Here is a 115,343-nt window from a genome sequence, read left to right on the forward strand (position 1 = left end):
CCACGCCGGCATGGAGGTCTTCGGCATCAGCCTGGTCACCAACCTCGCCGCCGGCATCAGCCCGCAGCCGCTCAGCCATCAGGAAGTGCTGGAAGCCGGAGCCGAAGCAGGCCCGCGGATCTCCGGACTGCTGGCCGGAATCATCGGCGCCCTCTAGCCGCAAACCCCCATAGGACACCCCATGAGCCTGACCTCCACTGAACGTGACGAACTGGTAGCTGCGGCCCGTCGCTGGGCGGACACGGATCCAGACCATGCGACTGCCGCCGAGCTGCGGAAGCTGCTGGCCGAAGCGGCCGCGGACGGCGAAGCGGCAGAAACTGCCCTGGCGGAACTCGCTGACCGTTTCTCCGGCACCCTGGAGTTCGGTACCGCCGGCCTCCGCGCCGCCCTTGGCGCCGGCCCCATGCGGATGAACCGTGCAGTTGTCCGCCGCACAGCCGCCGGCATCGCAGCGTTCCTGCAGGACAAGTCGGAGGGCTGGACCCCGAGCGCCGTCATCGGCTACGACGCACGCCACAATTCGAAGGCGTTCGCCCTGGAGACTGCCGCGGTCTTCAGCGCTGCGGGAATCGAGGCGTTCCTGCTCCCCTGCACGCTTCCGACTCCGGTGCTCGCCTACGCGGTGCGGGCTCTGGACGCGGATGCCGGCGTGATGGTCACTGCCAGCCACAATCCGGCACAGGACAACGGCTACAAGGTGTACCTGGGCGGCCGGACGGTAAAGGGTCCTGGCCGCGGAGCCCAGATAGTCCCGCCGTACGACGCCGAGATAGCAGCCCGCATCGACTACTCCGTGCCGCTGGACTCGATAGAGACGGCACCCGAAGGCTGGACCGACGTGTCCGAGTCGATCGCGGCGGACTATATCAATGCCGTCGATGGCCTGGTCACCCGGGACGGCTATCCGTCCCGGGACCTGAAAATTGTCCTCACCCCGATGCACGGTGTCGGCGGGGAAACTATGATGTCCGTGCTGCGCGACGCCGGTTTTACTTCCGTGAAGCTGGTGGCAGCCCAGGCCCGGCCGGATCCGGACTTCCCCACGGTGGCATTCCCCAATCCGGAGGAACCCGGGGCGCTGGATCTGGCCGTGGCGATGGCCGCGGAGACGGGCGCTGACATTGTGCTGGCCAATGATCCCGACGCCGACCGGGCGGCCGTTGCGGCCAAGGACCCGGCCACCGGCGAGTGGCGCATGCTGCGCGGCGATGAGACCGGCGCCCTCCTGGGCGCGCACCTGGCTGCCCGCATCCGTTCCGGCAATTGGAAGCTGCGCGGCAGCGCCGGCCGCTCCCCGGTATTCGCGAACTCAATTGTCTCCTCCCGGCTGCTGGCACGGATCGCTCACTCCGCTGGATTCACCCATCAGGAGACCCTGACCGGCTTCAAATGGATTTCCCGGGTGCCGGGACTCGTGTACGGGTATGAGGAAGCGCTGGGCTACTGCGTGGCTCCGGGCCTGGTACGGGACAAGGACGGCATATCCGCCGGTCTCCTCATCGCCGAGCTTGCCGCCTCGCTCAAGGCAGCGGGACGCACGCTCTTTGACATGCTCGACGACCTGGCGCTTGAACACGGGCTGCACGCCTCTGACCAGCTGTCCGTCCGCGTGGCAGACCTGACGCTGATTCCGCAAATGATGACCCGCCTGCGCGAGCAGCCTCCTGCTTCCCTGGCTGGATCCCCCGTGATGTCCGCCGTCGACCTCTCGACCGGCTCGGCGAGCCTCCCGCCGACAGACGGGCTGCTGTACCTGACCCGGGATGACACCCGCATTATCGTTCGACCCTCCGGCACCGAGCCGAAGCTTAAGTGCTACCTGGAAGTCATCGAGCCGGTCTCCGGGCGCGGCGAGCTTGCGGCGGCCCGCTCTGCTGCTGCGGAACGGCTGGAGGCAGCGACGTCGGATATTGCTTCCGCGCTGGGACTCGGCAGCTAGGAACGCTGAGGCGCGGAGCCGCGCTAGTTTGCGGCGGCCGGCGCCTGAACGAGGGGAAGCGCCGTTCCTGCTGCAAGAATGGCCTGGATCTGCCCCGCGGCGAGGGGCCTGCTGAAGTAATATCCCTGGCCGTTGCGGCAGCCCAGCACCAGCAGGTCTGCGGCCTGGTCCAGGGTTTCAATGCCCTCGAAGACAGCTTCCATGCCGGCGGCACGGATGAGGCCGTGGACGGCATCCACGAACTGGCGCTGTCCCGGGTCCGCACTGATATCCCTAATCAGGCTGCGGTCCACCTTGACGGTCTGGACAGGCAGCCGGCGCAGGTAGCTGATCGAGGAGTAGCCGGTGCCGAAGTCGTCAATCTCGATGCCCACGCCAAGGGCGTTCAGTGACATCAAAGAGTACATCTCAACGTCCCCGCCGCTGACGAACGCGCTCTCGGTGATCTCGATGACCAGGCGGGAAGCCCGTGTTCCGGTCTCCAGCAGGTCCTGCCGGACGTGGTCCACCAGGTCCAGCCTCTGCAGTTCCATCGCCGAGAGGTTCACCCGGACCTGGAAGTCCTTATCGAGGTCCAGCTCATCTTCCCAGCGCGCCAGCTGCTCCAGGGCAGCCCGCAGTACCCAGCGGCCAAGATCCAGGATGATGCCGGTTTCCTCTGCGATGGGAATGAAGTCATCCGGCATCACCAGGCCGCGCTGCGGGTGCTGCCAGCGCACCAGGGCTTCCACCCCGCTCATCCTGCCCGTGGCAAGCTCGACGACGGGCTGGTAGTCGAGGAACAGTTCGTTCCGTCCCAGTCCCTCGCGCAGTTCGGCCGCCATATCCCGGCGAAGCTGCCTGGCGTAGAGCATCACCGGTTCAAAGGCCTTGCTTTGACCGCGGCCCGCGTCCTTGGCTGCGTACATAGCCGTGTCCGCGCGCACCATGATGGCTTCTGCGCTTTCCCCCGCCTGGGCGGCGTGGACGCCAACGCTGGCACGCGGCCAGACATCGATTTCTTCCACCCGGATGGATTCGGCGAGGGCCTCGTGTATTCGGGCGGCTACCCCCATGGCGGTGCTGAGCCCCGTGTCCGGAAGCAGGACGGCGAATTCATCCCCGCCCAGCCTTGCTACCGTGTCCCCCCGGCGGACTGCCCAGCGGATCCTCCTGGCGACTTCCACCAGCACCTGGTCTCCGGTTTGGTGGCCAAAGCTGTCGTTGATGTCCTTGAAGGCGTCCAGGTCGATCATGAGGACCGAAGGGCGCGCGCCCTCAACCTCTGAGGCGAGCAGTTCCGCCTCAATCTCGTGCATAAGGGCGGTGCGGTTGGCGGTCCCGGTCAGCGCATCGCTCATCGCCATCCGCTGCATCTGGCGGTGCGCCGCCTGGAGTTCCCTGGTGCGGGATTCAACGCGCTCTTCGAAGTCCTGGTAGACGGAATTCAATTCCTCGGCCAGCAGGTTGATTCCCGTGATGACGGCGTCCACCTCGTCACGCTTCGGTGAGGTGCGGATTTTGGTGTTCAGGTCACCGGCCGCGATCCGGACGATCCCGTCCACCACCTGCTGGAGCCTGGTGTCCCCGGCCTCCGGAGCGGTCATCGTGTTTTGGCTCTCAACCATTCAAGTGCCTTGTCCCGGGAAGAGAAGTACTTGGTGGGGCAAGACGGCAGGTCACCTCCGAGCAGGAAGTTGGCTATGACCCGGTCCACCTGCGAGGACCCCAGGACAGCAACCGCGGAAGCGTTTTGGGCGCTGCCGAAGACTGACCGGGCACTGCGCGTGATGGATTCGATTCCCGTAAGTTCCAGCAGGAGCGGCATCATTCCCGTTCGGGTTAACTGTTCGAACTCCGACGCAGCACGAGCTGCGACCCCTCCCGTGATGACGGCACCGGGAGGAAGGACCAACCTCACGAAGCCATCCTCCAGGAACACCGCGGCATACCCTTCGGCGAGTCTAGCAGCACTGGCTCCTTCTACGGGCGTGGCCTCTTCCGGCAGCGGCGCTGCACTCTCGACCACCGTCATCTGATGCCCCCGGCGCGGCCTGGCGCGGCGTTCCGAAACGCATCAGTTCCGTGTGGCCCTGCGAAATCAAAAAGTCGATACTTTCCCATGTTTCCCCCCAAAGCCAAAGGTACCCCAGCAGGCCGGGAAACGGAGGATTTCGAGACACCATTCCAGGCCTAAATATTAATTTCAGGTGTGGTCGCGGGCACCGGGATCGGGCCACCGGCGCAGGACCATTAGCCGTCGAATGGTTCCGGCGAATGGGACATGAATCTTCTGGACTGCTCCGCGCGGGCGCCGGCACCCGCTTCTTCGAACAGGTGGGCACTCTGGGCGAAGCGGTCATCCGCGTCCGCCAGCTGGCCCTCAGCACGGAGAATCCTGGCCAGCAGGAAAACGGCTTCCCCTTCGATATGCGGTGCCATGATTTCCGACTTCTCCATTACGGCGTTCATCTTGGAACGCGCTGCGGTGAGGTCTCCAGTCAGGAACGACCAGTAGGCACGGGTTATCGCCAGCTCAATTTCGTCCTGCGGTGTGCCACCGGTAATGGAGATTGCCATCTCGGCCCGCTCAATACACTGCAGGGTCTCCGGCTCGACGAGATTCGCCGTGAGGCGCATGAAGGCGGAAGCCTTGTTGAAGAGCGCCCACAGGCTCACGTCGTTGGTGGGAGAAAGAGCGGCTGAAGCAAGTCCGTGATAGTGGACAGCTTCCCGGTGCCGGCCAATCAGGAACGCCGCATTTCCTATGGCCCAAAAGGCTTTGCCAGCCACCTCGGCTTTTGTGTCATGACCGATCATGGCAGCGAAATCCTGCGCTTCACGCCAAGCAGCATCGAAGTCGCCGCTTTCGGCCAGTACTGCGACCAGAACCTGCTGGGTCTCTAGCGTGCTCTCGTATCCATTCCGTTCATCACCAGGCGAATCCGCTGCGGACCGCGCGATCGCCAATGCCTTCGGCAGCTGCCCTAGAGCCTGAAGAGCAACCGAGTGAAGTGCCCTCGCCTTGAACTCCAGATCGCGGTCATCGCAGGTTACGGCGTGCTGCACAAGAACGGTTGCAGTTTCAGCGCACTCCGCCATCTGGCCCATTTCACGCTGGCACCTGCCTACCAGAAAGACCATTCGACCCCACCCGTCCTGGTCCTCCGTATTCTGCGCGATGGAAGCGGCACGCTGCGCATACGCCAAGGCATCTGAGTATTCCCGGTTTTCCCAGTGTCGTCGAGCCTTGTACTCGTTCAGTATGAAGTCATCGATCATCCCAAAGCCACGACTTTCTCGGTATCCAGCACGGCGATTGCAACACCATGTTCATTGTTGCGTATGGGCGCCGTTCCGGACGCAACGTTACGCTGCAAAGCAAAGAATGGTCCGGATCCCCAAGTCCGGCGCAGCATATACGAAAGATACCCCGAAATTTGGATACAGGAACGGTTTCGAGGTCTCGTCGTTAGGTACACTTTATCTGTCAGCTAGCTGTGAAGACCTCACCATAGGAGCACTAATGAAGAAACTGGGCGCATCGCTTCTTCTCGCGGCAGCCATTACGGCTGTTGGAGTAGCCGCACCGGCGAACGCAGCACCGTCGTTCGGCAACAATAACGGCGGGACGGTTTCTCCGCTCGTCAATTGGTGGCCGCACTAGGAAGCTGAATGCCGGGACAATCGCAGATTGTCCCGGCATTTTCAGTTAACCGCCCAATTCGCACCGGCACTGTATCGGGAACCGGCGGGCGTTACCGGCCCGCATATGGGAGACTGGAGGACCAGTTTGGAAAGGACCGCCATGCCCACGAACGCCGCGCCTGAAGAGACTCCGCAGACCGCGGATCTCGCCTCATACATCGACCACACCCTGCTCAAGCCGGAAGCTTCCCGCGAGGACATCCTGCGCGTCTGCGAAGAGGCAGCCCAGTACGGTTTCAAGTCGGTCTGCGTAAACCCGCTCTGGGTCTCGACAGTGCATACCGCATTGAAGGACTCCGGAGTGGACACCTGCTCCGTCATTGGTTTCCCCCTCGGAGCCACCACCACCGAGGTTAAAGTCTTCGAGGCCCAGGGTGCCCTGCAGGACGGCGCCGATGAGATCGACATGGTCATAGACATTGCCGCAGCCCGCCGGGGTGACCGCGAAACCCTGGTCCGGGACATCGCTTCCGTTGCGGAGGCCGTCCATGAGGCCGGCGGGATCCTCAAGGTCATCATCGAAACCGCGCTGCTCACCGACGAGCAGAAGGTCCTGGCATGCGAAGCTTCCGTGGACGCCGGCGCGGACTTCGTGAAGACCTCCACCGGATTCAACGGCGGCGGCGCCACGGTTGCGGACGTTGCCCTGATGCGCCGCACGGTTGGCCCCGACCTGGGTGTAAAGGCTTCCGGCGGTGTCCGCAGCCGCGAGGATGCGCTGGCAATGATCGACGCCGGCGCCACGCGAATTGGAGCTAGCTCCGGAATCGCTATTGTTAAGGGTGGTAACGGCGGGTCCGGTTACTGATCCGTCCGCCGCTGAAAACTTTTTGAAACGGAGAAAATCCCATGGCACGATCCACGGCCAAGCAGCCCACGCACTCGGGCGAAGGACACCTGGCCTCGAACCTCGTCACCTTCATCGTCTTCTTCGGGCTCTTCCTCGCCTCGATCTACGCGCTGAACTGGCTGACCCTGGACGTGGTCTGGCCGATGGTGGTCTGCCTCGTCGTAGGTACGCTCGTCTACCTCATCCCCTTCATGATGGGCCGCTCGGACACCACCGTTGAGCTGGCCGAAGGAAAGTCGCACAACGAGTAAGTAAGCGGCGGCCTGAAAGCCCATAGACAAATAAGGACTGCACGCCCGGCATTGCCCGGCGTGCAGTCCTTTTTTCGGGTAAAACCGAGCAGGAAACAAGTAGCAAGTACTCTTAGCACTTAGCCGGGGCCATTCTTAAAGTCGTCTCCATGAGCACAATACTGACACGCAGGCAATGGCGCGCTGAGCGTATCCGCCAGCAGCGCTTCACCCGGTATTCCTACGCGGCGATAGCAGCCATGGTGCTGCTGGCTGCCATCGTCTTTGTCATTGCCATCCAGCAGACGTAGAGCGTCCCAGGCCGGCCGGGACCGGCCCGCTAGGGCGACGGCTCAGCAGGGACCTGCGAGCTCCAGGAGTGTTCCGGATCCTTGGCGTACCAGTCCCAGGCAACCAGTTCCGGCACCAGCGTCTCCACCAGGGCAGCTACCAGCCACAGCTCCTGCCCCGGATAGGACACGGTAAGGGCTGCTTCGGGAAAGCCCTCTCCGACGGCGACAACCCGCGCACCGCGCGGCATCATCCAGTCCAGGGCCTGCTGGTCCCACCGCGATCCGGTAAAAACTAGCGCCGGATAGTCGAGTGTCTTCGACAGATAGACATCCGCATGGGACCAGTCCCCCGTTTCACTGCCGTATGCCGGGCGGCGGGGAACCTCGCGGATCATCAGCGAACCCTGCGCCGCACTGGAGAACCGTTCGGCCGGTGCCAGCAGGAACGTACCGTCCCGGCCCAGGAGCAGTGCGGAGGCCTGCGGCAGCCACCGTTCCGAGGAGTCCAATACCGAGCGCACACCAAGCGCTGCACGCTGTGCCGCTTCCGCCAGCATCCCGTAGGAGGCACCGAAGCGTTCCAGCAGCGCAGCGATAACCAGCAGGGAATGCCTGAAGTTCCGGCAGGAAATGCCGGAGACTTCCTCCCCTGCGTTCATTGCAACCGTGAAGTCAGCCATAGCCGCAAGCGCAGACTCGGGCCTGTTGGTCACTGCCACCAGTCTTCCGGTGCCGCGGTAGCTTTCGGCCGCGGCCAGGACCTCGACGCTGGTGCCGGTCGCGGAGACAGCCACCACCAGCAGGTCCGGTGCCGGTGCCGGAAGCAGCGCCGTGCTTGCCAGTTCAACCTGGACGTTTACGCCGTCGGCACGTGCCTTCCGCGCAGCCGTGGCTGCCGCATAGGCGCTGGAGCCCATCCCCAGGATCAGGATGCGTCCGGCCGGGGGCAGCTCCGCCAGCCCGGGGTAACCGCCGTCAAGCAGTTCAGCCATACCGTCCAGGTACTCCGGGACCTGCTGCAGGTCCTCTAGGAAGCGGGAGGTGTCCACACGGGCTCCTTCGTCTGTGGGGTGCGGGAAAGGTCCCGCCGGAAACGGTAGGTGACGGCGCCGTCGGCCGCATATTGCCAGCGCGGCAAATAGCGGTGGGCGTAGATGAGTTCGCGCAGCAGCTGCTCCGCGATGAGGCCGGGCAGCACGGCTTCGTCCAGCAGGTCCGGGAAGCCAGACTCGGCGGCAGCGCAGTGGTAGGCCTGGACAAGCTCTGCTTGCGCCTCCGAGGCCCAGCCGTAGAGCCGGTCCAGTGACCGCGGATCGTCAGCCTGCAGGCGCCTGGCAGCCACCGAGGCCACCATGTCCAGGCTGGCGGCCAAATGTGCGACGTCGCGGGCGGCGGTATCGGGCCGGTCCCGCTCGGCGGCGGGCTGCTGGGGATCGCCGTCGAAATCAAGCAGCCAGTACTTGCCCTCCGAGCGCAGCACCTGTCCCACGTGCAGGTCTCCGTGCAGGTCGAAGGCCGGCGCAGCGGTCTCGGGGATGCTTGCCAGCAGGTCTCGCAGGTGCCCGGCCCTGTTCTCCAGCCGCGTCCCGGCGTCGCCGTCCGTGAGAGCCAGGGCAGCGTCCAGCACGCCGTTGGCCCGGGCCCGGGCCTCGGCCGCCCCCGGCGCCGGCAGCGGATCGGCAGCGAAGAGTGCGGCATGCACTTCGGCAGTGAGCCGGCCAAGGGCGGCCGGGAAGTCCGGCTGCGCCCCGCCGCGGAACCAGTCAACGACGTCGCCGGCGGCCCAGGTCCAGCCATCATCCGCGTCCGGTATCAGCGCACTAAGCAGCGCCAGGGTGCCGCGGCCCCGCTCCGGGTGCTCCCATTCCAGTGAACCGTAGTAGCCGGGCACGGAGTCCACGCCGGCATCTGCCAGCCGCGCCAGCAGGCGGGCAGAACGGTCGGCACCTGACCACTGGCGCACCAGCTTGATGATCTTGTCCCCGCCGATTACCACCGACAGATTGGTCATATCCACGCTGACGGCTGCTTCCTCCAGTCCGTCGCCGGCGGGCAGCCGGGTACGCACCGCGTGGAGCTCTCCTGCAGAGGCCGTGAGCGAACTCGTCGCTCCTGCCAGCACGGCAGCGGCGAAGTCTCCAGCCAGGCCCGTGCCTGCCGTTGCCGGAAGTCCGCGTGAGTCGAGCATGGAAAGGACACCGTCCGGCTGCAGTCGCATAGTGCCGTGCACGGCCTTCACTGAATCCATGAAACAACCTTTGCATTCCTTGCATGCAGGTTCAAGGACAGATTGTTAAATGCTTGTTACGGCCAAAAATAAGCGTTGTATTCCTTGAAGCTCAATGTAAAGATCAATGCAGCACCCATCCGGAGTGTGATCGACCACACAGCGCACGAGTAGGAGCCATCGTGAGTTTCCAGCGCGTTTCACGGACCGCCGCCGTAGCAGCAACAGCGGTCCTTGCTCTGTCGGCCTGCGGCGGAGGAAGCGGGTCCGCGGACCTGGATCCCGACGCCGACCTCAGTGAGCAGAAGCTGGTAGTCGGCATCTGGGCCGACTACTATCCCGAGGATCTTGCCGAGACCTTCGAAGCGGAGACGGGCGTTCCCGTCCAGATTGTGCACCATGCAACGAACGAAGAGATCATGGCCAAATTGACGGCCGGCGGAGACTCCGGAATCGACGTCGCGTTCGTCTCCGGCCAGTACGCCCAGGCCCTCAACGAAGGCGGAATGCTCCAGGAACTGGACCACTCCCTCATCCCCAACATCGAGAACCTTTATCCAGAGGCCATGGAAATGGCCTACGACGACGGCAACACCTTCTCCCTTCCCTATGCCTGGGGAACCACCGGTCTCTGCTACCGCTCGGACCTGCTGCCGGCGGAGCCCACCTCCTGGACCGAGCTGCTGGAGCCGGCGGCAGACATCGCCGGCAAAACCACCATGCTCTCCACCGAACGCTGGATGGCGCTGCCTGCCCTCAAGGCACTGGGTTATTCGGTGAACTCGGAAGATCCGGGCGAGCTGGAGGCCGTGAAGGAACAGCTCACTGCCACCAAGCCCACCCTGCTGTCCTTCGATGACACCACCTTCTACTCCAAGCTGGTCACCGGCGAGGCAGTGCTGACCGAGGCCTGGGACGGCTGGTGCAACTACGGCATTGCCGAGGACCCAAACATCAAGTTCACCGTTCCGGAAGAAGGCAGCGATCTTTGGGTGGACACGATGACGGTGCTGAAGTCCTCTCAGAACAAGGAGGCGGCAATGGCGTTCCTGAACTACGTGCTTGAGCCGGAGGTCCACTCCTGGGCCGCGGAGAACATCCTCTACAAGGTGCCGAATAAAGCCGCCATGGAGGCACTGGACCCGGAACTGCTGGCCACGTACCCGAACCTTGCCATGACCCCTGCCGAACTGGCGAAGCAGGAAGTGATTGTCGACCTGGGTGACTACAGCACTGAGTACACCCGGCTCGCCACGGAAATCTCCGCGAAGTAGCTTCCCGTGCCCGCCCTTCGCTACGCATCCTCCGGCGCCGCCTGGCGCCGGAGGATGGCCGGTTTTCCGATCCTCGGACCCGGCGTCCTGTTCCTGTTTGTGCTGGCGGTCCTGCCCGTGGCACTCGTTACCGTCTATGCGTTCTTCGAGCGCGGCCGGTTTGGCGGCGTCGAGTACAACTTTACGCTGGACAACTTCATCCGGCTGGCCGACCCGCTCTATCTGGGCGTGGTGCTGAAATCCATCGTCATCGCCGGGGCCGCCACCGGGATTGCCCTGCTGATCGGTTACCCGGCGGCCCTGTTCATCGCCCGGCTGCCCAAACGGTGGCGCACCCTGGCGCTGATAGCGGTGCTGCTTCCCTTTTGGACGAACTTCCTGATCCGCACCTACGCGTGGATCCTGCTGCTGAACAACGCCGGCTGGATCAACCAGGGCCTGCAGGCCCTCGGCATCACCGCCGAACCGGTGGCAATGCTGTACACCGAACCGGCCGTCGTCGTCGGGCTGGTCTACATGTACCTGCCGCTGATGATCCTGCCGCTGTACGCGTCGCTGTCCTCGCAGGACGCGCAGCTCACCGAAGCGGCCACCAACTTAGGCTCCTCCCCGTTCCGGGTGTTCCGCACCATTACGCTGCCGCTCTCCGCGCCGGGGGCGCTGACCGGCTGCATCTTCGTGTTCGTTCCCGCGATGGGCAATTTCATTATTCCGGAGCTGATCGGCGGCGGTAAGACCGTGCTGATCGGCAACCTCATCCGCGACCAGTTCCTCAAGGCGCGCGACTGGCCCTTCGGGGCGGCGCTGGCACTGGTCATGACGGCGTTCCTGGTGCTCCTGCTGATCCTCCAGCAGCGCGCGTCCCGCGCGGTCAGCGAAGGCAAGACCCCGCGGAAGGCGGACGCATGAGCACGCTCGCACCCGGCCGGAGGGCCGCAGGGAAAGACGTACGACGCCGGAGCGCGCGGCGCTGGCGCGGCTGGCACCTGAAGGTACCGTTTTGGGCCGCGATCGGCTTCCTCTACCTCCCGATCCTCGTAGTCACGGCCATGTCCTTCAACGCGTCCTCCAACCTCTTCTCCTGGTCAGGTTTCTCGCTGAAGTGGTACGCGGAGGTCTTCCGGTCCCCGGAGATCCTTGCATCCCTGGGCAACACCCTGGTGGTGGCCGCGGCTGCAGCCGTGCTGGCCACCGTGCTGGGCACGCTCACCGCCGTCGGCATCCACCGCTACACCAAGGGCGGGCTGATCCGGGCGATCGCCATCGCTCCGGCGATGCTCCCGGACCTGCTGCTGGCCATCGGCCTGCTGAGTCTCTTCACACTGCTGAATTTCACCCTGGGCCTGCTCTCGGTGATCCTGGCGCACACCGTGTTCGCCATGGCCTTCGTGACCGCGATTGTCCTGGCCCGGCTGGCGCAGGTTGACCCGTCCCTCGAAGAAGCCTCCCGGGACCTGGGCGCAACCCCGTCGCGGACGCTGCTGAAGGTGACTGTTCCGCAGCTCGGGCCGGCGATCGTCTCCGGCGGGCTGCTGGCTTTCACGCTTTCGCTGGACGAATTCGTGATCGCGTTCTTCACCACCAGCCCCACCGTCTCCACCCTGCCCATCAACATTTACTCGATGGTGCGCTTCGGCGTCTCCCCCGAAATCAATGCCCTCGCCACCATGCTGCTGGGCCTGACCGTCCTGGCGGTCCTGGGCACGCAGCGCCTGACCAAGATTGCGGATTCACTATGACCACCGGACACGCTCCCTCCCCCGCGGACCAGCCGCTGCTGCAGCTGCGTTCCCTCAGCCACAGCTACGGCGCCGTCCAGGCGCTGCACGGGATTGATCTGGACATTGCCGGCAATGAGTTCTTCGCCCTGCTGGGCCCTTCCGGCTGCGGCAAGAGCACCCTGCTGCGCTCCATCGCCGGGTTTGAGACGCCCGCTGAAGGCGAGATCCTGCTCGACGGCGAACCGCTGACCGCGCTGCCGGCACACCGGCGGCCGGTGAACATGATGTTCCAGTCCTATGCCCTGTTCCCCCACCTCTCCGTGGAGAAGAACGTGGCCTACGGCCTGGAGGTGGAAGGCCTGGCCAAGGCCGAAGTCCACCGCCGGGTGGGCGAGGCGCTTGAAACCATCGGGCTGACCAAATTCGCCAAGCGGCGCCCCGGACAGCTCTCCGGCGGTCAGCGCCAGCGTGTGGCCCTGGCCCGGGCCATCGTGAAGCGTCCGCGCCTGCTGCTGCTGGATGAACCGCTCTCCGCCCTGGACCGGAAGGTCCGGGCGGAAATGCAGCTTGAACTCAAGCGCCTCCAGCATGAAGCCGGCATGACGTTCGTAGTGGTCACCCATGACCAGGAAGAAGCCATGTCCATGGCGGACCGGGTGGCGGTACTCAACGGCGGCCGGCTGGAACAGGTTGACACCCCGGTGGCGCTCTACGCCGCACCCCGGACCCGGTTCGTGGCCGACTTCATCGGCACCGCGAACCTGATCGACGGCACCGCCGCCGCCGGCGGCATCCTGCTGGACAACGGGCTGGTGGTCGCCGCGGAGCATACGATCCCCGCCGGAACCGCAGCCACCGCCGTCGTACGCCCGGAAGACGTGGCACTGGCGGCACCCGGCACCGGCACGCTGTCCGGAACCGTGGTGGATACGTTCTTCCTCGGCGGCACTTCCACCGTGTCGGTACAGGTGCCCGGGCTGACGGTACCCTTCACCTGCAATGTGAGGGCCGTCGAGGTTCCGCGGCGCGGATCACAGGTGGGTTTGGTCATCGACGCGGCCAGAACCGTAGCCGTGAAGGATGACCGCGCGGACTCCCGCCACGGCGCCGCTCAGGAAACGGTCAGCTCATGAGAGGTTGCGATCCGCGCGTAGTCCGCGATCAGAAGAGCTGCCGTCTCGGCGTCGATGCTCGGATGACGGGCAATGATCCGGTAACCGTAGGCGTCCTCGAGCGCCACCAGGTTGCGGGCAACAGTGAGCGGGTCCTGCGTCAGGGCGAACATGCCGCGCGCGGCCCCCTGCTCCAGCACCACCAGGTACATGCCCACCTGCCGCTCGTAGAGCGAGGTCAGCAGGGTCGCGGTCACCGGGTTGTTGCCTGCCGAACCGCCCAGGGCACAGAGCATGGCGACCTGCGCATCATCGGATCCGGAAGGCAGACCCGAGCGGATCAGTGCCAGCAGCCGGACGGCGGGATCGTCCGGCAGCGAGGCGAGCATCTGTACCCGCTGTTCGTAGAAGCGTTCCATCGCCTCGCGGTTCGCCTCAAGCATCAGGTCATCAATGTTCGGGTAGTAGTACAGCACCGCCCCGCTGGTCAGCCCGGCCTCTTCTGCAACCCGGTTCAGCCGGGCACCGTCCGGACCATGCTTGGCCACCGCCCGCTGGGCGGCCGCCACGATCTCGCTGCGGCGTGCGGCCTGGTTCTTCGGACGTGCCATGTAAAACCTTCCTCCAATGGACTGATTTACCACCTTAGGGCACGTCCGCCGCAATAGCCGCATTTCCTAAAAGTAATTTGCATCACTCACTGATTCCAGGAGGCACCATTGACAAATTCACGCACTTTTCTTTTCATGCCGGAAAGCGCCTACGGCCCCACGAACAACTGCATCGGGATTGGCAGCGAACTCCTGAAGCGCGGGCACCGGGTGGTCTTCGCGGCAGAGTCGTCCTGGAAGGGAAAACTGGCGGCGCTGGGCTTCGAGGAAGCACTCGTGAACTTTGCGCCTCCGGCGGAGGACGACGCCGAGGCTGAAGCCGGCGATTTCTGGAAGGAATACATCAAGGCCATCTCGCCGGAATTCAGGAAAACAACGCTGGAACAGGCGGAAACGGTTATCCGGCCTATTTGGGAAGGAGCAATTGAAGGCGCCAAATACTGCGAGCCTGAATTGCGGCAGATAATCACGAACGTAAATCCGGACGTCATCATCGAGGACAACGTGGTGGCTTTCCCCGCCCTGGTAACCGCGGGCAAACCCTTCGTGCGGATCGTCTCCTGCAACCCGCTGGAGATACCCGGCCCCGGAATCGCTCCGGCCTACTCCGGCCTGGGCCAGGATGACTCCGCCGCATGGGAGGAATACCGCGCCGAATATGAGCGAACGCACAAGGACCTCTGGGAGGACTTCAACGCCTGGGTGCAGGACCAGGGCGCACCGGCGCTGCCGCGGCTCGAGTTCATCCACTCCGGGGTACACAACATCTACGTCTACCCCGAAGAACTGGACTACACCTCCCGCCGGCCGCTGGAGCCGAACTGGACCCGCGTTGACTCCGCGGTACGGGAAACCGAATCCGCCGTCGAGCTTCCCGAGAACTTCCTGGACGGATCCAAGCCGCTGGTTTACTTCAGCCTGGGCTCGCTGGGCGGCGCCGACGTCGAACTCATGCAGCGCACGGTAGGCATCCTCGGCGCGGCGGACGGCTGCAACTTCATTGTCTCCAAGGGTCCCCGGCATGACGAAATCACCCTGGCGCAGAACATGTGGGGCGCGGAGTTCCTGCCCCAGACCCGCATCATTCCGCTGGTGGACCTGGTCATCACGCACGGCGGCAACAACACCACCACCGAAGCCCTGCACTTCGGTAAGCCGATGATCCTGCTGCCGCTGTTCTGGGACCAGTACGACAACGCCCAGCGCGTCCATGAATCCGGCTACGGCCGCCGCCTGGACACCTACACCTGCACCCCGGAAGAACTGCTTGGCTCGATCGCCGATCTGCTAGGCGACGCGGACCTGCAGGCCCGCTGCCGCGCCGCCGGGGAACGCATCCGGGCTGCCGGCGGCCTGTCCGCCGCAGCCACCGCCCTCGAGCAGGTTGCCGCCGCTAACTAACTCCCGCTCCACCTGCACAGCATCTCCACGTCACCACCACTGCAAGGAAACACCCATGGCATCCGGAACTTTCATCTCCAACGGCTACTGCGCTTCACACGGCGAAGTACAGGAGCTCATCAATCCCGCCACCGGCGAGGTCTCGGGCACGCTCACCGCCTCCGCGGTGGGCGACGTCGACTCCGCCGTCGCTGCCGCCCGCGGGGCCGCAGCGGGCTGGGCCGCGCAAACCCCGGGCCAGCGTGCCCGCGTGCTGCTCAAACTGGCCGACGCGCTGGAAGCGGACGGTGAAGCGCTCACGGAACTGGAAGTCACCGAGGGCGGCAAGCCCTGGACCACAGTGCTGGACGGTGAAATCCCGTTCGGCGCTGACAACCTGCGCTTTTTCGCCGGCGCCGCCCGGTCCGTGGACGGCACCGGAGCCGGCGTGTTCTCCGACGGGTACACCTCCATGATGGTCCGCCGCCCGGTGGGTGTGGTCGCGGGAATCACGCCATGGAACTTCCCGCTGATCATGGCACTGTGGAAGGCCGGCCCCGCGCTGGCCGCCGGCAACACCGTGATCCTCAAGCCCGCCCCGCTCACTCCCGGCTCCACACTGCGCCTGGCCGAGCTGGCTGCCTCCGCTGGCCTGCCCGCAGGCGTGCTTAACGTCGTCACCGGCGGAGGGGACATCGGCTCCGCGCTGGCCGGGCACCGCGGCGTGGACATGGTCTCGGTGACCGGATCCACCGCCACGGGCCGCGCCGTCATGCAGGGCGCGGTCAAGGACGTCAAGCGCGTGCACCTGGAGCTGGGCGGCAAGGCCCCGGCGCTGGTTTTCGCCGACGCCGACGTGGCGCAGATGGCCCGCGCCGTCGCCCTTGGAGCCACCTACAACACCGGCCAGGACTGCACTGCAGCCACCCGCGTGTACATCCACCGGAGCATCTTCGACGACGCCATCGCCGCCCTGCGCGCTGAGCTGAAGGGCATCAACATCGGCGATCCGCACGATCCAGCCACACACATCGGACCGCTGATCTCCGCCGCCCACCGGGAGAAGGTGGCAGGGTTTGTGCAGCGGGCGGTCGACGCCGGCGCCCAGGCACTGGAGGGCGGCTCGCCGCTGGACGGACCCGGCTTCTATTTCCCGCCCACCCTGGTGGTCGGTGCCGGGCAGTCCTCGGAACTGGTGCAGGGCGAAATCTTCGGCCCCGTGCTGGTGGCCCTGCCCTTCGACACCGAGGAGGACGCCGTCGTTCTCGCCAACGACAGCGCCTACGGCCTGGCGTCCTCGGTCTGGACCGCCGACGTCGGGCGTGCGATCCGTGTCAGCCACCAGCTTGAGGTGGGCGTCACCTGGATCAACGACCACCTGCCGCTGGCCTCGGAGGCACCGCACGGCGGCGTGAAGGGCTCCGGCTTCGGCAAGGACATGAGCATCGAGCCGCTGTTGGACTACTCCGTGACCCGCCACCTGATGATCCGCCACGCGGTCCCGCCGGAAACCACGGGCTACCGCCCGGCCTAGTTGTACTGAGACAGCACGTTAGTTACACCTGGTGATGGGTGCTTTGCCTCCGAGGCTGCCGTGTGGGCGTTGGTGGTTGTAGAAGTCTAGCCACGGTTGCAGGGCATCGGTGCGGGCTTGGTTGGAGTCGAAGACCTGCCGGTAGGCCCAGCCTTCCTGCAGGGTCCGGTTGAAGCGTTCGGCTTTGCCGTTCTGCCAAGGATGGCGGGGCTTGATCAGGATGTGCTTGGCACCCAACGTGGACAGCACCGCCTGGAAGTCATTGGAGAGCCGGTAAGCGAACGCGTTATCCGTCATGACTCGTTTCACCGGCGCTCCGTGCGCGGCCATGAACGCGGCAGCCCGCTGCAGGAACCCGGCGCAGGTCGGACCCTTCTCATCGGGGTGGACTTCCACGAACGCGAGCCTTGAGTGATCGTCCACGGCGACGTGGACGTAGTCGAAACCGACTCTCGTGTGGCCGGTGCTGTGGTTGCGAGCGGACTGATTCGGGTCTGCCCGCCAGCCGCCCCCGTCCGGGATCCGGCCGAGTTTCTTCACATCGATATGGACCATGTCCCCGGGAGCGTCGCGTTCATACCGGCGCTCCGTTGCCCGGGCGGCACGGATGCGGATACCGGTCAGCGGATCCAGCTCCCAGAGCTTGGGGACACCGGAACGAAGAAGGATCCGGGACACCGTGCGGACGCCTACCCCGGTGCGGGATGCGATATCGGCCGGCCCGGTGCGGTGCTCGGTACGGGTTGTTAGGACCTCGGCGGTTTTCTCCGGGCTGGTCGCGTGCGGGCACGTTTTGGGCTTCGAAGAACGGTCTTCCAAACCGGGCGGGCCTTCTTCCCGGTACCGGTTGACCCACCGGTAAGCGGTGGGCCGGGAGATACCCATTTCCTTCGCGACATGGGCTACCGGCCGCCCGGAAGCGACGCGCTGGACCAGGATCATTCTTCCGGCCGGAGCCAGACGGGCATTACCGTGGGACATGAAGACCTCTTGGGTTCGGCTGTGTGTGGTAACCACCAAACCTAAGAGGTCTTCACCCTATTCACGTGTAACTAACGTGGTGTCTCAGTACACCTAGTCCGCCCCCCAGCATCCCCCTGCGAACCACACCCGATCGAAAGCAGATACCGTGCCAAGCACCACCCCCACCGTCTACGACCTGGCCGAGCAGCGCATCCCGGCCGCCACCGTCACCGCCGCCCTTTCCACCGCTGTGCCCGCCCCGTACTGGCTGGACCGCACTGAACGCCCGGCTCCCCTGCCGCCGCTTGATGCCACTCTCACGGCCGACCTCGCCGTAGTGGGCGGCGGATACACCGGGCTGTGGACGGCGCTGCTGGCCAAGGAGCGTAGCCCTTCCGCCGGGGTGGTGCTGCTGGAGGGGCAGGAAGTGGGCTGGGCGGCGTCGGGCCGCAACGGCGGTTTCGTCTCCGCCAGCCTGACCCACGGCTACAGCAACGGAGTCAAGCACCTGCCCAAGGAGGTGGACCTGCTCCAGGAAATGGGCGACGAAAACCTGGCCGAATTCGCCCGAACCATCGAACGCTACGGGATCGACTGCGGCTTCGAGTGGACCGGCACCCTGGCGCTGGCCACCGAACCGCACCAGGTGGAATGGCTGCGCGAGGAAGCCGGCCATGACGGCATCGAGTTCTTCGACCGGGACAAGGTCCAGGCCGAGGTGAAGTCCCCGCTGTACCTGGCCGGCGCGTGGAACAAGAAGGGCAGCGCCCTGGTGGATCCGGCGCGGCTGGCGTGGGGCCTGAGGCGTGCCTGCCTGGAGCTGGGCGTGCAGATCTTCGAACACTCCCCCGTGCGGTCGCTGGCCAAGGCGGGCCGAGGCGTCGAGCTGAAGACCGACGGCGGGACCGTCTCCGCGGCGAAGGTGGCGCTTGCCACGAACGCCTTCCCCTCGCTGCTGCGCCGGGCGCGGCTGCACACCATGCCGGTGTACGACTACGCGCTGATGACCGAGCCGCTCACCGGGGCGCAGCTCGAATCGATCGGCTGGTCGCGGCGCCAGGGTCTCGACGACGTCGCAAACCGGTTCCACTACTACCGGCTCACCGAGGACAACCGGATACTCTTTGGCGGCTATGACGCGCCGTACCACTACGGACGCAGCATGAAGCCGGAGTACGACCAGAGCGAGGAGTCCTTCCGACGCCTGGCCGCGCACTTCCTGGCCACGTTCCCCCAGCTTGAGGGCATTTCCTTCACGCATAAATGGGGCGGCGCGATCGATACCTGCAGCCGGTTCTTCTCCTTCTTCATGAAGGCTTACGGCGGACGGGTGGCCTACGCCGCAGGGTTCACCGGGCTCGGCGTGGGCGCGAGCCGGTTTGCCGCCAATGTGCTGCTGGATCTGCTCTCCGGTTCACCCACGCGGCGGACTTCGCTGGAGTTGGTCCGCAAGCTGCCGCTGCCCTTCCCGCCGGAGCCTGTTGCCTGGCTGGGCGTGAAGATCACCACCGCCGCCATGGTCCGTTCCGACCGCCGGCAGGGCAAGCGCGGTCCGTGGCTGAAACTCATGGACGCCGTGGGCATGGGGTTCGACTCCTAGCTCCTGCCGGCGTCCCCATGGGGTCTCCCTAGCCGGTGGCCCGCTGGGCTGCCGGTACTCCAAGCCGCGTGCCTCCTTCGGCCCGATTCCCCCTCCCGAAGGAGGCACGCTTTTTTGGCTCCGTTCCGGCTGGCCGGGGCTGGCTGCGGGGCCAGAGCCGGATCGGCGCTGAGGCGTACGGCCCGGTCCCGAGACAGCCATGGCCCATCCTGTGTCGCAATAACGTCCCTTCGGGGCCTCACTCGGAATCCTCTGATGCAATAACGCCGTATTCCAGCCTGCAGAGGGCCCGTATTGCATCACAAGACGAACGGGAACCGCGCCAAACGGCCGTATTGCAACACAGGATGAGCAGGCGTTTGGGCGAAGGGACGGTGTTGCGACACACGACGAACCAACTGGGCCAAACGGAATGCACTGCACGGGACGCCTGCTCGGCCTATTCCGCCACGTCCCCGCCCGCGCTCCGTATTCCGCCACGGCATCCAGCCAGCAGCCCTTCTCAATTCACCCGGCCAGTCAGCCCCGCGCCAACACCAACCACCCACGCGCTGGGGCGTAAGGCAGCTCCCGGACTTCCACCCCGGTGAACCCGGCCTCCGCGAGGGTGGACCCCAGCTGCGGCTGGGTGCGGAACCGCAGGGTGCTGGTGGACTCCACCCGTTCACATCGAGCACCGCCTTTACCCCGCCGTCGGATGCCAGGCGCAGGTACGTGTCCAGGTCGCTGCGACTGCCCTCAATGGCGTCGTAAACGCGGGCCGGCCTGGGGGGGAGAAGATCGCGTCCGGCAAGCCCCGACTCTACAAGCGCGAAGCCCCGGACGCCGCACCTACTCCTTGAAAATCGCGTCCAGCACCTGGTGCGCCCACTGCAGCATCTCGGCGTCCTGCAGGTCCCGGCCGCCGATCTTCGCGGTCTTGGGCTTCGGAATCAGGATTGCGTTCAGCGCCGGCTTCACCTGCGAACCGGGGTACATCCGCTGCAGGCGCATGGTCCGGGATTCGGGCAGGTCGCCGGGTGAGAACTTGATGAAGTTGCCCTGCAGCGCCACATCGGTCAGGCCGGCGGCGCGGGCATCGACCCGGAACCGGGCGACGTCGATCAGGTTCTTCACTTCCTGTGGCGGTTCGCCGTAGCGGTCCACCAGTTCGGCGAGGACTTCGTCGATCGCCTCGTTCGTCAGCGCGGATGCCAGTTTGCGGTAGGCCTCCAGCCGCAGCCGCTCTCCCGGCACGTAGTCGTGTGGGAGGTGCGCGTTGACGGGCAGCTCGATCTTCATCTCGGCTGCCTTCTCCTCGGCCTCGCCGCGGAAGTCCGCCACTGCCTCGCCGACCAGCCGGATGTACAGGTCGAAGCCGACGCCTGCGATGTGCCCGGACTGTTCACCGCCCAGCAGGTTGCCGGCGCCGCGGATCTCAAGGTCCTTCATGGCCAGCTGCATGCCGGCACCGAGTTCGTTGTGCGCGGCGACGGCCTTCAGCCGCTCCAGCGCCGTCTCGCCCAGCGGTTTCTCCGACGGGTAGAGGAAGTACGCGTAGGCACGTTCCCGGCCGCGGCCCACGCGTCCTCGCAGCTGGTGCAGCTGGGACAGACCAAAGTGGTCCGCCCGGTCCACAATTAGGGTGTTGGCGTTGGAGATGTCCAGGCCGGTTTCAATGATGGTGGTGCACACCAGCACGTCGAACCGCTTCTCCCAGAAGTCCACGATGATCTGCTCAAGCTTCGCCTCGCTCATCTGGCCGTGCGCGACGGCGATGCGCGCCTCCGGGACCAGCTCCTGCAGGTGCGCGGCCGTCTTGTCGATCGAGGAAACCCGGTTGTGCACAAAGAAGACCTGGCCCTCGCGCATCAGCTCGCGGCGGATCGCCGCCGATGCCTGCTTGTCCGTGTACGGGCCTACGTAGGTCAGCACCGGGTGGCGCTCTTCCGGCGGGGTGGCCAGCGTGGAGGTCTCCCGGATTCCGGTCAGCGACATTTCAAGGGTTCGCGGAATCGGCGTGGCACTCATGGCCAGCACGTCCACGTTGGTGCGCAGTTTCTTCAGCGCTTCCTTGTGTTCGACGCCGAAGCGCTGCTCCTCATCGACGATGACCAGGCCGAGGTCCTTGAACTGGACCTCCTGCGAGAGCAGCCGGTGCGTGCCGATGATGACGTCAACCGATCCGTTCCGCACCCCCTCGATGACTTCCTTGGCCTGCTTGGCGGTCTGGAAGCGGGAGAGCGTAGCCACGCGGACCGGGAAACCGGAGAACCGTTCGGAGAAGGTTTCAAGGTGCTGCTGGGCGAGCAGTGTCGTCGGCACCAGGACAGCCACCTGCTTGCCGTCCTGTACGGCTTTGAATGCAGCGCGCACGGCAATCTCGGTCTTGCCGTAGCCGACGTCCCCGGAGACCAGCCGGTCCATGGGAATCTCCCGCTCCATGTCCGCCTTGACCTCGTTGATGGTGGTCAGCTGGTCCGGCGTCTCCACATACGGGAACGCTTCCTCCAGCTCACGCTGCCACGGGGTGTCCTGCCCGAAGGCGTGGCCCTTGGACGCCATGCGCGCGGAGTACAGCCGGATCAGTTCCCCGGCGATTTCCTTGACGGCCTTGCGGGCCCGGGATTTGGTCTTGGCCCAGTCGGAGCCGCCCATCTTGGACAGCACCGGCGTTTCCCCGCCCACGTAGCGGGTGATCTGGTCCAGCTGGTCGGTGGGCACGAACAGCCGGTCCCCCGGCGCTCCGCGCTTGGACGGCGCGTACTCCAGCACGAGGTATTCGCGGACCGTCTTGTTCACCCCGGCGCCGGTGGCACGCTGCAGCAGTTCAACGAACCGTCCCACGCCGTGCTGTTCGTGCACCACGTAGTCGCCTTCCTGCAGCTGCAGGGGGTCGACGGCGTTGCGCCGGCGGGAGGGCATCTTGCGCATGTCCCGGGTGGAGTAGGCGCTGGCCCGGCCCAGCAGGTCCGCCTCGGTCAGCAGGCCCATCTTCAGGTTGTCGAAAACGAACCCGCGCCCGGCGCTGGCCGTGGTGATCTCGATGATGCCCGGCTGCGGTTCAGAGTCCAGGGACTCCATCCGCGTGGCGGGAATGTCATTGTCGTGGAACAGCTCGGCCAGCCGGGACGCCGGCCCGGGACCCTCGGTGACGACGACGAGGCGCCACTGGTCCTTGATCCGGGAGCCGATGAAGTCCATCATCTCCGCGACGTCGCCCTTGTAGCCGCGGGGTTCCCGGGCGTTGATGGTCAGGGTGTCGATATCCAGGACGGTCTCGTCGTCCGGGTTGAAGGACGTGATGGCCCACCACGCGACGTCATTGGCCACGGCTGCGGAGCGGGTGTCCGTCAGGGAGCGGAAGCTGGCGGCTTCCAGGTCCGCACTGAGTCCTGCGGAGAGGTCAACGGGCGCCGCACCGCCGTCGGACGCGGTGGCCCAGGCTGCGGCGAGGAATTCCTCGTTGGTGGACTCGAGGTCGTGGGCGCGGGCGCGGACCTTCTCCGGTTCGATGACCACGGAGATGGACCCGGCCGGGAGCTGGCTCATCAGCGGCACCATTTCATCCACCAGCACCGGGGCCAGGGATTCCATGCCTTCAACGGCGATGCCGCCGGCGATCTTTTCCAGCATGTCTGCGGCGGCCGGCATCTGCGGCTGCAGTTTCGCGGCCCGGCTCATGACGTCCGGGGTGATCAGCAGTTCGCGGCACGGCGGAGCGTAGAGTTCCTTCGGGTGGATGACGTGCTCGCCGGTGAGGGTGCGCTGGTCGGCGACGGCGAACCAGCGCATTGAGTCCACTTCGTCGCCGAAGAAGTCGATGCGGATGGGGTGGTCATCGGTGGGCGGGAAAACGTCAAGGATGCCGCCGCGCACGGCGAATTCACCGCGGTGGGACACCATGTCCACGCGGGCATAGGCGGCGTCGGCGAGCGCCTTGACAACGGCGTCGAACGGGCGCTCATCCCCCACTGCCAGCGAGACAGGCTGCAGGTCGCCCAAGCCTTTGACCAGGGGCTGCACCACGGCGCGGACCGGTGCCACGACGATCTGCACCGGGTCATTCCCCGGATGCGCCAGCCGCCGCAGGACCGAAAGCCGGCGGCCCACGGTATCCGAGCGCGGTGAAAGCCGTTCGTGCGGCAGGGTTTCCCAGGAGGGAAACTCCTCGATCCCGGCCAGCGGCAGATAGGAGCGCAGGGCTGCGGCGAGGTCTTCGGCTTCCCGGCCGGTGGCCGTGACGGCGAGGACCACGGGAGGTGCGCCGGAAGTGTCGCCTGCGCCGGCGTCGTGCGTCTCTGCGAGACCGTCCACCATCTCCGCCAGCAGCGCGGCCCTCATCCCCTGCGGCGCGCCGATCTCCAGGTCCTGGCTGCGCTTGGCCGGAACCCGCGCGGCGTGTGCCCTCAGGCGGGAGTAGGACTTGTCCTCGGTGAGGGCGGCGCGCAGTCCGTTCAGGCTCATTGCGGGGGTATCTCCTTCAGGGCAGGCAACGCAAGAACCCGAAGCTGGAAATCAACCCCGGGTAGGTAATTCCAGCCTACCCGCTGACCAGTGTCCCGTACCGGCGATACCGCTGAGGGCGAACCCATCGAGATGGCAGAAACTGCACGTTACAGCGCTCATACGTGCACTTTCTGTTATCTCGTTGGATCCGGGCAAAAGGAAGGCCGCCCGCAGTTCCCTGCGGACGGCCCTGCCTCGTGGGTGCGGGTGCTGCTTCCTAGCGCAGCGCCTCGTGTCCCTTGTACGCCGGTCCCTGGGTTGCCGGAGCCGAAGGCAGCGCCCGTGCCGAGACGCCTGCACCGCCGCGGATATCCGCGTCCGACTGGGCGAAGGTCAGCGTGGTGTGGGCCACGGCGTCGGACATTTCGCCGAGCGCCTGCTTGCTGATGTTGCCCAGGTCATCGCACGCTGCGTGGTAGCAGGGGTCGTAGGGCTCTCCGGCGGTGCCGCCGAAGAGCGCTGCTTCCGCTGCGGTCTTCACGCCTTCCGCCCCGGTGAACAGGCCTCCGGCGGGGATGCCGTTGTTAATGAAGGCCTGGTAGTCGGAGCGCCCGTCAAACTCGGTGGGGGCCGTGGGCAGTCCCTGGGACGCGAAGTAGTCCTCGAAGACTCCTTCAATGACGTCTGACCCGGTGGGGCCCGTCGACCCGAATGCCCCGCCGTCGCCGTCATAGACGAAGCGGACGAAGTTCGGTGAACCAAGCATGTCGAAGTTCAGGTTGAGCAGGGTATTGGCCAGCCCGGTCTCGTCCAGCTGCTCGACGTAGTGTGCCGAGCCCAGGAGCCCGTCTTCTTCGGCGGCCCAAAACGCGAAGCGCACCTGGTTCTGCAGCTTGAACTTCCCGGTCTTGCCCAGCTGGATCGCCGTCTCCAGGATCGCTGCGGTGCCACTGCCGTTGTCGTTGATGCCCGGGCCTTCGGACACGGAGTCAAGGTGCGCGCCGACCACAACCTGGCGGGTCGGGTCGCCCTTGGGCGTATCGGCAATAACGTTGAACGTCTCCGTCTCCTGGACCGTGGAGTCAACCACCAGGCGGACGGTACCGCCGTTGGTGCCGGCCAGTTCCTCACCGACCTCGAAGGTGACGCCAACGGCCGGAATCGTGGAGAGGCTGTCACCGAGCGTGCCGTTGACCAGCCCAAAGCGGTCATCACCGGGAACGTCGTTGCCCTGGTTGAAGATGATGGCAGCGGAGGCTCCGGCCAAGGCGGCATTGGCAACTTTGTCTCCGAAGGCGCAGGTGCCGCGCTGCAGAAGGGCGATGTTCCCGGCCGGAAAGCCTGAGAAGTCCCCGGGCTCACAGCCGGAGCTGTTGGCTCGGTCACCGGCCAGGTTCACGTCTACGGCGGTAACTTCGCCGGTGACATCCCCGGGGCCGGAATAGCTCATGGTGAGATAGTCCTCCCCGGCCGCGTACTCGCTGGGGTTCGGGGAGACCTGCTGCAGGGAGTCCCCGTTCAGGACGAACTGTTCATAGGTGAAGGGCTGGCGGAACGGCTCGTAGCCGGCCTTTCGCAGCTGTCCCTCCACATACTGCGCTGTGGCTTCGTATCCCGGTGTTCCGGCCGCACGGTTTCCGCCGTTGCGCTCCGCTGCTTTCTGGAGTGCCCGCAGATGCGAGTAGACCCCGTCAACGGTCACCTTGTCCCGGAGCTTCTCGGAGTCGCTCTTGCCAGGTTTGCCGGGTCCGTTGCCCGGCTTGCCGGGCTTGTCCGGCTTCCCCGCGCCGTGGCCCGGCTGGTTCTTGCCCGGCCCCTGGTGGGCGCCCGGGCCTCCCTTGCCCCCGGAGTTGATCTCTGCGGCCAAGGCAGCGGGCGCCCCGGCTGAAAGCGTGAGGACGACGGCCGCTGCAAGGGCAGCACCGCGCATGGATTTACTGAGTTTCATCGTTCCCCTAAGAGTGCGAGTGAATGAACCGGCCGGATGCGCACCGCCCCCGAGGCACAAGCCGTGCCGCGATGCTATGGCAGTGCTTCGGGCTCCTAACAGGGTGCGGCCCAACTGCTGCCGAAAATCCGCCGGCACTCTTCTCAAGACCGGCCGATTCGGCTAGGTTTCCGCCCGCTGGAGAGCGCCGGCTGTGGCTTTTCACCGGCCGGGCTGGCACGCTGAAAGGCACCGGCATCACTGCATCCGCCTGACCCAGCGCATCGGAGGCCTGCCCCATGGGACGCAAACCGGGACTCAGATCCAGCCGCAGGACCCTGTTACTGCTCGTTGCCCTGTCCGCCCTTTCGCTGCTCTTCACGGCCTGCGCAAACGCCGGGAACCAGGAGGACACCGCCAACAACGCGACTTCTTCGGCAGCTTCTTCAAGCCTGAGCAGCGACTGTGAATCCGGGCCGGAGGCTACGTCGTCGTCCTGCCAGGCAGCGGGACCGGGCCGCACCGTTTCCGCTGACCGGTGCCCGGACACGTCGCCAACTCCGCTCTCCGGAGGCGTGATCGAGGGCGCGTTCGGGCCATGGTGTGAAAACGCCATCGCCACGTCCTACCCCGCCGTCAACACGGAGACCCTCATTCCGGAGGGGGCGGAGGCAGAAATGGTCATCGGGGAGACGGATATGGACACCACCGTTGATCTGCAGGTGCAGGGTTTCGCGTCCAACCAGGCGTACACGGTCATGCTCCATGACGGGGTTTGCCCGGAGAACCCCGGCGATCTTGGCCCGGAGTACGTCCACGAGGGCAGCGGGGACAATCCGAGTGCCGGCGTGGTGCTGGACTTCACCACCGAATCGGACGGCTCGGCCTCGGCCACCGCAACTGTGCCGTTCCTCGTGCCCGACCAGGCTGCCGGCAAGTCCTTCGCCGTCCACAATGCGGATATGGACGTAGTGGGGTGCCTCCGCGTTCCGTGACGTCCTCAGCCGAGCACGGCTCGTTGGGGACAGCGCCGGGGTAGCGACTAGGATGTTGGGCGGGTCCGGTGCCGAAAGCCGGGCCTGCCGCACTTTCCTACCCGGAGGACTCCCTTGGCCCTGTCTGCTTCCACCACCCTGCCCTACGACGCCGCCACGCTGACGAAAACCTTCACCGACGAAGGATTCGTCCGAAGCATCAGCGAGCACGTGGGCGGTTCCCTGGTTTCACTGACGGTCGACGGCGATACTTCCGGCCCCTTCACGCTCACCGCCGTGCGCCAGCTGCCGACCGACCGGCTCCCGGACATGGCAAAGAAGCTCGTGGGCTCCTCCCTGACAGTGACGCAGAAGGAAGAGTGGGATGCCCCGGAAGCAGACGGATCCCGGACCGCCTCCGTGGATCTTTCCGTGGGCGGAGTGCCGCTGAAGGTCAGTGCCGTGCAGCGGCTGGTTGCACTGGCCGAAGGCACCCGCGTAGACGTTGAAGGCTCCGTGAGCTCCTCCATTCCCTTCCTTGGGGACAAGATCGCCAAGGCCGCCGAACCCATGATCGGCAAGGCCCTGACCATCCAGGCGGCCCAAGCCGGCAAGTGGATCGAAAACAACTAACCCGCCTCGCCCAGCCAGGAGTATTTCATTGGAGCTTCCCACTCCCCTCGCCCTCGTCCTGCTCATCGCCGGCCTCTGGTCGATCATGGTCTGGCCCATCTTCCTCAAGCGTGTCCTGAAAGACCCGCAGGCGCGCGATGCCAACGGCGCCCCCACCCGGTTCATGACCACCAACCTCATGATGATCAGCACCGCGATGATTTTTGCGCTGGCCACCGCCGTGGTCGGCGTGCGGGGCCTCGTCGGCTAACCGCTTCGCAGCTGCGTCCCCCGCCCCCGGGGACGCAGCCTCGGTAGAGTGGGGGAAGGTGAGCCGGGAAGTCTGGTCGGCAGCAGCTCTCCCATATCCGCTTTCCTCTTAGGAGCCTTCTTTCATGGCCGCAAACGAGCCAAATCCCCAGCCCTCCGGATCCACGAAAGTCTTTTTCGGCAGATCCAGCTACAGCGAGCACCTGCGCATCGGTGAGATCCTCCGCAAGGAAACCGTTGGCGGCATCCTGCTGCTTATTGCCACGGTGGCGGCGCTCATCTGGGCCAACTCACCGGCATCGGAAAGCTACTTCTCCGTCCGCGACTTCACGTTCGGCTACGAACCCTGGCACCTTGAGCTGAGCGTCGGGGCGTGGGCAGCCGACGGGCTGCTGGCAATTTTCTTCTTCCTCGTTGGGCTGGAGCTCAAGAAGGAGTTTGTCGCCGGTGACCTGCGCCAGATCAGCAAGGCCATCGTGCCGGTGGCTGCCGCCTTTGGCGGTGTCCTCATTCCCGCGCTGATCTACGCGGGCATCCAGGTTGCCACGGGGGCTGACGGCATGCGCGGCTGGGCCATTCCGACGGCGACGGACATCGCTTTTGCGCTGGCTGTCCTGGCGGTCATCAGTTCCCACCTGCCCACGGCACTGCGTATCTTCCTGCTGACCCTGGCCGTGGTCGATGACCTCATTGCGATCACCATCATCGCGCTGTTCTACTCCGAAGACGTGAGCCCGCTCATGCTGGGACTCATGCTTATTCCGCTGGCGGCGTTCACGCTGCTGGTCCAGCGCGCCCCGCGTTTCTTCGGGACCCGGCCGTGGGCGTTCTGGGTGTTCCTGGCGCCGCTGGCCGTAGCCGTTTGGATCCTGATGCATGCATCCGGAGTACATGCAACGGTGGCCGGAGTGCTGCTCGGCTTTGCCGTGCCGGTGCTGCGCCGCGATCCGTCCGGCGGAACTCTTCCGCACAACGAGGACAAGCCGGGCCTGGCCGAGATCTTCGAGCACCGCTTCCGTCCCATCTCCACCGGCTTCGCCGTGCCTGCCTTCGCCTTCTTCTCCGCCGGTGTCGCCATTGGCGGTATTGAAGGACTGGGCCGGGCGCTGACCGATCCCGTGGCCGTCGGCATCGTGGCCGCTCTGGTGCTCGGCAAGCCGATCGGTGTCCTGCTGACCACCTGGGTTCTGACGTTCTTCACCAAGGCGACGCTGGACCAGGCGGTGAAGTGGGTGGATCTCACCGGCATCGGCATCCTGGCAGGCATCGGCTTTACGGTGTCCCTGCTGGTCAATGACCTCAGCTTTGGTCAGGGGTCAACACATCACGAGGACGCCAAGATCGCGATCCTCACGGCGTCCGTGCTGGCCGCTGTCCTGGCGTCGGTCCTGCTCACCATCCGCAACCGCCGCTACGCAGTGCTGGAGGAAGCCGAGCGGGTGGACGCGGACAACGACGGCATTCCTGACGTCTTCCAGCAGGAGGACGGGCAGCAGGGACGCTAGGCCGCGCCTGCCGCTTCTCAGTGTGTCCCGTTGGGACAGTTGAACCAGTCCCCGTTTTCCTTGTATTGGAAGCCGCCGGCGGTGAGTGCCGCTGACGGGGTTCCGGCGACGGCAAGTGTCCCCCCGAGCTGGGTGGGCCCGGCGACGGGCGAGGTGAGCCAGGCGTTGCGGACAGAGACGTCGAACTTGGTGTTCCTGCCCGCGGCATCAGCCAGGAATGATTCGATTCCGGGCAGGGCTGCCAGCCGGACTGAGCCGGAACTTCCGGGCACCGCGTAAGTGGCCGACCCGTTCACCTGTTTGCCGTTCTTGCTCAGGAGAAGGATTTCCGCCACCGTAGCGGTGCCGCTCGGTGCACCTGCAGCGGCCCAGTAGATGGTGGTCTCCCGTCCTCCGTTGCTGCCCGCTCCCGGGTCCCGTGAACAGGTCAGTGCAGTGGGGGCAACCGGCGCTGCCGGGGTTGGCGTACCCGGCCGGGTAGGCGCTGGCGTGGGGGCAGGCGCTGGCGTCGGGGTAGGCGTAGGCGTCGGGGTAGGCGTAGGAACAGGCTTGCCGGCGGTCACCGTAATCGCCGCCGATCCCTGCTGGCTCCACAGTGCCCAGGCAGCCGGCGCGCCGAGGCCCAGCACAACCGTCACGGCGAAGGCAGCGGCGGCAATGCGGGCACCCGGAAGCTCCCGGAACCGCTGCAGAACCCTCTTCTTCCGTGGCTGGCCCACCTGCTCGTTCTTCTTCATGGCGTCCTTCGGGTTATGCGTATCCGGGCAGCGGCGGCAGCGAAGAAGGCGGCGGCCAGCAACACCATCAACGTACCCTGCCAGGTGCGGATGATTGGCTCCACGGTGCTTTCGAGAAACGACGCCGGTGTGATCCGCGGCGGAAGTCCAGGGGGGCCGGAGGCCTTGGGGAGACCCGCGGGTGCGGCGATAGCTTCTCCGAACACCGGGACAGCATTCAGCGGCGCAGCCGCTTCCCCGGTTCCGGGGATGGTGACGACGGCGGCAGCGCCGGGCGCCGTCTGCACGGCGTTACCGGACCGACCCGTGCTGCTCCCGCCGTCCTGCCCGCCGGGGGCCGGAACCTGGTTGTCCGGAGCGTTAGCGGGCTGGCAGGCCGAACGCCCGCCGGCCGCGTCCAGCAGCAGGAGGATGTCGAAGGACCCCCGCTGGTTCATGGTGGAGTTGGGGGCTTCCAGGACCAGGCCTGCGCTGAGGTCTACCCGTCGTGCTGCTCCGGCTTCGAGGAGCACGGGCGTTCCGAGGTCGCTGCAGGCGACGCTGCCGGGCAGGGCAGCGGATTCAGCACCTGCACCAGACCGGGAACGGACTTCAAGGTAGCCGGCAAGCTCTGGACCAATTCCGCGCCCGGCGACTGCCAGGGAGAGGTAAGCCGGTTCAGCTGAATTGTTGCGGACCCAGAGGGCTCCGGACTGTGAGCTGCCGGGAACCAAACGCAGTCCCTCAGGGAAGACCGGCCGGCTGGCAGACCCTGTGAAGGAGGACCCGTCAAAGCTGACCTGCAGGGATTCAGCGTCCGCGTGGGCAGCGGGGGCGGCAGCCAGCGACATGGCGGCGTACACCCCGGCTCCCAGGAGCGCCAGGCCGGCCCTGGCACCGCGGGGCGCTGAGGTCCGGCGGGAAGGAATCATCAGACTGCAACGCTCTTGGGACTGTGGGCCGAGTGGAAGCCTGAAACGGCGTGGTCGCAGTGGTCGCACTCGTGCAGGACCGGGTCATCGCTGAAGGCATCAGGGCGGGCGTGGAGGCCGGCGTCATCGCGGACGGGAAGTTCCAGGACCACCGCGTCCACTTCGGGTTCCGGCGACTTGCGCTTGGTTTCAAGGGCGCCACGGACCAGCAGGACGATTCCGTAACCGAGCAGTCCAACTGCTGCCCATTGGGCAATCTCACCCCGGTCGCTGCTGCCGAGCCCGTTAGCTACGAATCCTACGTACGGCACGGCGTAGGAAAGCTTGCCGCGGATCTGGGCTTCCTGGACGACGCCCTCATCGGCCAGGTCATTGTTGTCACCCTTCGTGGTGAAAATCCGCTCACCGTTCTGGCCCAGGCCAATGCCAATGATGCGATGAGTGATGACAGTCGGGTCCCCGGACTCGATTTGGTACGTGATCACGTCTCCGGTCTTGAGCTCATCCGCCGGAGTTGGTTCAACGACCAGGAAGGTGCCGGGCGCGTAGTTCGGTGCCATGGAGCTCGTCAGCACGGTGTAGGTCTGCGATCCGGTCACCAGGGGAATGACGATCAGGACCAGGGCGGCCAGCGCAGCAGCGCACATGGCTACCAGGCTCAGGGCCGAGCCGGTGAACTTCAGTGCCCGGAGCGCCGGTGAGGAATTGCTGCGGCCTTTTGACATGGAAGTTCCTATCCTTTTTGTTCGACGGTGAGCGGAATCGAAATTGTGGAAGCCTGGCCCTCTGCATTTGCGGCTGCCGAGAGCGTTACGCGAAAGCAGAGGACACCCGAGGTTCCCTTAGGCAGCTCGAGGGCCGGGGCTGCGGGTCCAGTGAACAGAGCCGGGTTGGAACAGGCAGCAAGGTCAGCCCCGCCGACGGCGCGCTGGTCAACTGCCAGCAGTGGCGCGAGGCTGCCCCCAACCACCGGTTGACCGGCGGTCGCTGCCAGTGTGAACGTTCCCCCGGCGTCGGTGAGGTTGGTCAGCTTCACGCCGGCGTACACCGACTCGCCGGCGTTCACCGGCCCGAGCGGAGCGGTGGCCAGGCCAACGGTGCCCTGGCTGCCGTCAGGCTGGCGCATCATGACGACGCCGGTGCCGCCATCCATCTCGACGTTGAAGGAAGCGGCCTGGAGGTTTCCGGCGGCTGCCGGTGCAGCAGCACTCCACAGGGCGTAGGTGCCCTGAACCGTCATGAGCCCAAGCAGCACGGCGCAGAGCACAAGCCCTGTTCCTTTCAGTGCTGCTTTCATTGCTGGACCGCTTTCCGGTGGTTTTGGTTCGTTTGTTTTTTTGGGGGGGGTACCGTGCGCGGCGGCGCCGCCGCGCACGGCCAGAATGAACAGCCTGTTGCTGCGGGCTGCTAGCGGATCTGCTGCAGGACGTACTTGATGCTGGAGAGATCCTGGGTGTAGTTCATGCTCTCGTTGCCGGCGGTGGACTTGAATGTCACGGTGGCCGTCACGGTTGCGGTGCCGTTGTTGTCCTCGGTGAGGACGGTGCCGGGGTTCAGTACCTTGCCGTCCTGGACGATGCTGTAGGAATAGGTGAGCTGGTTCCTGAAACCGTCCGACAGCTTGCTGTAGTCCGGGCTCAGGGTCGCCTTGAGCTCGTCGCCGGTCAGGGAGATGCTGACCGGCTGTTCGAAGCGGAGGGTCTCACCGGGGACGATGCGGTAGCTGGCGAAGTTTTCGATGACGCTTCCGTCGGCCTTCATCCAGACCGCGGTGCCGGCGTTGATGTCCATGTTGCCGGCCACAATGTTGCCGGTGTTGGCATTGGCGGTGTCGTTCCAGATTGCGAGCGTTCCGCCGCCGCCGAGAAGCAGTGCCACGCCTACGCCGGTTGCCAGTGCGCCTTTAGCCATCTTGTTCATTCTGCATCCCCTAAAGAGTTGTGTGCTGGGCGGAAACTGTTCCCGCCGACATGGCTAATCTGCTATCCGATTCTCAAGAAACCGGACGGTCCCGGCACAGGGTTTGGAAAACCTTGCAACAATGCTCAAGAGCCCCGCAACGGGGCCGCAAAATCTGCGCAACCCAGTTCAGGCACCCGCACTTTCAACCGATTTCGCCCGCAGGGGACGCTCCACACAACGAGGACCCAATGAAGATGCAGGAAGGTCCAACGGGCCACAAACCCCGGCACCGGACGCTTTTGGCGCTTGGCCTGGCGGCCTATGCGGCTCTGCTGGCCTGCATCGTCTTCTGGCCCCGGCCCGTGGACCGGGGCCTGAGCGGCTACCTGGACCAGGTCCTTAGGCTGCTGCACTCGTTCGGAGCGCCGGCGTGGGTCGACTACACGCTGGTTGAGGCTGCCGCCAACGTCCTCCTGTTCTTTCCGGCCGGCCTGCTGCTCGCCGCCTGGCTGAACCCGCGCTGGTGCTGGCTTGCCGCCGTCGTCGGCCTCTGTGTATCAGCGGGCATCGAAGCGACCCAGGCGCTGCTGCTTCCTGAGCGGTACGCCACGCCACACGACGTCGTGGCCAACGGGCTGGGAGCGGCCTTGGGCACCCTCGCCGTCTACGCGTGGCACTCCCGGAGCCCGACAGGCCGCCCGCAAACGCGCACACACCCGGATTAGGCGCCCCTGACTCTCGTCACCATCAGGCATTTTGTTTACCCGGGAGGGAGTTTCGCGGCATGATGACATAACCCACATAAATGCGTAAGGAGTACGGACGTGAGCACCACTTCCAAGACAACGGCCAGGTCCTACCGGGTAGTGAACCCCGCCACCGGTGAACCGGGGGAAGAATTCCCCCTGGCAACCGACGCTGAAATCCAGGATGCCCTTGCAGCGTCGCAGGCGGCCTACGAGTCCTGGCGGGAGGTTCCCATCGAGGAACGAGGAAGGATTGTTGCCCGCATCGGTGAGCTGTTCACCGAACGCAAGGATGAGCTCGCGGCGATCATCACCGAAGAAATGGGCAAGCCGCTTCCGGAGTCAGCCGGGGAGGCCGAGTACTGCACTGACATCTTCAACTACTTCGCCACGGAGGGACCCACCCTCGCGGCGGACCAGGAGATCAAGGCGATCGGCGGCGGCCGCGCCATGATCCAGAAACTGCCGGTTGGCCCGCTGCTCGGCATCATGCCGTGGAACTACCCGTACTACCAGGTGGCCCGTTTCGCGGCGCCCAACCTCATGCTGGGCAACACCATTGTCCTCAAGCACGCGGAGTCCTGCCCCAAGTCCGCACTGGCCATCCAGAAAATCATGGACGACGCCGGTGTTCCCTCCGGCGTTTACCAGAATGTCTTCGCCAGCCACGGCCAGATCGCGGACATCATCGCGGATCCCCGGGTCCAGGGTGTTTCGCTCACCGGTTCCGAGCGTGCCGGTGCCATCATCGGCGAGCTGGCCGGTAAGAACCTCAAGAAGGTAGTGCTGGAACTCGGCGGCTCTGACCCGTACGTAGTGCTGGACACCGCTGACGTCAAGGAATCCGCCGCCAACGCCTGGGCTACCCGGATCGAGAACACCGGGCAGGCCTGCAACTCCAACAAGCGCATGATCGTGGCGGAGGACATCTTCGACGACTTCGTCGCCGAACTGACGAACCTGGCCAAGGACCTCAAGCCCGGCAACCCCGCCGAGGCCGCTGACGGAACCTACGCTCCGCTGTCCTCCCGTGCGGCCGCCGAGGGGCTCGCGGAGCAGATCCAGGATGCCGTGGGCAAGGGCGCAACCCTGCACGCCGGCGGGACCCTGCAGGACGGTCCCGCCGCCTACCTGGCTCCGGCGGTCCTGACCGGCATCACCCCGGAAATGCGCGCCTACCGCGAAGAGCTCTTCGGTCCGGTGGCTGTGGTCTACAAGGTGGGCAGTGACGAAGAAGCCGTCCGCCTCGCCAACGACTCCGACTACGGACTGGGCGGCGCCGTCTTCTCCACCGATGAGGAGCGCGCCCGCAAGGTTGCCCAGCAGCTGCAGGTTGGCATGGCCAATGTTAACGGCGTCGGAGAGGGAACGGACATTCCCTTCGGCGGCGTCAAGCGTTCAGGCTACGGCCGTGAACTCGGCCCGCTGGGCATGGATGAGTTCGTGAACAAGAGGCTCTTCTACATCGCCGACTAAGCGTTTACAGCTCCAGAGGACGGCGTCTGCTCCCCCGCGGGGACAGGCCCCGTCCTCTGGCAGCGTCGGAAATCCTCAGCAAACTTTCTTGGATCTTGAGCCTTGCCGGGGACAGTTCCTGAGCTTGGCATGGGACCGTGGGCGGTATTGATCCATCTGCCCTCCCCGGAAGGGGACGGCGGCCCTCCAGGAGGACCCCCATGTCTCCCCGCGACAGCACCGTGCCTCCGGGACGCGCAATCCGCGCCCGCGCCGTTGCTTCTGCCCGTTGTCCGGCGTGACGGCCGTGATTGAGAGCCCGGTTTCCCACGTCCTGGTCTCGAGAGCGTCGCTGCGTGACCTCAGCCGGCAGATGGGCCCGGAGGTCTGCCGCCAGTTTGTGGGCAACTACATAGACATGTGGGAAGGGCGGTACCAGCGGCTGGTGAAGTCGCTCGATGGCGGAGACTATCCCGGCGCCATGGACGTGGTGCTCAGCATCAAGATCTCCAGCCACATGGCCGGTGCGGAGCGCCTGGCCGGCTATGCGGTACTGGCCCAGGACATGGTTGGCCGAACCGACATCCACGGGATGCAGTCCCTGCTCAAACCAATGCAGGAGTGCGGTGAAGCAACCCTGGCGTCGCTTCGGCACCTGCTGGACCGCATGTAGCCGTGCCGCGGCCGGGGTTCGGGCGATCCTGGGCTGCGCCTGGCGAAACGTGAGGTCAGGTGAACCCTTAGTTGGCCGGCGCCAGCCGGTAGCCAACCCCGCGCACCGTCTCAAGCCAGCGGGGAGAGCGGGAATCGTCGCCCAGCTTGCGCCGCAGGTTGCCCACGTGGACTTCGATAGTCCGTTCATCCGACTCGCTGATGTAGGACCCGGTGTCATAGTCCTCTCCGCGCAGCCGTCGAACGAGGTCCGTCTTGCTCCGCACCCGGCGTCCGCTCTCCAGGAGGGCGTGCAGGAGGTCGAATTCGGTGCGGGTCAGTTCTACGTCCTTACCGGACAGCACGGTGGTGCGTGTGCCGGCGTCGAGCACCAGTCCGTTATGGCTGAAAACGTCTTCGCCGTGCACGGCGGCAGTCTCTGCGGCTGCCGGACGCGGGGCGGGTGCAGCTTCTGCTTCCCGCACAGCGGGGGCCCCGTCCGTGCGGGGGCGGCGCATCATCGCGGAGATCCGGGCGCGCAGCTCGCGGGGGCGGAACGGCTTGGTGATGTAGTCGTCCGCACCGGCCTCGAGCCCCATCAGGGTGTCCAGTTCTTCGGCGCGGGCGGTCAGCATCACGATGTAGGCGTCGCTAAAGAGGCGCAGCTGCCGAATGACCTCGAATCCGTCAATATCCGGCAGGCCGAGGTCGAGTGTGACAACGGCCGGATTATGCCGGCGTACTGCCTCGACTCCCTCCAGCCCGGTGGGGCTGGCATGGACTTCAAAACCAGACTGCTGGAGTACTGCATGCAGAAGATCGCGAATGTCCTTGTCGTCTTCGATGATGACGGCGACGCGCTGAGTTTCCATAGGTTCTTGGTTTTTCCTGTCCTGCGAGACCTGCTGTACCCGCTCCCCTTATTCGGCATCCTACAGCCTCAGCGCATAAACTAAGGATTCCATTCACGGCGAAAAATGCGAGGTACCGGGCAAATGTCCAGCTTTCGGGGCAAAGCCCTGTCCGTGCTTGGAATTCGCAGGGATTTTCACGAACTGAGCCTGCGCACGCGCGTTGCCCTCAGCCAGCTGCCGCTTTTCCTGGCCACGCTCATTTCGGTGCCCATCGTTCTCCTGAACAAACCCTCCGCTTTCCAGGACCCGGTCTTCCTGTGGGGGCTGGGGCTCATGGTCCTGCTGACCCTGCTTTCGGCCTGGCTTCCGTGGGAGAAGTTCTTCGACGCGGCATATTGGGTAATTCCCATCCTGGATTTCGTAGCCATTGCGCTGCTTTTCCGGGGAGTCCAGCCCGACGTCACCGGCATGCTCCTGCTGACCGTGTTCCCCGTGTTCTGGCTCGCCTGGTCCGGCTTCGCACCGCGGGCCGCGTCAGTCCTGACCCTCGCCGGAACCATACTGGTGGTCTGGAGTCCGCTGATCGGCGCAAGCCCGGATCTCGGGGATTTCGCCCGGTCCCTGCTCGTCCCCATCATCATGCTGCTGGTTCACAAGTCGGCCACCGTCATGACCCAGGATGCCTCCGGCCAGCAGCGTGCGCTGGAAGCCAAGGACCGGGAACTCAAGCGCAGCCTGCAGGACAGCCGCCGGCGCGCCCGGCTCCTGGACGCCGTGCTGGACACGATTGACGTTGGGGTGGTGGTGCTCGCCAAGGACGGCCACATGATGCTGATGAACAACCGGCAGCTGACCACTCATGAGCTGGCACTCCCCTCACCCACCGGGGAATGGTCCGAGGCTGACATGCACCTGTACCTTCCGGACGGCGTCACTCCGATGCCGGCGGAAGAGCGCCCGGTTGCACGGGCGATGCGCCGGGAGGCGTATTCGGATGTCCTCGTCTCGATTGGCCGCGGGGCAGGTCAGCGGGCGATGGCTGTATCAGCTCGGCCGCTGACCGATGAGCACGGTGATTTCAACGGGTCGGTCATCGCGTACGGCGACGTCACCGACATGCTACAGGCGCTGCGGGCCAAGGAGGATTTCGTGGCCAGCGTCTCCCACGAGCTGCGTACGCCGCTGACCTCCATTATCGGTTACCTGGACCTGGCGATAGGGGACGCGGAGGAACGCAGCGACTCCGCTTCGCTGAGGGCGTCCTTATCTGTAGCGATGCGCAACGCTGAACGGCTGCTGGTCCTGGTCGCTGACCTGCTGACCACGGCCTCGGGTTCAGTTCACCTGCAGCCGGTGGACCTGTCCCTCCGCGAGCTGGCGGCCTCCGCCGCTTGGTCTGCCCGGCCGCGCGCCGATGCGGCGGGCGTCGAGCTGGCCCTGGACATCCCCGGGGATGTCCGTGGTTCCTTCGATCCGGTGCGGGTCCAGCAGGTGCTGGACAACCTGCTTTCCAACGCCATCAAATACTCGCCCGACGGCGGCATGGTCACTATCCGGGTCCGAGCTGAATCCGGCGTCGCTGTCCTGGAGGTGCAGGACCAGGGCATGGGGATGTCAGAGGCGGAGCAGGGTGAAGCGTTTAACCGGTTCTTCCGCTCGGCTGCGGTGAAGAAAGCGGCAATTCCCGGCGTCGGGCTTGGCCTTGGCATTACCCGGGACATCGTCGAAGCACACGGCGGACGGATCTCCGTCGCGTCCGAGGTGGGTCGAGGAACCGTGTTCCGGGTGGAGCTGCCGCTGAGGCCGGGGGCCTGAGGGTGTGACAAGGTGGGACCCCCGCATCAACTGCTACTACTGCGCTGCGAGCACGGCCTCTTCCAGCGCGACCCACGCGAGCATGGCGCACTTGACGCGGGCGGGGTAACGCGAGACTCCGGAGAAGGCAGCGGCGTCACCCAGCACTTCCTCGTCTGCTTGTACGGTTCCCCGCGAACGCATGACCTCGCGGAAGTTCTCCACCAGGCTCAGCGCCTCATCCCGCGGCATCCCTGCCATCAGGTCCGTGAGGACGGAGGCTGAAGCCATGGAGATGGAGCAGCCCTGCCCTTCCCAGCTGATTCCTTCCAGCGTTTCCCCGCCAAGGACCGCGCGCAGGGTGATCTCGTCTCCGCAGGTGGGGTTCAGCTGGTGGGACTCCCCCGCCGGCGCGCCGGCCGGCGCGTCCTGCAGCCCTTCGCCGTGCCGGGTCTTGGCGTGGTCCAGGATGATCTGCTGGTACAGCTGTTCCAAATCCGAGCTCATGGCTACTTCACTCCAAAGAACGGACGCACGCCGGCTACCGCGTCCAGGAACGCGTCGACGTCGTCAGTGGTGTTGTACAGATAGGTGCTGGCCCGGGTGGTGGACACCAGGCCCAGCCGGCGGTGCAGCGGCTGCGCGCAGTGGTGGCCCACCCGCACCGCGACTCCCTTGTCGTCCAGGAACTGACCTACGTCGTGGGAGTGGACGCCGGCGACGTCGAACGCTGCCAGTCCAATGCGCTCGATGCCCGACGGTGGACCCACCACACGGATGCCCTCTATAGCTTCCAGTCCTGAGACCAGGCGCTGGCCCAGTTCCATCTCCCAGGCGTGGATCCGATCCATCCCGGTTTCCTGCAGGTAATTCGCTGCCGCGCCCAGGGCCATGGCCTGGGAGATCCTCTGTGTACCGGCCTCGAAGCGCTGCGGGGCGGGCAGGAACTCGGCCTTGTCCATGGTCACCGTGGTGATCATGGACCCGCCGGTCAGGAACGGGGGCATGGCGTTGAGTAATTCGGATTTGCCGTAGAGCACGCCGATGCCGGTGGGGCCCAGCATCTTGTGCCCGGAGAACGCTGCGAAGTCCACGTCCAGCGCCTTGACGTCCACGGGCAGGTGCGGCACGGACTGGCAGGCGTCCAGCACCACCAAGGCCCCGTTTCGGCGGGCCATCCCCACCAGTTCGGACACCGGGTTGATGGTGCCCAGCACGTTGGAAGCATGGGTGAAGGACAGCACCTTGGTGCGCGGGCCGATGATCTGCTCGGCCTGGTCAAGGCGCAGCGCACCGGCGTCGTCCACCGGAATCCAGCGCAGGGTTGCTCCGGTGCGGGCCGCGAGTTCCTGCCACGGAATCAGGTTGGCGTGGTGCTCCATTTCGGTGACCACAATTTCGTCCCCCTCCCCCAGCGCGAAGCGGCGGGCCGCTTCCCCGCCCCGACCTGCTGAGGCGTTGGAGAAGGAATAGGTGAGCAGGTTCAGCGCCTCGGTGGCGTTGGAGGTCCAGACGATCTCATCCGAGGCGGCGTTCACGAAGCCGGCGATCGTGGTGCGGGCGTCCTCGAAGACGTCGGTGGCAGCCACGGCCAGGGTGTGCGCGCCGCGGTGCACCGCGGAGTTGCGCTGTTCGTAGAACTCCTGCTCGGCTTCGATGACACTCAGCGGGTTCTGCGAGGTGGCACCTGAATCCAGGTACACCAGCGGCCGGGCGTTGACCTGCTGGTTGAGGATGGGGAAGTCGTTGCGGATCCGCAGTACCTCGGCGTTGTCGATCGGCCCGGCTGCGGGCTTGAGGGTCTCTGGGGTTGAAACCACAGGCACGGGAAAACTCCTTGGCTGGCCGTTGGGGATGCGCACAGGTGACCGGCACCATTACGCAACACAAGTCTGTGCTAATCATCCCACTGCAGAACCGTGAGCGCACCTGAGCCGTGCCTTAGTTCCGGCATCAGTCGCCCAAGAGGCCCTGCCTGGCGTTGAACGGTTGGGAATTTACGACTATCCCGGCAGCGCACCAACAGCGCAGCTGGCAACCGTTGTCCGGCTCTCAACGTTCCTCTAAACGGGTCTGGACCGGCAAAACCATCCCGGATGTTCTACCGATCCAGGCCTGCTGGACTGGATGCTTTAGGGCGCCCCGGCGAAGGCATCCCCGGCGTTGCGTGCCTAGCCGGATATGGCGCCCTGCAGCACCGGCGCTAGGAAGCGGGAGTATGCCGGAGTGATGTGGGACGTATCCACCCGTACCGGGGTGCTTCCCACGAATCCAGGACACGCACCTGACACATCGCAGAACCACCCGTCGGTAGCGACGTAGCGTGCACCCGTGGATGCCGCGGCGCCTTTCTGTGCCTCCTGCATCCGGCGCCACTGATCGGAAACATTGCTCACGCAGTCATCCGGGGATCCTACGCGCGTTACACAGTCTTGGAGATTCCGGCCGGAGGGCGGCGGGGCCAGCAGCAGCACCTCGCCAACGCTGCCCTGCACGGCTGCAATGGTTTCCGACAAACCTGCCTCTACCTCGTCGACCGCGGAGGGAGCGCCGTCCCCACCCGAACCGGACGCCAGCCGAGACAGCGTGTTGTCTGCGTCCGCAATGACAAGGAGGTCCGGCTTGATTTCCCTTATCTGTGTCAGGGCCCATTCCCGGTGCTCGCCGCACTCCGGATAATCCGTGCCGCCGTCCCGGGTCACTTGGACCGCTGCCGCGGGACATTGGCCTTTAGTCAGCGGTACTACCCGGTAGTTGGCGGCCTCAGCGGCTTCCCGGATACCGGGCATCCAGGCGATGGCATATGAATCCCCCAGCACCGCTACCGTCTTGACAACTGTCGGGGGTGCCTGGGCGCACCCGTCGAAGTTGCTGGCAGTGATCTCGGCGCAGCCGTCGCTGTTTACCTCGTTGATCCATGCCGAGGTACCCAGCGACTCGACCGATGGTGAAAACTCCGGAAACGTCTCCGCTGCCAGAGCAGCTGAAACGGCTGCTGCAACGTCGTCCGCAGATTCCGTGCTGGCAGCCTCGCCGCCGTTGGTGGCTGCACCTGTCCCCGTGGTCGCCTGTGGAAGGCCCATGGCAGTCGCCGGGGCTGCGAGGGAAGAGGTGCTGGCTCCGAACCCTGCCGGGTTTAGGAGCAGGATAACGGCAAGCGCTGCTGTGAACACACCCTGCCCGGCGAGGGCAACGGACTTCCAGCGGGAGGGACCCCCGCCGGACGTGCCCCGGCGCCCATAGTGAACCTGGGGTGTCCCTTCCCGGCCAAACAGGCCGGAGCGCCGGATGGGGTCCTCTACCAGGTGGAAGGAAAGGACGGAGAGAACACTGGTCACGGACAGTACGGCGAACGCGTAGCCCGTCCCGGAGTCAGGGAAGAATACGCGCAGCAGAACAATGGCGGGAAAGTGCCAGAGATAAAGCGAGTAGGATATACGGCCCAAGTATTGTGATACCGGATTAGTCAGGAGCAGCATGCTTCGTAAGGTGTGTCCGGTTCCACCCGCGATCACCAGGACGGCTCCCAGTACAGGAAGCGCAGCTCCGGGAGCCGGAATTCCGCTGTCCGGATGGACAACAAACAGGCTGGCCAGGATCATCACCAGTCCCACGACCGCCATTGCGCTGCGCAGCCGTGCATCCAGCTTTCCGCAAAACGGGAGGGCCAGAGCTGCAAGCGCCCCGGCAGCGAGTTCCCAGGTACGGGTAAACGTCGAGAAGTAGGCCCAGGTCGGTGCCGCCGTCACCTGCCAGAGTGCATAACCAAACGATGCTGCTGCCACGAGCGTCATCAGTGCTGCGGTGACTCCGGTGGAGGAACGGCGTCCCGCCCTCATTCCTATGAAAGCGGCGGCTATGATCAGCCACGGCCAAAAGAGGTAAAACTGCTCCTCGACTGCCAGCGACCAGTAATGCTGCAGCGGAGACACTACTCCGTCGGTCTGCCAGTAGTCCGTACCGACGGCTGCAAAGTGCCAGTTAGCGGCGAACAGCGCCGCGAAAATGCCGTCCGCCCGGACGGACGCACCCCTTGCCGAGTTATAGAGCAGATACGTGGCAGCTACAGTGACTAGCACAACCAGGAGGGCCATGGGCAGGATTCTGCGGGCCCGCCTAACATAAAAGGCAGCAAAGTCGATTCGGCCGTTCGCCGCTACCTCGCGGACCAGCAGTCCTGAAATGAGGAAGCCTGAGATGACAAAGAAGACGTCCACCCCAACAAAGCCGCCCGCAGGCCACTCGAAAAGGTGATTGAGGATCACGGCTACAACAGCCAGGGCGCGCAGTCCCTGGATGTCCCGCCGTTGCCGAGACGCGCGGAGGGAGCCCGCCGGACCAACCGTCGCTCCGGACAGTGCATGGCTTTTCATGCTTTCCCTTTCGCATAGGACCTGCGGGACGGCAGCACATGTGCGGCGATTCTGCTCCGGTACAACTCCGGGCTGTGGCGGCTGGCTGCGGTCAGCGCATCCGCAGCAGCAAGGTCGCAATACCAGCTCCACTGGGCCAGCATTTTTTCCACGGCCTCAGCGATGGCACCGGGGTCAGACGGCGGCACCAGCCGCACGCAGCTGTAGTTGCCGGCGGCTTCCCGCAACCCTGAAGTGTCGCTGACCACGGCCGGCCGGCCGGCGAGGATTGCCTCGACGGCAGTATTGCCAAACGGTTCATCGGCACGGGAAGGCACCAGCACGATGTCCGCTTCCGCCAAGTACGGCCAGACGTCAGGTTGGAAACCGTGCAGGCGGACTCGGTCCTGGAGGCCCAACTCCCGAATGGTCTGGCGGAGCTGTTCCTCATACCCCTCGTTACCTGGATAGACAGCCCCCACTATGTCAAGGCGTGCTGCGCTCCCGGCTGCCGAGAGCTCTGCGAAAGCCTCCACTGCCACATCCACCCCCTTGCGATGAGCTAGGCGGCCCACGTAGGTGATCCGGGCGTCACCGTGCAACTCCCGCCGTAGCGGCAGCGGGGCGGGGGGTCCGGGGACAGCGTTGTCTAAAACTGTGGTGCGGCGCCTCAGACTCGGCTGGGCCGCATGGAGGACAGCTTCGCTGAACCGGCTATTCACCAGGATCCGGGAGGCAAATAGCAACGGGGCCGCCAAGGCCCGCTTGACGAGAGGCCTGGCAGAATCTTCCCCCTCATGAACGTGTGCAACCACTCTGAGTCCAAGCAGGCGCGGCAGAACCGACCACAGCGGCAGAGTGAGCGTGCTGACGTACACACTGTGCGGCTTCAGTTCCCGAAGCAGCACCAGCATCCGCCCGGTTGCTGCAACGCTAGCGGGCAGCAGCATTGCTAGGGAGCGCGGGGACAACAGGGCCTTGCGCAGAACCACCGTCCGGCACAGCACCACCTCGGCACCGCACTCCCGCAGCTCGGAGATGAGGGGTCCTTCGGCCGGAACCGTCACCACCACACGCGCACCGCTGTCCTGCAGTCCCCGAACACTCTCGAGCAGTACGCGGTCAGATCCGTACAGCTCTGCGGACGGATGCGCCACCAGCACGGTGTCCTGCCGCCCTGCTTTGACGGTCATCCCAGTTCCCCCGCGGCTGCCTCAAGGGGCCGACCGGCGCTCAAAGCCGCCAGGGCACGGCGGAGCGCCGTGCTGGAGGTGTGAACTGTGTAGGGGAAATACACAACCTCCGTACCGACGGCGGCGAAGCGCCTTTCCAGGTCACTCCCCTTAGCTGTTCCGCGCCAATCATCACCCTTGAAGAACACGTCGAACCGCAGTTCTTCCCACGTACTCATCCGGTCGGAATCAACCTCGGCGTAGGCCCTGTCCACGCACTTAATGTTTCCGACAATTTCAAGGCGTTCGGCCAGCGGAACAACCGGCCGGGCGCCTTTGGTGCTTTCACACAATTCGTCCGACACCACACCTGCGATCAGGAAATCGCAGTAGCTTTTTGCATGCATGAGGATATTCAGGTGTCCAATGTGGAACAGGTCAAATGCACCGGCCGCGTAGCCGACGGCATACTTCTTCATAGCAGCCCTTTCAATAACATGTTGGCAACGAAGCCGGTTTGTGGTTGACTTCAGGAGGTCTCGATTGATCAATTTTTTCGTTTGTCTGTGGCTGGGCGGCAGGCCTACACGAGGGACCCTTATGAATCCCACTTCTTCCCGTTCCCTCAGCCGCGTCCGAAAACACCTGCACCTTCCCGTCCTCACCTCGTTGCTGCTGAGCCTTGCCGCGCTCCCTGCGCCTGCCTTTGCAGCGGATCCGGTCGAATACGTGCCGGACACCTCGCTTCTGCAAGACAGCATGTCCCGCTCTGTCCAGGACGGCTGGGGCAAATCCGAGAACGGAACCGGTTACACCACCAGCTGGCTGCCGTCGCTCGCGGTAGCCGACGGCGCGGGTACCGTGAAAATGACGGACCCTGGCACCTCGCGCACCCTTGAAGCAGGAATTACCCCCGCGGCCGACCTTTCGGCGTCCTACGATGTTTCGGTGCCCGAACTCCCGAGGAGCGGGGGCGGAATCCATACCGGTCTCCAAGTGCGCTACAAAAGTGGATCCTTCTACCAAGCCACGCTCCGTGTCCTGCCTGGCGGCGAGGCTTTCCTGGACATTTCCCGCACCAACGACGGACCGGAAACCAAATCCGCGCTCGCCCGCTCGGTTGCCCTGCCTTTCCGCGTTGGCGCGGGGCAGAAGGTGAACGTGGAGCTGCAGGCAACCGGCAGCTCGCCTGTGGAGGTGAAGGCCCGTGCATGGCTCGCCGGAACGGCACCCGGCGATTGGCAGCAAACCGCCTCCGACTCCGCCGGTGCCCGGATAACCGCCGCGGGCACTCTCCGGATTACCACCTACGTCTCCACAGCCAGCCAGCCAGTGACAGTTGCCTATGACGATCTGGCCGCGCAGATGCTGCGAAAGGCAACGGGACCTGCTGTGCCACCGCCTGTTTCCCCCGTAGAGCCGCCGGTCACCCCCGCGCCGCCGGTAGCACCTGACACCCCGGTCGCCGCTGGTTCCGCCCCAGTGGGAGGCACCGCCTACGCCATTCCTGACCGGGCAGTTTTCGCAGCTCCGGGTGGCTCTGACTCCGCAGCCGGCACGCTCGCCGCTCCACTTCGCACCATCGGCGCTGCCATTGCCCGCGCATCCCAGGGCGGATCTATCGTCCTTCGTGGCGGCAGCTACCACGAGGAAGTCCTCATTCCGGATAACAAGACGTTGACCGTCCAGGCCTATCCCAACGAGGCCGTATGGATTGATGGAAGCCGGCAGGTGAGCAACTTCGCGGCAGCGGCCAAAGCATTCGCAGCGTCCAACTGGACGCCGGCATTCGACTCGAGTTCCACCTACCAATGGGGGGAACCTGGTACCGAACACGGCGGATCTTTCGTAGACCCAGCTCACCCCATGGCTGCCCATCCTGATCAAGTGTGGATCGACAATGTTGCGCAGCGGCAGGTTGCTTCGCTGGCCCAGGTGACCGCGGGCACCTTCTTCGTTGACTACGGAGCCAAGAAGCTCTACATCGGAACAAACCCTGCGGGAAAAACCGTCCGTGCCAGCGCTCTGGCAAAAGCCATGAGTATTCGGGCGAATAATTCGGTCATCCGGGGAATAGGCATCCGCAGGTTCGCCCCATCCGTGCCCCACATGGGCGCGGTCACCGTTGAGCGTCCCGGCGTGGTCATGGAAAACGTTGCCATCACAGACAACGCCACCACGGGGATTGCTGTGGGCGCCGTCGATGTCACGCTCCGCAACATTTCCGCTACCCGCAACGGGTTGATGGGCGCCAGCGCAGTTTACGCTGACCGGTTGAAAGTGATCGGCCTGGACGCCAGCAGCAACAACGTGGAGCGGTTCAAGCCGGCACCGGTAGCCGGCGGAATGAAGATCACCCGGACCCGTGGCGTTGCTGTCAACCAGAGCACATTCCGCGACAACCTGGCTACCGGACTGTGGCTGGACGAGTCCGTTTACGACACGACTATCATCGGCAACGAGATCACGGCTAACACGAGCCATGGGATTTCTGCCGAGATCTCCGCCAGGGTCCGGATGGTCGACAATGTTGTTGCCAACAACCGCAGTTTCGGCGTTAAGGTGAATAACACCAGCGATGTTGAAATCTGGAACAACACCTTCAGCGGTAACGGACGGCAGATCAACATCGTCCAGGACCTGCGCCGTGCCAGCAATCGAGCCACCCCGGGCCACGACCCGCGGCAGGCATTTCCCGATAAGAACATGACATGGATCAACGGCCCGGTGACCGTGCGCAACAATATTATTGCTGCCACCAGCTCCGCTGGGAACTGCATGCTGTGCGTGGAGGATTACTCCAAACAGTTCAGTGCAGAGCAGCTCCAGGTAACGGCGGAAGGAAATGTTTACCACCGCGCGACCGCGCAGTCCCCGGTATGGGCTGTGGTGTGGTCCCGCGGCGGAGGCAATCCGTCCGTCTTTACCAGCATTACTGCATTCCGCAAAGGAACCGGGCATGAAAAGAGACATCTGGAACTCACCGGAGCCAGTCCCCTGGCTCCGGTCACCTTCGTCGCCAACCGCTCTGTGCAGGACCAGGCCGGTGCAGTTGCCGTTCCACTGCCGGTGTCCATTGCCGGCTTGGCCGGACAGCCTTCGGGAGCACGTCATCTTGGCGCCTTTACCAACTGACGCTCAACGGCATTCAGCGGCCCGCTGATCGTCCTGAAACTCCGGGCGGGAGCAGCCTCCGCCTCCCCCGCCCGGGGTTCCCCGACTACCAGCGAAATGGCAAAGAACAAAAGGAAAGAAGCGCTGACCTCCGTCAGCCCGTTCTCGAGAAAACTCCGGAGCAGCAGAAACACCAGCATGGCCGGCAGGAATGAATCCGGCGTCTTCCTCAGGCTGCGAGACAGCAGGGAGAAGGACCACACGGCGAGGACCGTTGCGCCTAGGACGCCGGCCTGGGCAAGCGCGGAAATCCAGCTGGAGTCCAAAACCTGCGAATCCCAGTACTGCCCCTCGACAGCCACCGTCTTGATCGATAGTCCCTTGCCAACCCACCGCTCCCATGTGCGCGCTGCAGTGTCCAGGACGGCTTCCCACGCCAAAGTTCGGGAATTTAATGTCAGCAGGGATGCGCTCCCGGGACGCATCACCATATTCATCAACGCGGGGGTGTAGAGGAGCGCAGGTAGCACAGCTGTTCCTAGCACGAGCAGGCCGACGGCCACCGAACGCCGCATTCTCCGGAGAGCCAGGAGAATCATGGCCGCAGCCAGTGCAAGGCCCAGAAGTGCAGTCCTGGATTCAGTGGCCAGGACCGCGCCGAGCAGCAGCACGAAGAGGATTACCTGGGCGAGGGTTCCTTTGCCCCTCAGGATGTTGTGCAACAGAGCGATGGCGGGAACCCCGCAGAGCATGGCAATTGCATTGGGGTGGAGTGGTGGAATGACACCTGTAAGCCTTTGGCCGCTCAGCACACCGGGCAGGCCGGTTGCAGCACTCACGAGACCAATGACCGCCATTGCCATGAGCAGCGGCTTGAGCGCGGAAGAAGTGGGAGAAGCCGCCAGCAGGAATCCCACTGTCGCGGCTACCAGAAGCAGCCGCGCTGCCAGGACAGCTGAGGGACCCACCTCTCCAGCCGCGACAGCGCCGAGCAGCGAAACCGAAACGAAAAGAAACAGCAGCAGGAATGGCCGTCCCGGGACCCTCCGGCGCTGCGGGGCCTTGGCCGCCAAGGCGAAGGCAAGAAAGCATGCCAGCGCTTGGCAGGCAGCCTTTGCCAGGACCACTTGGTCCGCTCCGCCGTCGTAGTAGAACCCTTTGCGCCAGGCCACGGTGCTGCCCAGAAGCAAGAGCCATATCGCGTACGGGGCCGATCGAAAGATCCGGGCATTCACCGGCGTTCCTCCGCGGCCGCCAACGGCACCGCCTGGTGGGGCCGCAGGACTCCTTTGAGTATGGCGGCAGGAACATCGAGCATGACGATTCCCAGGGGTTCAATGCCCAGCGATCGCATCTCCATAACCGCTGCGTCCAGCTGGGAATCAGTGGTTGATCCGTAGGAGACCAAGACCAGCGCGCACTGTGACACGGCACCGACCGTTTCCGTGTTCAGCGGCCCTGAGCCGGCAGCGGCCAGTGTAAGCAGCACATCGAAGTCTTCCGCGAGCTCCTTGATCAGGGTTCCCGCGTTCCGGCCGGTGTCGGCTGCCGGACGGAAAGGACCCGACCCGGCTGCAACAGCGAAGAGTGAGCTTGTGCCCACCTGGTGGACTACTTCGCTCGCCTCCACAGTGCCGGCGGCCAGATCGGTGAACCCCCGGCCGTTCTGCGAAAGGCCGAAGGGAGCCCGGACGCCGTCATTCCCCTGAAGAATGCATACCCGCCGTCCGCTGTCCGCAATGAAACGGCCCCATTCCTCGAGCATCATTTCCCCGGACACTGCCGAGCGCTGGCATGCGCCTGTGGCTAGGACGATTCGGGGCAGCTGTCCTCCTGTGCGGAGCAGAATACGTGTCAGCAGAGAACGCAGCTCTGTGTCCGCGCCTGCCTGCTTGCGCAGTGGAAAACGGCTGCTTCTGCCCAACACCGGCATGCGTCCGATGAGTTCCACACCCGATGCCGTGACGACGTCTTCCGCGGAATGCAGAGCAGCTCCCCTGCGGTCTGTCACGACGGCCGCTATCAGCCCGAGGAACAACCCGCCTAGCGCCCCCAGCAGGAGGTTGGTGACGATGTCAGGTGACGCGGGATGGGGCGGAGGGTCGGCAGGGACCGTGATTTGGGGGTCAACCACAGCCGCCCTGGAGTCCTCGTCGTTCTCCAGGAGACGGATCTGGTCGGCGAGGCTTTTGGCGACCAGATTCGCTGTGGTGGACGCTTCCTCGCCCGATGCTGCGGACGCCGTGACACGCACATACACGGTGTCCTTGGGGTTTTCGGCACTGACCCGCTGGGCAAGGCCGGAAACAGTCATGCCATTGCCGAGTTTTTCGGCTACGGGCTCCAGCACCTGGGGGCTTCTCACCAGGTCCGGATAGTTTTTCACACGTTGGAGGGTGAACTGCGAGTCCTCATAGGACGAGCTGCTGGTTGACTGGGCCTTTACGAAAAGATCCGCCCGGGCCTCATACGATTTGGGGCTAATCCAGCTCACCAGGATCGCGGCATCCACTGCAAGGAACACGATGAACAGGATCAGCAGCAGCCGACGGCGGAACAGCAGCAGGTATTCACTCAGTTCCATGACTTCACCTCCCGGTACCATTTGCCGAGGGCCAGGACGAGGAACGCGGCGGTGCAGGCGAGCAGGAACATGTACAGGCCGGCAAAAAGCCAAGGGACAAAAAGCAGGAGTGACAGTACGCAGATAATGCCGAAATCTGTGGGCAGAACTGCCAGTGAATACAGCAGCGAGGACGAACGGTTCCCGTCACCGGGGGCTTTCCCGGCTGCTCGGAGGCTGCGCCGCAGCTGGTCCATCAGCAGGCCGGAGAAGAAGTGGACAGTGGCAAGTACCTGGAACAGCAGCGGCAACAGCAGCCACTTCGCCTCAAGGTCGTAGAACCGCCACCAGCAGACCAGGAAGGTGAGGTGGATCGAGCCGACCTTGAAGGCATCGACCGTGTGGTCCAGCCATTCCCCCGCCATGGACCCTCTTCCCGTCAGCCGGGACAGTTGTCCGTCCGCGGAATCAAGGGCGTAGCCCAATATCAGCAGTAATGACACAGTCAGGGAAGACAGGAAAGTTGGCTGGACCGCAACGATCATTCCGATGCCGCTGAAGGTTGAAAGTGCGCTGAGCGCCGTCACCTGGTTTGGGCTCAAACCTGCTGAGCAGGCGGCCGCAGCCAGATAACGGCCGAGTCGCCGGTTGACGTAGCGGGAGTAGGCTGGTGCGCCTTTGGCGCTTTTTTGGGCAGTCGAAAGTCCGTCCAGTGCTTCTTGGAAAGTTGGCTGCGCCCCAGTTCGCAGTGTCATTTACTACCTCGTTCTCATGTGGGCGGCGTCAGCCGCCGGTCCTGGTTCGGCTGCAGTGGGTGGGTGTGCAAAAGCGGGTGAAGGGTCCGGCACTTCGCCGCATAACGTTGCCGGCCGGCCAGGACCATGCACCTTCCACCCGGAGTCCGGGTTGCGCCTGGCTCGGGGGTTCCGGGTGCTGTTTCCGTCAGCCAGGTCTTTCGCGAGAAGCAGGTAGCCTTCGGCGACGTCGTCCCAGCGATAGGCTGCCTGCGCCCGCTCCCGGGCGCAGGCACCCATGGCTCGGGCCAGCCCCGCATCCGCGTCAAGTTTTTCGATCAGCCCGGTTAGTTGCGCCGCACCGTCGAAGTAGCGTCCAGCATCCGAACCGAGCACCTCCCGGTTGAAGACGACGTCGTACGCAAGGACCGCGGTTCCTGAACCCATAGAGCGCAGCAAGGATGGATTGGTTCCACCGACGGAATGGCCGTGGAGGTAGGTCCGGGCGTGGGTATAGAGCTGGCTCAAGAGTTCCTGGTCCCAGACACCGCCCATCAACCGGATTCGGCGATCCCCTGCGGCCAGGGCTTCGATCCGCTCGGTGTACGCCGCGGCGTAGGGCGCAGAACCGACGACGACCAGGGGCAGCTCTGCCTTGCTGCTCCGGTACCCTTCGAGGATCTGCTCAACATGGTTCTCCGGCTCGAAGCGCGCCACGACCAAATGGAAGCCGTCTGGAACCAGACCCTCTGCGGCCAGCTTGTGCGTTCCCAGGTTGCCGTCTTCCGGTGCACCGTAAACCAGGAGCCGGGTGTCGACGTCGAACTCGCTGCGGTAGTAGCTGGCAATACCTGCAGCATCGGCGATAAGCGCGTCCGCACCGCGGACGGAGGCCTGTTCCGCCCAGCGGTAGTAGCTTCGGCCTTTCCCTCCCCACTTGGATCTCTTCCATTCCAGCCCGTCCACGTGAACGGCCACACCCGTGGCTGAACGACGCAGCAGTGGCAGGAACGGTGCGTTGGCGGCATTGAAGATGAAAGCCACATCAAACTTGGGCCCGCGGAGCATGTGCATAGCTGACAGAGCGGTATGGCTGAGCGTCTCACCGGTCTTCAGTCGAAGCGCCGGCAGATGCACCAGTTTCATGCCGAGATGGAGGGGCGGACGTTCGCTATCATGCGGACGGCAGTAGACGGTGACGTCCACTCCCCGTTCCACCAGCCGGGATCCGATTTCCTCAATGGCCGTCTCAAACCCGCCATAATGCGCAGGCACACCGCGCGTGCCGACCATGGCCACCCGGAGCTGGCTGTGTTGGGTACTCATCTTGCTGTTCCTTCTTTCAGAGAGGCAGGTTCTTGGAGCGGTCGGACCAACGTCAGGGGCGGGGCTGGCCGGCCCATAGGTTGTCCGATAACGCGGTGACCGGAGCGTTGGTCGCCGACCCCGAGAGATAGCCGCCCAGGCCGATCCGGCCCTGAGCCTGCAGGGCTGCCGTGGAATCTGTCGCGGAGAGCTGCCACTGCGCCGGTTCCGTCTCGCCCGTCTTCCACACCTTGGCCCGCAGGGTTGTGGGGGAGGTACCGTTGGCCTGCACACGGACGGTCAACCGGTCGCCGGGCCGGTAAGTCAGCCCGGTGATGGTGGTTTGCGGAATCAAGTAAGAATCGTCCCGGTTCAAGCTGACTCCAACGGTGCCGTTGGACATATACCGGATTTTCGCCAAGTAGCTCCCCTTCCCGGCGATGTCACGTGCATATACCGACTGGTAGACGCCTCCACCAGTGGCTGCCTTATCCAGGCCGATATCCACCTGCATCTCCGTATCCGCTGCGTTGACGCTTGACAGGTACGTGGTGAGGCCCGCCCCGGCCGTTGCGAGGCGAAGGCGCCCCATTCCGTCTGACACCGTGAAATTCGCAGTCGAACCGACGAGGGTGTAAGCGCCGCCTCGGTCCGCCGCCAGCCAGCCGCTGGTCGCGGTTCTCCCGAACGAGTCCTGGGCATAGATCATCGGTTCCGGGCCCTCAAGCCGGATCTCTCCGGTCTGTTCAGCGGTATCTCCGTCGGAATCCGTGACAGTCAGGGTTACGGTGTACGTCCCGGCACGGGGATACGAGTGCGCCGCGGTCCTGCCGGTTCCGGAAGTACCGTCGCCGAACGACCATCTGTAGCTTGCCGGCGCACCCTCCACGTCCGTTGAACCGGAGGCGTCGAAGGCCACCGAAAGGTCCGAAACCACGGAGGTGAACGCAGCAACAGGCGCGGCATTGGCGACCCTGATGTTCTGGGTCACGGATGCCGTGGTGCCGTTGGCCGCGGTGACCGTGAGGCGCACGGCGTAGTCGCCGTCAACGGCGTACAACCGCGTGGGTGTTGGACCCGTCCCGCTGGTTCCATCCCCGAAGTTCCAGGAATACGTGGCTCCTGCTCCCGCGTCTTCTGCCGAGAATCCGGCGGACCGTCCGTTGGTGCTGGAGGTAAACGCAGCCGCAGGCGCAGGGTTGCTGACCGAAATGGTCTGTGAGACGGAATCGGCAAGGCCACCGCTGTCCGTGACTGCCAGCGTGACGGTGTATTGCCCGCCAGCGGCATAGTCGTGGACCGGGTTGCGGCCGGCTCCCGTGGAGCCGTCCCCAAAGTCCCAGGCGTAGGAGGTAATGCTGCCTCTGCCGACATCCGTCGTCGACGCGTCGAAGCTGGCCCGAAGCTCGCTGACGGATGAGGTGAAGGCTGCCGTGGGACCGATAGGGACCGGGGCGTGCGGACTGGCTGTGGCCGTTGCTGTGCTCGCAGCTCCGCGGTCGTCCACAACAGTCAGCGTGACGAGGTAGTCCCCAGGGGCTGCATACGTGTGGGTTGGATTGACTCCGGTGCCGGTGGCGCCGTCGCCGAAGTCCCAGGAGTAGGAACTGATGGTCCCGTCCGGGTCGGTGGAGTCTGCGGCATCAAAGTCGACCGTCAGGTCCCGCACCTTGGTGGAGAAAGATGCCGTCGGCGTTACGTTGGCGCGGTCAACCTTCAGCTCGGCCTGGGCTGTGCCCTTGGCTCCTAAATTGTCCGTGACGGTCAACGTGACCGTGTAGGTTCCCGGCCCTTGGTAAGTATGGCCTGAGGTTGCGCCGCTGCCGGCGGCTCCGTCGCCAAAGTCCCACGCGTAAGAGCTGATGGTCCCGTCAACGTCCTTGGAAGCGGCAGCATCAAAAGTCGCATCCAGCCCCGAGGACGAACTTTCAAACTGTGCGGTCGGAGCGGCATTGGCCACCGTGACGGTTTCCGTGGTGGTTGCTTCACCGTCCCTGTCGTCAGTTACCGCCAAGCGGACGGTGTACGTTCCCGCCGCAGCGTAGGTGTGGGCCGTGTTGACTCCGGTGCCGGTCGTACTGTCGCCGAAGTCCCATCGGTAGTCGGTGACTTCTCCATCGCTGTCGGTAGATGCTCCGGCATCAAAGCCCACTGCCAGGCCCTGAGCCGTGGCTGTAAACAACGCCTCGGGCAGGGCATTTGGTCCGCTGGTGACGATGGTTGCCGTAGCAGTGGCCTTGGTGCCCGCGTCGTCGGTCACGGTGAGGGTGACGACGTACTCACCAGGTTCTGCAAAGACATGCTGGACCCGTTCTCCGTCGGCCGTAGCACCGTCGCCCAGGTCCCACTGATAGGAAACGATCCGGCCGTCGGAGTCGGTGCTTCCTTCTCCTGACAGCACCACGTTTGATCCGTCAACGTTGGAGACGATCTTCACAACCGGAGCTGCGTTAGCCAACTCGCTGGCGTTGTAGTGGGCACGGATGCGTTCTTCAGTTAGAGCTGTGCCGTACACTGCTGCCTCGTCAATGGTTCCGCGGAAGAAGGGGCTTGAAGCACCTCCCCACGTGCGGTCACCGCCAATACGCCAAAAGCCGGTGTACGGTTCCGCTGCAGTTTGCGGGTTGGTACCCGTCAGCACGCCATCGACGTAAAGCTTCATTCCTTCTGCTGACTGGGTGGCCACCACATGGTGCCACCGGTTGTTGTTGTAGGAGCCGGGCGTGGTGATGGTGTTTTCGGATCCGGTGTAGGTGCCGAACGTCAGTCTTCCGTCATCGCGCATGTACACGTGGCGGTCGTAGCTGCCGGACAACCCGGTGTTGGAGTTGCCGAATCCGATGATTTTTCCGCCCGCGTTCGTATCGGTCTTGAACCAGGCCTCGGCGCTGTACACCGACGGGTTGTTGGCGGAAGCCCCGGCAGCGGCGATGCCGTCCGAGCCGTTGAAAGTGAAGTTCCCGCTTCCACCGACTCCTCCGGAGGCGTTCCTCGTCACTCCACCGGAAACCAGGGCGTCGTTCATGGACAAACTGGTGTCCAGAGCCGTTGACGTGCCGCCGTCATTGAGTCGCCAGAAAACCTCAGGCGAATCGCTGTAGACGGCATTTCCGTAGTTATCCGCGGGGACCGCAGGGATTTTCGGGGTGCGGCCGCTGGCGGTGTAGTGGTCAGCCACCCGCTTCGCGGTCAGCGCAGTCGGGTAAACGGCGACTTCATCGATGTTGCCGTTGAAGCTGCCTGTGGCGGGCTGGCCGGGCCATCCGGCCAGGTTGTCGCCGCCTATCCGCCAGTACCCGTCGTATGCCTGTCCCTGAGTGTTGTCAGTCCTGAAGGCAGTGCGGACGCCGTCCACGTACAGTGCCATGCCGGCGGCACTCATGGTGGCGGTGACATGGTGCCATTCGCCGTCGTTGTAGGACTTGGCGGAGTTGACCGTCACCGTCCGGCCGGGGTAGGCACCAAACCAAATCCGGCCCCCGTTGTCCATATAGATCATGCGGTCGTATGAAGACGAATTGCCCGTCCTCTGGTTGCCGAAGCCCAGGATTTTTCCACCTGTGGTGGTGGTTGTTTGGAACCAGGCCTCTGCCGTAAGGGTGTCCGTGCCCGGGGCGAGTGTGCGGTTTGCTATGGAGGCGGTTGCGCTGCCGTCAAAGCGCGAAGCTGCGCTATTGATGAGGGCCCCCGATGCACCGCGGGTAATGCCGGCCCCCAGGTCGCCGTCGTCGTAGCCAACGTGGTTGTAGGCGATGCTGCCCGCCTGCTCGTCCAGGGGATAGTACAGAAGTGCGCCGTCCTCCTTGACCATTCGTGAATAGGCAGAGGGCGTGGAGTTGGAGACCGTCACAGGATCGGAGCGCGGGCCGATGTACTCGTTTCCCGAAGGGTCCTTGACCCGGATGCGGTAGGTGTGGGTGGCTCCGGGTGTGCGGCCTGTGTCGGTAAAGCCCAGTGCCTGGCCCTTCCACCACACTGAGCGTGCGTCGACGGATCCAATGGCGGTGAGGCTGTTGTCCCGCAGCACTTCGTAGGTGAGGACGGCGTCGTCGTAGTCCCAGGTGTTGGGCCACGCCACACGGACGTTGCCTGCGCTTGTCGAGAGGGGCGAGGGCTTGAGCGCCGGTGAGTAGACCGGAGCCACCTTGTTGGGAGCGATGGACCTCTTGGCGAAGACAGCGAGTCCCTGCTGAGCCTTGCCGTTCACCGTGGTGAACTCGCCGCCCTCGACCAGGTAATCCTCATTGTTGTCCAGCGCCCATCCGCCCTGGTACTGGCGGGTGAAGGTGCCGGTGTTGATCGAAGGGTACCAGTGCAGCAGCGATGGCACCGGCTGCCCGGAGTACTTGCTGTTGCTGCCGGGAGGCGCCTGGTCTGTGCCGGTGGCATAGATGGTTTCCGCCAGGCTCCGCCGCCAGGTTTGCGGATTTGTTTCCGGAAACTCGCCCAGCGAGGAGCAGTCGTGGGCGTGTGAAACGCTGTATAGCACATCGCCCATGACAGCCACGTCCGTGGAAGCTCCATAGCAGTTGTCCAGCCAGACAAGGTCCCCGGTCCAGAAGTCCGCGGCGAAGCGACCGTCAAACCAGTGCCCGCCCATGCCGTTGGCGGAGGCGTAGATAACGCCGTCCTTTTCGATCATCTGGGTTACCCAGGACGTGTTCTTGGTCGGACCCTGCATTTTGGTCTGCGGGATGGGCGTGCTGGTCCACGGCTGGCTCGCGCCGGACGCTCCGTCTACGGCACCAATCCCTATCTGCAGGGAACCGTTGAGTGTCTGGAAACGGCCACCAAGCACGACCCGGCTGTTGTCCGCGGAAGCGATGATGCCGTGCACGATGTCATCTGTCTGGGGTGCCCACGGCAGCAAGGCCCCGGTGGATCGGTTGAAGGCAGCGGCGTTGCCGCGCGGCTGGTTGCCGGCCTGTTGGAATGACCCGCCCACGTACAGGGTGGTTGCGGTTGCGTAGACGGTCTGGACGTTGCCGGCAATGCTGACGCTGAAGGGCAGGAGCGCTCCCGACGCTGCGTCAAAGGTCGCCAGCTTGCTGCGCGGCTGACCCCCTACAGTGGTAAAGCTGCCGCCGACAATGATCTGGGAGTTGTCCGGGCTGATTTCCACCTCCAATGCCTGCGCATTGAGGTTCGGGTTCCATGGAAGGATCTTTCCGGTGGAGATTTCAAAAGCCATGGCATTATTGCGCACGACTTCCCCGGCGCCTCCCTCAGGAACGCCCGAAGGGCGTGCCCGCGTGAAGCTGCCCACGGCGTAGGCTACGTTGCCATTGACCGCGGTGCTCCAGACAACCCCGTTAATCTGCGGAGTGGTGAGAAGGTCAGCACTGAGCGTTTCGGGAAGTTCCCGCTCCGGAACCCCCTCCTGCAGGGCGGCATCAGTGAATTCCGGCTGCGCAACCGTCGCGGGGACGGGATCGGCTTGGGCCGGAGGCACTGCCAGGCCAGTCAGCAGGGACGCCGCACCCAGGACTGCCAGCAGTTTAGTGAAACTCCGGCTGCCGGCTGCTTCCCCATGAAAAGACTCCGCCCTATTTCCTTTACGCATTTTTTTCCAGCTCCCTTTCATGGGGCGTGCTGACGATAGTGCTTTTTGTTTGTGTGGTTCGCAGCGGGACCAGCAGGATCTGCCGGATGGCAAGTCCCCCCAGCGACGCCCCGAAGGCTGCAGCCAAAGGAGCCAGTGCAGCATTTGCGGTGAGGTGAACGACGAGGACGACGGCGCCAAGGGACACCGCTGTGTCGGCGGATCGGATGAGGAAGATCCGGGATGGGCTGGATCTCACGGCGGCCAAGACCCCATAGGGGGTGGCTGCAGAAACCGCCGCGGTGTAGGTCAACCAGCCGGCCACAGCGGTCAGTTCGGGCAGGGTGCCGAGCAGGAGCGGACCGGCAGCGGGCAACGCTGCCACAGCCACCGCAGTACAAACCGCGGTCATGCACAGCAAAGCCATCACTCCCCGGTCCGCCCGGCGGAGCAGCTGGTCCAGGGCAACTGTGCGGGCACGGGCAAAGGATGCAAAAAGGTACGAGGATATGCCTCCCACCACCAGCATCGCTGGTGCCGCGTAGACTCGGGCGAGCTCGAGTGCCCCACTGGCCTCGAAGGCAACCAGCATGACTACGGCGCTCCGCAGGGCGGTCAGCAGGGCCGGTCGGAGAGCTTGCTGTGCCGCGCGCCAGCTGCCATAGGCTGCGACTGTGCGCCATTGCGCACCGCGCAGACTCACCAGGACTCGTTCGACGGAGGGAAGCGCCACGGCTCCGGCGACTGCGCCGGCGGCTTGGCCCACGGCGATGGCAGCCAGGAATGATGTCACGGTCAACTCCGTCCGCTGCCCAACTACCAGCAGGAGAAGCAGAGCCGTCGCTATGACTGTCAGGTCCATCAGCATGATCCGTTGGAAGAGCAGGCAGGCCATATGCAGGCGGCGCACCACGTCCTCGATCAAATAAGCGGCAATGGCCAGACTGAGCAGGAGAGCCTGCATTGCATCGACCAGACCCAGGAACCAAACCACCAGCGGGACGGCGACGGCACACCCCGCAGACAACAGGAACAGCCACACTTGCAGCCCCGCTCGGAGCGCGTCCGACTGGCGGTTCAGTACGGTCAGGGAATCACCGACGAATCCGCTGGTAGTTGCTGCCGAGAGAACAAGTAGTCCATACAGCACGCTCAGCAGGCCAAGGCTGCCCAGGTCCAGCGAGCGGGCGGCGACAGCGAGAACCAGGAAACTGCCGAGGGCCTGGCTGGCCTGGGCACCCACGGCCCCGACTATGGCGCCATAACGGGTGGCCCCGCGCGAAGGTATGGCCTTGCGGGTCACGGCAGGTCACCGCGGAAAACCAAAGGTGAGTGAGAACCGTTCAGGTCGACATAGAGAACGGGGTCCGTGGCACCCGCCGGCAGTTGAAAGGCGTACTCGGCCTCGGCCACCGCCCCCGGTTCCAACTCTCCGGTCAGGTCGAATGCTTCAACGCCCCTGTAAACGGGCGCTGCCGACACCCGGTCTTCGCCATAAAGCAGTGTCGGGACGACCGCGGTCAAGTCCAGGGTGTTGGGGGAGCCATTGCGCACGGATACTGTAAACACGATGTATTCGGCACCTGCCACCACGCCGATGCCCTCGTCGTCGACAGTCCCCCGCCTGATATTCGATGTTGTTGCGACAACGCCGTCCTCGTACACGGCTGCCCCTTCGAACGACGAGGGCTCCACCAGTACCGGGTTCGCAGCGGCGTCACTGCGAAGAACTACGGGCGCACCATCGGCGGACTGCGCGTTCTCCGGCTCGAATGCGGGCCCGCCAAGTGGTCCTGCACTTTCGTGCGGTTCAGGTGTCGGACGCGGATCCGCAGTCACGGCTGGTGCGGACGTTGCGGGTCCGGGATCGGGAGCCTGCGTGGCGTCGGTGGCATTCCCGGAACAGCCCGCCAGAAGCAGCGCGGTTACGCCCAGCAGCACGCCCTGATACTTGCGGAAGTTATGGCCGGGAATTGCCCTTGCCGTGAATCTGTTACCCATTACGAGACCGCTTATCTTTTGAACTAACTGATATGTAGAAACTGGAGAAACTTATCTGTCTAGTGCCGAGCCATGCATAAGTACCGGCTACTTCCTTAAATAGTTTTCACTCCGCATCATCGCGGGAAATTACTTGGTTTCGTTTACGGTTTACTTGCCTTGATGCACGAGCCTGGAACTGCTCTCCGGGTTGACAGATCTAATACGCGCCGACAGGCCGAAGAAGCATCTTTGCCGTGCGCCAGAGGATGATGAGGTCGCCGGCGACGGACCAGTTCTCCACGTAGTAGAGGTCCAGACGGACGCCGTCCTTCCAATTCAGTTCCGACCGGCCGTTGATCTGCCACATGCCGGTGAGTCCCGGCTTGATGTACAGCCGCCGATGCACCCGGCCCCCGTACCGGGCCACTTCGCGCGGGAGCGGAGGACGGGGACCGACCAGGGACATATTCCCCAGGAAGACGTTCCAGAACTGGGGCAGCTCGTCGAGGGAGTACTTGCGCATCCAGCGGCCAACCTGGGTTACGCGCGGGTCGTGCTGCATCTTGAAGAGCAGTCCCGACCCCTCATTGCGGTCCAGCAGACCCGCAAGATCGTCCTCGGCGGTCTGCACCATCGAGCGAAATTTGAGCATTTCAAAGACTTCCCCGCCGCGCCCCACCCGTTCCTGCCGGAACAGGACCGGCCCGGGGCTGTCCCGCCGAACCAAGAGAGCGAGCACTAGGAACACCGGCATCAGGGCCAGAAGCGCGAGGCCGGAGAGGACCACGTCCAGGGCGCGTTTGAGCAAATGTTTGCCGCCTGCGTACTGCGGCAGCTCAACGTGCATGAGCGGCAGGCCTTCCACCGGACGGGTATGGATGCGCGGTCCGGCGACGTTGGTTAGGCCAGTGGCCAGAATCAGCTGCACCGCCGATTCCTCAAGTTTCCAGCCCAGTTCCTGGACGTAGCGGCTGCCGCCCTTGGTAGGTCCCGCAACAATCACAGCATCGGCACCGAGGTTGGTGACCGCGTCAACCACGTGCTCGGAGTCCGATACCACCGGCAAGAGCTGTCCGTCGACCTCCAAACTGGATCTGAACTTGCCGGTGAGTGCCACGCCCATGACCTTGTACGGCGCACCGGCGTCGGTGCTGATTTGGTGGATTACATAGCGGACGTCCCTAGGACGGCCCAGCACCACGACCCGAGAGAGAAAGCGGCCACGCTGCCGTTGCCTACGCAACCACTGGCGGACGATCCAGCGTGAGCAGAGGAGACCTACCGTGCCAGCTGGCAAAACATAAGCGAAATATCCGCGTGCAATGTCAAGCTGCAGCACGAAGGATGCGAAAACCAGCCCTGCAGTGGCCGCGAAGGCAGCGTTGACTACCCGCTTGTATTCGTCCGTACCTATGCCGGCGATCCTGGGGTCACGGCTGCGGTAGGCGTGCAGCGCCAGCATCCATCCTGCCCCGAGCAGGAAAGACAGGACCCAGTACGTGGTGGCAAGCGTTCCGACGCGCAGCTCCGCCGTCTGCGTCCCAAACCTGGCAACCGTTCCTCCCAGCAGTGCCGAGCTGATAACGAGAGCGTCCGTGAAGATCAGGATCAGCGCGTAGCGGCGGTTCCGGAGCACAGCGGCTGTTCTGGATGTTTGCGGCTTATTGGAAGACCTGGGAATGAAGGACGGGAACTCAAAAGGCTGCAGAGCATGGCTAACTGCCGGTCCTCCAACACCGGCTGCGGCGGGGACTTGGGTGATGGCTGCCGAGGGAGTCGTCTGGAAGCCCCAGGGATGGACACCTTGGGCGGTCAGTACTTGCGGGTGCACCTCGGCGCTGCCATGACCCGGGGCAACTGTGCGGTGGCGGATGCTCGGCGGGTTCTGGAGCTGGTCAACAACATCGTTTGTTTCCCCCAGCAGGAACTTGCCCGGCAGCAGCCGGCGTGTATTTGCGTTCATAGCGAGACCGTCATCCTTTGTGCAATGCCAACGGCCATCAATCTAGGAGTACCCGGCGGCAGCGGCACGAGTACCCGGTACTCGCCTAAACGGCGCTTCTACGCCCTGGCTTGGTGCGCTACCTGCACGGCTACGTGGTCGCTGGCGGAGAACGGGCTCGCGTTTCCCTGCATATGAGAATGCCCGGCGCGACGGCCGGGCACTGTGGATGATGAAGCGGAGCACCGCTGCTATTTCACGATGAGGAGGAGCCGGCGACGGCTGGGGGGAAGCCTGGGTCTCAGCAGACTTCGACGCCGCCGGCTCCGCTTCGGGAGGCCCGCGCACACATTGGGTACGGCCCTGTTTGCCTGGCGGGAAGCCGGACGTCCGGGTGAGGGCTGAGTCCCGGCGTACCTGGCAGTGCAGCTGTCTCCGCTGCTCCCGCACTGACAAGCCAAGTCAACGGCAGCCGATGACGGAAGGCACCAGTAGTCCACACCTCAAAAAGGCCGGACGCCACTCGAACTCAACGACCCACTACCCAGTGGCCCGCATGGGCTACTTGGACCCGAACAGGCAGTCCCCGGCCCGTCCTCCGCGGGACCAGCGCGGAATGAGCCGTCGCGGCTGCGGAACTCCCTAGTGGACCTGCTGTCCAGCCTGGACTTTTGGCTCAGCCTCCAGCGCCTGGTAAACGCCCTCGAGCTCGGTCCGCTTGCTGATGCCGAGCTTGACGTAGATGCGGTAGACGTGTCCCTCGACCGTTCGTTGAGACAAGGTGAACTTTGCCGCGATGTCCTTCGTCCCAGCCCCCTCCAGCAGGAGTTCGACGATTTCGTGCTCGCGCCTGGTCAGCCTGACCTGGTGAACGCTGGGGCTGAGGTAGGACACGGTTACCCCTGCGAGTTCCTCGCGTCGCCGCCTCAACTGCTGGATCAGTGCGCGTTGGCGACGCAGATTGTTGTGCGCACCGTAGTAGCGGATGGCATGGCCGATGCATTCGACGGCGACCAGGTATTTCCTGCGGCCCACTGCCTCGTCCGCAGCAGCGACCATCCTTTCGGGATTATCTGCTGCGACCGCTGCGGCGTAGGCATGGAGGGCCGCCGCTTCCCCGCCTTCGAATCCGCTGGTAAGGTCCATGAGGCGTTTGGCCTGCTTCAGGTCACCGACCGCGAGCGCCAGTTCCAGAATGTCCTTTTCTGTTGCGAACTGTCCCAGGGCATGCGCTTCCTCAGCCAGCGACCGCACCTGGGACGGAGGCGGTTCTTCAATGCCCTGGGGAGCCATTGCCGCCGCCGCGAAGGCACACGCAGCCAGTTCGAGTCCTTTGGGACCGGAGTATCCCAAGCCTTTCAGCTCGCCGGCGAACCGGGCCGCCGGAGAGTCGTCCTCCACCACAACGGCGGTATACCCGGCGACAGCCAGTGCGTATGGGAGCAACCTCTCCGGGTCCCTGGACCGAAGGGCGCCAATAGCCGGCTTCAGCAGGCCAAGACCTTTGCGGAACCGTCCCTGGTGTATCTCCAGTACCCCTTCAAGCAGCCCAATACTGCCGCCGTACGCCAACAGGTTATGGGGCGTCGACCTCAGCTGCTTGGCGAGCAGTTCACCAAGATCTGCAAAGCTTCCCCCGTGGAGCAACGCGAAGGCATGCCTAATCCACACGGCACCCCTCACCCTGCTTTGCGTCCGTGGTTCAAGCTCCAATTCCCGCTCCGCATGCTCGGCCGCCTGCAGTGCCCTCCCTACGGCGCCGGCGGCGGTGTATGCCTCGCACACCAGCGAATAGCCCAATGCCCGCAGCTCGTGCTGTCCCGATGTCCTCCCCGGGTTCGAGGCGTCAGCGTCCAACAGATCACGGGTAGTGGCAGGGCCTTCCCCCGGAGTCAGCAGGTTGCCGTCCGCGATCCTCGCCCACAGCGCCAGGATGCTTTGTCCTGCCGCCACCCATCCGGCCCGTACATCCGCGGAATCCTTGAGCTGGGCTTCCCGTTCTGCCCATTTTCGGGCCAGGCCGCGAAGCCGCTCGCCGGCGGATTCCGAACAGGCGGCAAGCTGCGCCGAAGCCAGTACTGCGAGGTCCAGGGTTTCTGCGTCCGCGGCTGCACTCACGGCGTCTTCCAGACCTGCGCGCGCCTCAGCCATATTCCCAAGCGTCAGCTGTGCCACGGCCGCTTCGATGCGTGCCCGGGCAGCCAGGGGTCCGGGCTGAACCGCGTGGGCAAGCCGTAGAGCCAGTTCGCAGTCGCCGTCGGCGTTTGCCGAACGCGCGGCCTGCAGCAGTTCCGCATCCTCCGGCGCTTCACCGCAGTCAAGTGCCCACGCGGCGTGGAGAGCGATGTGTCCGAAGCCCCGACCTCCGCCCTGCGTGAGCTGCCGGCGGATCTCCATACTGCGCACCGGCGGCACCAGGGAGCGGATGGCGTAGGCATGGAGCGGCTGTGCCAGTTGCAGCTGCTCCGCAGCTTTCGGAGCCTGGGTAAGATATCCGTCGTCGACGAGGGCCTGCACGGACACCGGGTCCGCCACCGCTGTCAGGGCTGGACGGGGAAAGATGCCGGCCAGGGCGACTGCCTCCAGCACCGTGCGTTCGCCGGGCGTCCTGCTTGCCAGGAGGCGCTTGGCCAGGTCCTGGACTATGGGGTCCATCCCCGCGGGCAGGGTACGCAGATACCAGGAGCCGTTGTTCCGGAGCAGTTCCCCGCGCCTGCGAGCCCCGTCCAGCAGTGCCTTTGCATAATGCGGATTTCCACCGGAAACCTGAGTCAGCACCGCGCTGGAGGCCCCAAGCACCGTTCCGCCCAGCTCCTGGACGCACAGGCGGTGAATCGTTTCGTGTGTGAGGGGCTGGAGGTCCAGACGTGAAAGCAGGCCGTCCCGTGCCAGGGAGAGTAGTTCCTGGATGTTCGTGCTGCGGGCGCGGGAGAGGATGAGCAGCCGCAGCTCACCGGACATCGCCAGCTGGACCAGCACGTGGCTGGACGCCTCGTCCAGGTGATGGGCATCCTCCACCACCAGCAGCGCCTGGGCGTCACCGGCCTCGGCACGGACACGGAAGAACCGGCGGATGTTCCGGAGTACCGTGAGCGGAGAGTCCATATCTTCAGCCGCCGCCCGTTCCATGAAAGGTGTCAGTGCACCGTAGGGGATCCGCGCCAGCACCGGGCTGCTGTGGATCCGGTAAGGCGTCACAATGCCCTCCAGCCGGCGCAGCACCTCCTCCGCGAGTGCGCTCTTGCCCATCCCTTCCGGCGCCAGCACAATCGAACCCCGGAGCACCGGGGACAGCAGGTGATTCGAAATCTGCTCGGCCTCGGCGCTCCTCAGGATGTTAGGCACCGCCCGTGGCTGCTGGTTCATCGCCGGGCCCCCTGCGTTGCGTTCGGCTGGCTGCCGCTGGTCATCTGTCCGGCTGTCAGCAGTTTGGCTAATTCCCTTCGGCTTCCCACATGCAACTTTGAGTAGATCTGGTAAAGGTGCCCTTCGACAGTGCGTACTGAGATGGAAAGTTCCGCCGCGATCATCTTGTTGCTGGTTCCAGCCGCCGCCTGCCTGGCGATTACCCGCTCACGCCCAGTCAGTCCGCGCAGGCAGTCCTCGACTTCGGCGTCGTTCTCCGATTCTCCGGACTGGGCCCGCCGGGTGCGGTGGATGAACCGGACTGTAGCCCGGTCTCCGGCCCCGGCGGCGATTTGCAGTGCGCGTTCCCCGGTCTCCCGGGACAGCAGTTCATGCCCAAGGGCTGCAGCGGCATCGGCCGCGCGCAGCAGCAGCTGCGGATCGCAGCTGGCCGCGCCCTTCGCGTAGTCCTCACACAGCCTGGCAAACCGTCCCTGCAGGCCCGATGCAGCATCCAGCAGCTGCTGTGCCTGGTCCCGGTCCCCCAGGCGGACGGCGCTGAGCAGGCTCAGCACGGCGTATGCACCGGCACCGCGGTCCTCATCCCGGACCGCCATGGCTGCCAGCGTTTCGCCTGCCTCCTCGGAACCCAGTAAATTCCGGGCCAGGACGGTGAAGTGCGCTGCGGTGCGCTGCAGCGCCCACGACGGCGTGACGGGAACTGAATCAGCCGTGCGAAGGTGCTCCTCGGCCAGCTGATGTTGGCCCTGCAGCGCGGCTGAATAGGCTGCGACTGCGCTGACCGTATGAAGGAGACCCCCGGGGTCAGAGATCGCCAGCTGCCTGGCGGCCGGGAGCAGCCGCGTGGTGGCAGCGGCCCCCCGTCCGGCGAAGGCGTGCAGGACACCCTCGCAGACCTCATGGAGGGTTCCGCCGATGCTGCCTGCTCCCTCGGTTACCGCTGCCCGGGCGAGGAACTCGCCCGCCGAGTCGAGGGCACCGGCGACCATCAGGACATGCAGTATCCGGGCCTGTGCCTGCGCGGCTTCCCCGGGGTCGAAATCCGGTTCCGGCGCGTCGGTAAGCAGTGGCCAGAGCGCTGATGCGAGCTCCAGGGCATCGGACTGACGGTCTGTCATGCCCCACCCAACACAGAGCCATGAACCCACCAGGGTCCTGAACCCCCGGCCGTTTTCGTCCCCCCGGGCATAGACACCGGCGAGGAATGATGCCGCCTGCCCATACTGTCCGTGCTGGACCAGACACCGGGCCCGTGCCAGGACGAGCTCCCGCTCGAGCTGAGCGGACTCACCGCGGGCTAGTCCGTCCGCGGCGAGCGCGGCGAGGATCTCTCCAGCTTCTTCAAGACGGGCACCGTGGGCTTGGGCCGTGCACCCGCCCACGAACTGCTGCTCCGCCATCCTCCGGCAGCCGGCTTCGGCTTCGACGATCAGCAGGCGCACGGTTTCGGGAGAACGGATACCGGATTCGCCGAAGGCGCGGTGCCGGGCGACGACGTCGGAAGCTCCTGCGGCATCACCGCCTGCCAGGACAGCTCGGGCCAGTTCAAGCACAGCACACGGCGAAGATAAATAGTTGGGGTCTGCCGTGATGAACTCCTCGGCCGCACCCGGGTCCCCTTCGGCGTTCGCTGTTCGGCCGGCTGCCAGCGCGAGCTCCGCCGGTAGTTTGACGCCTGCGGACAGCAGCCACCTCGCCGCGTGTGCCGGCCATGACACCACGGGATCCGGCGGGAGTTTCTCCAGCAGCTCCCGGCGCCGTCCCGGGTCGATCTGGCCCAGCAGCACCCTCCCAAGACCGGAATCGACCAGGGACAGGGCAGGGACCGTCCTGTGCACAAGCTGCAACAGCCCGGATTCCTGCAGGGCATCCACCTGCCGGCTCTCCACCTGCTCGAGGACCCGGCCGAGCGGCAGTGCGCCTGCCAGTGCCAGCAGGTCCAGCAGGTCACGCTGGTCATCGGTTAGTCCCGCCAGTTTTGTGCCCATCACGGAGGCGAGCCGCGGGAAGGCACAGTCCTGTCCCCGGTCCAATACCCATACGCCGTCCACGGCGCGCACCCGGCCGCTCTCGCGATAGTCCGCCGCAGCGCAAAGCAGCAGGCTGGGATTGCCCCCGCTGATCCTGATCAGGTCCTCCGCAGCGGCCCGGCTTACCGGCCCGCGCAGTTCCGCTTCCAGCAGGTGGGCACATTCAGAGGGCAGCATGGGCTCCAGGTCCAGACGGCTAAGAAGTCCTTCGCGCCAAAGCCCCATAAACTCGGCCGGTGCGGCGCTGAAGTCGCGGAAGGCCGCGAACATGTGGGCCAGCCGGTTTGCCACCATCTGGCTGAGCACCATGGCAGAGAACTCGTCCAGTTCCTCTGCGTTGTCCACTGCCAGGATGATCTGCCGCCCCTGCGCCCGTTCACGGATCAGCTCACTAAGGCCCCGCAGTATGAGCACGGGGTGGGAAACGGTCTCCGGATCGAGTTCGGACAGCAGGAACGTCAGGGCTCCGAAAGCCGTCCTCCCGGCGAACGCCGACCCCCGGACGTTCACGGTATAGGCGTCCTGCCCGTACAGCTCCAGTACATGCCGCATGAGGGCGCTCTTACCGCTCCCGGCTTCGCCGATGATGAGGCACCCTGATGCGGGGGAATCCGGGTTCAGGCACTCGGCCAGGGACCGGACCAGGGCCGCACGGCCCAGGAACGGTGAGTCGTGTCCGTGCCCGACGGGGGCAGGAGTACTGCCGGTGGTCCGCGCCTCAGGTGAGCAGGCGCCGGACGAATGATGCTTCTCCACTGTGAGACCTCTTCCTGGCAAACCGTCCATGCCCGCGGCAGCAGGCGTTGAACACACTAGGTAGGGGGCGGGGACACCGACCTGAGTAGCAATCACCAGTAATGAGCAGCACCTACTCGGGTTACACCACTGTGATTCGGGATAGCTACTTGGTTCACGCGCGTCGGTGGAACGGAGGTTACTTGGAATACTGACTCTGCTGCCTGTTGCGGCGGCCTCCGCCGTCACCGAGCAGGCGCCTCAGTTCCGCCCGCCCGGAGACATGGAGCTTCAGGAAGATTCGTCCGAGGTGCCAGTCCACTGTCCGCGGCGACAGGTGCAGCTCAGTTCCCAGGCGGGCACTGCTTGCACCGGATGCGGCCCGGTGGGCCAGGTCCCGCTCAAAGTCCGAGAGGGTCTCCAGGCGGCTCTCGAGGCTGTTGGCGTCAGCCAGCATGCGGTAGCACTCGTTCGCCACCATCCGCGCCTGCCGGCCCAGCTCCCGCTGGTTGGCTGTCTCAGCTGCGTCCTGCGCAGCCAGGGCAGCCCGATAACCGTGCAGGTAGAAGCCCCGCGCGAGCAGCGCATCAGCCGCGTCATAGAGATCCTGCGGTGTTTTCTCCACGAGCCCGGCCCCGAGGGTCTGCCACATGCGGGCCGACGTGCCGTGCCCGGCGGCTGCAGTGGTCTTCAGCATCGCAGCGGCCGATGCGTCTCCGGAGAGGGCTGCCGCTGACAGGCATAGAACTGCTGCGGGATAGTTGCCCCGGTCCGCAGCCCGGCGCCCCTGCGAGGCAAGCTCGGCGGACGGCTCTGCTCCGGGGCTGAAGCGAAGTGCCGCGGCCCGCTGGAAGTAGCGAGTTGCCGTGAGCACGTGTGAGGCGGGTGCAGCCTTGAAATCCGGGACGGCGGCGAGGCATTCAGACATCCGTTCCCAGTCGCCCCGCTCTGCGTAGCAGTAGCCCATGGCCGCGAGTGCGAGCGGCAGCAGCTCTCCCCGGTCGTCGACTTCGAGCTGGCGATGAGCGGGAATCAGGCAGTCCAGGGCAGCGTCGGACCTGCCGCACAGTGCGTGGAGCACGCCGGCCGGCAGCTCCGACCAGGCACTCAGATGGGTTTCCAGGTAACGGACTTTCCTGGCGTGCTCCAGCATTTCCAGTGCCCGCAGCGGTTCGGCACACATGATGTAGGTGCACAGGATGCCGTTCAGGGTTTCGGCACCGGCGGCGAGTGGCAGCCCACGAGAGTCTTTCAGGCTCGCCCAGAGCTCCCCGGCCTCCAGCAGTGCTTCCTGCGTCCTGCCCTCCAAAGCCAGGAGCTGGCAGCGGCTGGCCCTGGCCGGCAGCTGGACGGCGGCAGGAACCGCCCAGTCAAGACAGAGCGTCCCGAGATCGCGCGGAGCGAGCGTCGGATCGGACTCAATCGCGGCAAGGGCGGCTCGGGCCGCCGTCACCTGCTGCAGGCATTCAGTTCGCTCAGGGTCAGGCCGGAGCTGCGCTGCGGCTTCTGCCAGCTCCAGCGCTTCCGGCGGCGACACTCGGGGCGAGGGCACCGCACGGGCCACCATGGCCAGCTCCAGCAGGGCCGGTACCGTGATTGAGGGATCGTCCAGCTCAAGGAGTTGCTCCAGCTCTGCCAGGGCCGACTCCATCTCATGCAGAGCACGAAGTGCGCGGGCGCGTTGGAGCTGAAGCCGGGGGTGCGGTCCCGGAGCCTGGACAGCTTCAGCGATCCTCAGGGCGGCGGTGGGCTCCCCGTCGCAGTTAGCGGCTGCGCAGGCACGGGCGGCGAATTCGGCACCGACGGGACTGCCGGCGGCGGCAGCCCACAAAGCGTAGGCCCTGGCAGGACGGTCCGGCCAGGTTTCAGGATCCAGGCCTGCCGCACGCAGCTCCTGCCAAAGTTCGAAGAAGTGGCCGATGGGTACCCGCTCGGCAACCAGGCGGGCGTAGAGCGGGTCCCGAAGCGATACCGATCCCTCCCCATAGCTGACGGTCAGCACGCCCCGTTCTTCCAGGGCTTCGACGCTTTGGGCATCCGCCACATCCAGCAGCGCACGCAGGGGTATCCCGGGGCACAGAGACACCAAGTCCACGATCAGCTGCTCCGGGACGCTCAGCCGGCGGTACCAGGTTCCAAGCCAGTCCGAGATTTCCCCGCTGAAGGAGAGCGGACCGGCGAGGGTCCAGACTCCGCTCCGCTCCCGTAACCGCCCGGCGTTCATCTGGTCTCGGCACAGCAGCGTAGCAAAAAGCGGATTTCCCCGCGCTTGGCGCCAGACGGCGTGCGCCGCCAGCGCTGACAGCCTACCGCCGGTGATCCCTTCCATAAGGGCAACTGAATTCTTCGGGTCCAGCGGACTTAGGTCAATCCTGCGGATCATTCCCTCGGACCATAGCCGCACCAGTTCTTCTCCGCAGCTCAGCACGTCCGGAGTGGTGGCCAGCATGGCGGCAGCGGACTGGCGCGTCAGCTGGACGAGGGCGTTCTGGCTCAGTGCATCAAGTTCATGGAGGTTATCCACTACCAGCAGGGTCCGCCGTCCGCCCGCACGTGCCGCCAGGTGTTCCTGCAGCGCCCGCAGGACGTGCACCGGATTATCCAGCGGAGTTTCCGGCATCTCGCTGAGCACCCAGGCCAGCGCCCCGTAGGCTGTTCCGGCGGAGAAGCTGGTGCCGCGCACATATACTATGTGGAAGTCCTGCCGGGTTGCCGTGGCTGCGGCATTGGCCAGGGCCGTCTTCCCGATTCCCGCGGGGCCGACGATCACAGCGCCGCCGTTGGACTTGATTGCGGAGACTGCCGCGCTTAGCTCCTCCGACCGTCCGGCCAGCCGTGGCTGCGCCCTGACGGCCGCGTGTTCGCGACAGAGCGGTGGGGGTGGTGCAACGCGCATGTAAATTCCCTGCCTCAAGGTGTGGGCCCGAGACAGAGCGTAGATTCAGGCAATCCCGCCGCCAACACGTAGTTGGTACTGGCTTTGGACCACTTGCTGCCAGCGTCCAGGCTGCCTGAGAGCAGTGACTACTTGGGAGGAGCGGACACACGATGCCAGGCTGGACCGGCGACTCGCGGAAACTACTCGCCCATCAGCTCGGCGGTGAGCTCCTCACGCCTGCTGATGCCGAGTTTCTCGAAGATGCGGTAGATGTGTCCCTCCACGGTCCGGACCGAGAGGAAGAGCTGTCCGGCGATCTCCGCATTGCGGCAGCCCCTCGCAACCAGCCTGGCGACGTCCTTCTCGCGGCGCGTTAGGGACGGCGGCGCTGGGCTGCGTCCGGGCTCGGATCCTGCCAGGCGTTTGCCGATCACGCGCTGGACCCGCTGAATTTGGTTGCGGTCACCCCCGGCCTTGGCGATACGGAGTGCCTCCTGCAGCGCAAGGACCCCTAGGGCATTTGCCTCTGCGTCCGCCGGCTCGGAGGCGAAGCGGAGGAGCGCCGATACGTCCTGGTCCAGGACCGACCGGGCAAACAGCTTCACCGCGCGTCCCCTCGGGCCCTGGATGTCTTCGGAGAGCTTCAGCAGGCGGTTCATGACGGTAGGGTCACCTGCCCGCATGCTCAGGCAGCGCAGTTCGAATTCGGCTGCAGGCAGGCCCTGTTCCTCTGCCTGCTCTCCTGCTTCACGCAGTGCTGCCAGCACTTTTGCATCTCCGGTTCTGGCATAGCCGGCCGCAAGCCGGTTGCCCCTCGCGATGAACCGGGTGCTGAGGGTTCCCCGCGAAGTGATCCTGTCACAGTCGGCCAGCAGCTCGTCCGCTCGCGACAGGTCTCCTGCACGCGCGGCCAGCTGGGCAGCTATCGACAGGGCCACGGGCAGGTTGCCGTCCGGGTCGTGGGTACGCATCCCCTCGATGGCAGCCATCAGCTTCGGCCGGGCCGCTTCCATGTTCCCGCGTCTCAGCTCCATGACGGCAAGGCACATATCCACCGTGCCGCCCACCCTCAGCGAACTCCGCGACACCGCCAGCAGGTCCTCGTGAACTGTGCTGAGGACCTCGTCCCAGTAACCAGACCACAGCAGCGCAGACAGGTGCCGGTGCAGGACGAACTGATAGTAGGTCAGGAACCGGTGTTCGCTGTGGGCTACTATTCCCAGCGCCTCCCGGGTGAGCTGCACCGCACTTTCCGCACGGCCGCTGCAGGAGAGGATTTCGCCCAGGATCGTAAGGGATACCATCACCGCTTCAGCGTCCTGCGCCTGCCTGGCCTCGGCGAGCAGCTCCCTGACGGATGCTTCCTTCGCCCTGTGGTTGCCCGCGGCGACTTCTACCAGCGCCGACAGGAGGGATGCTCCGCGCCGTGATGAGTCCAGGTCCGCCCTCAGCTCCGCGTCAAGGGTACCGGAGGCCTCCGCCGCCGCCTCGATGCGCTGTATCGCAGCCTCCCAGTCGGCGCGTGCTTCGTGGAGGCCGTCCACCTCGCCAGTTAGTCTTTGCAGCAGCTGCACGCGCAGCAGGGTTCCAAGTTTCGCGGTCGTCAGGTCCGCCGCGGTTTCGACGGTTCCGGTCACGAGTTCCAACGCAGTATTGAAGTTTGCGCGGTTATAGTGGGCACGGGCCATCTGGATCCTGGCGCCAGGGAGCAGGGCAGGGTCTTTGATTTCGCCGGCGGCGCGGAGCGCGAAATCGCTGTCGAAGAAGTTGTTGGCCATGTATGCCGCCCGCAGCAGCTGCCCATCCGGAACCTCGGCTCCGCAGTCCAGCGACCAGGCGACGCTTCGCAGCAGTCCGTCCATTGACTCCGTGTCGTCCGGCATGACCTCCTGGACCCGCCGGCGCAGCCGGGCGCTTCGAGCCGCAGGAACCATGTGGCGCACCAGCTGGCCGTACAACGGGTGCCGCGGCCGCAGCAGCCTGTTCCCTTCATCCTCCACGCTGACCAGGTTTGCGGCAGTCAGGGCGTCAACTGAGCGGTGGAGACCAAGTTTGAAGGCGACAGCCACCGGCACCGGCTCTGCGAGCGCGATGATCTCCATCGCTTCCCGCTCGTCGGTGGAGAGCCCTGAGAGCTGCACCTTGAGCAGGTCAGCCAACCGCCCCTGGGGCGGATCGGTGCTGACTCCCATCAGCCACACACCGTGGCGTTCGGTCAGCGCCCCTGTCCTGCGGTTTTCGGCGATCAGGGCCAGCGTGAACATGGGGTTCCCGCCGCTGCGGATGGCGAGTTCGGCGCTGGTGGTAGTAAGCACCGGCCCGCCGAGCACCTGGGTACAGAGTTCATGGACCTGCGCTTCGGTGAACGGCTGGAGATGGTGCCGGGAGATGGCACCGCTCCATACCTGCGCCGGAATCCCGGCCGGTATTTCAGTGATGCTCCTGGTCAGGGCCAGCATCCGCACCCGTCCGGAGGCCATCAGCTGGGAAAGCAGGTCGGCGCTGGCTTCGTCCAGCGCGTGTGCGTCGTCGACGACCAGCAGCGGGGTGGCACCGGTGTCCTGTACCGCTGCCGGACGCACTCTTCCCAGCAGCGCCCGCATCACTGCCAGGGGTGAGTCCGTGTCATTCGCGGACAGCACGGGCAGCAACGGCGCCAGGGCACCAAACGGGATGCCGGTCAGTGCTGAACTGGCATGGATCCGGAATACCGGCATCTCGTGTTCGAGTTCACGGATGACGACGCCGGCAAGGGCGCTCTTGCCCATGCCTGCCTCGGCCACCAGCAGGGCGCCGCTCAGTTCAGCGGAGCGCACGTCGGCCAGGACTGCCTGGGTTTCCTTCTCCCGGCCTACCAGCTGCTGTGTCGCAAAGCCCTGCATTCTTCCCCCAAACCTGATTCTGCGGAGCGGAGAACATCCCGCAACTCAGTTCTTCCCGACACGTGCAGCTTGCGAAACAGTTTGTTTAGGTGCCAGTCCACGGTGCGCGGCGACAGGTGCAGCTCTTCCGCGATATGGTTCCTGGACGCTGGCGCGGCTGCCAGCTTCACCAGGTGCGTTTCGAAGTCACTGAGTCCTGTCAGCATGTATTGAATGCTGTTTTCCCGCAGGAGCCGGCGGTAGGCCGCGTTCTCCACTGCGGCGGCCCGGCGGGCGATGCTGCCCCCGCCGTCGGCAGCCATGCTCCGGACCAGGCCTGCGGCGCGGTGCGCCAGCAGGTGGTGGCCCAGTTGCGCAGCCCCTTCTGCGGCTTGGAGCAGGGCCCATGGATCACTGCCCAGCAGCCCCCGGGCGTAGGATCCCAAGGTCTCGGCCCAGCGTCCCGTGGCGGTGGACGCGAGCCGCGCCAGGTTCGCCGCAGCGGTGAGGTCTCCGGCCGAAGCAGCAGCTTCGTAGCAGCCCAGGGCAAAGGAAATGTTTCCGCGGGTTTCTGCCTCCTCCGCCATCTGCACCAGGCCGCGCGCCGCGGCATCTCTCTCCCGGCCCTGCAGGGCCAGTATCCGGAAGAACTCCGTCACCCGCGAGGCATGCCAGGACGGGCGGTTGCGGAACCGGGGAGCGAGCTCCTGGTACACGGAGGCGCGTGCGGTATTTCCACTCAGTCCGTGGGCGTAGGACAGAAGTGCCGCGGCCAGGGGCAGCAGGTCCTGGGCATCCCGGAACCGCAGCTGGCTCACCGCCGGTTCAAGCGCCTCCACCGCGGCATCGGACTCGCCTGCAGCCGCGCGGACCACGCCCCAAACCAGCTCACCGGCCGTACCGTAGTCGGCTTCCAGGGCACCGTCAGTGCTTTCGCGGACAAAGCGCAGTGCGCGCTTCAAGTCACCGGCAGCATAGAACGCGTAGAAAAGGCGGTTCAGGATGATGCTCCGGTCGGGCGCCGGAAAAGGTGCACGCAGCAGTTCCCGGTGTTCCTCCACCAGCTGCAGCGCTGCTCCTGCGCTACCGGTAACGGCCAGGGCTTCCGCAGCTGCCGCGACCGCGCGGGCGCGCGTCCTGTCCGCTATGCCACGGCGGACGGCGAGTGCGGAAAGGGACTGGACCACCGCGGCGTAATTTCCCTCGGCCAGCTGGAGTTCCGCCTTGGCGTAATCGATGTCGGCAGCGGTTTCCGGGCTGTCGGCAACACCGGTAGGCGGGCCGAGCCTGTCCAGGACCAAGGCCGGGGCGTCCGCCTTTGAGAGGCTGCGCAGCAGCGCCGCCTTCAGGAGCATGATCGCGACCCAGGTCTTCCGGTCCCCCGCATCGAGTCCGGATTCGGCAGCCGCCAGGACGCCCAGGGCTTTCTGGTCCTCTCCCAGTGCCATCAGTGCCCGGATTTCCTCCAGGACCAGGCCGTCCTCGCGGGTTCCAGGAGCGGCCGATCCAACGAAGGCCAGCGCCAGCGAGGGCCTGCCGGAATCGTTTGCGTAGGCGGCAGCCTCCTTGAGGAGCCGAGGCCCCGGGTCCGCCTCGCAGTCCAGCGACCAGGCGACTAAACCGGCCAGCGCGGCCGGGGCGAGGCTCCCGGGGTCCTGGAGGACATCGGTCAGCTCCTTCCACCGCTCATGGCTGCGCCCCAGCGGAACATTTGCGGCCACCACCGAGGCGAAGAACGGGTCGGACAGCACCACGGCCGGCAGCGTTCCGCGCTTCAGGGTCACCAGCCCCTCTTCTTCCAGCGCATCCAGGGTTTCCGCGGGCACCAGCTCGCACGCTGCGGCCAGGGGCAGCGGGCTAACCCGGGAGAGGACTTCGACCAGTTTCCGGCAATCTGCAGGAAGCCTGGACAACTGTTTATCAAAGAGCTCGGCAACGGCTCCCGTGTGCACGTATGTCCCGGCTCGGACCCACGTCTGTTCAGAGAGAACCAGGCGGCCCTGCCTCACCTGTTCCGCCGTCATCAGGACGGTGAAATGCGGATTGCCGCGGGTCTCCGCCCACATTGTCCGGGCTGCGGGTTCAGAAACCGGCCCGCTCAGGAAGCCTGCCATCAACGTCCGGGTTTCGGTCTGGCTGAGGGGCTCCACGTCTATTCTGTCCAGGTGCCCGTCCGCCCACAGCGACAGGATTTCCGGTTCCGCCTGGACCAGGTCCGTTGCCGTCGCCGCGAGCGTGACTTCCCCGCCCCGCACCAGCTGTGCCACGACCTGGACGGAGAGGTCATCGAGTTCATCCACGTCATCCACCACGAGCAGCAGCGGCAGGCCCGCTGCCTTCGAACGCAGGAGACGGCGGACTTCCTGGAGAGCGCTCACGGGATTCAGTCCACCGGCCAGCGGCATCTCGCTGATCAGCGGCGCCAGCGCCCCATAGGGAGTGCGCCGTGAAACTTCCGTCCCGTACAGCGCTTCGATCCGGTATCCCCGGGCACGCTCCGTCAGCGCCTGAGCAAGCGCACTCTTCCCTATCCCCTGTGGCCCGACGATGAGGGCCCCCCGTCCTTCGGCCAGGGCGGAGTCCATGCGTCCAAGAAGAGCGTCCCGGCCTACGAGTCCCGCCAATGGCCCGGGCAGCCTCATGTTGCGCCGGCGGGACGCTGATGCGGACCGCCGGCCGGCCCGTACGAAGCAGGCCCTCCCATAGTTCTCCCCCCAGATCCCCGATCAATTGCATGGTCGGTTCGCTCAAAGCTGCGCGACAGATCAAACCACTGCCGAAAGAGTACGCTCCAACGGCGCCCATAGGAAGCTATCCGAACACAGGAATTTGGGCCGGGAACCGTGGAGCGGCTGTCCGGAGCATTCTTGGGTTTTGGGGGTCGGCATTTGACGCTGGGCGGTATGCCCAAAAGTGGGGGAAATGGAGAAACTGAAAGGGACCGGCGCCGGGATGGGGGTGGCCCAGTCTCGGAGGCCTCCCGACGCCGGCCCCGCTTCAGGAGCCCGAAGGCTACCGCCAGTCTAGGCCCGGCGCCGGGACCAAACAATGCTTGTGTGGGTGACCGCGAGCACGGGTTCTATACCTAAATATTGAGCGGAGCCTACTTGGGTGCAATGACCAGCAGGTATGTCCTCGAAAAGGCGCCGGCAGCCGGCTCAGGCTCCGCCGTGGAATTTCTGCTGCGCTGCCAGCAACCCCTCGGAAAGCAGCAGCTCAACGGCGTCCGCGCCGTCGGAAACCAAGAAGGGCAGCTCCTTGGATTCAGCGGTTCCAAAGTTCTTCAGGACCCAGTCCGCGGTGTCCATCCGGCCGGGTGGACGGCCCACGCCAACGCGCACCCGAAGGTAGTCCTTGGTGCCCAGGGCCTTGCTGATGTCCCGCAGTCCGTTGTGTCCGCCTTCTCCGCCGCCGAGCTTGAGCTTGACCGAGTTGAAGGGAATGTCGATCTCGTCATGTACCGCCACGACGTTCTCCGGCCCGATCCCGTAGAAACGTGCCAGCGCCGAAACCGGACCGCCGGAGAGGTTCATGTAGGTGAGCGGCTTGGCCAGGATAACGCGCGGACCGCCGATCCCGAGCCGTCCCTCGGCAACCTCGGCCCGCGACTTGTGCGACTTAAAGCTGCCGCCCATGCGGGACGCCAGCTCGTCGAGGACCATCTGGCCCACATTGTGCCGGTTACGGCTGTAGCCGGGCCCGGGATTCCCGAGCCCGGCTACAAGCCAGGTATTGCTGGTCAAAAAGGACTACGCCTCTTCGGAAGCTGCCGGAGCAGCTTCTTCTTCGCCTGCGCCCAAATCCTGGACCGTGGACTCGGAGATGTTGATGACCATGGTCTCGGGATCAAGCAGCAGCTCTACTCCGGCCGGCAGTCCGAGGTCCTTGGCGAAGATGTGCTCGCCGGCCGTGCGGCCTTCGATGCTGACCGTGATGGTCTCCGGCAGGTTGGTGGCGTCCGCGGACACCAGGACGGTGTTCGCTTCCTGGTTGAAGACGAAGGAACCCGGGGCGAGCTCACCCTCGACGTGGACGTTGACTTCAACTTCAACCTTCTCGCCCTTGCGGACGGTCAGGAGGTCGATGTGCTCGATGATCTGCTTGATCGGATCGCGCTGGATGTCCTTGGCCAGGGCCAGGTGGCCTTCGCCGTCGACATCGATGTCCAGCAGGGCGTTCGGTGTGCGGACGGCCAGCGTGGTTTCGCGGGCGGGCAGCAGGATGTGCAGGACATCGGCGCCGTGGCCGTAGATGACTGCGGGGATCTTGCCGGCTGCGCGGGCCTTGCGGGCTGCACCCTTGCCGAAGTCGGTGCGGGTGGTGGCTGCGAGCTTCTGCTCAGACATTGCTAACTCCTGTGATGGTTCTTCCGGGATTTAAGTTGCCTATTCGGCGCCGGTATCGGAACGAACCAGCTGCATCATCCGCATCCTGAGGAGGACCCGTGCAGTTGAGAAGTTGCCAGCCACCGTCGATAACGGAGGTCCACCGGGAAATTCCGGGGGCCTCCCTCGCCTAGGCATCGGAGACAATGTTACCAGCTTCCCGGCGTCGGGCATTCCATTCCCCCCCAGCACCCCCCGACCGCCGAAAGGGCAGTTACGGCCCGTATCAGAGCTGAAACGAGCCGCAACTGCCCTCTCGATGGAGGCGGGAAAAAACTATGCCTTGCCGTCGAAGAGGCTCGTTACGGAGCCGTCTTCGAATACCTCGCGGACCGCGCGGGCAATCAGCGGGGCGATCGAGAGCACGGTCAGCTGCTCGAAGCGCTTGTTGACCGGGATCGGCAGCGTGTTGGTAACTACGACTTCGCGGGCACCGGACTCGGCCAGGGTACGTGCGGCCGGATCGGAGAACACGGCGTGGGTCGCGGCGATGATCACGTCCTTTGCGCCGGCTTCCTTGAGCACGCGCACGGCGCCCGCGATTGTTCCGCCGGTGTCGATCATGTCATCGATCAGGACGCAGGTGCGGCCTTCGATCTGGCCCACAACCTGCTTGGAGACAGCCTGGTTGGGCACGGTCAGGTCGCGGCTCTTGTGCACGAAGGCCAGCGGAGCGCCGCCCAGGCGCTCGGCCCACTGCTCGGCGACGCGGACGCGGCCGGTATCCGGGGAGACAACGGTGACATTCGAAACGTCAACACGGGTCCGGATGTAATCGGCCAGCAGCGGGATTGCCATCAGGTGGTCCACCGGCCCGTCGAAGAAGCCCTGGATCTGCGAGGTGTGCAGGTCAACGCTCATGATGCGGTCCGCGCCTGCGGTCTTGTAGAGATCGGCAACCAGGCGGGCGGAGATCGGCTCGCGGCCGCGGCCCTTCTTGTCCTGGCGGGCGTACGGGTAGAACGGAGAAACGACGGTGATGCGCTGGGCCGAAGCACGCTTGAGCGCATCGATCATGATGAGCTGTTCCATCAGCCAGTTGTTCAGCGGTGCGGGGTGGGCCTGGATGACGAAGACGTCCTTGCCGCGGACGCTCTCTCCGGGACGCACGTAGATCTCGCCGTTGGCAAAGTCATAGGCAGCGAGGGGCAGCAGTTCCGTGTCGAGGCATTTGGCCACTTCCTCCGCCAGCTCAGGGTGTGCCCGTCCCGTGGCTAGGACAAGCCTTTTTTCACCTTGTGCGGTGATTACGCTGCTCATGACTGTTCGCTTTCTCGCGTGGGGTTATCAGTACCGGAGAGGGAAGTCTGTGTCTGGGCGCGCTCTGCGGCCTCGGCTGCAGCGGAACCGGGGCGGTTTGCCGACACCCAGTTTTCGAGGTTGCGCTGGGGTGCCACGCTGATGGCCAGCGAGCCCGCCGGAACGTCCTTGCGGATCACTGTTCCAGCTCCACTGTACGCCCCGTCCCCCACCGTAACGGGCGCCACATACATGTTGTCACTGCCCATGCGCACGTGCGAACCGACCGTGGTGTGGTGCTTCTTTTCGCCGTCGTAGTTCACGAAGACCGAGGCAGCGCCGATGTTCGAGTGCTCGCCGATGGTGGCGTCCCCCACGTAGGAGAGATGCGGAACCTTGGATCCGGTGCCGATCTGCGCGTTCTTTGTCTCAACGAAAGTGCCGATCTTCCCGTGCTCACCAAGCTGTGTGCCCGGGCGCAGGTAGGCAAAGGGCCCGACGTCGGCGCCCGCGCCGATCACGGAGTCGGATCCGTGCGTGCGGATCACCTTCGCGCCCTCGCCGATGACCACGTTGGTGAGGGTCGTGTCCGGGCCGACGACGGCGTCGCGCGCCACCGCGGTGGTGCCGTGCAGCTGGGTGCCGGGCAGGACGGTGACGTCTTCGTCCAGGGTGACGGTTGAGTCGATCCAGGTGGTGGCTGGATCCACGATGGTGACGCCGGCCCGCATCCAGCGGATCAGGCTGCGGCGGTTGTGTTCGGCGTTCAGCGCCGCGAGCTGTACGCGGTCATTGGCGCCTTCGACCTGCCACTGGTCCGTGGTCTCGACCGCAGCGACGCGTCCGCCGGCGGCCCGGGCAATGGCCAGGACATCGGTCAGGTACATCTCGCCCTGGGCATTGTCGGTGCTGACCCGGGACAGGGCAGAGCGGAGCACTGCGGCATCGAAGGCGTAGATTCCCGAGTTGATTTCGTTCACGGCAAGCTGCTCGGCAGTGGCATCCTTCTGCTCAACGATGCCTGTGACGGTTCCGTCCCCGGCCCGGAGCACCCGGCCGTAGCCGGTAGGGTCCGCGACCCGCGCGGTGAGCACGGTGGCCGCGTTGGAGTCCACGTTGTGCACGGCAACCAGCTCGCGCAGGGTGCCTGCTTCCAGCAGCGGCACATCACCGTAGGTCACCACGACGGTTCCCTCCAGCGGGGTCAGGGCGTCAATGGCTTCCACTGCGGCCTGGACGGCGCGGCCGGTACCGGGAACCTCGTCCTGGTCCACGATCATGGCGCCGGGCATCAGCGAGGCAATGTGGCCTGCCACCGTTTCGCGTTCGTGGCGGACAACGACGGCGAGGGTGCGCGGGTGCAATGCGTCCGCAGCGTTCAGGGCGTGGCCCACCATGGAGATGCCGCCCACGAGGTGGAGGATCTTCGGGGTACGGGATTTCATTCGGGTGCCCGCGCCGGCTGCCAGGACGATGACCGCAGCTGGTGCGGCGGATTCGATCGGTCCGGTTCCCTGCGTATCCTGCATGCTCACGAAAATGCGCTCCTACACGTCGTCCGGCCACGGCACCGGGGCAGTTCCGAGCCAGTCGCGCGGCTGCTTCCCAGCGTTCCGCCCATAGGATTCGAACCTATACTCCACGGCTCCAAAGGCCGGGGTGCTGCCGTTACACCAGGGCGGAAAATGTGTGGCTGATGCCGCACACAAGAGTCCAGTTTGCCATGCCTGAACCCCGCTCCGCGACTCGGTGTACGGCCGGCCCGCGGGCCGGCGCGCGCCAGTGCGTAGACTGGGACGGTGGCGAGAATAACAACGGCGCGGTCACGGCCGCGTATGACAGGAGTCCAGCGGCGGGCCCAGCTGATCGGCGTCGCCCGCTCCCTTTTCGCCCTGCGGGGACTTGAAGGCGCAACCATCGAGGACATTGCCGCAGGGGCCGGCGTGTCCAAACCTGTGGTCTACGAACACTTCGGTTCCAAGGAAGCCCTGTACACCGAGGTAGTGGACACCGAATTTGACCGGCTGCTGGCGGCCATCACCCAGGCCCTGGGCGCTGAGGCGGGACCCCGTGTGCTGCTTGAGCGGGCCGCCTACTCGCTGCTCGACTACATCGAGAACCACACGGACGGTTTCCGGATCCTGGTCCGGGACGCTCCGCCGTCGCAGCCCGAAGGCACGTTCTCAACCCTGCTCTCCCGGATCGCCGCGGACGTTGAGCACATCCTCGCCAAGGAATTCAGCAGCCGCGGCCTGAGCGCCGAGGTTGGCGGAATGTACGCCCAGATGCTGGTGGGCATGGTCGCCATGACCGGCCAGTGGTGGCTGGATGCCCGCACCCCGGACAAGGCCACCGTGGCGGCGCATCTGGTGAACCTCTCCTGGAACGGCCTGACCGGCCTGCAGAAGGATCCGGCGCTGGGGTACATCCCGGGCGGCGGAGCGCCGCTGGTGCTGACACTCTCCGCAGTCCTGGTCCGGGACTCGGACGGGCGCATCCTGCTGGTCCGCAAGCGCGGCACGCGAAAGTTCATGCAGCCCGGCGGCAAGCTGGAGGCCGGCGAGGACTTCCGCGGCGCGGCTGCCCGCGAGGTCAACGAGGAGCTTGGACTCGCCGTGGCTCCGGGAGAACTCACGGACATCGGCCACTGGTACGGGCCTGCCGCCAATGAGGCCAACACCTTCATCGACGCAGGACTGTTCGCCCTCAGCCTTGCGGGCCCCCGCGGGGCGGGCGGCGCCGTCGTTCCCCGGGCCGCCGCTGAGATCGAGGAGATGCTGTGGCTCACCCCGGCCGAAGCGTTGGCACGCACCGACATTTCGCCGCTGCTGCGCGACCACGTGCTCCCGGAGCTGCTGGCCGCCGAAAGCCAGGCCGCCGGCGTCGACAGCTAGTTCCCCGGCTCCCTGCCATCGAAATCACAGAAACTGCACGTACCAGCGCTGATACGTGCAGTTTCTGTCATCTCGGCGGGATTACTCGAGGATCTCCGAGGCTTCGAGCCACTGCATCTCAAGTTCTTCCTGCTCGGCGGCGACGGCCTGCAGCTTCGCGTTCAGGTCCGCGAGTACCTCGAAGTCCGGGCTGCCGCCGGCGGTCTCCTTGTTCATCTGCTCGTGGATCTTCTCCGACTGCCCGGCGAGCTTCGTCAGCTGCCGCTCGATGCGGGTGAGGTCCTTGCGGGCGCTGCGCTTGTCCGCCTCCGAATGGCCGGACCCGGCAACCGCCGTGGCGACGGCGCCCGGTGCGGCGTCGGGGCGGGAGGCACCTGCCTGCGCGGCCCGGCTGGCCTGTGAGGAGCTGCCCCCGCCGGCACCGGAAGCCAGCGCGGCTTCCCGCAGCTCAAGGTACTGGTCGACGCCGCCGGGCAGGTCCCGCAGCTTGCCGTCGCCGAGCAGCGCCATCTGGGTGTCCGTGACGCGTTCGAGCAGGTAACGGTCGTGCGAGACGACCACCAGCGTGCCCGGCCAGCCGTCCAGCACGTCTTCCACGGCGGCCAGCGTGTCCGTATCGAGGTCGTTGGTCGGTTCGTCCAGCATCAGCACGTTCGGCTCCCCCACCAGCAGGCGCAGCAGCTGCAGCCGCCTGCGCTCGCCGCCGGAGAGCTCACGGACCGGGGTCCACTGCCGCTGGGAGCTGAAGCCCAGCTGCTCCACCAGCTGTCCGGCGGAGAGTTCACGCCCGCCCACGTTGAAGACGCGCTTCTCCTGTTCAATCACCTCAATGACCCGCAGGTCCGCCACATCGTCCAGTTCCCGCACTTCCTGGGTCAGCACGGCAGTCTGCACGGTCTTGCCGCGCTTCAGCCGGCCCGACGTCGGCTCGACGGTCCCGTTGAGAAGCCGCAGCAGCGTGGTCTTGCCTGCGCCGTTCACGCCCACTATGCCCAGCCGCTGCCCGGGGGCAAGCCGCAGGGTGATGTTCCGGAAGAGCTGGGTGTCCCCCAGGTCAAGGGAGACGTTCTCCAGGTCCAGGACGTCCTTGCCCAGCCGCGCCGTCGCCATCTTGTTCAGCGAGAGGGTGTCACGGGGTTCGGGCACGTCGGCAATCAGGGTATTGGCGGCCTCGATGCGGAATTTCGGTTTGGACGTCCGCGCGGGGGCGCCGCGGCGCAGCCACGCCAGTTCCTTCTTGATCAGCTGCTGCCGCTTGCCCTCAACGACGGCGGCCATCCGGTCCCGCTCGGCACGGGCCAGCACGTAGGCTGCATACCCGCCGTCAAAGGGCTCAACGACGGCGTCGTGCACCTCCCAGGTCCGGGTGCACACCTCGTCCAGGAACCAGCGGTCGTGGGTGACCACCAGCAGGGCGCCGTCGGAGGCCCGCCAGCGCTGCTTCAGGTGCCGGGCAAGCCAGGCCACGCCTTCGACGTCGAGGTGGTTGGTGGGCTCGTCAAGCATGATGACGTCGTCGTCGCCCATCAGCAGCTTGGCCAGGGCCACGCGGCGGCGCTGGCCGCCGGAGAGCGAGGAGACCTGGGCGTTCCAGTCAACTTCCTGCACCAGGCCGCTCATCACGTCACGGATCTTCGGGTCCGAGGCCCACTCGTAGTCGGCCGCGTCACCCACGATCGCCTGCCCCACGGTGAGGTCCCCGTCGAGCACGTCCGACTGGTCCAGGTACCCCACCGTGACATCGCGGCGGCGGGTTACCCGGCCGCTGTCCGCGCTCTGGCGTTCGGCCAGCAGCCGCATCAGCGTGGACTTGCCGTCGCCGTTGCGGCCCACCATGCCAATCCGGTCCCCCTCATCGAGCCCGAGGGAAACGGAATCGAGGATAGTGCGGGTGCCAAAGGCAATGCTGAGGTTCTCAGCGCCAAGCAGGTGTGCCAATCGGAGCTACTTTCGTCGGTGGTTCAGGTTTTGCTGGCTGTGGGCTGCGCCCCGGCAACAGGGCCGTGGACGGCCAGAGCATTGTGCCCCTCGGACCGCAGGGCGGCTTCGAGACGGGCGGCGGACACGGCGTCCGCGGCCAGGAAGGCGAGGGTGGGACCGGATCCGGAAACGATTCCGGCCAAAGCACCGAGGGCGCGTCCCCTGTCCAGGACAGGCACCAGCTCCGGGGAGAGCAACAGGGCCGCGGGCTGGAGGTCATTGGAGATAACGTCCGCCAGTGCCGCAGCGTTCCCGGTGCGCAGCGCCTCGAGCAACCGGGGGTCGGCGGCTTCCGGTTCGGGCGCCGGCGAAGCGCCGGCGGCTTCCGCCTCGGCACGCAGGGCGTCCAGCCGGCCGTAGACCGCGGGCGTGGACAGTCCTGCCCCGGAGGAGGCCACCAGGACCCAGTGCAGCGGGGCCTGCGCGGGCGCTTCGGTCAGCAGGTCCCCTACCCCGAGCCCGACGGCGGCGCCGCCTTCCAGCGCGAAGGGCACGTCCGCACCGAGGCGGGCCGCCAGTGAGCTGAGCTCGGCGGCGTCCAGCCCGGTTTTCCAGAGCAGGTTGCAGGCCAGCAGTGCGGCCGCAGCGTCGGCCGAGCCGCCGCCCATGCCGCCGGCCACCGGAACGCGTTTAGTGATGATGAGGTTTACGCCCGGATCCGGAATTCCGGCGTGTTCGGCCAGGGCCGCAGCGGCACGGGCCACCAGGTTGTCCGGTCCCAGGGGAATGCCGGCCACGGGAATCTGCAGCGGGCCGCCGCCCGTCACGGACACGGTGATGCCCGGCTGCGGGGCGGCCGCGGCCGTTACGTCCTCGCGAAGGCTCAGGGCCAGGTAGACACTCGCCACGGAGTGGTAGCCGTCCGGGCGCAGCGGACCTACCTGCAGGGAAACGTTGATCTTCCCCGGGGCACTGACCGTCACGGATGCCGGGGGCGGGCCGGAAATGCTCACGATGCGGTCTTCGCCTCGGCGATCCGGGTGTACGCGCCGATGTCCAGCACTTCCCCGCGGGCGCTGGGATCCACTCCGGCGGCGCGGAGGGCGGTTTCGGCAGCGGCGGGGCTGCCGGCCCATCCGGCGAGGGCCGCTCGAAGGGTCTTGCGGCGCTGCGCGAACGCGGCATCGATAACCGCGAAGACTTCCTCGCGGGTGGCCGTGGTGGCCGGCGGCTCGTGGCGCTCGAAGCCGACCAGGCCCGAAGCGATCTTCGGAGCCGGCCAGAACACATTCATGCCGATCACGCCGGCCTTGCGCATGGTGCCGTACCAGGCTGCCTTGACGGACGGAACACCGTAGGTCTTGGACCCGGGGCGCGCGGCGAGCCGGTCAGCCACCTCGTCCTGAACCATGACCAGGCCGTGGCGCAGGCTGGGGAACGTTTCAAGCAGGTGCAGCACCACGGGAACGGCAACGTTGTACGGCAGGTTCGCCACCAGGGCGGTGGGCTGGGCCGGCAGCTCGGTGACGCGCATGGCGTCCGCGAGGACTACGTGCAGGTTCTCCGACTGTTCCGGACGCCACGCCTGCACGGTCTGCGGCAGGCGTGCGGCCAGGACCGGGTCGATCTCCACTGCCACTACTTCCCTGGCAGCGTCGAGCAGCCCCAGGGTGAGCGAACCGAGGCCGGGCCCCACCTCCAGGACGGTCTCCCCGGGGTCCACCGAGGCAGCGCTGACGATCCGCCGGATCGTATTTCCGTCGATGACGAAGTTCTGGCCTAGGGTCTTGGTGGGACGTACGCCCAGTTCCTCTGCCAGCGCCCGGATATCGGAGGCGCCAAGGAGCGGTTTGGGCCGTGGAACAGGCGCGGAAACAGATTCAGTCACTGCCTCATACTAGCGCCCGGCAGGCCCGGTTCCTGAGCCGGCAGGCAAAGCTGCTAGTCAGGCCAGTCCCCCACCGGACAGGTGAGGCCGGGCCGAATCGTCCGCTGGAGAAGACTCATGGGTTTCCTTCCGCGCTTTGGGTATCGCTCTGCCGCTGCCGCCTGCCGGACTGTAGCGTCCTGCACCGCAGCTGGTCCCAGTCTGGCGCACCGGAAGAACGGCGGTAACGGTTATGGGTGAAACCTTTGGCAAGAAGCTCCGAACGGCCAGGCAGGACAGCCTCCTCAGCCGCAGGGACCTGGGCGCGCCCGCCCTCCGCGAGCGGGAAATCGCGCTGCTTGAAGCCGGACGCCGGGAACCTTCCCGGGATGTACTTGGGCATCTGGCCGAACGGCTGGCGGCGGCGGCTCACCGCCCGGCGCGGCCGGGCGGTGAGGACAGTGCAGTGTTCCTGGCCCTGGCCGCGGCTCAGGCGTGGGATGAACGCAGTTACTTCACCAGCCTCGAAACGGCGGTGGCGGCTGCCGCAGCTGCTCGAGCCGAGAACGATAACGAGGGGTGGTGGGAGCTGTCCCTGCTGGCCGGCAACGCACGGCTCCGGTTGGCCCACTACCCGTTCTGCATCCGGCAGGCTTCCGCGCTGGCCCGGCATCCGGTGGCCCGGTGCCGGCCCGAACTGCGTTCCCGGGCCCAGGAACTGCTCGCACGTGCCTGCCAGGGTGCCGGCAGGCTGCCCGAAGCCGTCCGCCACGGCCGGGAAGCCGTGGCTTCCGCCCGGGACGGTGCTGCGGGTACGGAGGTGTGCCTGGCCGCATACCTGTGCCTGGCTGCCGCCTTGACGGAAGCGGCCAGCTGGATGAGGCATGGGAGTACTGCCAGGTATTCCTGCGTCCGTTGGCTGAGTCGGTGCCGGACGCGCTGCTGGCGGGCAAGGGATTCTGGGCCGCCGGAAATGTGGGGTTCCGCCGCGGCGACACGGTGGCCGGGGTGGCACTGCACCAGCGTGCGGCCGGGCTGCTGAGCCGCGCGCTGGATGTGGGAGTGTGGGCTTCGTTCAACAAGGCATCGGCAAATATGCGCCTGGCCTCGGGCCTGCATGATGACCAGACGCTGGCCTGCATCCGGCAGGCGGAGACCGCGCTCGCCGTCGTAGGACCCTCTCCGGGTGAGGCACGGGAGCTGCTGCATGCCCGTGGACGCTGGCAGCACCTCAGCGGCAACTATGCGGAAGCGGTGGAGCTGCTCACCGAAGCCTGGGACGGGCGCAGCTGCCTCTCTCCCCAGACCGCTGCGGAGGTTGCGCTCCTGCTCGGGCTGAGCCTGGCTTCGCTGGGACACCCCCGGGCCGCCGCGGACCGGCTCCAGGACAGCGAGTCGCTGTTCCGCCGGGCCGGTGCACCGGACCGTTCCGGACACGTCAGGGAGCTGTCGGCCGGGCTGCACCGGGAAGAGGAGCCGGCCCCGCGGAAACGAACCTGAGCCGCGAGACGGAAAAAGCCGGCCCAGGGGACCGGCTTCTTCCGTCTCTGCCAGAGAGGCCTAGAGCAGCCCCAGCTTGCTGGCGCAGGAGGGCCAGTGGCCCCATCCGCCGTTGGCGCGCAGATTTTCAGCGACGGCGATCTGCTGCTCGGGAGTAGCGTCGCTCGCCACCGGGGCATAGGCGCCGCCGCCGGCACCAAGCCAGCTCTGGGTGCTGAACTGCAGGCCGCCGTAGTAGCCGTTGCCGGTATTGATGTGCCAGTTGCCGCCGGACTCGCACTGGGCCAGTGCCGCCCACGCACCCCCAGCGGGGGCCGAACCGGATGCGGCACCGGCCGGAGCGGCTGCTGCGGGGCGCTTCTTGGTGCCCACGGCGACCGTCTCGGCAACCGGTTCACGCGTGACGCTTTCGCTGGCCAGGACACGGCTGACCTCGCGGCCGTCCACCACCACGGTGCTGAAGATCCGGGTGCGCTCGCCGGCCACTCCAGGCTCGGTGATCTCCTTTTCGCCCTCGAAGAGCTCCGCGTCATCCACCGTGCGGGTTTCGAACGGCACCGGCTCGGTCACGGTGACCTGGGTGTCTGCGGCCACCCGGGTCACCTTCAGAGTCATGCCGTCAGCGATTGCCGCCCGGGCCGGAACTGAAATCCGGTCCGACGCTCCAAGGCTCACTCCGGCTTCAGCCAGGAGTTCCTCGACGCTTGACGCGGTGGTCTCCAGCTGTGAGGTCTTGCCGTCTGCCAGCAGGGTGACGGTCTTGGGAGTGGAGATTGAAAGTCCGCGAACGGAGACCAGGGAGGCGTCCAGCGAGGCGGACACCGAAGATCCCGCGGACACCCGCAGCTCGGAAACCAGGTCTGCCACCGTGGAGCCGGTGGTCTGAACGGTGTGCCCGGTCCCGTCAACGTTGACGTTCACGGTCTTGGCCGTGGTCACTTCAATCGTGGTGCCGTCCTGGACCTCGGTGGCCGGGCCGGGTACCACGCGGTCTGCTGCTGCAAGCTGCACGTCGGCCTTTGCGAGGACATCTTCAACGGTGCCGCCGAAGGTCATAATGTCGCTGGTTTCCCCGTCCACGCTCAGGACGACGGACTTGTTGGTGCCGACGAAGGCCACGAGACCCAGGATGAGGGCCACCATGACAGCGGCCTGGCCTCCGAGCTTCAGCCCGCGCCTCACGATTGAAGTTGCCACGGAATTCCAAACTTTTTGAGCTTCCGGGCACGGGGACTTGGGCGCACGCCGGGCAGGGCTCCGGGTCTCACGGAGTGCCGGCGCGCGCAGGCAGGGACCAACGCCGTCGTGGGTATACCGGCTGCCGAGGCAGGGCATGGTTCTCTAAGGCGGTAGTTATCAGTCCGGAAGCCTTCCCCGACCCCGGCTAATAGGTCCCTACCGTAACCGAACCGTGACCTGCGGGCAAACTCCGGTTTCGGGCCGGAGGATTGACGCCTAGTCCCAGGATCCGTAAACCGCGGTTGTGTTCGCGGCTAGTGCGGAGCAGAAATCCCCCAGGTCCGCACCCCGGATTTCGGCCATGGCCCGGACGGTGTACGGAATCATGTAGCTCGCGTTGTTCCGACCGCGGAAGGGGTGCGGGGTGAGGAAAGGAGCATCTGTTTCGACCAGCACCAGAGCCGGATCCGCAATTGCCAGGGCGTCCCGGATCCCTTCGGCGTTGCGGAAAGTCACGGTTCCGGCGAAGGACATGTACCAACCGTGTTCGTTACAGATTCGGGCCAGGTCAGCGGCGCCCGAGAAGCAGTGGAAGACGACGGCCGGCGGGAGCTGTTCCTCCCCGAGAATGCGCACAACGTCCTCATGTGCGTCGCGGTCATGAATCTGCACCGCAAGCCCCGCCTGCCGCGCAATGTCGATGTGACGGCGGAATGAATACTGCTGGGCGCCCAATCCTTCCGGCCCGGTGCGGAAGTAATCCAGCCCGGTCTCTCCCACGGCCCTCACCCGGGGATGAGCGGCGAGCGCCCCGATCTCCTCAAGCGCCTCGTCCAGCGTTCCGGCCAGGGCGAGCCCAGGCGCATCGTTGGGATGGAGGGCAACAGCGGCCAGCAGCCGCGGATCCTGTTCGGCAAGCCGCACAGCTTCCCGGGATGATTCGAGGTCCGTTCCCACCTGGACAGCGCCCTGGACACCGGCAGCCGCAGCGGCGTCGAGCGCTGCTGCGGCGTCCCCGGCGCCCGGGACGCCGAAATCCAGGTGGGTGTGGTTATCCATAACCGGGACAGGCAGCGGCTCCGGCGCGGGCGCGAAGGCCTTTTCCGCACTGCGGCCTTCCGCCCGCTGGCTGTGTCCGCGGACAAGGTAGGTCTGCGGTATTTCACCCGGGACGTAAGCGCCGTCGATAGTCATGTCTTTAAGCCTAAGTGAGCTTGTACCCTGTACGTACTAAGTGCCCCGGCGGCTGCCGGGAACGGCTGCGGCGGGGCCTCTGTGGCCCGCAGCCGGGCGGGCAGTCGCCGGGGCGCTCAACCTCCGGCCGGGGCTGAGCTCTTCCCCCGGCCCACGAGCCGAGCCCTGGAAGGTATCCATGGACACCCGCAACACATCTGCTGCCACCGCAGGATTCGATGCGCCGGGCGCCGGGGCGCCGTTCGCCGGGAGCGCGGCCGATGAAACGAACTCGTTCCTCGCAGCCAGCACCCGCATCCTGGACGCCATCAACACGGTGATCGACGGCAAGGACGAGGCGGCCCGCCTGGTGCTGACGGTCCTCCTGGCGGAGGGGCATGTACTGCTTGAGGACGTACCGGGTGTCGGGAAAACAATGCTGGCGAAGACCCTCGCACGGGCCGTGGACTGCTCGGTAACGCGTATCCAGTTCACTCCGGACCTGCTCCCCTCGGATGTGACAGGGGTGTCGATCTACAACCAGGACGCCCACCGCTTCGAATTCAGGCAGGGCCCGGTCTTTGCCAACATCGTGATCGGCGATGAGATCAACCGCGCCTCGGCCAAGACCCAGTCCGCACTCCTGGAGTGCATGGAGGAGCGGCAGGTCACGGTCGACGGCGGCACCTACCGGCTCGCCGAACCCTTTATGGTCGTTGCCACCCAGAATCCCCTGGAGATGGAAGGCACCTACGCGCTTCCGGAGGCCCAGCGGGACAGGTTCATGGCACGCATTTCCCTGGGCTACCCGGACACTGCTTCGGAGATCGAAATGCTTGAGACCCATCAGTCCGTCTCTCCCCTGGAATCAATCGTTCCGGTGGCCTCCGTGCGGGACATCGCCGCCATGACTGCGAAGGTGCGCGAAGTCTACGTTTCGGCAGCGGTCAAGGAGTACACAGTTGCCATTGGAGCCGCCACCCGGGAGCACCCGTACATCCGGCTGGGAGCCAGCCCGCGTGCGCTGCTGCAGCTGCTTCGCGCGTCCAAGGCCCGGGCGGCGCTGGAGGGCCGGGACTTTGTCCTGCCGGACGATGTCGCACGCCTGGCGGGATCCGTCCTGCCGCACCGCCTTATCCTTGAGCGGCAGGCGCTGGGCGCCGGCGAGAGCCCCGCCTCGCTGCTGGCGGCCGTTCTTTCCAAGGTGCCTGTCCCGCGGCCTCCGGGAGCCCGGCCTGGAACGGTTCGGCCGTAGCCGATGAAGAATCCCGCGCAGCTCGCGGCGAGCAGGCCTGTGCTCACCGGCCGCGGCTGGGGACTGGTTGCCGCCGGCGTCGTCTCGCTGCTCGGCGCGCAGGTCCTGGGGCGGCGGGACCTGCTCCTGCTGGGAGTGTTCCTCGTCCTCGTGCCGCTGGCCTCCGCACTGGCCCTGCGGCTGCTGAAGCCGCACTTCAGCGTGCAGCGCACCTTTCGGCCCCCGAGCGCAGAGACCGGCACGCCGGTGAGCGTCGGGCTCGCGGTGCAGCCGGTAGCGCCCTTCGGCGGGACTGCCCGCATGACGGAGGAGCTGCCGTCCCGTTTCGGCACCAGCCCCGAGTTCAGTTTCCCGGCAGCGCGGAGCGGCGACGGCCAGGCAAGCCGCTACGAGTACCGGCTTACCTCCTCCCGGCGGGGCTTGTACCGGATCGGCCCGGTCAGCGCAGGCTTCCTGGATCCCTTCGGGCTCGCATTGGCGCGGCACACCATTGGCGACACGGACAACCTTGTGGTGAAACCCGTTCCGGTGGAACTTCCCGCCGTGGTGCTGGACGGACTGAGGGGAAGTGACGGATCAGTGTCCACGAGAGTGCAGGGAGTGCCCAGCCAGGACGATGTGACCACGCGCGAGTACCGGCACGGAGATCCGATGCGCCGCGTGCACTGGTCTGCCACCGCCCGCCGCGGCGAGCTAATGGTCCGCCAGGAAGAAACTGTGGCAACGCCCCGCGCGACCCTTGTGCTTGACCAGCGCGAATCCAGCTATGACCAGGGATTCCTGTCACCGTTCTGGGCCGAAGGTGCCGACGACGCCGCTCCGGCAAGTTCGGAATCATTCGAATGGGCGGTGTCTGCCGTCATGTCCATCGGCTCGGACCTGTTGGAGCGCGGGTTCGCGCTCCGGCTCCTGGACACCCAGGCCCGCCCGGGGCTGCAGCGCTCGCCCTCCAGCCCCGATCCGGACGCGGACAGCTTCAGCGGCGCAGCGGCTGCCGCCGACCTGGGCGAAGGACTGGCAGCCCTGGGACTGGAGGAGGCTGCAGCGGCATCCGGTTCGCGGCCCCTGCCCGGCGCCCGGGCACGGCACATCCTCCGAAGGTCCGGCGGCCGGGCTTCGGCCGGTACCCGGCCGCGTTCCGAGCGGAGCGTGCAGCCGGGACCGCAGCAGCCGTTCGGCGATGCCCTGCTGGAAGCGCTGCTGGACGCCCGTTCCCGGGGACCGCTCGTGGTCATCACCGGCGCACTCAGTGAGGAAGATGCCCGCAGGCTCGCTCCGGCGGCAGACGCGGTTCCCTCCGCACTCGCCCTGGTGGTTACCGAGCGGCCTGCCGCCTCCGCAGCGCAGCTGAGGCTCCTGCGGGCAGCCGGCTGGACTGCCGAAGCCGTGGTGCCGTCCCAGCCGGTGGCCGCGGCCTGGTCCGGAGCCGCGGAGCGTGCCGCAGCACTCGCCCCGCCGGGGCTGAGGCCATGACGGCCACGCTTGCCCCGCCGGATCCGCGGCAGACGAAGCGGCGCACCCGCAGGCACCGGACGGGAGATGCCCAATGGGCGGCGGGGGCGGTTTCCGCAGCGGCTGTGCTCTTGTGCGCACTGAGCATTTCCGGAGTGCTTGACGGACTCGCCTGGGTGTGGCCGCTGGGGACCACACTGGCCGCGGTGGCAGCAGGAACGGCACTCGCACGCTGGTTCAGGGTCCCTACTGCGCTGGTACCTGTATCAGGGATGGCCGCGCTGGCCCTGATCCTCACCGTGATGTTCTCCGCGGACGCCGCCTTCCTGGGATTCGTTCCCACAGGCGCAACCCTCGACAGGGCGCAGATGCTGCTGGCGGGCGCGCAGTCCACGGTGATCACCCAGGTGATCCCGGTGACTCCGGACGCCGGTGTGGTGTTCGTTGCCTGCCTGGCGGTGGGACTGATCGCGGTCCTGGTGGACACGCTGGCAGTCACTCTTCGGTTGCCGGCAGCCAGCGGGTTCGGCCTGTTCACCGTTCTGCTGGTGCCCGCAATCATCAAGCCCCATAGCGTGGGAATTCCGGGCTTCGCTGCGGCGGCCACAGGTTACCTCCTCATCCTGGCCGCCGGAACCTGGCAGGAGCGCCGGGAGCGGTCTGCTGCACCGGACATGCCCGTCCGGCCCAGCGGGTCCCAGGCCGCGGGTGCTGCAGGAATCGGTGCGGCAGCCGTAGTGGCGGCCCTGCTGGTTTCCCTGGCCATTCCCGGCTTTAACGCCGGCGCCTTTCCCCAGGGCGCTCGGTTCAACTTCCTCAGCGGGTCCACCGGGCTGAATCCTGTTGTATCCCTGGGCAACGACCTGCGGCAGCCAACAGCGACCGGGCGGATCACCTACGCCACGGACTCCACCCGGCCGGTCTACCTCCGCTCCACGTCCCTGGAAGACTTTTCCGGGACCCGCTGGGCTCCGGATACCCGCGAAGACGCGCGCAGGTCCCTGGCGGAGGACATGGTTCCGGCAGGCGCCCCGGATCCGGCCATCCCCACGGAAACCGTGCGGACCCTGATCAGTTCTCCCAGTTATGCCAGCCCGTGGCTGCTGGCCCCCTACGCTCCCTCGTCCGTGTCCGGGCTCGACGGCGCCTGGAACTGGGATCCGGCCACCATGACCATCCTGTCCGGCAGCGGCAGTTCAGAGCCGCGGCCCGGGTATGAAGTGGTCAGCGAGTTGCCTATGGTGACCAGTGACCTCCTGTCCCGGCTTCCGGCCGCTCCCGCCGATGCGGTGGAGCCCGGATTTACGGATCTCCCGGACGATCTCCCGCAGATCATCCGGGACACGGCCCGCGAAGCCGTGGCGGGCGCTGAAGGACCCTATGCCCAGGCACTTGCCCTGCAGTCCTACCTGCGGGGCCCGCAGTTCGACTACTCACTCGAGGCCCCCGTAGAGGGCGGCTACGACGGAAACGGGATCGGTGTGCTGGCCCGGTTCCTGGAACAAAGGTCCGGTTACTGCATCCACTTTGCGTCCGCAATGGCGGTGATGGCCCGTGAGGTCGGCATCCCCAGCCGGATGGGCCTTGGCTATGCCCCCGGACGCGCGACGGGCAACACGCTGCCTGGTCCGGACGGCACGGAACTGGATGAGTATGCCGTTGACGCCCGCGACGCGCATGCCTGGCCGGAACTGTACTTTGAGGGCGCAGGGTGGGTGCGCTTCGAACCTACCCCCTCGCGCGGCGTCGTCCCCACGTACGCCGTTCAGCGGCAGCAGAACGCCGCATCCGCAGCCCAGGCCGACGCAGATCCGCGCCAGATGCAGAACCCGGCCCCGCCCGCACTGCCCTCCGCGGCTCCGGAGCCCGATGCCCGGTCCCAGCCCCTCGAACCCGGAGAGACTGCCGCGGCGCCGTGGGCAGGCGTCGGAATTGGGCTGCTGGTGGCCGGGGCAGCCGTACTTACTCCGTTGGCCCTGCGCCGGCGGAGGACCGGGCTGCGCAGGAACGAACATGCGGCGTCCGGCCGCGCTGCTCCCGTTTGGGCCGAGGCCACGGACCTGGCGCAGGACTTCGGCTACCGGGCCAGGACCGCAGACAGCCCGCGGTCCTACGCGGACCGCCTGGCCGCACAGGCCGGGCTGCCGCTGCCTGCTGCGAATGCACTGGCCAGGCTGCGCACCGCCTACGAAGCCGAGGCCTACGCAAATCCGTCGGCGGGCCCCAGCCCCCGTGCGGGAAGGCCGGCGGCGGACTGGCAGGACGTGGGAGCCCTTCGCGCCGCACTGCGCGGGTCTGTCACCGCTCCGGCGAGGTTGAGGGCCGTGTTCATACCGGCGTCGTTGTTTCCGGCACCGCGACCCAAGCCGGCACCCCGGGCGCCGGCGAAACCGCCCTCCGGGCCTTAACGGCGCAGGTCCCGCGCCGGAAAGCTTCTCCGGTGCGGGACCTGCGGGAGGCCGCGAAATGCGGCCCGGAACTACGCCGTGGGGTCGGCGATTCCGATGTACTGCGTGTACAGGTACTCCTCGATGCCTTCGTCGCCGCCTTCGCGGCCCAGGCCGGACTGCTTGACTCCGCCGAACGGTGCGGCGGCGTTGGACACGACGCCGGCGTTGAGGCCCAGCATGCCGGTCTCCAGCTTCTCGCCGATCCGCAGGCCGCGGTTCAGGTCCTCAGTGAAGACGTAGGCGATCAGGCCGTACTCGGACGCGTTGGCCAGCTTCACGGCTTCCGCTTCGGTCGAGAAGGTGATCACAGGAGCCACCGGGCCAAAGATCTCCTCCTGGAGGATCCGGGCGCCGGCGGGAACGTTCTTCAGCACGGTCGGAGCGTAGAAGTAGCCCGGTCCGTCCACGGGCGCGCCGCCCACCACAGCAGTGGCGCCGCCGTCGATCGCGTCTTCCACCAGGGAGTGGACCTTGTCACGGGACTTCGCGTCGATCAGCGGACCGATCTTTGACTCGTCCTCGGTTCCGCGCGCAGTGGTCATCGCGGCCACCTTGGCTGCGAACTTCTCGGAGAACTCATCCGCAACGTCCTCGTGCACGATGAACCGGTTGGCTGCGGTGCAGGCCTCTCCCATGTTCCGCAGCTTGGCAGCCATCGCTCCGTCAACGGCCTTGTCGATGTCCGCATCCTCGAATACGACGAACGGTGCGTTGCCGCCCAGTTCCATGGAGGTGCGCAGTACCTTGTCCGCAGCATCGCGGATCAGGCCCTGGCCCACCGCAGTTGAGCCGGTGAAGGAGACCTTGCGGAGCCGGTCGTCCTTCATGATCGGTCCGGTCACTTCGCCGGCCTTCGTGGTGGCGACGACGTTGAGGACTCCGGCGGGCAGCCCGGCTTCCATCATGACGGCGGCGAACAGCTGGGAGGTCAGCGGCGTCAGTTTGGCGGGCTTGAGCACCATGGTGCAGCCGGCAGCGACCGCAGGGGCGATCTTGCGGGTGGCCATCGCCAGCGGGAAGTTCCACGGCGTGATCAGCAGGCAGGGGCCAACCGGCTTCTTGGTGACCATGATGCGGGACTTCCCGTCCGGAGCCGTGCCGTAGCGGCCGGTAACGCGGACAGCTTCTTCGGAGAACCAGCGCAGGAACTCGGCTCCGTAGGCAACTTCGCCGCGGGCCTCGGCCAGCGGCTTGCCCATTTCGAGCGTCATCAGCAGTGCGAAGTCCTCCGCGCGCGCGGTGACGAGTTCAAAGGCGCGGCGCAGGATTTCTCCACGAACACGCGGAGGAGTGGCGGCCCAGGACTCCTGCGCGGCAGCGGCGGCGTCCATGGCTGCGGCGCCGTCCTCGGTGCTGGCATCTGCGATGCTCAGCAGCGCCTTTCCAGTGGCGGGGTCCTCGACTTCGAAGGTCTTTCCGCCGGTGGCTTCGCGCCACTCTCCGTCAATCAGCAGGCCGGTGGGAACCTGGGCCAGCAGTGCGGCCTCGCGTTCAGCGGTTACAGCCATGAGTGAGCCTCCAAAGTATGCGGGTTTTCCGGATCACAATCTGCCCGGTGCTGACTTCACCGTAAAGCCCGCCGCCGATCAGTGTAAATGCACCTCTGCACAAGGACATTTCGGCAACCCTGTGCAGTTGGCCAGAAGAGGGCTAGGGGGTGGCTCCCCGCGCCGCCAGCACTGCGGAGTAGAGCTCACGCTTGCTGATCCGGGCGTCGGAGGCAACAGTGGCAACAGCGTCCTTCAGTCGGGACCCCTGCGCAATCAGGTCATTGACTGCCCCCACATGGTCTCCGGGCGCCTCAGGTTCGGATTCCGGCGCTCCGCCGACGACGACGGCGATCTCCCCGCGGACCTCGCTGGATTCAGCCCACTCCAGGAGCTCACGCAGCGGACCGCGCAGCACCTGCTCGTGCAGCTTTGTCAGCTCCCGTGCCACGGCTGCGGGGCGGTCGGGACCGAACGCCGCGTCCAGGGCCCGCAGCATGGGTTCGAGGCGGTGCGGGGCTTCGAAGAAAACCATGGTGCGGTCCTCGCGGGCCAGCCCGGAGAGCCGGGCAGCGCGCTCACCGGACTTCCGCGGAAGGAAACCTTCAAAGCAGAACCTGTCTGTCGGCAGGCCGGAGAGCGCCAGTGCCGTCAGGACCGCAGACGGTCCCGGTGCTGCGGTGACGGCAATGCCTTCGGCCGCTGCAGCCTCCACCAGCCGGTATCCGGGATCGGAGACGGAGGGCATGCCGGCGTCGGTTACCATCAGCAGCGTGGCGCCGTCGCGTACCAGGCCCAGCAGTTCAGGCGTGCGCGACTGCTCGTTGTGCTCGTGGTAGCTCATGATCCGGCCGGTGGTACTGATCTTCAGGGCGCTGACCAGGCGGTGCAGCCGGCGGGTGTCCTCGGCCGCGATGATGTCCGCATGCTGCAGCAGGTCAATCAGCCGAACCGTCGCATCCCCCATGTTTCCGATGGGCGTGGCAGCCAGCACAATCTGGCCGGCGCCTGCCGCCGCACGCGGCTCCGGGCGCTCGGCACTCATGGGCTGCTGGGTTTCGCTGCTGCTGGAGTTCACCCTTCAACCCTACGCGACAGGCTATAGAGTTGAGCCCGTGACGCCGCCCCTGCTCCCCGCCCCGGCCCGGGCCACCGCACCCCGGGTGCAGCCGGCGGACCGGGCCTTTACGGAGCAGTTCCTGCGGGACAGGCTGCTGGGAGCCGCGCTTCCCTACCGCTCCTGGGCATGGGCCGCTGCCCTGGGCACCGCTTTGCTTGCCGGGCTGCTTCGTTTCGTCCGGCTGGATGAGCCCGGATCCCTGGTCTTCGACGAAACCTATTACGTCAAGGACGCTTACTCATACCTCACGTCCGGCTACGAACGTGCGTGGCCGGAAGACGCCAACGACTCCTTCGCAGCAGGGCAGCCCGGGGGTCTGCTGGAGGGAGCCGAGTACGTGGTCCACCCGCCGGTGGGCAAATGGATGATCGCGTTCGGCATGGCCCTGTTCGGGCCCGGGTCGAGCTTCGGCTGGCGCTTCTCCGCCGCGGCTGCCGGAACGCTGACCGTGCTGCTTCTGGCGCTGATCGCGTGGCGCCTGTTCCGGTCTCCTCTGCTGGGCGGAGTTGCCGGACTGCTGCTCGCCGTCGACGGACATCACCTGGTGCTTTCCCGGACGGCGCTGCTGGATATCTTCCTCGCATTCTGGATCGTTGCCGCCTTTGGTGCTCTGCTGCTGGACCGCGACGACGGACGGCGGCGGCTGGCGAGGAAGCTGCACCGTCCGCCGGGCAGCCTGCCGGACCGCGCCGCCCTGACAACCGGACCGTGGGTCCTGTGGCGTCCCTGGCGGCTCGCAGCCGCCGTCTGCCTCGGCCTGGCGGTAGGCACCAAATGGTCCGCCCTGGCCTTTGTTGCCGTTTTTGGCATCATGACGGTCCTGTGGGATGTCAGCGCACGGCGGGTCGCAGGAATCCGCGCCTGGCCCGCCGGACTGCTTAAGGACGGTGTTCCGGCTTTCCTGACCGTTATTCCCGTCGCGGCCGCCACGTATCTCGCCGCGTGGACCGGCTGGTTCCTCTCCAGCGGCGCCTATGGACGCCAGTGGGCTCAGGCCAACCCGGCCCCCGCGGGGCTCGGCTGGGTTCCCGATCCGCTGCGGTCCCTCGCCGAGTACCACCGAAGTGCGTACAGCTTCCACAACGGCCTGTCCTCTGAGCACTCCTATGAGGCGAGCGCCTGGACCTGGCTTTTCCTTGGCCGTCCAACCTCGTTCTTCTACGAAAGCCTGGACCCGCAGCAGGCATCATGCGGGTCCGGTTCCTGCACCTCCGCGATCACTTCCGTGGGCAACCCGCTGATCTGGTGGGCTGCGCTGCTCAGCCTGATCGTTGTCCTCGCCTACTGGCTCGGACGCCGGGACTGGCGGGCCGGGGCGGTGCTCTCCGGCCTCGCTGCCGGCTACCTGCCCTGGTTCGCTTTTCCGGACCGGACCATGTTCTACTTCTATGCCGTCTCCTTTGTGCCGTTCCTCGTGCTGGCCTTGACCTACGTACTGGGACTCGTCCTGGGACGGGCAGCAGACCGGCCGGCGCGCAGACGCCGCGGAGCAATCGCCGCAGCATGTTTCCTGGCCGCTGTGGTTTTGGTTTCCGCGTTCTTCTATCCGGTCTGGACGGCCGAAATCATCCCCTACTCTGATTGGCGGCTCCGCATCTGGATGCCGAGCTGGATCTAGGTCTCAACGCAATGTGCTCGCACAGAAAGGGAGGGCCCGTGCGCGAATCCTCCACCGGATTGTTCGTGAAGCTCCCGGAAGACTCCAACATCACCGACCTCCTGCTGGCGACGGCTGCGCGAACCCCGGACCTGGCCCTGTACGCACGCCGGACCGCCGCCGGCTGGACGGACGTGAGCGCTGCGGATTTCCTCGCCGAGGTCCGGGCGGCAGCCAAGGGGCTGATGGCGCAGGGGGTCCGCCCCGGTGACGCTGTAGCCGTCATGTCCGGAACACGGTACGAATGGACTGTTGTGGATCTTGCCATCTGGTTTGCCGGAGCGGTCACGGTCCCCATCTACGAGACCTCCTCCCCCAGCCAGGTTCACTGGATCCTCACCGATTCGGGTGCGCGGATCGTCTTCGCCGGAGACGACGCAAAGGCCAAGGTCATTGAAGCCGGCGCTGCTGCCGCCGCGGCCCCGGTCCGGATCTGGAAACTGACCGGCAGCGAGGGGCCGGACACGCTGGCTTCGCTCGCCGCCTCCGGAACCGGTGTACCGGACGAGGACCTCGAGTCGGCCCGTTCCTCCGCTGCGCTTTCCGCCCCGGCGTCCCTGGTCTACACCTCCGGAACCACCGGCCGGCCCAAGGGATGCACCATCAGCCACGGCAACTTTGCCCTCTTCGCCGTCAATGTGATTGAGCTCCTGCCCGAAATGCTGAAGCGCCCGAGCGCCAGGACACTGATGTTCCTCCCCCTGGCGCATGTGCTGGCCCGCGCCGTCCAGGTCGGCTGCCTTGCCGCAGGTGTCACGGTGGGTCACAGCTCCAGCGCCGCAGCGCTGGTTGAGGACCTCCGGACCTTCCGTCCCACCTTCCTCCTGGCGGTGCCGCGGATCTTCGAGAAAATCTACGCCGGAGCCGAGGAGAAGGCTGCTGCAGCCGGCAAGGGCAGGCTGTTTGCCGCCGCAGCCTCCACCGCCGTCGCCTACTCGGAGGCGCGGGACAGCGTGGCGCGCGGCGGGCCCGGCCCATCCCTGGCCCTGCGGCTGCGCCATGCTGCCTTCGACCGGCTGCTGTACCCGAAGGTCCGGGCCGCGTTCGGCGGGGAGATGGACATAGCCATCTCCGGTGCGAGTCCGCTCAGCCCACAGCTGGCACACTTCTTCCGGGGTGCCGGAATTGCAGTCCAGGAAGGCTACGGCCTCACTGAAACCACCGCTCCGGCGTCGGTGAACACGATTCCGCTGACCCGGGTGGGATCGGTCGGGCTGCCGATGCCGGGCAACTCCATCCGGATTGCCGACGACGGCGAGGTACTGGTCAGCGGCGTCGGTGTCTTCTCCGGCTACCACCGCAACCCCGAGGCGACGGCGGAAGCGTTCACCGGCGAATGGTTCCACACAGGCGACCTGGGAGCGCTGGATGCGGACGGCTTCCTGCGAATCACCGGCCGTAAGAAGGACCTGCTGGTCACCGCCGGCGGCAAGAACGTCGCTCCCGGCCCGCTGGAAGAAAAGGTGCGTGAACACCGGCTGGTCTCCCAGGTCGTGGTGGTCGGCGAAGGCCGCCCCTTCGTGGGCGCCCTGGTGACGCTCGACGACGAGGCGCTGGCCGCGTGGGCCCGGGAAAGCGGCATCAACGCGGCCGGCCAGCCGCTTGCTGAGCATCCCCGGGTCCTTGCCCAGGTGCAGGAAGCGGTGGACGCCGCGAACGCCTCCGTATCCCGGGCCGAGCAGATCCGCCGGTTCACGGTGCTCCCGAAGGACTTTTCCCTGGACGGCGGCCATGTGACAGCGACGCTGAAGCTCCGCCGCCAGGCCGTGATCGCGGACTTCACCGCCGAGGTGGAGAAGCTCTACGCTAACTAGTCCTGCCGGGTCTATCCGGAGAAGACGAAAGCCGGGGCCCGCTTCACGGGTCCCGGCCTTTGTCTTCTGCGGCTGCCCGGCTACAGCGCTTCGAGCGATTCAAGGTAGCGGCGGCGGCTTTCCTCGCGGGCGAGGCGGGAGCGTTCGCGGCGCCTCTTCGTCGGCCAGGTGAAGACGATCACCAGCACGCACACAATCAGGACGATCGCAGCGATTGTCCCGCCGGCATCCATCCAGAACTGGGCGGGGAACAGCCGGATCAGCGTGTCATCAAGGCGGAACGTCCAGTTGCCCTGCGCGAAGAAAACTGAGTGCACCATGGTGAAGAACTCTTCCCAGGCCAGGACTGCCGCTACCAGCAGTCCGGCAATAAGGGCCAGGGTTGCCACGGCGCCGGCAAACAGGGCGCGCCGGATTCCGCCCGGGCAGCGCCGGGCCAGGTAAATCCCGCCGGCAATGCTGAGCAGTGCCATTCCCAGCGCCGTTACGAACGCGAGGGTCAGGACAGTCTTGACGTCCGCCATGTGCGACACTTCGCTTGCCAGGTACAGCGGATCGCCGTCCGGCGTCACCAGATCCCCCAGATACCGGGGAGAAGAAAAATTCAGCAGGTAGTCCACGGCGTAGGAGCCGTAGGTCACGCGGTCATCGGTGCTGAACCCGAAACTGTCCGCGGGGAAACCCGGCCGGTTGTACTCGATCCACAGGAACAGCGGAGTTGCCACCGCGCGGATTGCTGCGGCCAGCAGCATAACCGGGAAGAACACCGCGATAGCTACCTGGATGATCCGGCCCAGGACGGGCTTGGCGCTGGCGGCGCGTTCCCGCTCCGCGTTCCTCCGTTCAGCCTCCGCGGCCGAAACATCCGGATCCGCAACGGGCACAGCTGTGGTCTCAGCCTCTGCTGCGTTCGCAGCATTGTGTTCACCGGAAGCCTGCTGCTCCCCCGTGCCCGGCCCGTACCAGGGCCCGCCGGCGGCAGTCGTGGGATGCGGTTCGGACAGTTTTGAATCCTGCCCGGATCCGGCCCGGCCGGGTGCGGCCTGATCGTCCCCGGCGCCGGGCGCAGCGGGACCGGGCTCGTCGGCGGCTGCGCCGCCGTCTGATCCGGAGGAGCTATCCGGTCCGGAGGAATTGGCGGTGCCGTAGCGGCTCAGGTTGGGCATGGTGCTGGCAGCGCGCATCGGCAGGGTGCTCCGCTGGGCGAGGGAAGGATGCCCTCCCGGTACTTCGTCACGGGTCCGGACCGTGCCTGCCGTACCGGCGGTCACGGCATCTTCTGCAGCGGGCGCAGCGGCGGATTCGGTGGACGGGACTTTGCCGGTCCCGTCCTTCGGGTCCGGAGCGGCGGCACGGGTGGTTTCGTTCCCGGCTGCCGATGGTGCGGCACCTGACGGCACGTCAGCCGGCAGGTCGTCAGCCCGTGGCGGGTTGGCTTCCCCGGCGTCGGGGGCCGTACCGGCAATACCGGCGAACTCAGCATCCCAGGCATCGTGTTCTGCCGGAACAGCTGTTGCCGGGGCCTCGCCCGTAGCAGCAGCGTGGGTTCCGCTGACTATGGTCTCGCTCGCATCGGACGGGTTCGCGCCCTGCCCGTCCGGCCGCTGGCCTGAGGGGACGCCTCCCGTAGTGGGGTCTTGGTCCTGGCTTGCCACTGCTTCGTCTCTCATCCCAATCCTGTATGAAGTCACCGGGGTGGTGGGGGGGTCCGGTGTCGTCCTTCATAGACACTACCGGCCTGCGGTCCCTGAATCGAAGGTACTCCCGGCGAGTCCGGACAGCGTTTCCGCCGGTGCCTGGAACGCTAGGCGGAGCGCACCGCGGCTTCGCCCGCATCGCGTGCCTGCAGGTCACCGCGGAACCCGGCCCGGTACGCACGTCTGCCCAGGATCAGCGTGTAGGCCCAGTAGGCGGCGAGCACCAGGGCGCCGATGGTGATGCGCAGCCAGGACGGCAACCCGCTGGGAGTAACGAATCCTTCCACCAGTCCGGAAATAAACAGGACCACCACGAGCCCCAGGGCCACAGTCATCAGGGACCGCCCCTCCTGGGCCAGTGCGGTGATCCTGGGACGCGGGCCGGGCGCAACCAGCGCCCAGAAAATCTGGAGTCCCGCCGCCGACGCAATGAAGATGGCAGTGAGCTCCATGAATCCGTGGGGCAGGATGTACGTGAAGAAAGTGTCGAGCTCGCCGTAGGACGCCATAGTGCCTGCGGCCGTGCCCACGCCGACGGCGTTTTGGTACAGGATGTAGGGCACCCATATCCCGGTGATGCCGAAAGCGACCGCCTGCAGCGCGATCCAGGCGTTGTTCGTCCAGACCATGCCGGCGAAGGACGCCGCGGGATTCTCTGAGTAGTAGGCGGCGAAGTCCGACTCCACGTAGCGGCGGAGCTCCGCATCCGTTCCGAGTGCGGAAAGGACGCCGGGCGTGTCCACCACCCAGTAGGCGGTCAGCGCTGAAACCAGGACAAAAAGCGCGCCAATGACGGCGGTGAGTATCCGGACGCGGTAGAACGCCGCAGGCAGCGAGTACACGAAGAAACCGGCCAGGTCCTCGAAGAAATTGGAACGGGCGCCGGTGAACCGGGTCCTGGCACGGGAGAGCCGCATTGAAAGCGCCGCTGAGAGCGCACCCTCGGGGGCCACCGAGCGGATGACAGAGAGGTGTGTGGAGGCACGCTGGTACAGCTGCAGCAGTTCGTCCGCTTCGGCCCCGCTGAGGCGGCGGCGGGCAATGAGTTCATCCAGCCGGTTCCAGTCCCGGCTGTGCACGGCGGCGAAGGCATCCAAGTCCACGCCTCCACCCTAGCGGGCGCAGCCGCGCTGGCCCCCATATCCGCCGCGGGGATAGGTAGAGTGGGAACCCTGACGTTGAAAGCGGAAGCAGGGGGCGCTGGCATGAGCACGGTGGTGACGGGTGAAGCCGTGGTCCTGGAGCTGCGTCCGGCCTCTTTCGCGGCGCGGGGACTCAGCGTCCTGATCGACGTCGTCTCGCAGCTGCTCCTGCTCCTCCTGCTGTTTTTCCTGATCGGCAACACTTTGGACGGGGCACTGGACCCTGCGCTGACCCGGGCCCTGCTGCTGGCCTGCGTTGTCCTGGTGATCGTGGTCATCCCCGTTGCGGTTGAAACGCTCACCCGCGGCAAATCGCTGGGCCGCCTGGTCATGGGCCTGCGCATCGTGCGCGACGACGGCGGTGCGGTACGTTTCCGCCAGGCGTTCACGCGGGGAATCCTCGCCGTCCTGGAGATCTACATGCTGGCCGGTTCGCTGGCCTTCGTCACTGCGGTGTTCAACGAGAAATCCAAGCGGCTGGGCGACATGCTCGCGGGAACGTACTCAATGCGGGAACGGGTCAAGGCTCCGCCGCCTGCCACCGTGGCAATGCCGGAAGCACTGGCTCCCTGGGCGCAGCTGGCGGACATTGGCCGGCTGCCGGATCCACTGTCCAGGCGGGTGTCCCGGTTCCTGTCCCAATCGGAGCGGATGGCACCGCCTGCCCGGTCCTCGATGGCAGGCTCCCTGGCCACCGAAGTGTCAGCTTTCGTATCCCCGCCCCCGCCTGCCGGCACTTTTCCGGAGTCCTACCTCCGCGCCGTCGTCGCCCAGCGCCGGGAGCGCGACTTCGCGCGCCTGAGCGCTCAGCATCAGCGAACCGAACAGCTTAGCCGCCGCCTGCACCGCCTCCCGTTCGCGGATCCATAGCCCGCGCAGAAGGGCCCAAGACAAAAGCCGCCCCGCTCCTTGAAGGAGAGGCGCGGCTTTTGTTCCGGCTGTCCGGCTTAGTACCGGTAGTGGTCCGGCTTGTAGGGGCCGGCCACGTCCACTCCGAGGTATTCGGCCTGGGGTTTGGTCAGCTCACTCAGTTCGACGCCAAGGGCGCCCAGGTGCAGGCGCGCAACCTTTTCGTCGAGGATCTTCGGCAGCACATACACCTGGTTGGCGTACTCCGGTGTGCCGTCCTCCCTGTCCTGCCCAAACTTGGTGAACAGCTCGATCTGGGCGATGGTCTGGTTCGCGAAGGAATTGGACATCACGAAGGACGGGTGCCCGGTGGCGTTGCCCAGGTTCAGCAGGCGGCCCTCGGAGAGCACGATGATGCTGCGCTGGTTCCCGGTTCCTTCGTCGAAGATCCATTCGTGGACCTGCGGCTTGATCTCCACCTTGCGGATGCCGGGAACACGGGCCAGGCCTGCCATGTCGATCTCGTTGTCGAAATGGCCCACATTGCCCACGATCGCCTGGTGCTTCATCTGAGCCATGTGGGAGGCCATGATGATGTCCTTGTTCCCGGTGGTGGTGATGAAGATGTCACCCTGGCCCACCACGGATTCAAGGCGTGCCACCTGGTAGCCGTCCATGGCTGCCTGCAGGGCGCAGATCGGGTCGATTTCGGTAACGATCACCCGGGCGCCCTGGCCGCGCAGCGCCTCGGCTGCGCCCTTGCCAACATCACCGTAACCGCAGACGACGGCGACCTTGCCGCCAATCAGGGTGTCCGTGGCGCGGTTTAGTCCATCCGGCAGCGAGTGGCGGATGCCGTACTTGTTGTCGAACTTTGACTTGGTGACCGAATCGTTCACGTTGATCGCGGGGAAGAGCAGCTGGCCGTCAGCGGCCAGCTGGTAGAGCCGGAGCACGCCCGTGGTGGTCTCTTCGGTGACGCCGCGGATGCCCTTGGCAATTTCGGTCCACTTCCACGGCGCTTCGGCCAGCGAACGGCGCAGCGTGTCCAGGATGACCGTGTACTCGTAGGAGTAGTCCGGATCGTCTTCGTCCGGGTTTGACGGAACGGATCCTGCGGCTTCGAACTCAACGCCCTTGTGCAGCAGCAGCGTGGCGTCCCCGCCGTCGTCCAGGATCATGTTCGGGCCGCCTGAGCCTTCGGGCCAGGTGAGGATCTGCTCTGCGGTCCACCAGTATTCCTCGAGGGTCTCGTTCTTCCAGGCGAACACCGGGACACCCTGGGGATCCTCAGGCGTGCCGTTGCCCACCGCGACGGCTGCGGCGGCTTCGTCCTGGGTGGAGAAGATGTTGCAGGAGGCCCACCGGACCTCCGCGCCCAGCGCTGTCAGGGTTTCGATCAGTACAGCGGTCTGCACGGTCATGTGCAGCGAGCCGGCGATCCGGGCTCCCGCCAGGGGCTGGCTGGGGCCGTACTCGCGCCGCAGTGCCATGAGCCCGGGCATTTCGTGTTCAGCCAGGCGAATCTGGTGGCGGCCCGCTTCGGCCAGGGACAGGTCAGCTACTTTGAAGTCGATGCTCACAGGTTCAGGGTCCTCAGTTCTCTGTATCGTCAGCCGGTGCGGCGGATTCCGGCAGCAGCACCGGGATGCCTTCCGCAATGGCATAGCGCAGCGGCCTGCCGTCCGGTCCGGGTGCGGTGGAAACGAGTTCGTTCCCCTCCTGCACAAGGTGTGAGTGGGTCTGCGGGCAGCGCAGGAGATCCAGGAGATCAGCGGTCAGGTTAGCCATGCTGCGGCACTTCCTTGCGAAACGGTTGACTGGTCACGGCCGTGGTTCGTCCCCGGCTGGTTCCCCCAGCCTATAGCGTGCGCAGCCCCTCGGCTCAGCTCAGCTTGGTTCGCTGACTTCTTCGCGCAGTACACGCAGGTGGGAGCGGCGGGAGCCGGGGAGCTCAGCCGGCGGCTCCAGGGCATGCCTGCCGCTGCGGCGCACGGGCTCATCGACGGCAGGAACTTCCTCCGGCTCGCGCACTGCATCCACCAGTGCGGAGAGTTCATCCGGACCGGGCGTACGCGGCAATGCACCAAAGTCCAGCCGGAGGACCTGCCAGCCGCGGGGGGCGGTTAGGCGCTCGGCATGGAGCTCGCACAGGTCATAGCAGTGCGGTTCCGCGTAGGTCGCCAGAGGACCAAGCACCGCGGTGGAATCGGCATACACGTACGTCAAAGTAGCGACGGCGGCCTGCCGGCACGCTGAGCGTGAACAAAGACGTAAGGATCCCACGGTCCCTTACTCTACCCCCAGGCGCCGGTTACCCGGGGCAGCCACGCCGGGTCCCGGCGGCCCCCTGCAGGGTCTCCCCGCCGCGCCGCAGGCGGGCTAGAGTAGGAGCCATGCCTCCAGGATCTTCCCCCAGCATCAACGGCGGATCCGGCGCGGGAGAGCCGGATCCCGCTGCTGCACGCCCGTTCCGCCGCCGGCGCCGGAACAGGCACGGACGGGGCCTGCGCGGGGAGTTGCTGCCGGCGCACCTGGCCGGGTCCCGGACCCGCGCCGAACGCTTCGATGACTGGGTCATGGAGTCCGCCCAGCGGCTGGAAAGGCTGTGGGGCGAAGATATCCAGAGCTACCAGTTTATTGTCCAGGAGATTCCGGACGGACTGGAGGAACTAGTCCGCCGGGGAGGCGCCGTCCCCCTGGCGTCCTCGAGTGCAGGAAAAGGACCGAAGCCCCCGGTGATCACCGTCTACCGCCGCCCCGTGGAGTCTACCGCCCGGGGACTGGTGCCGGTCAACGAGCTGATCCACGACGTCGTGGTGGAACAGCTGGCGTCCCTGAAGGGAATGGATCCCGAATCCATCGATCCAACATACGGCCGCTTTCGGCCGCTCTAGCGGCCCGCCGGTTACGGCCGTGCGTCAGTAGCCAATTCCTACCTGGATGGACTGGCTTCCCGAGGTTCCCTCCGGCAGCGGCAGCACGGATATCCCAGGGCCCTCCCCCGTCACGAGCTGCGCTCCGTAAACTGCCTCGCCGAGTGCGCTGACCAGGACGGCGGCCAGTTCGCCGCTGCCCAGGTCTCCGGGCTTCAGCGACAGTGTCCTGCCGCCGGGAACCTGGATCACCTTTTCCTGCTGCAGGTTGCCATCCGTTCCAACAGCCCGGACCCGCACCTCGGCATCCCCGTCCGGTGCAGTGAGCACCAGGGCGGAGCTGCCGCCGGGAGCCGCCACGGCCAGGTGTTCGCTGCCCAGCCTCGTCTCCGCGGGTGCTATCGCCAGCTCCACCGGCTCTTCGGGCTTGGTGCCGCGGCTGAAGACGGCTGAGGCGGCAACTGCCACGTCTGAAGACAGATCCAGCGAGTAGGTGCCGGCAGGTAGTTCAGTCAGCGGAATCTTTCCAACCGTGCCGGCCGGCACGCTGAAGACACCGCCGCCGGGAATCTCCACCTCACCCCGCTCCCCGAAAACCCGTAGATGCACGGAGGCATCCGACGTGCCCGGGACGGCGACGTTGAGGACCGGCTGAACTGAACCGTAGCCTTCCTGGTCCATGAGTTCGCGGGTCGTATCCGGGGCCTGCAGCGCAACGCCGGTGACGACCTGGCGCGGGGCGGGAGCGGCGGTGGGCTCGATGATCTCCACTCCGCCCGCGGTGAGTCCGCGCAGGATGCTCTGCTCGATGAAGGCACTGACCGGTCCCCCGGAGCTGCGTACCCGCACCGCGGCAGATTCCTCGCCCGATGCCAGTCCGGCAAGGACAATCGAGCGGGTCTGTCCAGGTGCCACGACGATTCCGCGGCTTCCGCCGGCTTCCACCCGTCCCTTTGACCCAATGATCTCAAGGTCCACGGTCGCGGCGGTCGCGGAAGGGTTGTTCAGCTTCAGTACCGCCGTAGCCCCGACCGTGGTCCGGGCACCCAGGAGCCACATGTCATTGGAAGGTGTCTGGCAGTTCGCCGACGCGAGTCCGGCAAGGTCTCCGTCGGTGGCTGTGTAACCCATGACCGCGTTGGCCGTAGCAGGCTGGTCGCCGCTGGGCTCTGCCTCGAAGGCGGTGACTGAGGTGACCTGCTGCTTTGCCAGGACACCCGCCAGCCTGGTTCCGGCCAGCGGGACGTCAGGATTGACCTTCAGGGAAGCCACGGCGTCACCGCTGTTCAGCACGGAGAGCTGGGCCGGCGGCAGTGGGGCGCCTGCTGCTGAAATAACCGCGGTGGTGACGGTCGTTGCCGCAGACTCGGAAACCGGGCTGAACTCAGCATCAGTCGAGTCCACGTTGCCGGCGAGCAGGCGCAGCGGCTCCGGGCACACTCCGGTGAGCACTCCGGCCGGAACACTGGTGGCCGGTGGCTGTACCGCCAACTCGGAACGTGCCGGTGCTGCTAGGGCCGATGCCGTGATGAGGGCGCCCGCGGTTGCCACCAGGACGGTGCCGGATACCGCGGCGTAAGCCGTCCTGCGGCCCGCAGCACGGCGTCCCCGGCTGTCGGCACGCGATGACCCGGTGTCCGTTGACCCGCTCGAACCGGGCATCAGTGCACTCCTTCAGACGAACTCTTGGTAGCTGGCACTCCGCCGTCGGACGCGCGCAGGCGGGCTTGGCCGCTTCCGCGGTTCCGGCCGCCGGAGGCCTTTCCACCGGCCGGATTGCCTCTCCGTGCGCGGCCTGCCCTGCGGTCCCGGACCCGTGCGGGTTCCTTGGCGGGCTCCCGCGGACCGGGTTCGCCGTCCCGGCCTGCCGCGTCGGCGTCGTCCGGTGCGCCCGGGGCCGCTGCCGCTGGACGCACGGGCCCCTGCTTACCGGGCAGCCGGATGACGCCGGAGCGGGACGGGGTTGGAACCGCCAGCAGAACGGTCAGCCCAAACACGATGGCCTGCACAATCGCGGTCCATGGTTCCCAGGGGCTCGAGTACCTGAGGCTGAGCTCCCCGCCTTCTTCCGGCAGGTCGAACGCCTGCGCCCAGCCGTCGGTGGTCGGCTGGAGCGGATTGCCGTTCAGCGTTGCCTGCCAGCCGGTGTCGGCGCGTTCGGCCAGCACCAGGCGCCGGCCCTCCGGACCCGCCGGAATTTGGGCATCTGCCGCGACGCGGTCGGACGGCACCAGGGCCAGCGTCTGGCCCTGGGCATCGACAACGCGGACCCGGGCAGTCTGCCCTGCCAGCGTCTCGGCGCCCTGTTCATCCAGGGCCCCGGTTACACGCCAGAGCCATCCGGAGCCGGTTTGGCCAACGGCGGCCAGGCCCGGCACGGCGTCCAGGCGGTCGGCCAGCAGTTCGGCTGCGGTGTCGGACGCCTGCAGCACCACAAAGCCCACGCCCAGCCGGCTGAGTTCCTCGCGCGGATCCACACCGGTACCGGCCGTCACAGCGGCGACGGCGCTGCGAAGGGCGGCGCTGGCGCCGTCGTCCGCTCCCAGCGTTTCACTGCCCGGCGTGCCTTCGACGGCGCGCGCCGCGTATCCGGCGCTGAGTCCGTCCAGGGTGCTTCCGCCGGAACGCATCAGCGTTGCGGTCACGTCGTCGCCGGGTCCCAGGGACAGCACGAGGGAACGGGTCTGGTCAGCACTGTTCCCGCGGTCCGCCGCCGTTGCGGGCAGCACCCGCGTTCCGGTCTCCCGGAGGACCAGCCGCAAGCCGGGCTGCGCTCCCCCGGCTCCGGCCGCGTTCGCCTCGCCCGCAGCCTGCGGAATTGTCCACGCTGCCAGGCTGGCGGCCGGTCCGGCGCCCAGCAGGATGGCCAGGACGACTACTGCGGCTGCGGCCGGACGGCGGGTTTGGCCGCTTTCGGTCCTGCGTGCTGCCAGCAGGCTGTCCAGTGCGGGCAGCGCGGCGCAGAGCAGGGCAAACACGGCTGCGGACACCAGCGGACCGGGATAAGGAGTCACCAGCCCGGCGGCGGCACTTCCGGTTACCAGATAGGCGGCAGCGCCGGACAGTGCCAGGGCGGCGATCGCCATGATCCAGCCGAGCCTTGCCGGCGCGGCGCGGCCGGGCAGGAAGAGCGCGGCGGCTGACAGGGCTGCCAGCGGGCCGCCCACCACCAGGGCGAGCAGCAGGCCCCACGGCCCCTCGGGCAGGAACCCGAGACCCGCCAGCGTATCGGAGACGCCGAAGGCTTCGGGATAGCCGAGGAGCTGCTGCCACAGAGCCGCCGGCGCGAACGCCAGCGGAACACCGGGGTCTGCAGCAACCGCCCGGAGGTTGCTGGATAGTGATAGGACCACCGGAAGCAGGAGCGCTGCCGGTGCCAGCAGGGACCACCAGAGGGTCCGCGCCCGTGAACGAAGACGCAGCGAGAGCACCAGGACCAGCAGGACGCCGAGGACAAGCAGCAGCGGCGCACTGGCGGTGAGCACGGACAGCAGCAGTCCCGCGGCGGCGGCGGCCGTCCAGCTGGGAACCCCGTGGACGCCCGGTTTGCGTGGAACCGCGGTATCGGCGTCTGCAGCACCGCGCGTATCCGGCGCGGCGGTTCCGGCACCGACGGCACGCGCCATCGCCAGGACCGTTAGCGGCAGCACGATGTGGGCAATGAGGGCGCCAAGCCGGCCTTCTCCAAGCGATGCCTGCAGTGCGGGAACCGACCCCCAGACCATGGCGGCCCAGAAGCGTGCGCCGGGGCGCCGGGTAAGGATTCCGGACGCGACCCAGGCTGCCAGCCCGGACAGCGGCATGGCCAGCAGGACAAGGACAACTACGGCGGCATTGGCGTTACCCAGCCCGGCCGCGCCGAGCAGCCACAGCACGTAGTCGAAGGGGTCTCCGTGGCTGCGGTAACCCGCTCCCACTTCACTCCACCACCCGCTGGCGTTGGCCCAGATGACGCCCAGGGAATCAGATACCGGGAGCAGGGCTCCGCCGGTGAGTGCCGGGGCACCGATCAGCCGGTGCAGGCCGGCCAGGGATGCGCCGGCAAGCAGCAGGACAGCGGCGAGCGCGCCGGCACCGGACCAGGCCCGCCCCCGCGTGGCCAGGGCCGCAAAGTCGTCATGAGCGTCGCCGCTGGGTTCGTAGGCATGGGGGGCCGGCGCGGACCCGGTCTCTTCCATCCGGTACGCGTTTGCCGCGGCCTCGGATTCGTGGACGGAACGCCGGTGCTCGCGCACTTCGCGCGGCGTCGTAACCAGTGCGCGCACGGCGCTTCGGGGACGCCTGCGGGTAGCGGCCGCCTTGCGCCGGGAGCGGTAGAGATCCACCGGCCGCAGCACGGCGGCAATGCTTGAGACCAGTGAACTTGCCGCATAGCCCGGGTCCTTTGCCAGCATCCCCAGGAAGAACCGGCCGAAACCGCCCAGAACGGCTCCCATCGCAAGGAAGGGAACCTGCCAGGCGGGAGCGTGCTTCAGGCGCAGGAAAACCTCTGCCTTGCGGGCTGCACTCGAGGAGGCGGCCGGGTTTGGCCTGCTGCCTGCGTGCCGAATGCGTGCGGAGGGGACAACCACCACACGGTTGCCCGCAAGCCGGTTCCGCCAGCAGAGGTCAATATCGTCGCCTGTACCGGGCAGCGCCGGATCAAATCCGCCGAGGGCCTCCCAGGCATCGCGCCGGATCAGCATTCCTGCGGAGTTTACCGCGAAGATGTCGCTGCGGGAGTCGTACTGGCCCTGGTCCAGTTCGTCGACGTCGATCATGGTCAGGCGTTCAGCCCAGCGGCTGATGGAGACGCCGACGTCGAGGAGCTTGCGGGGGTTCTCCCAATCCACCTGCTTGGCGCCGGCAATGGTTACCGAGGGAGCCAGTTCGACGGCGCGCAGCAACTGCGCCAGCGCGCCGGGATCGGGCGCCGAATCGTCGTGGAGGAGCCACAGCCATTCCTGGGCCGGGTCCCCTGCGTCGGCGCGCCGGCGCAGCTGCTCAAGTCCTGCTTTGACTGCTGCGCCAAAACCGGCCCGGGCGGGGGCACCGATGACGGGACTTCCCACCGGCAGTCCCAGCTGGAGCTGCGACGCCGAGGCATCCGTGGAACCGGCGTCAACGCCTATGCAAAAATCTGCCGGCCGTGTTTGGGCCGCCAGTGCGGAGAGTGTTTCGGGGAGGTACTCGGCACCGTTGTGGGCGACCACAACGGCACATACGCGGACGTGCGAAAGAATTAGACTGCCTGCTTTCGTAGCCGGCGGCGTTCCCGCTCGGAGAGTCCGCCCCAAATGCCGAAGCGCTCATCGTTGGCCAAAGCATATTCAAGGCACTGTGAGCGCACGGTGCAGGCAGCACAGACTTTCTTGGCGTCCCGAGTGGAGCCGCCCTTTTCGGGGAAGAAGGCTTCGGGATCCGTCTGGGCGCACAGCGCGTCAGCCTGCCATCCGAGTTCGCTTTCGTCGGCATAGCCGTCGCCAATTCCGGGCAGCCCAATCCATACCGGCCGCTGCTCGGTCTCTGCCGGAGCGGAGAAGAGGGACACCGGCGGATCCAGGAGATCCTCCCCGCCCTTGACCCCGCCGCCGGCGAGGGCCTCATGCGCGGCCAGGAAAGCGGTGGCCGCATCTTCCAGGCTGGCGCCGGTTCCCTCGCGGTACCGGTTGGCAGCCTCGGGATCAGCGGGGTCGACGTACCAGTCTCCGGGCACGCCGCGTGAGCCGTAACTCGTGGAAGCCTGTGCCTGGATGTCCGGCTGGCCCTGAATCTTCTCTGCTTGCCCCATCGAGTCCTCCCGGTGTAAATGCTCCAGCAGCGGATATCTGGATTCACAGGAGCGACAATCAGCCTGCTGTGAACGCATGTAGTTCATGGTTTGCTGGAACAAATCCGTTCCCTAATTACACGCGTGTAATACGGTCACGTCAAGCTGTTTCGGCATCCTATAGAGTCGGAACCGTCTGACGGCGGCGCGCCACGCCGAGAATTTGCCCCGCGGAGGTCCCGCCGCACGGTCCCGCCCAAACGAAAGCGAACAGCAAATGACGTCAAACCCGGTCCCGCGCATCCTCAACACCCTCAGGACAGAGCAGGCAACCTCGCCCGCCCTGATCTGGTACGGAACGGACTCGGAACGGGTTGAGCTTTCCGGCAGGGTGCTGGACAACTGGGCGGCCAAGACCTCCAATTACCTTGCGGAAGAACTCGATGCCGAGCCCGGGACCACCGTGGAGCTGGACCTGCCCGCCCACTGGAAAACCCTGGTCTGGGCCCTCGGAGCCTGGCAGGCCGGCTGCCCAGTTGCCTTATCGGCTGCAGCGGGTTCGCAGGTAAGGGCAACGGCGGATCATCCTGAACCGCGCAGCGCGGGCGAGGTCGTTGCGGCAGTAGCCCTTCCGGCGCTGGCCATGTCCTGGCCGGGAGCGCTTCCGGCAGGAACCCGCGACTACGCCGCGGAAGTCCGTTCCTTTGCGGATACCTGGACTGGACCGGTTTACGACGACGAGCCCTCCACGGCGCTTGCCGCCGGCACAGCAGCGGAGGTCACCGCGTTCAGCGACCTGACCGGCCTGGATCAGGATGCATCCCGGGCCACGACCATGCTGGCTCCCGCGGAGGCCGGGCTGGCAAGGATCCTCGGCACGGCACTGGCAGTCTGGTCCGCCGGTGGAACACTTGTGCTCACCGGGGCGGGAGTCGAGGCCACCGAACGGATGCTGGCGGCGGAGAAGGTTACTGCTCGGCTTGGGGCCTGAGCGGCTTGGCTGCTTCCGCGGCGGGCTCCTGGGGTGCTGAATGGGCAGGGTCCACGGTGAGTTCCATGGCCCGCTCATCGGCTTCCGCGTCACTGGCTGAGCTGTTGAATACCCAGTACCGGTAGGCGAAGAAGCGCACGACCGTAGCTACACCGATGCCGATGACCCCCGCCATGAACAGGGTGCCGTTGTCTGTGATGCCCATCGGGTACCGGGCGATCCAGGTGAACCCGGTGGAAATGAAAATACCGAGGCCGTTGATGAGGATGAACTGGCCGAACTCGCGGGCAACGTTGGACTGGCGGCGGTGGCGGAACGTCCACCAGCGGTTGGCCACCCAGGAGAAGATGGTGGCGATCGTGGCCCCGGCGAAGCGCGCCTTGGCCGGGCTGCCTTCCATGACCGAGTGCATGAAAATCCAGGTCAGCCCGTTGTCCACCACGAAAGCGACAGCGCCGACGGTCCCGAACTTGGCGACCTCGCGCCAGAAGGCGGATGCCAGGGACCTGAGCCAGGAAATAAATGATCGAATCATGACCCTCCGCGGCCAATCGTGTACGCACGGGGATCCCCGCCGGACGAAGGAACTGCCGCGCTATGGCACGGCAGTAAGAGCCCAGTTTACCCCGCCGAGCGCGGTAAATCGTGGGGACGGCCCCTGAACGCGGTTGTTCGGGCAATGACACACGGCAGGAAGTCCGTGCGGCTTCGGTAACCTGTACACGTGAGATTTCCTATTATCGGCGTTGTCGGCGGCGGCCAGCTGGCCCGGATGATGGCCCCGGCGGCCACCGAGCTCGGGTTTGAGCTGCACGTCCTGGCAGAAGGCCCTGATGTATCCGCCGTTCCCGCCGTGGCAAACGCCGTCGTCGGCGACTACACCGACTATGAGACGCTGCTGTCCTTTGCCCGCGGCGTTGACGTCCTGACGTTCGACCACGAGCACGTGCCCGGAGACCACCTGCGGGCCCTGGCCGGGGAGGGCGTCAACGTCCAGCCCGGACCCGATGCCCTGGTGCATGCCCAGGACAAGCTGGTGATGCGCGCAGCCGTTGACCGCCTTGGCCTGCCGAATCCCGCCTGGGCCGCCGTCTCTTCGGTTGCCGGCCTCATCGATTTTGGCAAGGCAACCGGTTGGCCGGTGGTCCTGAAGACTCCCCGCGGAGGCTACGACGGCAAGGGTGTGCGGATTATTGACGACGCCGCTGCGGCCGAGGCGGCCGCCGATTGGTTCACCGGCACCGCACTGCTTGCCGAGGAAAAGGTCCCTTTCACCCGCGAACTCTCGGCACTGGTGGCCAGGACGCCGGACGGCGAATCCGCCGCCTGGCCCGTAGTCCACTCCATCCAGGTCAACGGTGTCTGTGACGAGGTGATTGCGCCGGCCCAGGACCTCTCTCCGGAAACGGCCGCGGCGGCGTCCGAGGCAGCCCTGCACATTGCCGCCGAGCTCGGAGTCACCGGTGTCATGGCAGCGGAGCTCTTCGAAACGCCCGGGCGCGGACCGGGCTTCCTGATCAACGAACTGGCCATGCGGCCGCATAATTCAGGGCACTGGACCATGGACGGCTCCGTCACCGGCCAGTTCGAACAGCATCTGCGTGCCGTGCTGGGGCTGCCGCTGGGCAGCACCGCGCTCCTGGGCGGCGTGTCCGTGATGAAGAATTTCCTCGGCGCCCGGAATCCGGACCTGTACCTTGGTACCCGGCTGGCTCTGGCAGCCGAGCCCGCTGCCAAGGTCCATAATTACGGCAAGGCGGTGCGTCCCGGACGCAAGGTTGGCCACGTCAACGTTGTCGGAGCATCCGCCGCGGATCTGCCGGCCGTCCGGCGCAGCGCTGAGAGGGCCGCCGCGATTATCCGCGACGGCCGCGAACCGA

85 protein-coding genes, 1 tRNA gene and 2 pseudogenes (2 of these 88 cut by a window edge) are annotated in these 115,343 nt (G+C 66.0%); 34 read left to right on the plus strand and 54 right to left on the minus strand.

Annotated features, from left to right (window positions below):
* Together ITX31_RS02445 and ITX31_RS02450 are read left to right on the plus strand one after the other, a co-directional pair.
* Positions 1-157, plus strand: the end of a protein-coding gene (locus ITX31_RS02445; RefSeq protein ID WP_194781896.1) for a purine-nucleoside phosphorylase. It extends 647 nt beyond the left edge of the window; only the last 157 of its 804 coding nucleotides appear in the window; its start codon lies off the left edge, out of view; its stop codon occupies positions 155-157.
* Positions 158-181: 24 nt separating this feature from the next.
* Positions 182-1,942, plus strand: a complete 1,761-nt coding sequence (locus tag ITX31_RS02450) for a phospho-sugar mutase (protein WP_194781897.1) — start codon at positions 182-184, stop codon at positions 1,940-1,942.
* 23 nt (positions 1,943-1,965) lie between these two features.
* Here ITX31_RS02450 and ITX31_RS02455 read toward each other — a convergent pair whose 3' ends face one another.
* The 3 genes from ITX31_RS02455 to ITX31_RS02465 all read right to left on the minus strand — a co-directional run bounded on the left by ITX31_RS02455 (position 1,966) and on the right by ITX31_RS02465 (position 5,203).
* On the minus strand, positions 1,966-3,549 hold the full coding sequence (locus tag ITX31_RS02455; RefSeq protein WP_228528911.1) for a putative bifunctional diguanylate cyclase/phosphodiesterase: 1,584 nt from the start codon (positions 3,547-3,549) through the stop codon (positions 1,966-1,968).
* Entirely contained in the window at positions 3,525-3,956 is a 432-nt protein-coding gene (locus ITX31_RS02460; RefSeq protein WP_194781898.1) for an STAS/SEC14 domain-containing protein, read from the minus strand. The genes ITX31_RS02455 and ITX31_RS02460 overlap by 25 nt, the downstream gene beginning before the upstream one ends.
* Before the next feature lie 218 nt (positions 3,957-4,174).
* Positions 4,175-5,203, minus strand: a complete 1,029-nt coding sequence (locus ITX31_RS02465; protein WP_194781899.1) for a hypothetical protein — start codon at positions 5,201-5,203, stop codon at positions 4,175-4,177.
* A gap of 244 nt (positions 5,204-5,447) precedes the next feature.
* Here ITX31_RS02465 and ITX31_RS02470 point away from each other — a divergent pair, with 244 nt between their 5' ends.
* The 4 genes from ITX31_RS02470 to ITX31_RS02485 all read left to right on the plus strand — a co-directional run bounded on the left by ITX31_RS02470 (position 5,448) and on the right by ITX31_RS02485 (position 7,020).
* On the plus strand, positions 5,448-5,588 hold the full coding sequence (locus ITX31_RS02470) for a hypothetical protein (RefSeq protein ID WP_194781900.1): 141 nt from the start codon (positions 5,448-5,450) through the stop codon (positions 5,586-5,588).
* 141 nt (positions 5,589-5,729) lie between these two features.
* Positions 5,730-6,437, plus strand: coding sequence for a deoxyribose-phosphate aldolase (deoC, locus tag ITX31_RS02475; RefSeq protein WP_194781901.1), 708 nt, complete (start codon positions 5,730-5,732; stop codon positions 6,435-6,437).
* A gap of 41 nt (positions 6,438-6,478) precedes the next feature.
* Entirely contained in the window at positions 6,479-6,730 is a 252-nt protein-coding gene (locus ITX31_RS02480) for a hypothetical protein (RefSeq protein ID WP_194781902.1), read from the plus strand.
* Between the two features lie 149 nt (positions 6,731-6,879).
* Positions 6,880-7,020, plus strand: coding sequence for a hypothetical protein (locus ITX31_RS02485; protein WP_194781903.1), 141 nt, complete (start codon positions 6,880-6,882; stop codon positions 7,018-7,020).
* A gap of 29 nt (positions 7,021-7,049) precedes the next feature.
* Here ITX31_RS02485 and ITX31_RS02490 read toward each other — a convergent pair whose 3' ends face one another.
* Together ITX31_RS02490 and ITX31_RS02495 are read right to left on the minus strand one after the other, a co-directional pair.
* Positions 7,050-8,051: an SIS domain-containing protein gene (locus ITX31_RS02490; protein WP_194781904.1), complete on the minus strand. Its 1,002-nt coding sequence runs from the start codon at positions 8,049-8,051 to the stop codon at positions 7,050-7,052.
* On the minus strand, positions 8,030-9,250 hold the full coding sequence (locus ITX31_RS02495; RefSeq protein ID WP_194781905.1) for a hypothetical protein: 1,221 nt from the start codon (positions 9,248-9,250) through the stop codon (positions 8,030-8,032). Before ITX31_RS02495 ends, ITX31_RS02490 begins: the two co-directional genes overlap by 22 nt.
* Before the next feature lie 161 nt (positions 9,251-9,411).
* On the opposite strand from ITX31_RS02495, the gene ITX31_RS02500 reads away from it, so the two are divergent.
* From ITX31_RS02500 to ITX31_RS02515, 4 genes are read left to right on the plus strand one after another with little or no spacing between them, the layout of a single operon-like run.
* A complete protein-coding gene (locus ITX31_RS02500; RefSeq protein ID WP_323745554.1) occupies positions 9,412-10,503 on the plus strand; it encodes a spermidine/putrescine ABC transporter substrate-binding protein in 1,092 nt (363 codons plus the stop codon).
* 6 nt (positions 10,504-10,509) lie between these two features.
* A complete protein-coding gene (locus tag ITX31_RS02505) occupies positions 10,510-11,412 on the plus strand; it encodes an ABC transporter permease (RefSeq protein WP_323745555.1) in 903 nt (300 codons plus the stop codon).
* Positions 11,409-12,242 (plus strand): ABC transporter permease, encoded by an 834-nt coding sequence (locus tag ITX31_RS02510; protein WP_194781907.1) that lies wholly within the window; start codon positions 11,409-11,411, stop codon positions 12,240-12,242. The genes ITX31_RS02505 and ITX31_RS02510 overlap by 4 nt, the downstream gene beginning before the upstream one ends.
* Positions 12,239-13,357, plus strand: a complete 1,119-nt coding sequence (locus ITX31_RS02515) for an ABC transporter ATP-binding protein (RefSeq protein WP_194781908.1) — start codon at positions 12,239-12,241, stop codon at positions 13,355-13,357. Before ITX31_RS02510 ends, ITX31_RS02515 begins: the two co-directional genes overlap by 4 nt.
* On the opposite strand, the gene ITX31_RS02520 is transcribed toward ITX31_RS02515, so the two are convergent.
* On the minus strand, positions 13,336-13,947 hold the full coding sequence (locus ITX31_RS02520) for a TetR/AcrR family transcriptional regulator (RefSeq protein WP_194781909.1): 612 nt from the start codon (positions 13,945-13,947) through the stop codon (positions 13,336-13,338). The genes ITX31_RS02515 and ITX31_RS02520 overlap by 22 nt on opposite strands.
* A gap of 108 nt (positions 13,948-14,055) precedes the next feature.
* Between ITX31_RS02520 and ITX31_RS02525 the strand changes: the two genes are divergently transcribed.
* Positions 14,056-15,348, plus strand: coding sequence for a glycosyltransferase (locus tag ITX31_RS02525; protein ID WP_228528912.1), 1,293 nt, complete (start codon positions 14,056-14,058; stop codon positions 15,346-15,348).
* A 55-nt stretch (positions 15,349-15,403) separates the two neighbouring features.
* Entirely contained in the window at positions 15,404-16,861 is a 1,458-nt protein-coding gene (locus ITX31_RS02530) for an aminobutyraldehyde dehydrogenase (RefSeq protein WP_194781910.1), read from the plus strand.
* Positions 16,862-16,879: 18 nt separating this feature from the next.
* Here the strand turns inward: ITX31_RS02530 and ITX31_RS02535 are convergent, their stop codons facing one another.
* On the minus strand, positions 16,880-17,842 hold the full coding sequence (locus ITX31_RS02535; protein ID WP_194781813.1) for an IS481 family transposase: 963 nt from the start codon (positions 17,840-17,842) through the stop codon (positions 16,880-16,882).
* A gap of 148 nt (positions 17,843-17,990) precedes the next feature.
* On the opposite strand from ITX31_RS02535, the gene ITX31_RS02540 reads away from it, so the two are divergent.
* Entirely contained in the window at positions 17,991-19,424 is a 1,434-nt protein-coding gene (locus ITX31_RS02540; protein ID WP_323745556.1) for an FAD-dependent oxidoreductase, read from the plus strand.
* Positions 19,425-20,255: 831 nt separating this feature from the next.
* Here ITX31_RS02540 and mfd read toward each other — a convergent pair.
* Complete coding sequence (gene mfd, locus ITX31_RS02545) at positions 20,256-23,870, minus strand: transcription-repair coupling factor (protein ID WP_194781911.1); 3,615 nt, start codon at positions 23,868-23,870, stop codon at positions 20,256-20,258.
* A 259-nt stretch (positions 23,871-24,129) separates the two neighbouring features.
* A complete protein-coding gene (locus ITX31_RS02550) occupies positions 24,130-25,800 on the minus strand; it encodes a M28 family metallopeptidase (RefSeq protein ID WP_228528913.1) in 1,671 nt (556 codons plus the stop codon).
* Between the two features lie 278 nt (positions 25,801-26,078).
* Here ITX31_RS02550 and ITX31_RS02555 point away from each other — a divergent pair, with 278 nt between their 5' ends.
* The 4 genes from ITX31_RS02555 to nhaA all read left to right on the plus strand — a co-directional run bounded on the left by ITX31_RS02555 (position 26,079) and on the right by nhaA (position 29,140).
* Positions 26,079-26,774, plus strand: a complete 696-nt coding sequence (locus ITX31_RS02555; protein ID WP_194781912.1) for a hypothetical protein — start codon at positions 26,079-26,081, stop codon at positions 26,772-26,774.
* Between the two features lie 114 nt (positions 26,775-26,888).
* Positions 26,889-27,386, plus strand: a complete 498-nt coding sequence (locus tag ITX31_RS02560; protein ID WP_194781913.1) for a DUF2505 domain-containing protein — start codon at positions 26,889-26,891, stop codon at positions 27,384-27,386.
* Between the two features lie 28 nt (positions 27,387-27,414).
* Entirely contained in the window at positions 27,415-27,636 is a 222-nt protein-coding gene (locus ITX31_RS02565; protein WP_194781914.1) for an SCO4848 family membrane protein, read from the plus strand.
* A 124-nt stretch (positions 27,637-27,760) separates the two neighbouring features.
* Positions 27,761-29,140 (plus strand): Na+/H+ antiporter NhaA, encoded by a 1,380-nt coding sequence (gene nhaA / locus ITX31_RS02570; RefSeq protein ID WP_194781915.1) that lies wholly within the window; start codon positions 27,761-27,763, stop codon positions 29,138-29,140.
* A gap of 17 nt (positions 29,141-29,157) precedes the next feature.
* Here the strand turns inward: nhaA and ITX31_RS02575 are convergent, their stop codons facing one another.
* The 5 genes from ITX31_RS02575 to ITX31_RS02595 all read right to left on the minus strand — a co-directional run bounded on the left by ITX31_RS02575 (position 29,158) and on the right by ITX31_RS02595 (position 32,699).
* Entirely contained in the window at positions 29,158-29,877 is a 720-nt protein-coding gene (locus ITX31_RS02575) for a hypothetical protein (protein WP_194781916.1), read from the minus strand.
* The gene (locus ITX31_RS02580; protein WP_194781917.1) at positions 29,874-30,788 is read right to left on the minus strand and encodes a hypothetical protein; all 915 of its coding nucleotides are present in this window, start codon (positions 30,786-30,788) and stop codon (positions 29,874-29,876) included. Before ITX31_RS02580 ends, ITX31_RS02575 begins: the two co-directional genes overlap by 4 nt.
* Positions 30,788-31,513 (minus strand): signal peptidase I, encoded by a 726-nt coding sequence (locus tag ITX31_RS02585; protein ID WP_194781918.1) that lies wholly within the window; start codon positions 31,511-31,513, stop codon positions 30,788-30,790. Before ITX31_RS02585 ends, ITX31_RS02580 begins: the two co-directional genes overlap by 1 nt.
* 8 nt (positions 31,514-31,521) lie before the next feature.
* Positions 31,522-32,085 (minus strand): hypothetical protein, encoded by a 564-nt coding sequence (locus ITX31_RS02590; protein WP_194781919.1) that lies wholly within the window; start codon positions 32,083-32,085, stop codon positions 31,522-31,524.
* Between the two features lie 110 nt (positions 32,086-32,195).
* On the minus strand, positions 32,196-32,699 hold the full coding sequence (locus tag ITX31_RS02595) for an alternate-type signal peptide domain-containing protein (RefSeq protein ID WP_194781920.1): 504 nt from the start codon (positions 32,697-32,699) through the stop codon (positions 32,196-32,198).
* Positions 32,700-32,938: 239 nt separating this feature from the next.
* Between ITX31_RS02595 and ITX31_RS02600 the strand changes: the two genes are divergently transcribed.
* The 3 genes from ITX31_RS02600 to ITX31_RS02610 all read left to right on the plus strand — a co-directional run bounded on the left by ITX31_RS02600 (position 32,939) and on the right by ITX31_RS02610 (position 35,564).
* The gene (locus ITX31_RS02600) at positions 32,939-33,415 is read left to right on the plus strand and encodes a VanZ family protein (RefSeq protein WP_194781921.1); all 477 of its coding nucleotides are present in this window, start codon (positions 32,939-32,941) and stop codon (positions 33,413-33,415) included.
* 99 nt (positions 33,416-33,514) lie between these two features.
* A complete protein-coding gene (locus ITX31_RS02605) occupies positions 33,515-34,912 on the plus strand; it encodes an NAD-dependent succinate-semialdehyde dehydrogenase (RefSeq protein WP_194781922.1) in 1,398 nt (465 codons plus the stop codon).
* Positions 34,913-35,198: 286 nt separating this feature from the next.
* A complete protein-coding gene (locus ITX31_RS02610) occupies positions 35,199-35,564 on the plus strand; it encodes a hypothetical protein (protein WP_194781923.1) in 366 nt (121 codons plus the stop codon).
* Between the two features lie 67 nt (positions 35,565-35,631).
* On the opposite strand, the gene ITX31_RS02615 is transcribed toward ITX31_RS02610, so the two are convergent.
* A complete protein-coding gene (locus ITX31_RS02615; protein ID WP_194781924.1) occupies positions 35,632-36,414 on the minus strand; it encodes a response regulator transcription factor in 783 nt (260 codons plus the stop codon).
* A 123-nt stretch (positions 36,415-36,537) separates the two neighbouring features.
* Here ITX31_RS02615 and ITX31_RS02620 point away from each other — a divergent pair, with 123 nt between their 5' ends.
* Entirely contained in the window at positions 36,538-38,211 is a 1,674-nt protein-coding gene (locus tag ITX31_RS02620) for a PAS domain-containing sensor histidine kinase (RefSeq protein WP_194781925.1), read from the plus strand.
* A 36-nt stretch (positions 38,212-38,247) separates the two neighbouring features.
* Here the strand turns inward: ITX31_RS02620 and sufU are convergent, their stop codons facing one another.
* The 5 genes from sufU to ITX31_RS02645 all read right to left on the minus strand — a co-directional run bounded on the left by sufU (position 38,248) and on the right by ITX31_RS02645 (position 44,193).
* Entirely contained in the window at positions 38,248-38,697 is a 450-nt protein-coding gene (sufU, locus tag ITX31_RS02625) for a Fe-S cluster assembly sulfur transfer protein SufU (RefSeq protein WP_194781926.1), read from the minus strand.
* Between the two features lie 2 nt (positions 38,698-38,699).
* A complete protein-coding gene (locus ITX31_RS02630; RefSeq protein ID WP_194781927.1) occupies positions 38,700-40,016 on the minus strand; it encodes a cysteine desulfurase in 1,317 nt (438 codons plus the stop codon).
* Positions 40,017-40,361: 345 nt separating this feature from the next.
* Positions 40,362-42,563: an acyltransferase family protein gene (locus ITX31_RS02635; RefSeq protein WP_194781928.1), complete on the minus strand. Its 2,202-nt coding sequence runs from the start codon at positions 42,561-42,563 to the stop codon at positions 40,362-40,364.
* On the minus strand, positions 42,560-43,735 hold the full coding sequence (locus ITX31_RS02640; RefSeq protein ID WP_194781929.1) for a glycosyltransferase: 1,176 nt from the start codon (positions 43,733-43,735) through the stop codon (positions 42,560-42,562). Before ITX31_RS02640 ends, ITX31_RS02635 begins: the two co-directional genes overlap by 4 nt.
* A complete protein-coding gene (locus ITX31_RS02645; protein ID WP_194781930.1) occupies positions 43,732-44,193 on the minus strand; it encodes an adenylyltransferase/cytidyltransferase family protein in 462 nt (153 codons plus the stop codon). The genes ITX31_RS02640 and ITX31_RS02645 overlap by 4 nt, the downstream gene beginning before the upstream one ends.
* Positions 44,194-44,314: 121 nt before the next feature.
* Between ITX31_RS02645 and ITX31_RS02650 the strand changes: the two genes are divergently transcribed.
* Positions 44,315-46,849, plus strand: coding sequence for a right-handed parallel beta-helix repeat-containing protein (locus ITX31_RS02650; RefSeq protein ID WP_194781931.1), 2,535 nt, complete (start codon positions 44,315-44,317; stop codon positions 46,847-46,849).
* Here ITX31_RS02650 and ITX31_RS16025 read toward each other — a convergent pair.
* From ITX31_RS16025 to ITX31_RS02740, 18 genes are all read right to left on the minus strand, one after another.
* Entirely contained in the window at positions 46,825-48,063 is a 1,239-nt protein-coding gene (locus tag ITX31_RS16025) for an O-antigen ligase family protein (RefSeq protein WP_194781932.1), read from the minus strand. The two genes, ITX31_RS02650 and ITX31_RS16025, sit on opposite strands and share 25 nt — an antisense overlap.
* A complete protein-coding gene (locus ITX31_RS02660; protein WP_194781933.1) occupies positions 48,060-49,412 on the minus strand; it encodes a Wzz/FepE/Etk N-terminal domain-containing protein in 1,353 nt (450 codons plus the stop codon). Before ITX31_RS02660 ends, ITX31_RS16025 begins: the two co-directional genes overlap by 4 nt.
* The gene (locus ITX31_RS02665) at positions 49,403-49,993 is read right to left on the minus strand and encodes a CDP-alcohol phosphatidyltransferase family protein (RefSeq protein WP_228528915.1); all 591 of its coding nucleotides are present in this window, start codon (positions 49,991-49,993) and stop codon (positions 49,403-49,405) included. Before ITX31_RS02665 ends, ITX31_RS02660 begins: the two co-directional genes overlap by 10 nt.
* Positions 49,994-50,149: 156 nt before the next feature.
* Positions 50,150-51,451, minus strand: a complete 1,302-nt coding sequence (locus tag ITX31_RS02670; RefSeq protein WP_194781935.1) for a DUF1972 domain-containing protein — start codon at positions 51,449-51,451, stop codon at positions 50,150-50,152.
* Positions 51,452-51,503: 52 nt separating this feature from the next.
* On the minus strand, positions 51,504-56,993 hold the full coding sequence (locus tag ITX31_RS02675) for a PKD domain-containing protein (RefSeq protein WP_194781936.1): 5,490 nt from the start codon (positions 56,991-56,993) through the stop codon (positions 51,504-51,506).
* Positions 56,986-58,215, minus strand: coding sequence for a hypothetical protein (locus ITX31_RS02680; RefSeq protein WP_194781937.1), 1,230 nt, complete (start codon positions 58,213-58,215; stop codon positions 56,986-56,988). Before ITX31_RS02680 ends, ITX31_RS02675 begins: the two co-directional genes overlap by 8 nt.
* 56 nt (positions 58,216-58,271) lie before the next feature.
* Complete coding sequence (locus tag ITX31_RS02685) at positions 58,272-58,973, minus strand: hypothetical protein (protein ID WP_194781938.1); 702 nt, start codon at positions 58,971-58,973, stop codon at positions 58,272-58,274.
* Between the two features lie 199 nt (positions 58,974-59,172).
* On the minus strand, positions 59,173-60,918 hold the full coding sequence (locus ITX31_RS02690; protein ID WP_194781939.1) for a sugar transferase: 1,746 nt from the start codon (positions 60,916-60,918) through the stop codon (positions 59,173-59,175).
* A gap of 621 nt (positions 60,919-61,539) precedes the next feature.
* Positions 61,540-64,242 (minus strand): helix-turn-helix transcriptional regulator, encoded by a 2,703-nt coding sequence (locus ITX31_RS16030; protein WP_194781940.1) that lies wholly within the window; start codon positions 64,240-64,242, stop codon positions 61,540-61,542.
* Positions 64,243-64,259: 17 nt separating this feature from the next.
* The gene (locus ITX31_RS02700; RefSeq protein ID WP_194781941.1) at positions 64,260-67,049 is read right to left on the minus strand and encodes a LuxR C-terminal-related transcriptional regulator; all 2,790 of its coding nucleotides are present in this window, start codon (positions 67,047-67,049) and stop codon (positions 64,260-64,262) included.
* 178 nt (positions 67,050-67,227) lie between these two features.
* Positions 67,228-69,924: an AAA family ATPase gene (locus ITX31_RS02705; protein ID WP_194781942.1), complete on the minus strand. Its 2,697-nt coding sequence runs from the start codon at positions 69,922-69,924 to the stop codon at positions 67,228-67,230.
* A gap of 182 nt (positions 69,925-70,106) precedes the next feature.
* On the minus strand, positions 70,107-72,788 hold the full coding sequence (locus ITX31_RS02710) for a helix-turn-helix transcriptional regulator (protein WP_194781943.1): 2,682 nt from the start codon (positions 72,786-72,788) through the stop codon (positions 70,107-70,109).
* Positions 72,758-75,409, minus strand: coding sequence for a helix-turn-helix transcriptional regulator (locus ITX31_RS02715; RefSeq protein ID WP_228528917.1), 2,652 nt, complete (start codon positions 75,407-75,409; stop codon positions 72,758-72,760). Before ITX31_RS02715 ends, ITX31_RS02710 begins: the two co-directional genes overlap by 31 nt.
* Before the next feature lie 516 nt (positions 75,410-75,925).
* A complete protein-coding gene (pth, locus tag ITX31_RS02720) occupies positions 75,926-76,510 on the minus strand; it encodes an aminoacyl-tRNA hydrolase (protein ID WP_194781945.1) in 585 nt (194 codons plus the stop codon).
* 6 nt (positions 76,511-76,516) lie between these two features.
* Positions 76,517-77,113 carry a 50S ribosomal protein L25/general stress protein Ctc gene (locus ITX31_RS02725; RefSeq protein ID WP_194781946.1) on the minus strand — a complete coding sequence of 199 codons (597 nt, stop codon included), beginning with the start codon at positions 77,111-77,113 and terminating at the stop codon, positions 76,517-76,519.
* A gap of 315 nt (positions 77,114-77,428) precedes the next feature.
* On the minus strand, positions 77,429-78,412 hold the full coding sequence (locus ITX31_RS02730) for a ribose-phosphate diphosphokinase (protein ID WP_194781947.1): 984 nt from the start codon (positions 78,410-78,412) through the stop codon (positions 77,429-77,431).
* Complete coding sequence (gene glmU / locus ITX31_RS02735) at positions 78,409-79,920, minus strand: bifunctional UDP-N-acetylglucosamine diphosphorylase/glucosamine-1-phosphate N-acetyltransferase GlmU (RefSeq protein ID WP_194782358.1); 1,512 nt, start codon at positions 79,918-79,920, stop codon at positions 78,409-78,411. The genes ITX31_RS02730 and glmU overlap by 4 nt, the downstream gene beginning before the upstream one ends.
* A gap of 82 nt (positions 79,921-80,002) precedes the next feature.
* Positions 80,003-80,074: transfer RNA gene (locus ITX31_RS02740), tRNA-Gln, on the minus strand.
* A 152-nt stretch (positions 80,075-80,226) separates the two neighbouring features.
* Here ITX31_RS02740 and ITX31_RS16130 point away from each other — a divergent pair.
* Positions 80,227-80,811 (plus strand): annotated as a pseudogene (locus tag ITX31_RS16130) (TetR/AcrR family transcriptional regulator); the annotation flags it as partial.
* Between the two features lie 57 nt (positions 80,812-80,868).
* A pseudogene (locus ITX31_RS16135) lies at positions 80,869-81,285 on the plus strand (NUDIX hydrolase); the annotation flags it as partial.
* 81 nt (positions 81,286-81,366) lie between these two features.
* Here the strand turns inward: ITX31_RS16135 and ITX31_RS02750 are convergent.
* From ITX31_RS02750 to rsmA, 3 genes are read right to left on the minus strand one after another with little or no spacing between them, the layout of a single operon-like run.
* Positions 81,367-83,223 carry an ABC-F family ATP-binding cassette domain-containing protein gene (locus ITX31_RS02750; RefSeq protein ID WP_194781949.1) on the minus strand — a complete coding sequence of 619 codons (1,857 nt, stop codon included), beginning with the start codon at positions 83,221-83,223 and terminating at the stop codon, positions 81,367-81,369.
* A 23-nt stretch (positions 83,224-83,246) separates the two neighbouring features.
* The gene (locus ITX31_RS02755) at positions 83,247-84,218 is read right to left on the minus strand and encodes a 4-(cytidine 5'-diphospho)-2-C-methyl-D-erythritol kinase (RefSeq protein WP_323745557.1); all 972 of its coding nucleotides are present in this window, start codon (positions 84,216-84,218) and stop codon (positions 83,247-83,249) included.
* Positions 84,215-85,093 (minus strand): 16S rRNA (adenine(1518)-N(6)/adenine(1519)-N(6))-dimethyltransferase RsmA, encoded by an 879-nt coding sequence (gene rsmA / locus ITX31_RS02760; protein WP_194781950.1) that lies wholly within the window; start codon positions 85,091-85,093, stop codon positions 84,215-84,217. The genes ITX31_RS02755 and rsmA overlap by 4 nt, the downstream gene beginning before the upstream one ends.
* Positions 85,094-85,894: 801 nt before the next feature.
* Between rsmA and ITX31_RS02765 the strand changes: the two genes are divergently transcribed.
* Positions 85,895-86,572, plus strand: a complete 678-nt coding sequence (locus tag ITX31_RS02765; RefSeq protein ID WP_194781951.1) for a hypothetical protein — start codon at positions 85,895-85,897, stop codon at positions 86,570-86,572.
* Between the two features lie 60 nt (positions 86,573-86,632).
* On the opposite strand, the gene ITX31_RS02770 is transcribed toward ITX31_RS02765, so the two are convergent.
* On the minus strand, positions 86,633-87,769 hold the full coding sequence (locus ITX31_RS02770; protein WP_323745558.1) for a ubiquitin-like domain-containing protein: 1,137 nt from the start codon (positions 87,767-87,769) through the stop codon (positions 86,633-86,635).
* A gap of 258 nt (positions 87,770-88,027) precedes the next feature.
* Positions 88,028-88,945, minus strand: a complete 918-nt coding sequence (locus tag ITX31_RS02775; protein WP_194781952.1) for a TatD family hydrolase — start codon at positions 88,943-88,945, stop codon at positions 88,028-88,030.
* Positions 88,946-89,123: 178 nt separating this feature from the next.
* Here ITX31_RS02775 and ITX31_RS02780 point away from each other — a divergent pair, with 178 nt between their 5' ends.
* Genes ITX31_RS02780 through ITX31_RS02790 form a run of 3 tightly spaced genes read left to right on the plus strand, consistent with a single transcriptional unit; the run spans position 89,124 to position 94,039 of the window.
* Positions 89,124-90,179 carry an AAA family ATPase gene (locus ITX31_RS02780; protein WP_194781953.1) on the plus strand — a complete coding sequence of 352 codons (1,056 nt, stop codon included), beginning with the start codon at positions 89,124-89,126 and terminating at the stop codon, positions 90,177-90,179.
* A 3-nt stretch (positions 90,180-90,182) separates the two neighbouring features.
* Positions 90,183-91,652 carry a DUF58 domain-containing protein gene (locus ITX31_RS02785; RefSeq protein WP_194781954.1) on the plus strand — a complete coding sequence of 490 codons (1,470 nt, stop codon included), beginning with the start codon at positions 90,183-90,185 and terminating at the stop codon, positions 91,650-91,652.
* Entirely contained in the window at positions 91,649-94,039 is a 2,391-nt protein-coding gene (locus ITX31_RS02790) for a transglutaminaseTgpA domain-containing protein (protein ID WP_194781955.1), read from the plus strand. The genes ITX31_RS02785 and ITX31_RS02790 overlap by 4 nt, the downstream gene beginning before the upstream one ends.
* 71 nt (positions 94,040-94,110) lie before the next feature.
* Here ITX31_RS02790 and ITX31_RS02795 read toward each other — a convergent pair whose 3' ends face one another.
* Both ITX31_RS02795 and rsmI read right to left on the minus strand, forming a co-directional pair.
* Positions 94,111-95,589: an NAD-dependent succinate-semialdehyde dehydrogenase gene (locus tag ITX31_RS02795; RefSeq protein WP_194781956.1), complete on the minus strand. Its 1,479-nt coding sequence runs from the start codon at positions 95,587-95,589 to the stop codon at positions 94,111-94,113.
* Positions 95,590-95,731: 142 nt separating this feature from the next.
* Positions 95,732-96,613, minus strand: a complete 882-nt coding sequence (gene rsmI / locus ITX31_RS02800) for a 16S rRNA (cytidine(1402)-2'-O)-methyltransferase (protein WP_194782361.1) — start codon at positions 96,611-96,613, stop codon at positions 95,732-95,734.
* On the opposite strand from rsmI, the gene ITX31_RS02805 reads away from it, so the two are divergent.
* Positions 96,612-98,306 carry a phospholipid carrier-dependent glycosyltransferase gene (locus ITX31_RS02805; RefSeq protein ID WP_194781957.1) on the plus strand — a complete coding sequence of 565 codons (1,695 nt, stop codon included), beginning with the start codon at positions 96,612-96,614 and terminating at the stop codon, positions 98,304-98,306. The genes rsmI and ITX31_RS02805 overlap by 2 nt on opposite strands.
* 38 nt (positions 98,307-98,344) lie before the next feature.
* Positions 98,345-100,159 carry an AMP-dependent synthetase/ligase gene (locus tag ITX31_RS02810; protein WP_194781958.1) on the plus strand — a complete coding sequence of 605 codons (1,815 nt, stop codon included), beginning with the start codon at positions 98,345-98,347 and terminating at the stop codon, positions 100,157-100,159.
* An 80-nt stretch (positions 100,160-100,239) separates the two neighbouring features.
* Here the strand turns inward: ITX31_RS02810 and ITX31_RS02815 are convergent, their stop codons facing one another.
* Both ITX31_RS02815 and ITX31_RS02820 read right to left on the minus strand, forming a co-directional pair.
* Entirely contained in the window at positions 100,240-101,829 is a 1,590-nt protein-coding gene (locus tag ITX31_RS02815; RefSeq protein WP_228528918.1) for a DUF1461 domain-containing protein, read from the minus strand.
* A gap of 134 nt (positions 101,830-101,963) precedes the next feature.
* Positions 101,964-102,959 (minus strand): stage II sporulation protein M, encoded by a 996-nt coding sequence (locus ITX31_RS02820; RefSeq protein ID WP_194781959.1) that lies wholly within the window; start codon positions 102,957-102,959, stop codon positions 101,964-101,966.
* Between the two features lie 102 nt (positions 102,960-103,061).
* Here ITX31_RS02820 and ITX31_RS02825 point away from each other — a divergent pair, with 102 nt between their 5' ends.
* On the plus strand, positions 103,062-103,868 hold the full coding sequence (locus tag ITX31_RS02825; protein WP_194781960.1) for an RDD family protein: 807 nt from the start codon (positions 103,062-103,064) through the stop codon (positions 103,866-103,868).
* 77 nt (positions 103,869-103,945) lie between these two features.
* Here ITX31_RS02825 and ahcY read toward each other — a convergent pair whose 3' ends face one another.
* The 3 genes from ahcY to ITX31_RS02840 form a co-directional block, all read right to left on the minus strand.
* Positions 103,946-105,430 carry an adenosylhomocysteinase gene (ahcY, locus tag ITX31_RS02830; protein WP_194781961.1) on the minus strand — a complete coding sequence of 495 codons (1,485 nt, stop codon included), beginning with the start codon at positions 105,428-105,430 and terminating at the stop codon, positions 103,946-103,948.
* A gap of 13 nt (positions 105,431-105,443) precedes the next feature.
* Positions 105,444-105,638 (minus strand): Trm112 family protein, encoded by a 195-nt coding sequence (locus ITX31_RS02835; RefSeq protein ID WP_194781962.1) that lies wholly within the window; start codon positions 105,636-105,638, stop codon positions 105,444-105,446.
* Between the two features lie 99 nt (positions 105,639-105,737).
* Positions 105,738-106,133: a DUF3499 domain-containing protein gene (locus tag ITX31_RS02840; protein WP_194781963.1), complete on the minus strand. Its 396-nt coding sequence runs from the start codon at positions 106,131-106,133 to the stop codon at positions 105,738-105,740.
* A gap of 110 nt (positions 106,134-106,243) precedes the next feature.
* Here ITX31_RS02840 and ITX31_RS02845 point away from each other — a divergent pair, with 110 nt between their 5' ends.
* Positions 106,244-106,744 (plus strand): metallopeptidase family protein, encoded by a 501-nt coding sequence (locus tag ITX31_RS02845; protein WP_194781964.1) that lies wholly within the window; start codon positions 106,244-106,246, stop codon positions 106,742-106,744.
* 24 nt (positions 106,745-106,768) lie between these two features.
* Here ITX31_RS02845 and ITX31_RS02850 read toward each other — a convergent pair whose 3' ends face one another.
* Genes ITX31_RS02850 through ITX31_RS15950 form a run of 3 tightly spaced genes read right to left on the minus strand, consistent with a single transcriptional unit; the run spans position 106,769 to position 112,493 of the window.
* Positions 106,769-108,385 (minus strand): DUF5719 family protein, encoded by a 1,617-nt coding sequence (locus ITX31_RS02850; RefSeq protein WP_194781965.1) that lies wholly within the window; start codon positions 108,383-108,385, stop codon positions 106,769-106,771.
* Entirely contained in the window at positions 108,385-111,915 is a 3,531-nt protein-coding gene (locus ITX31_RS02855) for a glycosyltransferase (protein ID WP_194781966.1), read from the minus strand. The genes ITX31_RS02850 and ITX31_RS02855 overlap by 1 nt, the downstream gene beginning before the upstream one ends.
* A gap of 29 nt (positions 111,916-111,944) precedes the next feature.
* On the minus strand, positions 111,945-112,493 hold the full coding sequence (locus ITX31_RS15950; RefSeq protein WP_267240579.1) for a WhiB family transcriptional regulator: 549 nt from the start codon (positions 112,491-112,493) through the stop codon (positions 111,945-111,947).
* Between the two features lie 256 nt (positions 112,494-112,749).
* Here ITX31_RS15950 and ITX31_RS02865 point away from each other — a divergent pair, with 256 nt between their 5' ends.
* The gene (locus ITX31_RS02865; RefSeq protein ID WP_194781967.1) at positions 112,750-113,463 is read left to right on the plus strand and encodes a TIGR03089 family protein; all 714 of its coding nucleotides are present in this window, start codon (positions 112,750-112,752) and stop codon (positions 113,461-113,463) included.
* Here ITX31_RS02865 and ITX31_RS02870 read toward each other — a convergent pair.
* Positions 113,441-113,998 carry a GtrA family protein gene (locus ITX31_RS02870; RefSeq protein ID WP_194781968.1) on the minus strand — a complete coding sequence of 186 codons (558 nt, stop codon included), beginning with the start codon at positions 113,996-113,998 and terminating at the stop codon, positions 113,441-113,443. The two genes, ITX31_RS02865 and ITX31_RS02870, sit on opposite strands and share 23 nt — an antisense overlap.
* 189 nt (positions 113,999-114,187) lie before the next feature.
* On the opposite strand from ITX31_RS02870, the gene ITX31_RS02875 reads away from it, so the two are divergent.
* On the plus strand, positions 114,188-115,343 hold the 5' portion of the coding sequence (locus tag ITX31_RS02875) for a 5-(carboxyamino)imidazole ribonucleotide synthase (protein WP_194781969.1). 17 nt of this gene lie beyond the right edge of the window; the window shows 1,156 of its 1,173 coding nt (coding positions 1-1,156); the start codon lies at positions 114,188-114,190; its stop codon lies beyond the right edge, outside the window.

It is taken from the genome of Arthrobacter gandavensis, from assembly GCF_015355785.1.
GTDB classification, from domain to species: Bacteria; Actinomycetota; Actinomycetes; order Actinomycetales; family Micrococcaceae; genus Arthrobacter_B; species Arthrobacter_B gandavensis_A.

What these genes read in the sequence shown, in the direction of transcription:
- rsmI (WP_194782361.1), bottom strand. Translation starts at nt 96,613, where the DNA reads ATGAGTGCCGAGCGCCCGGAGCCGCGTGCGGCGGCAGGCGCCGGCCAG.
- ITX31_RS02835 (WP_194781962.1), bottom strand. Translation starts at nt 105,638, where the DNA reads ATGGCTAACCTGACCGCTGATCTCCTGGATCTCCTGCGCTGCCCGCAG.
- ITX31_RS02865 (WP_194781967.1), top strand. Translation starts at nt 112,750, where the DNA reads ATGACGTCAAACCCGGTCCCGCGCATCCTCAACACCCTCAGGACAGAG.
- glmU (WP_194782358.1), bottom strand. Translation starts at nt 79,920, where the DNA reads ATGCAGGATACGCAGGGAACCGGACCGATCGAATCCGCCGCACCAGCT.
- ITX31_RS15950 (WP_267240579.1), bottom strand. Translation starts at nt 112,493, where the DNA reads ATGGGGCAAGCAGAGAAGATTCAGGGCCAGCCGGACATCCAGGCACAG.
- ITX31_RS02530 (WP_194781910.1), top strand. Translation starts at nt 15,404, where the DNA reads ATGGCATCCGGAACTTTCATCTCCAACGGCTACTGCGCTTCACACGGC.
- ITX31_RS02690 (WP_194781939.1), bottom strand. Translation starts at nt 60,918, where the DNA reads ATGAACGCAAATACACGCCGGCTGCTGCCGGGCAAGTTCCTGCTGGGG.
- ITX31_RS02520 (WP_194781909.1), bottom strand. Translation starts at nt 13,947, where the DNA reads ATGGCACGTCCGAAGAACCAGGCCGCACGCCGCAGCGAGATCGTGGCG.
- ITX31_RS02675 (WP_194781936.1), bottom strand. Translation starts at nt 56,993, where the DNA reads ATGCGTAAAGGAAATAGGGCGGAGTCTTTTCATGGGGAAGCAGCCGGC.
- mfd (WP_194781911.1), bottom strand. Translation starts at nt 23,870, where the DNA reads ATGAGCCTGAACGGACTGCGCGCCGCCCTCACCGAGGACAAGTCCTAC.
- ITX31_RS02845 (WP_194781964.1), top strand. Translation starts at nt 106,244, where the DNA reads ATGCCTCCAGGATCTTCCCCCAGCATCAACGGCGGATCCGGCGCGGGA.
- ITX31_RS02850 (WP_194781965.1), bottom strand. Translation starts at nt 108,385, where the DNA reads ATGCCCGGTTCGAGCGGGTCAACGGACACCGGGTCATCGCGTGCCGAC.
- ITX31_RS02670 (WP_194781935.1), bottom strand. Translation starts at nt 51,451, where the DNA reads ATGAGTACCCAACACAGCCAGCTCCGGGTGGCCATGGTCGGCACGCGC.
- deoC (WP_194781901.1), top strand. Translation starts at nt 5,730, where the DNA reads ATGCCCACGAACGCCGCGCCTGAAGAGACTCCGCAGACCGCGGATCTC.
- nhaA (WP_194781915.1), top strand. Translation starts at nt 27,761, where the DNA reads ATGGCCGCAAACGAGCCAAATCCCCAGCCCTCCGGATCCACGAAAGTC.
- ITX31_RS02495 (WP_194781905.1), bottom strand. Translation starts at nt 9,250, where the DNA reads ATGGATTCAGTGAAGGCCGTGCACGGCACTATGCGACTGCAGCCGGAC.
- ITX31_RS02635 (WP_194781928.1), bottom strand. Translation starts at nt 42,563, where the DNA reads ATGAAAAGCCATGCACTGTCCGGAGCGACGGTTGGTCCGGCGGGCTCC.
- ITX31_RS02620 (WP_194781925.1), top strand. Translation starts at nt 36,538, where the DNA reads ATGTCCAGCTTTCGGGGCAAAGCCCTGTCCGTGCTTGGAATTCGCAGG.
- ITX31_RS02465 (WP_194781899.1), bottom strand. Translation starts at nt 5,203, where the DNA reads ATGATCGATGACTTCATACTGAACGAGTACAAGGCTCGACGACACTGG.
- ITX31_RS02555 (WP_194781912.1), top strand. Translation starts at nt 26,079, where the DNA reads ATGGGACGCAAACCGGGACTCAGATCCAGCCGCAGGACCCTGTTACTG.
- ITX31_RS02705 (WP_194781942.1), bottom strand. Translation starts at nt 69,924, where the DNA reads ATGCGCGTTGCACCACCCCCACCGCTCTGTCGCGAACACGCGGCCGTC.
- ITX31_RS02550 (WP_228528913.1), bottom strand. Translation starts at nt 25,800, where the DNA reads ATGAAACTCAGTAAATCCATGCGCGGTGCTGCCCTTGCAGCGGCCGTC.
- ITX31_RS02480 (WP_194781902.1), top strand. Translation starts at nt 6,479, where the DNA reads ATGGCACGATCCACGGCCAAGCAGCCCACGCACTCGGGCGAAGGACAC.
- ITX31_RS02580 (WP_194781917.1), bottom strand. Translation starts at nt 30,788, where the DNA reads ATGATTCCTTCCCGCCGGACCTCAGCGCCCCGCGGTGCCAGGGCCGGC.
- ITX31_RS02780 (WP_194781953.1), top strand. Translation starts at nt 89,124, where the DNA reads ATGGACACCCGCAACACATCTGCTGCCACCGCAGGATTCGATGCGCCG.
- sufU (WP_194781926.1), bottom strand. Translation starts at nt 38,697, where the DNA reads ATGAGCTCGGATTTGGAACAGCTGTACCAGCAGATCATCCTGGACCAC.
- ITX31_RS02710 (WP_194781943.1), bottom strand. Translation starts at nt 72,788, where the DNA reads ATGCAGGGCTTTGCGACACAGCAGCTGGTAGGCCGGGAGAAGGAAACC.
- ITX31_RS02595 (WP_194781920.1), bottom strand. Translation starts at nt 32,699, where the DNA reads ATGGCTAAAGGCGCACTGGCAACCGGCGTAGGCGTGGCACTGCTTCTC.
- ITX31_RS02585 (WP_194781918.1), bottom strand. Translation starts at nt 31,513, where the DNA reads ATGTCAAAAGGCCGCAGCAATTCCTCACCGGCGCTCCGGGCACTGAAG.
- ITX31_RS02685 (WP_194781938.1), bottom strand. Translation starts at nt 58,973, where the DNA reads ATGGGTAACAGATTCACGGCAAGGGCAATTCCCGGCCATAACTTCCGC.
- ITX31_RS02790 (WP_194781955.1), top strand. Translation starts at nt 91,649, where the DNA reads ATGACGGCCACGCTTGCCCCGCCGGATCCGCGGCAGACGAAGCGGCGC.
- ITX31_RS02450 (WP_194781897.1), top strand. Translation starts at nt 182, where the DNA reads ATGAGCCTGACCTCCACTGAACGTGACGAACTGGTAGCTGCGGCCCGT.
- ITX31_RS02615 (WP_194781924.1), bottom strand. Translation starts at nt 36,414, where the DNA reads ATGGAAACTCAGCGCGTCGCCGTCATCATCGAAGACGACAAGGACATT.
- ITX31_RS02730 (WP_194781947.1), bottom strand. Translation starts at nt 78,412, where the DNA reads ATGAGCAGCGTAATCACCGCACAAGGTGAAAAAAGGCTTGTCCTAGCC.
- ITX31_RS02510 (WP_194781907.1), top strand. Translation starts at nt 11,409, where the DNA reads ATGAGCACGCTCGCACCCGGCCGGAGGGCCGCAGGGAAAGACGTACGA.
- ITX31_RS02815 (WP_228528918.1), bottom strand. Translation starts at nt 101,829, where the DNA reads ATGAGAGACGAAGCAGTGGCAAGCCAGGACCAAGACCCCACTACGGGA.
- ITX31_RS02805 (WP_194781957.1), top strand. Translation starts at nt 96,612, where the DNA reads ATGGGCTGCTGGGTTTCGCTGCTGCTGGAGTTCACCCTTCAACCCTAC.
- ITX31_RS02515 (WP_194781908.1), top strand. Translation starts at nt 12,239, where the DNA reads ATGACCACCGGACACGCTCCCTCCCCCGCGGACCAGCCGCTGCTGCAG.
- ITX31_RS02825 (WP_194781960.1), top strand. Translation starts at nt 103,062, where the DNA reads ATGAGCACGGTGGTGACGGGTGAAGCCGTGGTCCTGGAGCTGCGTCCG.
- ITX31_RS02535 (WP_194781813.1), bottom strand. Translation starts at nt 17,842, where the DNA reads ATGTCCCACGGTAATGCCCGTCTGGCTCCGGCCGGAAGAATGATCCTG.
- ITX31_RS02650 (WP_194781931.1), top strand. Translation starts at nt 44,315, where the DNA reads ATGAATCCCACTTCTTCCCGTTCCCTCAGCCGCGTCCGAAAACACCTG.
- ITX31_RS02870 (WP_194781968.1), bottom strand. Translation starts at nt 113,998, where the DNA reads ATGATTCGATCATTTATTTCCTGGCTCAGGTCCCTGGCATCCGCCTTC.
- ITX31_RS02470 (WP_194781900.1), top strand. Translation starts at nt 5,448, where the DNA reads ATGAAGAAACTGGGCGCATCGCTTCTTCTCGCGGCAGCCATTACGGCT.
- ITX31_RS02455 (WP_228528911.1), bottom strand. Translation starts at nt 3,549, where the DNA reads ATGGTTGAGAGCCAAAACACGATGACCGCTCCGGAGGCCGGGGACACC.
- ITX31_RS02600 (WP_194781921.1), top strand. Translation starts at nt 32,939, where the DNA reads ATGAAGATGCAGGAAGGTCCAACGGGCCACAAACCCCGGCACCGGACG.
- ITX31_RS02590 (WP_194781919.1), bottom strand. Translation starts at nt 32,085, where the DNA reads ATGAAAGCAGCACTGAAAGGAACAGGGCTTGTGCTCTGCGCCGTGCTG.
- ITX31_RS02485 (WP_194781903.1), top strand. Translation starts at nt 6,880, where the DNA reads ATGAGCACAATACTGACACGCAGGCAATGGCGCGCTGAGCGTATCCGC.
- ITX31_RS02460 (WP_194781898.1), bottom strand. Translation starts at nt 3,956, where the DNA reads ATGACGGTGGTCGAGAGTGCAGCGCCGCTGCCGGAAGAGGCCACGCCC.
- ITX31_RS02725 (WP_194781946.1), bottom strand. Translation starts at nt 77,113, where the DNA reads ATGTCTGAGCAGAAGCTCGCAGCCACCACCCGCACCGACTTCGGCAAG.
- ITX31_RS02715 (WP_228528917.1), bottom strand. Translation starts at nt 75,409, where the DNA reads ATGAGGCTGCCCGGGCCATTGGCGGGACTCGTAGGCCGGGACGCTCTT.
- ITX31_RS02640 (WP_194781929.1), bottom strand. Translation starts at nt 43,735, where the DNA reads ATGACCGTCAAAGCAGGGCGGCAGGACACCGTGCTGGTGGCGCATCCG.
- ITX31_RS02785 (WP_194781954.1), top strand. Translation starts at nt 90,183, where the DNA reads ATGAAGAATCCCGCGCAGCTCGCGGCGAGCAGGCCTGTGCTCACCGGC.
- ITX31_RS02795 (WP_194781956.1), bottom strand. Translation starts at nt 95,589, where the DNA reads ATGGCTGTAACCGCTGAACGCGAGGCCGCACTGCTGGCCCAGGTTCCC.
- ITX31_RS02775 (WP_194781952.1), bottom strand. Translation starts at nt 88,945, where the DNA reads ATGACTATCGACGGCGCTTACGTCCCGGGTGAAATACCGCAGACCTAC.
- ITX31_RS02575 (WP_194781916.1), bottom strand. Translation starts at nt 29,877, where the DNA reads ATGAAGAAGAACGAGCAGGTGGGCCAGCCACGGAAGAAGAGGGTTCTG.
- ITX31_RS02660 (WP_194781933.1), bottom strand. Translation starts at nt 49,412, where the DNA reads ATGGAACTGAGTGAATACCTGCTGCTGTTCCGCCGTCGGCTGCTGCTG.
- ITX31_RS02645 (WP_194781930.1), bottom strand. Translation starts at nt 44,193, where the DNA reads ATGAAGAAGTATGCCGTCGGCTACGCGGCCGGTGCATTTGACCTGTTC.